111 protein-coding genes, 5 tRNA genes and 1 pseudogene (1 of these 117 only partly in view) are annotated in these 113,658 nt (G+C 55.1%); 35 read left to right on the top strand and 82 right to left on the bottom strand.

Annotation, left to right across the window (positions count from 1 at the left end):
* Window positions 1–489, top strand: the 3' end of a protein-coding gene (pta, locus tag QLG08_RS10480; protein WP_014594171.1) for a phosphate acetyltransferase. It extends 1,641 nt beyond the left edge of the window; only the last 489 of its 2,130 coding nucleotides appear in the window; its start codon lies beyond the left edge, outside the window; its stop codon occupies window positions 487–489.
* 50 nt (window positions 490–539) lie between these two features.
* Here pta and QLG08_RS10475 read toward each other — a convergent pair whose 3' ends face one another.
* The gene (locus QLG08_RS10475) at window positions 540–1,625 is read right to left on the bottom strand and encodes an ABC transporter ATP-binding protein (RefSeq protein WP_014605376.1); all 1,086 of its coding nucleotides are present in this window, start codon (window positions 1,623–1,625) and stop codon (window positions 540–542) included.
* A 265-nt stretch (window positions 1,626–1,890) separates the two neighbouring features.
* Entirely contained in the window at window positions 1,891–3,384 is a 1,494-nt protein-coding gene (locus QLG08_RS10470; protein ID WP_210448292.1) for a PLP-dependent aminotransferase family protein, read from the bottom strand.
* Window positions 3,385–3,502: 118 nt separating this feature from the next.
* On the opposite strand from QLG08_RS10470, the gene QLG08_RS10465 reads away from it, so the two are divergent.
* The 4 genes from QLG08_RS10465 to QLG08_RS10450 all read left to right on the top strand — a co-directional run bounded on the left by QLG08_RS10465 (window position 3,503) and on the right by QLG08_RS10450 (window position 8,053).
* Window positions 3,503–4,765, top strand: a complete 1,263-nt coding sequence (locus QLG08_RS10465; RefSeq protein ID WP_013026526.1) for a 4-aminobutyrate--2-oxoglutarate transaminase — start codon at window positions 3,503–3,505, stop codon at window positions 4,763–4,765.
* A 116-nt stretch (window positions 4,766–4,881) separates the two neighbouring features.
* Window positions 4,882–5,907, top strand: coding sequence for an extracellular solute-binding protein (locus QLG08_RS10460; RefSeq protein ID WP_282472901.1), 1,026 nt, complete (start codon window positions 4,882–4,884; stop codon window positions 5,905–5,907).
* Window positions 5,908–5,952: 45 nt separating this feature from the next.
* On the top strand, window positions 5,953–7,218 hold the full coding sequence (locus QLG08_RS10455) for an ABC transporter permease (RefSeq protein WP_014594175.1): 1,266 nt from the start codon (window positions 5,953–5,955) through the stop codon (window positions 7,216–7,218).
* A gap of 10 nt (window positions 7,219–7,228) precedes the next feature.
* A complete protein-coding gene (locus QLG08_RS10450; RefSeq protein ID WP_014605373.1) occupies window positions 7,229–8,053 on the top strand; it encodes an ABC transporter permease in 825 nt (274 codons plus the stop codon).
* Between the two features lie 328 nt (window positions 8,054–8,381).
* Here the strand turns inward: QLG08_RS10450 and yfcD are convergent, their stop codons facing one another.
* Complete coding sequence (gene yfcD / locus QLG08_RS10445) at window positions 8,382–8,906, bottom strand: NUDIX hydrolase YfcD (RefSeq protein WP_014594178.1); 525 nt, start codon at window positions 8,904–8,906, stop codon at window positions 8,382–8,384.
* Between the two features lie 110 nt (window positions 8,907–9,016).
* Window positions 9,017–9,658 carry a glutathione transferase gene (gene yfcF / locus QLG08_RS10440; RefSeq protein WP_015699839.1) on the bottom strand — a complete coding sequence of 214 codons (642 nt, stop codon included), beginning with the start codon at window positions 9,656–9,658 and terminating at the stop codon, window positions 9,017–9,019.
* A 182-nt stretch (window positions 9,659–9,840) separates the two neighbouring features.
* On the opposite strand from yfcF, the gene QLG08_RS10435 reads away from it, so the two are divergent.
* Complete coding sequence (locus tag QLG08_RS10435) at window positions 9,841–10,740, top strand: TIGR01777 family oxidoreductase (RefSeq protein WP_014605370.1); 900 nt, start codon at window positions 9,841–9,843, stop codon at window positions 10,738–10,740.
* Between the two features lie 33 nt (window positions 10,741–10,773).
* Here QLG08_RS10435 and QLG08_RS10430 read toward each other — a convergent pair whose 3' ends face one another.
* The 3 genes from QLG08_RS10430 to dalD are packed head-to-tail and all read right to left on the bottom strand — an operon-like array spanning window position 10,774 to window position 14,953.
* Window positions 10,774–12,054 carry an MFS transporter gene (locus QLG08_RS10430; RefSeq protein WP_013026533.1) on the bottom strand — a complete coding sequence of 427 codons (1,281 nt, stop codon included), beginning with the start codon at window positions 12,052–12,054 and terminating at the stop codon, window positions 10,774–10,776.
* Window positions 12,055–12,088: 34 nt separating this feature from the next.
* The gene (gene xylB, locus QLG08_RS10425; RefSeq protein WP_014605369.1) at window positions 12,089–13,552 is read right to left on the bottom strand and encodes a xylulokinase; all 1,464 of its coding nucleotides are present in this window, start codon (window positions 13,550–13,552) and stop codon (window positions 12,089–12,091) included.
* Between the two features lie 9 nt (window positions 13,553–13,561).
* Window positions 13,562–14,953: a D-arabinitol 4-dehydrogenase gene (gene dalD / locus QLG08_RS10420; RefSeq protein ID WP_014605368.1), complete on the bottom strand. Its 1,392-nt coding sequence runs from the start codon at window positions 14,951–14,953 to the stop codon at window positions 13,562–13,564.
* A 192-nt stretch (window positions 14,954–15,145) separates the two neighbouring features.
* Between dalD and QLG08_RS10415 the strand changes: the two genes are divergently transcribed.
* On the top strand, window positions 15,146–16,096 hold the full coding sequence (locus QLG08_RS10415; protein WP_014605367.1) for a sugar-binding transcriptional regulator: 951 nt from the start codon (window positions 15,146–15,148) through the stop codon (window positions 16,094–16,096).
* Window positions 16,097–16,101: 5 nt separating this feature from the next.
* Here the strand turns inward: QLG08_RS10415 and hisP are convergent, their stop codons facing one another.
* The 14 genes from hisP to pdxB form a co-directional block, all read right to left on the bottom strand.
* Complete coding sequence (gene hisP / locus QLG08_RS10410) at window positions 16,102–16,875, bottom strand: histidine ABC transporter ATP-binding protein HisP (RefSeq protein ID WP_019106010.1); 774 nt, start codon at window positions 16,873–16,875, stop codon at window positions 16,102–16,104.
* An 8-nt stretch (window positions 16,876–16,883) separates the two neighbouring features.
* Window positions 16,884–17,600, bottom strand: coding sequence for an ABC transporter permease (locus QLG08_RS10405; protein ID WP_014594184.1), 717 nt, complete (start codon window positions 17,598–17,600; stop codon window positions 16,884–16,886).
* Window positions 17,597–18,283, bottom strand: a complete 687-nt coding sequence (locus QLG08_RS10400) for a histidine ABC transporter permease HisQ (protein ID WP_014594185.1) — start codon at window positions 18,281–18,283, stop codon at window positions 17,597–17,599. The genes QLG08_RS10405 and QLG08_RS10400 overlap by 4 nt, the downstream gene beginning before the upstream one ends.
* 166 nt (window positions 18,284–18,449) lie before the next feature.
* Complete coding sequence (gene argT, locus QLG08_RS10395) at window positions 18,450–19,232, bottom strand: lysine/arginine/ornithine ABC transporter substrate-binding protein ArgT (RefSeq protein ID WP_014594186.1); 783 nt, start codon at window positions 19,230–19,232, stop codon at window positions 18,450–18,452.
* Between the two features lie 270 nt (window positions 19,233–19,502).
* The gene (locus QLG08_RS10390; protein WP_013026541.1) at window positions 19,503–20,072 is read right to left on the bottom strand and encodes a UbiX family flavin prenyltransferase; all 570 of its coding nucleotides are present in this window, start codon (window positions 20,070–20,072) and stop codon (window positions 19,503–19,505) included.
* Between the two features lie 101 nt (window positions 20,073–20,173).
* The gene (gene purF / locus QLG08_RS10385; RefSeq protein WP_013026542.1) at window positions 20,174–21,691 is read right to left on the bottom strand and encodes an amidophosphoribosyltransferase; all 1,518 of its coding nucleotides are present in this window, start codon (window positions 21,689–21,691) and stop codon (window positions 20,174–20,176) included.
* A 37-nt stretch (window positions 21,692–21,728) separates the two neighbouring features.
* The gene (gene cvpA, locus QLG08_RS10380; protein WP_026021019.1) at window positions 21,729–22,214 is read right to left on the bottom strand and encodes a colicin V production protein; all 486 of its coding nucleotides are present in this window, start codon (window positions 22,212–22,214) and stop codon (window positions 21,729–21,731) included.
* A gap of 265 nt (window positions 22,215–22,479) precedes the next feature.
* A complete protein-coding gene (gene dedD / locus QLG08_RS10375) occupies window positions 22,480–23,271 on the bottom strand; it encodes a cell division protein DedD (protein WP_015699833.1) in 792 nt (263 codons plus the stop codon).
* Window positions 23,261–24,529, bottom strand: a complete 1,269-nt coding sequence (folC, locus tag QLG08_RS10370) for a bifunctional tetrahydrofolate synthase/dihydrofolate synthase (RefSeq protein ID WP_064374133.1) — start codon at window positions 24,527–24,529, stop codon at window positions 23,261–23,263. The genes dedD and folC overlap by 11 nt, the downstream gene beginning before the upstream one ends.
* A gap of 91 nt (window positions 24,530–24,620) precedes the next feature.
* Entirely contained in the window at window positions 24,621–25,535 is a 915-nt protein-coding gene (gene accD, locus QLG08_RS10365) for an acetyl-CoA carboxylase, carboxyltransferase subunit beta (RefSeq protein WP_013026546.1), read from the bottom strand.
* A gap of 161 nt (window positions 25,536–25,696) precedes the next feature.
* A complete protein-coding gene (locus tag QLG08_RS10360) occupies window positions 25,697–26,347 on the bottom strand; it encodes a DedA family protein (protein WP_013026547.1) in 651 nt (216 codons plus the stop codon).
* A 25-nt stretch (window positions 26,348–26,372) separates the two neighbouring features.
* Entirely contained in the window at window positions 26,373–27,176 is an 804-nt protein-coding gene (gene truA, locus QLG08_RS10355; RefSeq protein ID WP_013026548.1) for a tRNA pseudouridine(38-40) synthase TruA, read from the bottom strand.
* The gene (locus QLG08_RS10350) at window positions 27,176–28,186 is read right to left on the bottom strand and encodes an aspartate-semialdehyde dehydrogenase (protein ID WP_014594188.1); all 1,011 of its coding nucleotides are present in this window, start codon (window positions 28,184–28,186) and stop codon (window positions 27,176–27,178) included. The genes truA and QLG08_RS10350 overlap by 1 nt, the downstream gene beginning before the upstream one ends.
* 106 nt (window positions 28,187–28,292) lie before the next feature.
* A complete protein-coding gene (pdxB, locus tag QLG08_RS10345; RefSeq protein ID WP_033775293.1) occupies window positions 28,293–29,426 on the bottom strand; it encodes a 4-phosphoerythronate dehydrogenase PdxB in 1,134 nt (377 codons plus the stop codon).
* Between the two features lie 149 nt (window positions 29,427–29,575).
* Between pdxB and QLG08_RS10340 the strand changes: the two are divergent.
* A pseudogene (locus tag QLG08_RS10340) lies at window positions 29,576–30,475 on the top strand (DMT family transporter).
* On the opposite strand, the gene QLG08_RS10335 reads toward QLG08_RS10340, so the two are convergent.
* Together QLG08_RS10335 and tctD are read right to left on the bottom strand one after the other, a co-directional pair.
* Window positions 30,456–31,844: a sensor histidine kinase gene (locus QLG08_RS10335; protein ID WP_176018921.1), complete on the bottom strand. Its 1,389-nt coding sequence runs from the start codon at window positions 31,842–31,844 to the stop codon at window positions 30,456–30,458. The pseudogene QLG08_RS10340 and the gene QLG08_RS10335 sit on opposite strands and share 20 nt — an antisense overlap.
* A complete protein-coding gene (gene tctD / locus QLG08_RS10330; protein WP_282472900.1) occupies window positions 31,835–32,506 on the bottom strand; it encodes a transcriptional regulator TctD in 672 nt (223 codons plus the stop codon). Before tctD ends, QLG08_RS10335 begins: the two co-directional genes overlap by 10 nt.
* Window positions 32,507–32,673: 167 nt before the next feature.
* Here tctD and QLG08_RS10325 point away from each other — a divergent pair, with 167 nt between their 5' ends.
* The 4 genes from QLG08_RS10325 (at window position 32,674) to flk (ending at window position 36,719) form a co-directional block, all read left to right on the top strand.
* On the top strand, window positions 32,674–33,606 hold the full coding sequence (locus QLG08_RS10325; protein ID WP_227008734.1) for a tripartite tricarboxylate transporter substrate binding protein: 933 nt from the start codon (window positions 32,674–32,676) through the stop codon (window positions 33,604–33,606).
* Between the two features lie 12 nt (window positions 33,607–33,618).
* Window positions 33,619–34,050 (top strand): tripartite tricarboxylate transporter TctB family protein, encoded by a 432-nt coding sequence (locus QLG08_RS10320; RefSeq protein ID WP_013026555.1) that lies wholly within the window; start codon window positions 33,619–33,621, stop codon window positions 34,048–34,050.
* Window positions 34,051–34,061: 11 nt separating this feature from the next.
* On the top strand, window positions 34,062–35,564 hold the full coding sequence (locus QLG08_RS10315) for a tripartite tricarboxylate transporter permease (RefSeq protein ID WP_026021021.1): 1,503 nt from the start codon (window positions 34,062–34,064) through the stop codon (window positions 35,562–35,564).
* A gap of 114 nt (window positions 35,565–35,678) precedes the next feature.
* A complete protein-coding gene (gene flk / locus QLG08_RS10310) occupies window positions 35,679–36,719 on the top strand; it encodes a flagella biosynthesis regulator Flk (RefSeq protein ID WP_019106017.1) in 1,041 nt (346 codons plus the stop codon).
* Between the two features lies 1 nt (window position 36,720).
* Here flk and QLG08_RS10305 read toward each other — a convergent pair whose 3' ends face one another.
* Entirely contained in the window at window positions 36,721–37,164 is a 444-nt protein-coding gene (locus QLG08_RS10305) for a rhodanese-like domain-containing protein (protein ID WP_014605357.1), read from the bottom strand.
* An 88-nt stretch (window positions 37,165–37,252) separates the two neighbouring features.
* On the opposite strand from QLG08_RS10305, the gene QLG08_RS10300 reads away from it, so the two are divergent.
* Window positions 37,253–38,692: a PLP-dependent aminotransferase family protein gene (locus tag QLG08_RS10300; RefSeq protein WP_145032353.1), complete on the top strand. Its 1,440-nt coding sequence runs from the start codon at window positions 37,253–37,255 to the stop codon at window positions 38,690–38,692.
* Between the two features lie 92 nt (window positions 38,693–38,784).
* On the opposite strand, the gene fabB is transcribed toward QLG08_RS10300, so the two are convergent.
* A complete protein-coding gene (fabB, locus tag QLG08_RS10295; RefSeq protein WP_013026560.1) occupies window positions 38,785–40,005 on the bottom strand; it encodes a beta-ketoacyl-ACP synthase I in 1,221 nt (406 codons plus the stop codon).
* Window positions 40,006–40,157: 152 nt separating this feature from the next.
* Here fabB and mnmC point away from each other — a divergent pair, with 152 nt between their 5' ends.
* Window positions 40,158–42,170 (top strand): bifunctional tRNA (5-methylaminomethyl-2-thiouridine)(34)-methyltransferase MnmD/FAD-dependent 5-carboxymethylaminomethyl-2-thiouridine(34) oxidoreductase MnmC, encoded by a 2,013-nt coding sequence (gene mnmC / locus QLG08_RS10290; RefSeq protein ID WP_282472899.1) that lies wholly within the window; start codon window positions 40,158–40,160, stop codon window positions 42,168–42,170.
* 27 nt (window positions 42,171–42,197) lie between these two features.
* On the opposite strand, the gene QLG08_RS10285 is transcribed toward mnmC, so the two are convergent.
* Genes QLG08_RS10285 through prmB form a run of 6 tightly spaced genes read right to left on the bottom strand, consistent with a single transcriptional unit; the run spans window position 42,198 to window position 46,779 of the window.
* On the bottom strand, window positions 42,198–42,479 hold the full coding sequence (locus QLG08_RS10285; protein ID WP_013026562.1) for a YfcL family protein: 282 nt from the start codon (window positions 42,477–42,479) through the stop codon (window positions 42,198–42,200).
* A 34-nt stretch (window positions 42,480–42,513) separates the two neighbouring features.
* Window positions 42,514–43,059 carry an elongation factor P hydroxylase gene (locus QLG08_RS10280; protein ID WP_013026563.1) on the bottom strand — a complete coding sequence of 182 codons (546 nt, stop codon included), beginning with the start codon at window positions 43,057–43,059 and terminating at the stop codon, window positions 42,514–42,516.
* A 20-nt stretch (window positions 43,060–43,079) separates the two neighbouring features.
* Complete coding sequence (locus tag QLG08_RS10275) at window positions 43,080–43,883, bottom strand: sulfite exporter TauE/SafE family protein (RefSeq protein ID WP_013026564.1); 804 nt, start codon at window positions 43,881–43,883, stop codon at window positions 43,080–43,082.
* Between the two features lie 8 nt (window positions 43,884–43,891).
* A complete protein-coding gene (gene mepA, locus QLG08_RS10270; RefSeq protein WP_041455847.1) occupies window positions 43,892–44,710 on the bottom strand; it encodes a penicillin-insensitive murein endopeptidase in 819 nt (272 codons plus the stop codon).
* A 4-nt stretch (window positions 44,711–44,714) separates the two neighbouring features.
* Window positions 44,715–45,800: a chorismate synthase gene (gene aroC / locus QLG08_RS10265; protein ID WP_014605353.1), complete on the bottom strand. Its 1,086-nt coding sequence runs from the start codon at window positions 45,798–45,800 to the stop codon at window positions 44,715–44,717.
* 46 nt (window positions 45,801–45,846) lie between these two features.
* Entirely contained in the window at window positions 45,847–46,779 is a 933-nt protein-coding gene (prmB, locus tag QLG08_RS10260; protein WP_014605352.1) for a 50S ribosomal protein L3 N(5)-glutamine methyltransferase, read from the bottom strand.
* A gap of 160 nt (window positions 46,780–46,939) precedes the next feature.
* On the opposite strand from prmB, the gene smrB reads away from it, so the two are divergent.
* Window positions 46,940–47,488: an endonuclease SmrB gene (gene smrB / locus QLG08_RS10255; RefSeq protein ID WP_013026568.1), complete on the top strand. Its 549-nt coding sequence runs from the start codon at window positions 46,940–46,942 to the stop codon at window positions 47,486–47,488.
* Between the two features lie 274 nt (window positions 47,489–47,762).
* A complete protein-coding gene (locus QLG08_RS10250; protein ID WP_028715419.1) occupies window positions 47,763–49,583 on the top strand; it encodes a methyl-accepting chemotaxis protein in 1,821 nt (606 codons plus the stop codon).
* A 77-nt stretch (window positions 49,584–49,660) separates the two neighbouring features.
* Here QLG08_RS10250 and sixA read toward each other — a convergent pair whose 3' ends face one another.
* The 4 genes from sixA to QLG08_RS10230 form a co-directional block, all read right to left on the bottom strand.
* The gene (sixA, locus tag QLG08_RS10245; protein ID WP_013026570.1) at window positions 49,661–50,143 is read right to left on the bottom strand and encodes a phosphohistidine phosphatase SixA; all 483 of its coding nucleotides are present in this window, start codon (window positions 50,141–50,143) and stop codon (window positions 49,661–49,663) included.
* 201 nt (window positions 50,144–50,344) lie between these two features.
* The gene (fadJ, locus tag QLG08_RS10240) at window positions 50,345–52,465 is read right to left on the bottom strand and encodes a fatty acid oxidation complex subunit alpha FadJ (protein ID WP_282472898.1); all 2,121 of its coding nucleotides are present in this window, start codon (window positions 52,463–52,465) and stop codon (window positions 50,345–50,347) included.
* Window positions 52,465–53,775: an acetyl-CoA C-acyltransferase FadI gene (gene fadI, locus QLG08_RS10235; protein ID WP_028725024.1), complete on the bottom strand. Its 1,311-nt coding sequence runs from the start codon at window positions 53,773–53,775 to the stop codon at window positions 52,465–52,467. Before fadI ends, fadJ begins: the two co-directional genes overlap by 1 nt.
* 162 nt (window positions 53,776–53,937) lie before the next feature.
* Window positions 53,938–54,234, bottom strand: coding sequence for a YfcZ/YiiS family protein (locus QLG08_RS10230; RefSeq protein WP_238493212.1), 297 nt, complete (start codon window positions 54,232–54,234; stop codon window positions 53,938–53,940).
* Between the two features lie 358 nt (window positions 54,235–54,592).
* On the opposite strand from QLG08_RS10230, the gene fadL reads away from it, so the two are divergent.
* Window positions 54,593–55,870 (top strand): long-chain fatty acid transporter FadL, encoded by a 1,278-nt coding sequence (gene fadL, locus QLG08_RS10225; protein ID WP_047714228.1) that lies wholly within the window; start codon window positions 54,593–54,595, stop codon window positions 55,868–55,870.
* Window positions 55,871–56,033: 163 nt separating this feature from the next.
* Here fadL and mlaA read toward each other — a convergent pair whose 3' ends face one another.
* The 10 genes from mlaA to ccmA form a co-directional block, all read right to left on the bottom strand.
* Window positions 56,034–56,798, bottom strand: a complete 765-nt coding sequence (gene mlaA, locus QLG08_RS10220) for a phospholipid-binding lipoprotein MlaA (RefSeq protein ID WP_028725026.1) — start codon at window positions 56,796–56,798, stop codon at window positions 56,034–56,036.
* Window positions 56,799–56,929: 131 nt separating this feature from the next.
* The gene (gene ccmI / locus QLG08_RS10215; RefSeq protein ID WP_015699817.1) at window positions 56,930–58,141 is read right to left on the bottom strand and encodes a c-type cytochrome biogenesis protein CcmI; all 1,212 of its coding nucleotides are present in this window, start codon (window positions 58,139–58,141) and stop codon (window positions 56,930–56,932) included.
* A complete protein-coding gene (locus QLG08_RS10210; protein WP_015699816.1) occupies window positions 58,141–58,596 on the bottom strand; it encodes a cytochrome c-type biogenesis protein in 456 nt (151 codons plus the stop codon). The genes ccmI and QLG08_RS10210 overlap by 1 nt, the downstream gene beginning before the upstream one ends.
* Window positions 58,593–59,147 carry a DsbE family thiol:disulfide interchange protein gene (locus tag QLG08_RS10205; RefSeq protein WP_015699815.1) on the bottom strand — a complete coding sequence of 185 codons (555 nt, stop codon included), beginning with the start codon at window positions 59,145–59,147 and terminating at the stop codon, window positions 58,593–58,595. The genes QLG08_RS10210 and QLG08_RS10205 overlap by 4 nt, the downstream gene beginning before the upstream one ends.
* On the bottom strand, window positions 59,144–61,102 hold the full coding sequence (locus QLG08_RS10200; protein WP_238493214.1) for a heme lyase CcmF/NrfE family subunit: 1,959 nt from the start codon (window positions 61,100–61,102) through the stop codon (window positions 59,144–59,146). The genes QLG08_RS10205 and QLG08_RS10200 overlap by 4 nt, the downstream gene beginning before the upstream one ends.
* The gene (gene ccmE / locus QLG08_RS10195; protein WP_028715425.1) at window positions 61,099–61,584 is read right to left on the bottom strand and encodes a cytochrome c maturation protein CcmE; all 486 of its coding nucleotides are present in this window, start codon (window positions 61,582–61,584) and stop codon (window positions 61,099–61,101) included. The genes QLG08_RS10200 and ccmE overlap by 4 nt, the downstream gene beginning before the upstream one ends.
* A complete protein-coding gene (gene ccmD / locus QLG08_RS10190; RefSeq protein ID WP_013026580.1) occupies window positions 61,581–61,814 on the bottom strand; it encodes a heme exporter protein CcmD in 234 nt (77 codons plus the stop codon). The genes ccmE and ccmD overlap by 4 nt, the downstream gene beginning before the upstream one ends.
* Window positions 61,811–62,551 carry a heme ABC transporter permease gene (locus tag QLG08_RS10185; RefSeq protein ID WP_014594213.1) on the bottom strand — a complete coding sequence of 247 codons (741 nt, stop codon included), beginning with the start codon at window positions 62,549–62,551 and terminating at the stop codon, window positions 61,811–61,813. The genes ccmD and QLG08_RS10185 overlap by 4 nt, the downstream gene beginning before the upstream one ends.
* A 54-nt stretch (window positions 62,552–62,605) precedes the next feature.
* Window positions 62,606–63,265 carry a heme exporter protein CcmB gene (gene ccmB / locus QLG08_RS10180; RefSeq protein WP_014594214.1) on the bottom strand — a complete coding sequence of 220 codons (660 nt, stop codon included), beginning with the start codon at window positions 63,263–63,265 and terminating at the stop codon, window positions 62,606–62,608.
* The gene (gene ccmA, locus QLG08_RS10175) at window positions 63,265–63,882 is read right to left on the bottom strand and encodes a cytochrome c biogenesis heme-transporting ATPase CcmA (protein WP_282472897.1); all 618 of its coding nucleotides are present in this window, start codon (window positions 63,880–63,882) and stop codon (window positions 63,265–63,267) included. Before ccmA ends, ccmB begins: the two co-directional genes overlap by 1 nt.
* A gap of 243 nt (window positions 63,883–64,125) precedes the next feature.
* On the opposite strand from ccmA, the gene QLG08_RS10170 reads away from it, so the two are divergent.
* The 3 genes from QLG08_RS10170 (at window position 64,126) to QLG08_RS10160 (ending at window position 66,308) form a co-directional block, all read left to right on the top strand.
* On the top strand, window positions 64,126–65,058 hold the full coding sequence (locus QLG08_RS10170) for a formate/nitrite transporter family protein (protein WP_013026584.1): 933 nt from the start codon (window positions 64,126–64,128) through the stop codon (window positions 65,056–65,058).
* Window positions 65,059–65,131: 73 nt separating this feature from the next.
* A tRNA-Arg gene (locus tag QLG08_RS10165) sits at window positions 65,132–65,206 on the top strand.
* 283 nt (window positions 65,207–65,489) lie between these two features.
* Entirely contained in the window at window positions 65,490–66,308 is an 819-nt protein-coding gene (locus tag QLG08_RS10160; protein ID WP_013026585.1) for a DUF4225 domain-containing protein, read from the top strand.
* On the opposite strand, the gene QLG08_RS10155 is transcribed toward QLG08_RS10160, so the two are convergent.
* The 6 genes from QLG08_RS10155 to QLG08_RS10130 form a co-directional block, all read right to left on the bottom strand.
* Entirely contained in the window at window positions 66,305–66,628 is a 324-nt protein-coding gene (locus QLG08_RS10155) for a hypothetical protein (protein ID WP_013026586.1), read from the bottom strand. The genes QLG08_RS10160 and QLG08_RS10155 overlap by 4 nt on opposite strands.
* Before the next feature lie 756 nt (window positions 66,629–67,384).
* Complete coding sequence (locus QLG08_RS10150) at window positions 67,385–68,098, bottom strand: glycerophosphodiester phosphodiesterase family protein (protein WP_015699811.1); 714 nt, start codon at window positions 68,096–68,098, stop codon at window positions 67,385–67,387.
* Window positions 68,099–68,113: 15 nt separating this feature from the next.
* A complete protein-coding gene (locus QLG08_RS10145; protein ID WP_015699810.1) occupies window positions 68,114–69,223 on the bottom strand; it encodes an ABC transporter ATP-binding protein in 1,110 nt (369 codons plus the stop codon).
* A gap of 5 nt (window positions 69,224–69,228) precedes the next feature.
* Window positions 69,229–70,293, bottom strand: a complete 1,065-nt coding sequence (locus tag QLG08_RS10140; RefSeq protein ID WP_105077777.1) for a carbohydrate ABC transporter permease — start codon at window positions 70,291–70,293, stop codon at window positions 69,229–69,231.
* Entirely contained in the window at window positions 70,293–71,204 is a 912-nt protein-coding gene (locus QLG08_RS10135) for a sugar ABC transporter permease (RefSeq protein WP_015699808.1), read from the bottom strand. Before QLG08_RS10135 ends, QLG08_RS10140 begins: the two co-directional genes overlap by 1 nt.
* 47 nt (window positions 71,205–71,251) lie before the next feature.
* Window positions 71,252–72,628, bottom strand: a complete 1,377-nt coding sequence (locus QLG08_RS10130) for an extracellular solute-binding protein (RefSeq protein WP_014594220.1) — start codon at window positions 72,626–72,628, stop codon at window positions 71,252–71,254.
* 60 nt (window positions 72,629–72,688) lie between these two features.
* On the opposite strand from QLG08_RS10130, the gene QLG08_RS10125 reads away from it, so the two are divergent.
* Window positions 72,689–73,879: an ROK family transcriptional regulator gene (locus QLG08_RS10125; RefSeq protein WP_049792146.1), complete on the top strand. Its 1,191-nt coding sequence runs from the start codon at window positions 72,689–72,691 to the stop codon at window positions 73,877–73,879.
* 201 nt (window positions 73,880–74,080) lie between these two features.
* On the opposite strand, the gene QLG08_RS10120 is transcribed toward QLG08_RS10125, so the two are convergent.
* The 17 genes from QLG08_RS10120 to QLG08_RS10040 all read right to left on the bottom strand — a co-directional run bounded on the left by QLG08_RS10120 (window position 74,081) and on the right by QLG08_RS10040 (window position 87,436).
* A complete protein-coding gene (locus tag QLG08_RS10120) occupies window positions 74,081–74,938 on the bottom strand; it encodes a hypothetical protein (protein ID WP_228225610.1) in 858 nt (285 codons plus the stop codon).
* A 136-nt stretch (window positions 74,939–75,074) separates the two neighbouring features.
* Window positions 75,075–75,608 (bottom strand): fimbrial protein, encoded by a 534-nt coding sequence (locus QLG08_RS10115; RefSeq protein ID WP_015699804.1) that lies wholly within the window; start codon window positions 75,606–75,608, stop codon window positions 75,075–75,077.
* A 33-nt stretch (window positions 75,609–75,641) separates the two neighbouring features.
* Window positions 75,642–76,145, bottom strand: a complete 504-nt coding sequence (locus QLG08_RS10110) for a fimbrial protein (protein WP_072138911.1) — start codon at window positions 76,143–76,145, stop codon at window positions 75,642–75,644.
* Between the two features lie 9 nt (window positions 76,146–76,154).
* Window positions 76,155–76,667 carry a fimbrial protein gene (locus tag QLG08_RS10105; RefSeq protein ID WP_072138912.1) on the bottom strand — a complete coding sequence of 171 codons (513 nt, stop codon included), beginning with the start codon at window positions 76,665–76,667 and terminating at the stop codon, window positions 76,155–76,157.
* The gene (locus QLG08_RS10100; protein WP_014594226.1) at window positions 76,657–77,451 is read right to left on the bottom strand and encodes a fimbria/pilus periplasmic chaperone; all 795 of its coding nucleotides are present in this window, start codon (window positions 77,449–77,451) and stop codon (window positions 76,657–76,659) included. Before QLG08_RS10100 ends, QLG08_RS10105 begins: the two co-directional genes overlap by 11 nt.
* Window positions 77,430–78,104 carry a hypothetical protein gene (locus QLG08_RS10095; RefSeq protein WP_282472896.1) on the bottom strand — a complete coding sequence of 225 codons (675 nt, stop codon included), beginning with the start codon at window positions 78,102–78,104 and terminating at the stop codon, window positions 77,430–77,432. Before QLG08_RS10095 ends, QLG08_RS10100 begins: the two co-directional genes overlap by 22 nt.
* Complete coding sequence (locus QLG08_RS10090) at window positions 78,104–78,322, bottom strand: FaeA/PapI family transcriptional regulator (RefSeq protein ID WP_014605330.1); 219 nt, start codon at window positions 78,320–78,322, stop codon at window positions 78,104–78,106. The genes QLG08_RS10095 and QLG08_RS10090 overlap by 1 nt, the downstream gene beginning before the upstream one ends.
* A gap of 161 nt (window positions 78,323–78,483) precedes the next feature.
* Entirely contained in the window at window positions 78,484–79,038 is a 555-nt protein-coding gene (locus QLG08_RS10085; RefSeq protein WP_014605329.1) for a fimbrial protein, read from the bottom strand.
* Window positions 79,038–79,616: a type 1 fimbrial protein gene (locus tag QLG08_RS10080; protein ID WP_282472895.1), complete on the bottom strand. Its 579-nt coding sequence runs from the start codon at window positions 79,614–79,616 to the stop codon at window positions 79,038–79,040. The genes QLG08_RS10085 and QLG08_RS10080 overlap by 1 nt, the downstream gene beginning before the upstream one ends.
* Window positions 79,617–79,674: 58 nt before the next feature.
* Window positions 79,675–80,424: a fimbria/pilus periplasmic chaperone gene (locus QLG08_RS10075; protein ID WP_013026601.1), complete on the bottom strand. Its 750-nt coding sequence runs from the start codon at window positions 80,422–80,424 to the stop codon at window positions 79,675–79,677.
* A 57-nt stretch (window positions 80,425–80,481) separates the two neighbouring features.
* Window positions 80,482–82,956 carry a fimbria/pilus outer membrane usher protein gene (locus QLG08_RS10070; protein ID WP_181134527.1) on the bottom strand — a complete coding sequence of 825 codons (2,475 nt, stop codon included), beginning with the start codon at window positions 82,954–82,956 and terminating at the stop codon, window positions 80,482–80,484.
* Between the two features lie 40 nt (window positions 82,957–82,996).
* Window positions 82,997–83,533, bottom strand: a complete 537-nt coding sequence (locus tag QLG08_RS10065; protein ID WP_013026603.1) for a fimbrial protein — start codon at window positions 83,531–83,533, stop codon at window positions 82,997–82,999.
* A gap of 75 nt (window positions 83,534–83,608) precedes the next feature.
* On the bottom strand, window positions 83,609–84,184 hold the full coding sequence (locus QLG08_RS10060) for a fimbrial protein (protein ID WP_013026604.1): 576 nt from the start codon (window positions 84,182–84,184) through the stop codon (window positions 83,609–83,611).
* A gap of 1,023 nt (window positions 84,185–85,207) precedes the next feature.
* The gene (locus QLG08_RS10055; RefSeq protein WP_015699796.1) at window positions 85,208–85,576 is read right to left on the bottom strand and encodes a hypothetical protein; all 369 of its coding nucleotides are present in this window, start codon (window positions 85,574–85,576) and stop codon (window positions 85,208–85,210) included.
* 55 nt (window positions 85,577–85,631) lie between these two features.
* Window positions 85,632–86,165, bottom strand: a complete 534-nt coding sequence (locus QLG08_RS10050; protein ID WP_064352297.1) for an RES family NAD+ phosphorylase — start codon at window positions 86,163–86,165, stop codon at window positions 85,632–85,634.
* Between the two features lie 321 nt (window positions 86,166–86,486).
* Window positions 86,487–86,816 carry an STN domain-containing protein gene (locus QLG08_RS10045; protein ID WP_013026607.1) on the bottom strand — a complete coding sequence of 110 codons (330 nt, stop codon included), beginning with the start codon at window positions 86,814–86,816 and terminating at the stop codon, window positions 86,487–86,489.
* A gap of 380 nt (window positions 86,817–87,196) precedes the next feature.
* Window positions 87,197–87,436 (bottom strand): hypothetical protein, encoded by a 240-nt coding sequence (locus QLG08_RS10040; protein WP_013026608.1) that lies wholly within the window; start codon window positions 87,434–87,436, stop codon window positions 87,197–87,199.
* Window positions 87,437–87,701: 265 nt separating this feature from the next.
* Between QLG08_RS10040 and QLG08_RS10035 the strand changes: the two genes are divergently transcribed.
* Window positions 87,702–88,922, top strand: coding sequence for an MFS transporter (locus QLG08_RS10035; protein ID WP_019106041.1), 1,221 nt, complete (start codon window positions 87,702–87,704; stop codon window positions 88,920–88,922).
* Between the two features lie 32 nt (window positions 88,923–88,954).
* On the opposite strand, the gene QLG08_RS10030 is transcribed toward QLG08_RS10035, so the two are convergent.
* The 5 genes from QLG08_RS10030 to QLG08_RS10010 form a co-directional block, all read right to left on the bottom strand.
* Window positions 88,955–89,830, bottom strand: a complete 876-nt coding sequence (locus tag QLG08_RS10030) for an SMP-30/gluconolactonase/LRE family protein (protein WP_019106042.1) — start codon at window positions 89,828–89,830, stop codon at window positions 88,955–88,957.
* Between the two features lie 467 nt (window positions 89,831–90,297).
* Entirely contained in the window at window positions 90,298–90,579 is a 282-nt protein-coding gene (locus QLG08_RS10025; protein ID WP_282472894.1) for a lipoprotein, read from the bottom strand.
* Window positions 90,580–90,836: 257 nt separating this feature from the next.
* Window positions 90,837–91,646 carry a hypothetical protein gene (locus QLG08_RS10020; protein WP_013026612.1) on the bottom strand — a complete coding sequence of 270 codons (810 nt, stop codon included), beginning with the start codon at window positions 91,644–91,646 and terminating at the stop codon, window positions 90,837–90,839.
* Between the two features lie 9 nt (window positions 91,647–91,655).
* A complete protein-coding gene (locus QLG08_RS10015) occupies window positions 91,656–92,108 on the bottom strand; it encodes a universal stress protein (RefSeq protein ID WP_014605321.1) in 453 nt (150 codons plus the stop codon).
* A 7-nt stretch (window positions 92,109–92,115) separates the two neighbouring features.
* On the bottom strand, window positions 92,116–92,901 hold the full coding sequence (locus QLG08_RS10010; protein ID WP_013026614.1) for an IclR family transcriptional regulator: 786 nt from the start codon (window positions 92,899–92,901) through the stop codon (window positions 92,116–92,118).
* 150 nt (window positions 92,902–93,051) lie between these two features.
* On the opposite strand from QLG08_RS10010, the gene QLG08_RS10005 reads away from it, so the two are divergent.
* The 3 genes from QLG08_RS10005 to ypdK all read left to right on the top strand — a co-directional run bounded on the left by QLG08_RS10005 (window position 93,052) and on the right by ypdK (window position 95,958).
* Window positions 93,052–94,653, top strand: coding sequence for an MFS transporter (locus QLG08_RS10005; RefSeq protein WP_019106043.1), 1,602 nt, complete (start codon window positions 93,052–93,054; stop codon window positions 94,651–94,653).
* Between the two features lie 6 nt (window positions 94,654–94,659).
* Window positions 94,660–95,688 (top strand): HlyD family secretion protein, encoded by a 1,029-nt coding sequence (locus tag QLG08_RS10000; protein ID WP_013026616.1) that lies wholly within the window; start codon window positions 94,660–94,662, stop codon window positions 95,686–95,688.
* Between the two features lie 198 nt (window positions 95,689–95,886).
* Window positions 95,887–95,958, top strand: coding sequence for a membrane protein YpdK (gene ypdK / locus QLG08_RS09995; RefSeq protein WP_006120362.1), 72 nt, complete (start codon window positions 95,887–95,889; stop codon window positions 95,956–95,958).
* 50 nt (window positions 95,959–96,008) lie between these two features.
* On the opposite strand, the gene alaC is transcribed toward ypdK, so the two are convergent.
* Together alaC and QLG08_RS09985 are read right to left on the bottom strand one after the other, a co-directional pair.
* Entirely contained in the window at window positions 96,009–97,244 is a 1,236-nt protein-coding gene (gene alaC / locus QLG08_RS09990; protein WP_013026618.1) for an alanine transaminase, read from the bottom strand.
* Window positions 97,245–97,361: 117 nt separating this feature from the next.
* Window positions 97,362–97,886: a GNAT family N-acetyltransferase gene (locus QLG08_RS09985; RefSeq protein ID WP_013026619.1), complete on the bottom strand. Its 525-nt coding sequence runs from the start codon at window positions 97,884–97,886 to the stop codon at window positions 97,362–97,364.
* A 265-nt stretch (window positions 97,887–98,151) separates the two neighbouring features.
* Between QLG08_RS09985 and QLG08_RS09980 the strand changes: the two genes are divergently transcribed.
* Entirely contained in the window at window positions 98,152–99,822 is a 1,671-nt protein-coding gene (locus QLG08_RS09980) for a sensor histidine kinase (protein WP_041931014.1), read from the top strand.
* The gene (locus QLG08_RS09975; protein WP_013026621.1) at window positions 99,819–100,547 is read left to right on the top strand and encodes a LytTR family DNA-binding domain-containing protein; all 729 of its coding nucleotides are present in this window, start codon (window positions 99,819–99,821) and stop codon (window positions 100,545–100,547) included. Before QLG08_RS09980 ends, QLG08_RS09975 begins: the two co-directional genes overlap by 4 nt.
* Before the next feature lie 53 nt (window positions 100,548–100,600).
* On the opposite strand, the gene glk is transcribed toward QLG08_RS09975, so the two are convergent.
* Together glk and QLG08_RS09965 are read right to left on the bottom strand one after the other, a co-directional pair.
* Entirely contained in the window at window positions 100,601–101,566 is a 966-nt protein-coding gene (gene glk, locus QLG08_RS09970) for a glucokinase (RefSeq protein WP_105088647.1), read from the bottom strand.
* A 162-nt stretch (window positions 101,567–101,728) separates the two neighbouring features.
* Window positions 101,729–103,381, bottom strand: coding sequence for a thiamine pyrophosphate-binding protein (locus tag QLG08_RS09965; protein ID WP_072138192.1), 1,653 nt, complete (start codon window positions 103,379–103,381; stop codon window positions 101,729–101,731).
* Between the two features lie 219 nt (window positions 103,382–103,600).
* Between QLG08_RS09965 and mgrA the strand changes: the two genes are divergently transcribed.
* A complete protein-coding gene (gene mgrA, locus QLG08_RS09960; RefSeq protein WP_014594242.1) occupies window positions 103,601–104,590 on the top strand; it encodes an L-glyceraldehyde 3-phosphate reductase in 990 nt (329 codons plus the stop codon).
* A 152-nt stretch (window positions 104,591–104,742) separates the two neighbouring features.
* On the top strand, window positions 104,743–105,105 hold the full coding sequence (locus tag QLG08_RS09955) for a DUF2502 domain-containing protein (protein ID WP_013026625.1): 363 nt from the start codon (window positions 104,743–104,745) through the stop codon (window positions 105,103–105,105).
* A 55-nt stretch (window positions 105,106–105,160) separates the two neighbouring features.
* On the opposite strand, the gene QLG08_RS09950 is transcribed toward QLG08_RS09955, so the two are convergent.
* Window positions 105,161–105,838 (bottom strand): O-methyltransferase, encoded by a 678-nt coding sequence (locus tag QLG08_RS09950; RefSeq protein WP_282472893.1) that lies wholly within the window; start codon window positions 105,836–105,838, stop codon window positions 105,161–105,163.
* A 117-nt stretch (window positions 105,839–105,955) separates the two neighbouring features.
* Entirely contained in the window at window positions 105,956–107,197 is a 1,242-nt protein-coding gene (locus QLG08_RS09945) for an Nramp family divalent metal transporter (protein WP_282472892.1), read from the bottom strand.
* 361 nt (window positions 107,198–107,558) lie between these two features.
* On the opposite strand from QLG08_RS09945, the gene QLG08_RS09940 reads away from it, so the two are divergent.
* Window positions 107,559–108,749: a NupC/NupG family nucleoside CNT transporter gene (locus QLG08_RS09940; RefSeq protein WP_014594244.1), complete on the top strand. Its 1,191-nt coding sequence runs from the start codon at window positions 107,559–107,561 to the stop codon at window positions 108,747–108,749.
* A 225-nt stretch (window positions 108,750–108,974) separates the two neighbouring features.
* On the top strand, window positions 108,975–109,736 hold the full coding sequence (locus QLG08_RS09935) for a nucleotidyltransferase domain-containing protein (RefSeq protein ID WP_029570403.1): 762 nt from the start codon (window positions 108,975–108,977) through the stop codon (window positions 109,734–109,736).
* A 143-nt stretch (window positions 109,737–109,879) separates the two neighbouring features.
* Here the strand turns inward: QLG08_RS09935 and QLG08_RS09930 are convergent.
* Together QLG08_RS09930 and QLG08_RS09925 are read right to left on the bottom strand one after the other, a co-directional pair.
* Window positions 109,880–109,955, bottom strand: a tRNA-Ala gene (locus tag QLG08_RS09930).
* A 46-nt stretch (window positions 109,956–110,001) separates the two neighbouring features.
* Window positions 110,002–110,077 (bottom strand) — tRNA-Ala (locus tag QLG08_RS09925).
* Window positions 110,078–110,437: 360 nt separating this feature from the next.
* Between QLG08_RS09925 and QLG08_RS09920 the strand changes: the two genes are divergently transcribed.
* Both QLG08_RS09920 and QLG08_RS09915 read left to right on the top strand, forming a co-directional pair.
* Entirely contained in the window at window positions 110,438–111,226 is a 789-nt protein-coding gene (locus tag QLG08_RS09920; RefSeq protein ID WP_013026630.1) for a formate/nitrite transporter family protein, read from the top strand.
* A 112-nt stretch (window positions 111,227–111,338) separates the two neighbouring features.
* Complete coding sequence (locus QLG08_RS09915; RefSeq protein ID WP_024471562.1) at window positions 111,339–111,692, top strand: YfeC-like transcriptional regulator; 354 nt, start codon at window positions 111,339–111,341, stop codon at window positions 111,690–111,692.
* A 121-nt stretch (window positions 111,693–111,813) separates the two neighbouring features.
* On the opposite strand, the gene gltX is transcribed toward QLG08_RS09915, so the two are convergent.
* Window positions 111,814–113,232: a glutamate--tRNA ligase gene (gltX, locus tag QLG08_RS09910; protein ID WP_013026632.1), complete on the bottom strand. Its 1,419-nt coding sequence runs from the start codon at window positions 113,230–113,232 to the stop codon at window positions 111,814–111,816.
* A 270-nt stretch (window positions 113,233–113,502) separates the two neighbouring features.
* Between gltX and QLG08_RS09905 the strand changes: the two genes are divergently transcribed.
* A tRNA-Val gene (locus QLG08_RS09905) sits at window positions 113,503–113,578 on the top strand.
* A 4-nt stretch (window positions 113,579–113,582) separates the two neighbouring features.
* Window positions 113,583–113,658: transfer RNA gene (locus tag QLG08_RS09900), tRNA-Lys, on the top strand.

The raw sequence follows: 113,658 nt of genomic DNA, 5'->3' as shown, positions 1-113,658 counted from the left end.
GACTGCGCGATCAACCCCGATCCAACGGCTGAACAGCTGGCAGAAATTGCCATTCAGTCTGCCGATTCAGCGAAAGCCTTCGGCATCGATCCACGCGTCGCCATGATTTCCTACTCAACCGGTAATTCAGGTGCCGGTAGCGACGTGGAGAAAGTGCGTGAAGCCACGCGCCTTGCGCAGGAAAAACGCCCGGATCTGGTGATTGATGGGCCGTTGCAGTACGACGCGGCGATTATGGAAGACGTGGCAAAATCCAAGGCGCCCAACTCGCAGGTTGCCGGACGCGCAACGGTCTTTATTTTCCCGGATCTCAACACCGGTAACACCACCTACAAAGCGGTGCAGCGTTCCGCTGACCTGATTTCAATCGGGCCAATGCTGCAGGGCATGCGTAAGCCGGTCAACGACCTGTCACGCGGCGCACTGGTAGACGATATCGTCTACACCATTGCCCTGACGGCGATTCAGTCGCAGCAGGCTGAAGGTTAATCCTTTCCCGTTGAACAAGAGCATGCAGACTGCATGCTCTTTTTTTATGCCTATTGCAGCGTAACGTCGAGCGCGCGCAGGTGCTGAGGTTGCCAGGACAACGTCACTTCACTGCCCGCCGTCCAGCCGGGTGAGACCTCCGATGAGGCCATTTTCACCATAAAGTTTCCCTGACCAGCAACTTCCGTCAGCATTCTCACGTGGTCACCCAGATAGATAAACTGCTGGATTCGGGCCTGGACCGACTGATCGCCCGGTTTGGCTGCATTTACGTTGATGCGTTCAGGGCGGATACTGAGCTGTATTTTCTTGCCCGGAGAACTGGGCCGCACCTTCAGCGCATCCAGCTGGATACCGTTATCCAGCGTCACCTGATAGTAATCACCCTGCTGCCCTGACTGGGTTGCCAGCAGGCTGTTATTCTCGCCAATAAACTGCGCCACGAAGGCGTTGTCGGGCTGTTCATAAAGCTTATTCGGGCTGTCCATTTGCTGAATCATGCCGTCGTTAAAGACCGCCACCCGGTCAGACATGGTCATGGCTTCGCTCTGATCGTGAGTGACGTAAACAATGGTCAGCCCGAGCATGTTATGCAGCTGCTTAATTTCCATCTGCATGTGTTCACGCAGCTGTTTATCCAGCGCTCCCAGCGGTTCGTCCATCAGGATCAGTTTAGGTTCAAATACCAGCGCCCGCGCCAGGGCCACCCGCTGCTGCTGGCCGCCAGACATCTGTGCGGGATAACGGTCTGCCAGCGAAGTGAGTTTAATCATATCCAGCACCCGTTTAACTCGCTGGGCAATATCGGCCTTGCTCAAACGGCGAATCGACAAAGGAAACGCCAGATTTTCGGCCACCGTCATGTGGGGAAAAAGCGCGTAGTTCTGGAATACCATACCGATATCACGCTGATGCGGCGGCAACGTGTGCAAAGGTTTATCACGCAGCAGTATCTCGCCATCGGTAGGCGTTTCAAATCCTGCCAGCATCATGAGGCTGGTCGTTTTCCCGGAGCCTGACGGCCCTAACAGGGTCAAAAACTCGCCTTCTGCCACATCCAGATTGAGGTTGCGCACCACCAGCTTGTCGCCGTCGTAGCTCTTTTTGATATTCCGAAAACTGACAAAATTTCTCATGGCGTAATCTCGTAAACAGGATGAAAAAGGGTTTCGGCACGATTCATGCATCATCCTTTTGACGTGCGAATCCTGTCGGGCCTTTTTTTAGCACTACCACAACGCATTTGATTTGCACAAGCAGAATTTGACAATCTAAAAAGAAATGGCTTACAAATTTACTTTGCAGGCCATTGTATTTTATTGTCTTTTTAAATTTAACATTAAATTAACGTGACAGTTATCACAGAATCAGGCAATACCAGGGGTGCGCACTGATGGTGCATCACGGCGAGACAGACGCCACCTGCAGGTGATGTTGCAACCGGGTCAGGATAGGCGCGAACGCGGCGGGAATGGCGGCTTCGTCAACACAGGCATAACCCAGCAGCAATCCGCGCTGCGGCGTGCCCCGAAGATAATAGGACGACAGTGGACGTGTTAATACACCGCACTGTTCCAGCTCTGCGCTAAAGGCCACATCGTCAATGCTGTCCGGCAGCCTGAGAACCAGATGCAACCCCGCATTGCTGTGATGCACTATCCAGTCGGCGCCCAGCGATGTGCTAATCACCTCCACCAGCGCAGCACGACGGCGGCTGTAAATCTGCCGCATGCGTCGTACGTGGGCCGCATAGTGCCCTTCCCGAATAAACTCCGCCAGCGTGAGTTGTACTAACCCGTAGCCGCCGCGATACAGCTCGGAGTGCGCCATTTTCATCCGTGCCGCCAGGGATTTAGGCACCACCATGTAGCTGAGCCGGATGCCGGGATACAAGGTTTTACTGAAGGTGCCCAGATAAATCACTGGGGCATCCGCCGCCAGGCCCTGTAGCGCAGGAATGGGACTTCCGGTAAAGCGGAACTCGCCATCGTAGTCATCTTCCACCACCCAACTGCCGCTGCTTTTTGCGCGCTCCAGTAATTCATGGCGCCGCTGCAGGCTCATGACCGCCCCGAGAGGATACTGGTGAGAAGGCGTCACACAGATCAGGCGAGGCACCGGGCTGTCTGGCTGCTCGGGCGGCAAAACCAGCCCCTGATCGTCAACCTGCGTGGGGATCAGCGTGACGCCGTTCACCGCCAGCACATTGCGGATCCCCCAGTATCCCGGCTCTTCGACGATGGCCCTGTCTCCCGGATCGCAAAGCATTTTCGCCAGTAGATCCAGCGACTGATGGGTTCCGGCGGTGATCAGTACCTGTTCGGGGGTGCAGTTCACCGAACGGATCACCCGCAGGTAATCCGCCAGCGCCTGTTGTAACTCAACACAGCCGCCGTGGCTGGCATAGCTCAGGTTTTCAACCGGCAGCCGTCGGCTCAGGCGGAGCTGAATTTTGCGCCAGATGTCGTGCGGCATATGGCTGACGTCCGGCACACCGGGCATAAATGCCCCCCACTGATGGCTCCCCGCACCGCTGCTCGCCAGCAGGCGTGAACCCCGTCGCGACAGTCTGACGGGTTTCATCGGCGGCGTGACGGGCCTGATCAGCGGCTCACCCGGCACCTGTTCCGGCAGCACGGTACTGACGAAGGTGCCGCTTCCGGTGCGGGTTTGTACATAGCCCTCAGACTGAAGCTGTTCATAGACTGCCAGCACGGTATTACGTGAGACAGAAAGTTCGCGAGCAAGGTCGCGGCTGGCGGGCAGTCGCGTCGCGGTGGCAATGGATCCGTCCTGAATCACTGCCTGCAAGACATCATACAATCGCTTATTAAGCGTACCGCCGGAAAGCGAGGCCAGACGTTGTGCAAGCAGGTCACCGAGTAAGCTTCGCAAAATTGGTACCTCAAAATAAAAAAAACTGGCTCTGGATTATAAAACCCTGAAAACGCTAAAAAGCAAGGAGGCAGATTCCACTGTAACAATATGGCAACAAACACCATGAGGTCGCGTTATGAGTAACAGTGAAGTGCAGGTCCGTCGTCTCAATGCTACGCCGCGCGGCGTGGGCGTGATGTGCGATTTCTATGCGGTGAAAGCAGAAAACGCTACGTTATGGGATCACCAGGGCCGTGAAATTATCGATTTCAGCGCAGGCATTGCCGTGCTGAATACCGGACATCGTCATCCCAAAGTGATCGCCGCCATCAAAGAACAGCTCGATCATTTTACCCACACCGCGTTTCAGGTTGTGCCTTACGAAAATTATATTGCCCTGGCGGAAAAACTGAATGCGCTGGTGCCGGTAAGCGGCCCCGCCAAGACCACCTTTTTCTCCACCGGCGCAGAAGCCGTTGAGAACGCGGTCAAAATTGCCCGCGCGGCAACCGGCCGTCCCGGCGTCATCGCCTTTACGGGGGCCTTTCACGGCCGCACCAACATGACGATGTCGCTGACGGGCAAAGTGGTCCCCTACAAAACCGGTTTCGGCCCCTTTGCCAGCTCAGTATTTCACGCCCGCTACCCGAATGCACTGCATGGCTGTAGCGTCGATGATGCGTTGGAGAGTTTACAAACCATTTTCCGCTGCGATATCAGCCCGCAACAGGTTGCGGCCATTATCTATGAACCCATTCAAGGTGAAGGCGGCTTCAATGTCGCGCCGCCAGCGTTTGTGACCGCCCTGCGCACGCTGTGCGATCAACATGGCATTCTGCTGATCGCCGATGAAATCCAAAGTGGTTTTGCCCGCACCGGCAAGCTGTTTGCCAGTGAATACTATCCTGACGTGCAGCCAGACCTGATCACCATGGCAAAAAGCCTGGCGGGCGGTATGCCGCTATCGGCGGTTTCAGGGCGGGCTGACGTAATGGATGCGCCCCTGCCCGGCGGCCTGGGTGGCACCTATGCAGGAAGCCCACCGGCCATTGCCGCTGCGCTGGCCGTGCTGGAGGTCATTCGCGATGAAAACCTGTGCGAGCGCGCCCTGCTGTTAGGCGGGCAACTGACGGAAACGCTGCAGGGCGCAGGCTGTAGTGCGCTGGCAGAGGTGCGCGGTCGCGGTTCTATGATCGCGGCTGAATTCACCAACAGCGAAGGCCAACCCAGCGCAGACATCGCCAAAGCTATTCAGCAAGAGGCGCTGGACGAAGGGTTGCTGCTGCTCACCTGCGGCGTACACGGCAACGTTATTCGTTTCCTCTACCCTCTCACCATTCCGGATGCGCAGTTCCGCACGGCACTGAATCTGCTGAACCGTATCCTGGGCAAGTATTAGGTTTCGCGGGCTGACGCACCGCACGTTCCGCTGCGGGTCAGCCCCTGGCATCATGATTGCAAGGCAAACACCGGGCAGAGGAATCTGCCTGAACATAATAATTCAGGAGTTCGGGGATGATGAAAAACATAGCGGCACTGGTTCTGGCAGCGGTGGCCATCCAGGCACAGGCCGAAAATCTTACGGTGGTGTCCTTTGGGGGCACCAACAAGGACGCACAGGATAAAGCGTTTTATAAGCCTTTCATGGCCTCGGGGAAGGACAGCATTGAAGCCGGTGAATATAACGGCGAAATGGCACGCATCCGCGCAATGGTTGAAACCAAACAGGTCGGCTGGGATGTTGTAGAACTTGAAACCCCGGAACTGGAGCGGGACTGTGAAGAAGGGCTGTTTGAAACCCTGGACTGGAGCAAGTTAGGCAACAAAGCCGACTTTGCAAAGGGGAGCGTGAGCGAATGTGGTGCGGGCTTCTTCGTCTGGTCTACCGTACTGACCTACGATGGCAACAAGCTCAAAACCGCCCCCACCAGTTGGGCAGATTTTTGGGATGTGAAAAAATTCCCCGGCAAACGCGCCCTGCGTAAGAGCGCGAAATACACGCTGGAAATCGCGCTGATGGCGGACGGCGTGAAGCGAGAAGACGTTTACAAGGTGCTGGCAACCCCGGCGGGCGTCGATCGTGCCTTCAGGAAACTGGATGAGCTAAAGCCGAATATTCAGTGGTGGGAATCGGGAGCGCAGCCCCTGCAGTGGCTGGTTTCAGGCGACGTGACGCTGGCATCGGCCTATAACGGCCGCATCGGCACCGCTCAGGCAGAAGGTCATAATTTCAAAATCGTCTGGGACGGTAACCTGTACGACTTCGATAACTGGGCGATTGTGAAAGGCTCAAAGCACCAAGCGCTGGCAGAGAAATTTATCGCCTTCTCGCTGCAGCCCGAGAACCAAAAAGTGTATGCCGAAAATATTCCTTATGGCCCCGCCAATATCAAGGCAGGCAAACTGCTGACGGCCGATCGTCTGGCTCAGTTGCCAACGGCTCCGGAAAACATGGCCAAAGCCGTTCAGGTTAACGCCACATTCTGGCTGGAACATGGCGAAGAGCTGGAACAGCGTTTTAACGCCTGGGCCGCGAAATAACCCACTGCCGGACCCGCTCCGGCAGCCCCCTTTCAGGAGATCGGCATGAGTCAAAACCCCGTGATGAATTCAGCGCCCGTCAGACGTACGGAAGGCGCGTTCAGTCTGCGCCAGCAATTTAACCGGGCAGGTTGGTTAAAAACACAACGCTCCCTGTTTTTAGTTGCTCCGTTACTGATTTTCGTCGTGGTGTGCTTTTTGTTCCCCATCGGCTCTATTCTCAGTATGAGCGTCAATAACCCTGAGCTTCACGACGCACTTCCGCAAACCAGCCAGGCCCTGGCTAAATGGAACGGCAAGGCGCTGCCGGATGAAAGCCTGTTTGCCACGCTGGCGAAGGAAGTCAGCGCGGCGCGCGAGCAGGGCCAGATCTCTGGCATTGCGAAGCGATTGAGTTATGAAGACAATGCGTTTCGTCGCCTGATCCTGGCCGTGCCCCGCCAGGCCCCCGAGGATGGGGTTAACGTCAAAGCCACCCTCATTGATAAGCAGCCCCTGTGGGGCGAGCTGTCTACCTGGCAAACCCTCAAGCGCGTAGCCAAACCCTATACCAGTTATTACCTGCTGTCAGTGTTTGACCACAAGGTTGATGCAAAGACCGGCGACATCGTCGCGCAGTCCCCCGATCAGGCGCTTTATGTGAACGTTCTGCTACGTACGCTGTGGATGGCGACCGTGGTCACCTTGCTGTGCGTGGGCCTGGGCTATCCGCTGGCCTACTGGCTGGCGAAGCAGCCGTCCAACCGCGCCAACCTGCTAATGATTATGGTGCTGTTGCCCTTCTGGACCTCATTGATCGTGCGTACCGCCAGCTGGATTGTCCTGCTGCAGTCAGGAGGATTAATTAACCGGACGCTGATGGCGACAGGGCTCATCGACAGTCCGCTCACGCTGGTGTTCAACCGGGTCGGCGTGTACATCTCTATGACACATATCCTGCTGCCCTTCATCGTGCTGCCCTTGTATGCCGTCATGAAAGGGATTTCTCCCAGCTATGTCCGGGCGGCCGTGTCGCTGGGTGCCCATCCCTTTGTGGCCTTCTGGCGCGTCTATGTCCCGCAGACCTATGCCGGGATGACCGCAGGCGCGCTGCTGGTGTTCATGATGGCGATTGGCTATTACGTTACGCCAGCGCTGTTGGGCGGGCCGGACGATCAAATGGTCAGCTACTTTGTCGCCTTTTTTACCAACAGCACCATGAACTGGGGCATGGCCGCCGCCCTGGGGAGCCAGTTGCTGATTATCGTGACGTTGCTGTATGTGGTGTATTCACGTGTCACCCGGACGTCATCCGAGGCGGCAGTACGTTAAGGAGCAAATGATGAAACAACAAGGTTCGACGTTGCTGCGGGTCTGGCGTTACCTGTTTAATTTTTACGGCGCAGCGGCACTGCTGTTTTTGATTGTGCCTGTTCTGGTCATTGTGCCGCTGTCGTTTAACGAAAGTTCGTTTCTGAGCTATCCGCTAAGTGGCTTTTCGCTGCGCTGGTACGAGGCCTTTTTTCACTCGAAGGAGTGGATAGGTGCGTTAATGAACAGCCTGCTGGTTGCGCCGCTAGCCACGCTACTGGCTAGCGTACTGGGCGTGCTGGCCGCCATGGGCCTGGTGCGCGGCGAGTTTCGCGGCAAAGGTCTGGTGATGGCAATCATTATCTCTCCCATGGTGGCGCCCGTCGTGATCATCGCCGTTGGCATGTTTTTCTTCTTTGCCAAACTGTCACTGCTGAACAGCTACCTCGGGCTGGTGTTAGCCCATGCCCTGTTGGGCGTTCCTTTTGTGGTGATCACAGTGGTCGCCGTACTGAAAAGCTACGACACCAATCTGACGCGGGCCGCTGCCAGCCTCGGTGCCTCTCCGCTGCTGGCGTTTCGAAAAGTCACCCTGCCGCTGATTGCACCGGGCGTTTTTTCCGGGGCACTGTTCGCGTTTGCCACCTCATTTGATGAAGTTGTCGTGACGCTGTTTCTTGCCAGCCCAACGCAGCGGACGCTGCCGATTCAAATGTTTGCCGGTATTCGTGAAAACCTCGATCCCACTATCGCGGCCGCCGCCACAATCATGATTGCGGCTTCGCTCCTGTTACTGATCGTCATGGAAGTCCTGCGGCGGCGCGGGGAAAAGATGCGCCAGCCACAGCCGGTTTAGATAACAGTCAGCAAACCGGTTCAGGTTGTTAAACCGCCCACAGGGTTAACGTGTGGGCGGTTGTCTGATCTGGACAGTGCGCACCCAGCCCCTGTCAGCCTGGTCATGGGCAAAATCACGTCAGGGGCTGAACGGGCGGTACCACCACAGTTTGTTGAAACGGGCCAGCATGCTGTGCCGCATGTTCTACGGCACGCGCCACGTCGTTGAGCGCAAACGGCGTTCCACTAAAGGCGGGAAGTTGATCATCAGGCGAATGAGGCGGCGATCAACGCCGCGTGCCCGCTTTGCGAACGGCCACGACCGCCCGCAAAGCTAACAGAAGGTATCAGTGACTGTTTTCGTTGTTGCGGCTCAGCCAAAGGGATAAGGCTTTGAGTGAATCATCGGTAAACTCATCACAGCGGGCGGTGATTTCATCCGGGGTCATCCAGAAAATTTCATCCACTTCTTCTTCCTGCATAGCAAAGGGGCCGTGCGACACACAGCTGAATAATCCCCCCCAGACGCGGCAATGCTCATCTTCAAAATAGAATTTGCCATGTTCTGCAAAAGGCACATCCGCAATGCCCAGCTCCTCTTCGGCTTCACGCCGCGCCGATTCAAGCATGTCTTCGCCACTCTGCACTACGCCGCCAGCCGTCGCATCCAGTTTGCCTGGCATAAAATCTTTGATTTCAGTACGGCGCTGAACCAGTATTTTCCCCATACCGTCATGAACCACGATATAGGTCGCGCGGTGACGTAAGCATTGCGCGCGCATCTGCGCACGCGTGGCCTGTGCAACGACTTCATTCTCTTCGCTTACGATATCGACCCATTCGATTTCGCCACCAGCAGTTTGATCCACCATCCGTAACCCTTTCCTGTTTAGCGTGTCTTTATGCACGCGCTGTTTGCCACACCTATATCATAGTGTGTCGTAAGGTAATCACTTATGACAACTTGAGCAAGCGCCGATCGCTAGCGATTTTTGCCGCTTTCCGTTAGCCATAACTGTACTGATGCCCGCTGCCATTGAAACTCAGCATAGTGCTGCAAACGTGCAGGCAAGGTATCGCCATGCAGCGCCAGTCGATTAAGCATGACAGCCAAATCGGTATCTGCAATGCACCACTCACCAAATAAATTTTGCTGACGTTCTGGCAACAGGCGCTGAACAGCGGCAATCAGTTTTTCGGCGGCCTCAACGGCTGCAGGCGACAAGGGCGCAAAGCGCTCACCGGCAAATAACACCTCGGTAGGGCGCTCCTGGCGAATGGGCATCAGATCGCTGCGCAGCCAGGCCTGAATTTGCCGGGCGCGGGCGCGTTTCTCGCGATCTTTGGGATAGAGGCGTTCAAATTCAGGGGCAGCAAAACGCTCTTCGAGGTATTCGCAGATGGCCGATGATTCACTCAGCATAAAGTCATCGACCTGTAAGGTCGGGACGCGGCAGGTTAAGGACAGATCGCGATAGGCCTCAGCACGCTGCTGGTTTTGCGATAAATCGATACGCTTTACGCTAAAAGGCACCCCTTTTTCGCTGAGCGCAACATAAGCCGACATGACATAAGGACTAAAGAAAGATGAATCTGACCACAGGGTGATGGAGGGGTAATTCATCTGCTACCTCAAATAGCTGACAGGGGTGCATCATCTTTACCGATTTTTATTTCTGAAAACAACCAGGCGCTGGTCCGATGTTTGCGCTCAACTGACTAAATTACGAAGCGGCTCACGCCACACGGGTACGACTCTTCTATGATGAAGTAAGCAAAAAATAAAAATTCAGACGGAGCCGCACTATGCATATCTTAATTACCGGTGGAACCGGGCTTATTGGCCGCCATCTTATTCCACGTCTGCAACAGCGTGGCGACACGGTCAGCGTGGTCACGCGCGACGTTGCCGCTGCACGAGACATGCTGGGGGAAGATATCGCGCTCTGGTCAGGCCTGGCGCAACAGCACTCGCTGGATGGCGTGGATGCCGTTATCAACCTGGCCGGTGAACCCATCGCGGATAAACGCTGGACAGAGGCCCACAAACGGCAGCTGTGCGAGAGCCGCTGGCAGATAACGGAGCGCATTGCCTCCCTGATTAACGCCAGTACCACGCCACCGCGCGTCTTGATTTCGGGATCGGCAACGGGCTTTTATGGCAACACGGGCGACGTGGTACTAACCGAGGACGATCCCGGACAGAACGAGTTTACCCACGAACTTTGCGCCCGTTGGGAACAGCTGGCGCTGACCGCGCAGAGTGAGCGCACCCGCGTCTGCCTGCTGCGTACCGGCGTCGTGCTGACGCGAGAAGGCGGCGCGTTGAGTAAAATGAAACTGCCGTTTAAGCTGGGAATTGGTGGCCCGATTGGCAGCGGCAAACAGTATATGCCGTGGATCCACATTGATGACATGGTCAGCGGCATTCTGTGGCTGCTCGACGATGATGCCTGTAGCGGCCCTTTTAACATGGTTGCGCCCTACGCCGTGCGCAATGAGCAGTTTGCCGCTACCCTGGGTGAGGTGATGCACCGCCCGGCTTTCATGCGCACGCCCGCCAGTGCGATCAAGCTGATGATGGGAGAATCGTCTGTACTGGTGCTGGGTGGGCAACATGTGCTGCCAAAACGGCTGGAGGCGTCGGGTTTTCGCTTCCGCTGGTATGAGCTGCAGAATGCATTACAGGATGTGGTGAAAAGCTGAGGATCAGGGGAGCACTCGCTCCCCTTCCCTTTTTTACTGAGAGGTGACCGCGGTTTTCGACTTCACCGTGGAACGCAGCGCGCCGTGATTCGGTTGCGGTACGCGGATGATAAACGTCAGCACACCGGCAAACACATACAGGCAGGTGTAAGCCCATACCACGCCGACGATATCAAAGAACGGCAGCATCATGGAGGCGATGGCGGGCGCAACAAAATTGCTCATGCCTGCGGACAGGTTATACACCGAGACGGCCGCGCCCTGATGATGGGGCTCCAGCGTAGGGAAAACCGCCGTCATGGGCACAAAGGCCGCCACGAAAATGCCCAGCATCACGGCAGGAATCAGGGCGACCAGGAAATTGTGACCGGCATAGACAGGCAGGTAATAGAACGCCAGGCTGGAGATCGCCATGCCGAGGCAGCCAAACCAGCGCACCTGGCGAATCCAGCCAATACGTTCACCCATGATGCCCCAGAAGATATTGGTAAAAATGGTGACGAAAAAGAACACCGCCCAAATCTGCAGCCACTCTGAGAGCGTAAACCCAAGCCGATCCACAAACAGCAGCGGCATAATGATGGCAAAGCCAAACAGCGACAGCGTATTAATAATGCGGATCAGACAGGCGTAAAACACATGCTGGTTGGTGAACAGGATAGTCACCGCACGCGACATTTCCGTCATTTTTTCCCGCAGGGGTAAGTTGACGCGAGAACGATCGACCGGCACGTTGCGCAGGCTAAAATAGGCCAGCAAGCCGCCGCAGGTTACCCAGCCAATCGCCAGCCAGAGCGTGCCGGTTTCACCAATGGAAGGAATGATCAGGCTGGGCAGATAGCTCCCGACCACGCCGATGCCTACCGAATACATAGCCCAGAACCAGCCCGTGGCAGCCGCCAGCCGTTCCCGTGGCAGCACCTGCACCAGCAGCAACATAAATGAGTAGATAAACAGCGGATAGGCCAGGCCACGGATACCGTAAAACAGCAGCATAAGAGGATAATTGCGCATCCCCAGCCCCAGGCTCATAAACAGGGCGTGCATGACAACCCACAAGATAAAACCGATCAGCATAGCGCGCTGCGGCGTAATCAGTTCCGCCACCACACCGGATGCCCAGGCGGCCAGCGCCACCGCTAAACCGTAAAAGGTAAACACCAGCGCCGACTGCCCCGGCGTGAATCCCATATCGGTAATATGACGTGACAGGAACGCCATCTCAAAACCGTCACCTGCCATAAAAACAGCGATGGCGACAAATCCCCAGATCAGATGTTTGGGCAAGCCAAACCAGTACGCAGTAGAGTGCATGACGATCGTCCTTCTCTGTTTGGTTACAGGTTAATCAGGCCAGCGAACGGGACTGAGAGTGTTGACGGTAAAGCTCACGGAACTGAGCCAGCCGTTGCTGCAGCCCCTGACGAACCTCAGGATTGGGCAGGAAGCGCGCCTGTATCGGGGGTTTAAGACACACCTGCGCTTCATCACCGCCCTTAGCCAGCCAGGCCAGGCGCGCCGCGCCCAGTGCACCGGATGCGCTGGCGGGATGCGTCACGACAGGCAGCGTCAGCACATCGGCGATCAGTTGCGCCCACAGGCTGCTGCGCGCGCCGCCGCCGGTCAGGCTGAACTGGGTAATGGCACGCCGTCCTTCCCCTAAGACGGTCAGGCCGTCGGCCAGGCCAAAGGCTACGCCTTCGAGCACCGCATAGCCCAGTAAGGCACGCTGGGTTTCGTGCCGCAGATAAAAAAACGCGCCCGTCGCATCAGGATCGTTGTGCGGGGTACGTTCTCCAGAGAGATAAGGCAAGAAAAGCGGGGCCTGCTGTTTTTGTGCCGGACCCAGCGCAGCAATCTCTTCCAGCAGTTGGTTTTCACTGACCGAGAGCAACTGGCACAGCCAGCGCAGGCAGCTTGCGGCGCTGAGCATGACGCTCATCTGGTGCCAGCGGTCAGGCAGCGCATGGCAGAAAGCGTGCACGCCTGACTGCGGATCGGCCTGCAGCCGGTCATTAACCACAAAGATGACGCCAGAGGTGCCAAGTGAAATAAACGCATCGCCAGGATTCACGGCGCCCACGCCAACCGCCGAGGTGGCATTATCCCCGCCGCCGCCTGCAATGATGACCGACGAGGAGAGCCCCCATTCGTCGGCAATCGCCGGCCGTAACGTGCCGCTGACGGCATTCCCTTCGACGAGTGCAGGCATCTGGTCACGACGCATTCCCGTTGCGGACAGCAGTGCCGCTGACCAGTCGCGTTTGGCGACGTCCAGCCATAAGGTGCCTGCGGCATCCGAGGGATCGGTGACAAAGCGCCCGGTCAGGCGCCAGCGCAGGTAATCTTTTGGCAATAACACTTTGCTAATGCGACGAAAGCAGTCAGGCTCGTGCCGGGCCACCCAGCACAGCTTTGGGGCCGTGAAGCCCGGCATGATCATGTTGCTGCTAATGTGCATGATTTCGGGATGATGCTGACCCAGCCAGTGGCATTCTGCCGCGCTGCGCGTGTCATTCCACAGAATGCAGGGCCGTAAAACCTCACCCTGCTCATCCAGCAGCACCGCTCCGTGCATTTGTCCTGACAGCCCAATCGCCTCTATCGCAGACCAGGCCAGAGGTGCCTGCTGACGCAGACGCGTGATGACCTGATGGCAGGCGCGCCACCAGTCATGCGGGTCCTGCTCTGCCCAGTGCGGATGGGGGCGCTGCACGGCCAGGGCGGCATGTTCCGATGCCACGATCTCGCCCTGCGCATTCACGATCAGCGCTTTAAGCTCAGAGGTGCCGATATCGATACCCAGATACATATTCGCCCCCTAAACCACGGCCAGCGGTTGTTCTGGCTGGACTTGCCACGTTTCCAGCCCGGCGACGGTGGTGCTAAGCCGCGCATGAAAATCCTGTGATGTGGCCAGCTCAGCAAACAGGGACGTCTGGGTCATGTAAGCCTGTAACGGATCGGCATGGGCAAACCACTGCTGTACCACTTCAGGTTGCAGCACGCCATCCTGATAGTCATAAGGCAGCTCGCCACTGGCCCAGCGTTGCAAAAACAGATAGAACAGCGCCGGGAGCACCAGGCTGGCCGCAGGCGGCGTGCCGCGCTGATAGCATTCCCGTAGCGTCGGCGTCACCATGGCGGGAATTTTTGACAGACCGTCAGCCGCCACACGTTGGTTGGTATCTTTTATCCACGGATTGCTAAAGCGGGACAGGACAACATCCCGATACTCCGCCAGGTTGAGCGGGCTGGGTGAAAGTGAAGGTATGACATCCTGTGAGACATATTCCCATGCCATCTGGTGGATGGCTTTCTGACGGGTGCTTTCATCAATGTAAAGCAAACCGATAAGCGTGCCCGCCCAGGCAATGGCGCTGTGGGTGGCGTTAAGAATACGAATCTTGGCTTCTTCCCAGGGCAACACCGACTCGACCAGCTCGACGCCCACCTGCTCCAGCGCCGGACGCCCGGCAATAAAATCGTCTTCGATCACCCACTGGATAAAGGACTCCGCCATCACCGGCACCGCATCATCTTTACCGGTTGCCGCCTGAACGCGCTCCGCGACGTCAGGCGTGGGACGCGGGGTGATTCGATCCACCATGGTATTCGGCGAGGTGGTGTTGTCACGCACCCAGGCGGCCAGCTCACCTGCCCCTTTTGCCGCAAGGAAGGCCAAAAAACCCTGACGGAAACGCTCACCGTTGTGGCGCAGATTGTCGCAGTTCAACAGGGTCACGGGCGCCCCACCGTTGACGACGCGTGCCGTCAGGATACGCGCCAGCGCGCCATACAAGGTTCGCGCCTCGCCATTCAGATCCGCCTGAATATCGGGCTGCTGCAGGTCAAGCTCATGTTCCGGTGTTAAATAGTAACCCGCTTCGGTCACGGTGAAGGCGATTACCCGGGTGCATGGATCGGCGCCCTGCTGCACCAGCGCGCTGATCTCTTTGTCCCACGGCAGAACCTGCCGAATGGAGGTAATGGTCTCGTAGTGACGCTCGCCCTCAGGCGTGACCGTCTCCAGCACATATTCCCCTTGCTGGGCGGTTAGCTGCGTCAGCAACGGCGTTGCGTCATCGCGGATATTGCCCAGCGCGATATGCCAGCGGCTGTCGCCCTGCTGCATCAGGCGGTGCAGATACCATGCCTGATGGGCACGATGGAAAGAGCCTGCGCCGATATGCATCCAAACTGATGGTGTCATCATGACCTCTTTAGGCATTTGTTTAAATTAAGGGCATTTGCCCGATGCACATATGTTAATCAGAGGTAACGTCAAGGTTCTGTGATTAATTTCACATTTAAGACATTGGCCCGTTAATTGAGCTTTTGCCCTGATAGGCTTTTAAACAGATTGCGCGATAAAATGGCGATCCGCAGAGAAGGGAATGGCGCAATGAACAAAGAAGAGAAGAAACAGGAGTTGGCGGCACGTGCCGCCTGGATGTATTACGTCGCTGGGTTAACACAGCAGGAGATCGCCCGGGCACTGGGATTGTCGCGCCAGGTGGCCCAGCGTTTGATTTCCGGTGCGCGTGAAATGGGCATGGTCAGCGTAAAGATCGCCCACCCCGTGACGCACTGCCTGCGTCTGGCGCACGACGTGCAGGAGAAATTTGGCCTGCAGCACTGCCGCGTGGTGCCTTCCGGCGATCTGGACGACAATGCCATACAGCAAATGCTGGCGGTAGAAGGCGCAGAGGTGATGTCGCAGTTTATCAATAACGACGAGCCGCAGGTGTTTGGCATCGGTTCGGGGAAAACCCTGCGTGCCATTATTGATGCGCTTCCCTGGGTTGAACGACCGCAGCATCACTGTGTTTCCATGATTGGGGCCATCGCCCGCGACGATTCAGGCACCCGCTACGACGTGCCGCTTAAGCTGTCTGAAAAAATGCAGGGCAAGTATTTCTTCATTCCCGCCCCGCTGTTCGCCGACAGTCCAGACGATAAGCAGATGTGGTGCCGGCATCAGGTCTATCAGCGCGTGGTCAACCGTGCACGACAGGCCCACGTCACCTTTTTGGGAATTGGGGAGGTCAATCCCGGCTGCCCGCTCCATGCCGAAGGCTTTATCACAGACAGCCAGGTGCAGGCGCTGAATGCGCGCGGCGTGGTCGGGGAAATGCTCGGTCATTTCTTCAATCAGCAGGGCGAACGCGTGTTAGGGGAAACCGATGCGCTGTTAACCAGCGTGGCGCTGGAAAGCCAGACGACGCGCAATATCATCGGCTTTGCCGGCGGGGAGCGAAAATATGCCGCTATTCAGGCGGCGTTGAACGGCGGCTGGATATCGGGCCTGGTGACCGATGAAGCCACCGCCGTGCGCCTGCTGAATAACCGATAGCTTGCCTACTTAAGCGATCCCTTCAGGAACTGCTGTAAGCGCGGGCTCTTGGGCTGACCAAATAATTCAGCCGGTGGCCCCTGCTCCTCAATTTTCCCCTGATGCAGGAAAATGACGTGGCTGGAGACGTGACGGGCAAATTCCATTTCGTGCGTGACCACCACCATGGTTTTTCCCTCTTCGGCCAGCTTCTGCATAATACGCAGCACCTCACCGACCAGCTCAGGATCCAGGGCTGAGGTGGGCTCATCAAATAACAGCACCTCCGGCTCCATCGCCAGCGCGCGGGCAATGGAGACGCGCTGCTGCTGCCCTCCCGAGAGATGGACGGGATATTTTCCCTGCGCCCGCTCGTCGATGCCGACCTTGTTCAAATAAGTAATCGCGCGCTCACGTGCCTGCGCTTTACTCAGGCCCAGCACCTGAATCGGCGCTTCCATAACGTTTTCCAGCACCGTCATGTGGCTCCACAGGTTGAAATGCTGAAAGACCATGGTCAGACGGGTACGAAGCAGGCGCAGCTGCTCCTTGTCTGCCACCTTCAGCTGGCCGTCCGTATCGCGTACCAGGGTAATAGCGGTGTTGTTGACCACAATGGTGCCTTCACTCGGCTTTTCGAGGAAGTTAATACAGCGCAGAAAGGTACTTTTCCCGGAACCCGACGAGCCAATAATACTGATGACATCGCCCGCATTGGCGTTCAATGACACACCTTTTAATACTTCATGTTCACCGTAACGTTTATGCAGGTCGGTGACGCTTAATTTGTTATCAGCCATAGTCTTACTCAATGCGATGAAGAAGGTTTCACGTGCGCCAGCCAGCGACGTTCCGCAAGACGAAACAGGCTAATCAGCACGTAAGAAATAATCAGGTATAACACGGCCGCAATGCCGAACGCGGTAAAGGGCTGATAGGTTGCCGCGTTAATGTCCCTGGCGATTTTCAGCAAATCAGGCACGGTTGCGGTAAAGGCCAGTGCGGTAGAGTGCAGCATGAGTATGACTTCGTTGCTGTAAACCGGTAAGGCCGTGCGCAGTGCAGAAGGCAAAATAATGCAGCGATACAGTTTAAAGGTCGAGAAGCCATAGGCTCGCGCCGCTTCGATTTCACCGTGTGGCACGGCACGAATCGCCCCGGCAAAAATTTCCGTGGTGTAAGCGCAGGTATTAAGGGTAAATGCCAGTAGCGTACAGTTCAGGCCGCTGCGGAAAAACGCATTCAGTAGCTCTGTGCCTTTCACGATTTCCAGCGTATACATGCCGGAATAGAACACCAGCAGTTGCACATAGAGTGGCGTACCGCGAAACACATAGGTAAAGAGCCACACCGGCAGGCTGATAAAACGATTGGGTGATACACGCGCAATCGCCAGCAACACGGCCATGCAGCCGCCCAGTACGACCGAGACAATCAGCAGCCATAGCGTAATCGCCACGCCTGTGAAGCGATAACCGTCGGTCCAGAGCAGCGACTTCCAGTATTCGTGAATAATCTCGATCATAGCTCCGCCCTCTTCACGCCGACCGTGTAGCGGCGATTGAGCCACCAGAGAATGCCGTTAGACAAGGTGGTAAAGACCAGATAAATCACGCCCGCCACGATAGCAAAATAAAACGGCTGCCAGGTGCTTTTACCTGCCAGCTGCGTGGCTTTTACCACATCCTCCAGCCCCAACAGGGAAACCAGCGCCGTGGCTTTCAGGATCACCTGCCAGTTATTACCGATGCCGGGCAGCGCGTAGCGCATCATCGCAGGGAACAGGATACGGCGGAAAACCTGCGAACCGGTAAAACCAAACGCCGTGGCGGCTTCAATCTGCCCTTTTGGCACCGCCATAAAGGCGCCACGGAAGGTTTCGGTAAAATAGGCGCCATAGATAAAGCCCAGGGTGATGATGCCAGCCACCATGGGATCGATATCGAACTGGGCCAGGCCAAGCGCATCGGTGAGATGGTTGAGAGCGATCTGCAGGCCGTAGAAAATCAGCAGCATCAGAACGAGGTCGGGCACGCCACGAATCAGCGTCGTGTAGCCCTCAAAAATCAGTGACAGCAGGCGATTGCGCGACAGCTTCGCGCCTGCGCCAATCAGACCCAGGATCACCGCCAGCAGCACCGAGCTCAGGGCGAGCTCAAGCGTAACCAGCGTGCCTTTTAAAATGACATCAGAGTAGCCATACAACATGGAAAAGGTCCTGTCGTGGGGTGGAAACGACGCTGCGCCGTCGTGCAGACGGGCAGCGCAGCTTCTGTTCTCGCATAGCCGATGACACAGGGTTGCTCCGATCAGAGAGATCGGGACAACCCAGGGCTTATTCTGTTATGCGAACAACAGAGGCGAGGACGACAGATCAGTCACCGTACACGTTGAAATTAAAGTATTTCTTCGCAATTTTGTCGTAGGTACCGTCTTTACGCATTGATTCAAATGCTTTATCGATGGCCGCTTTCAACTCGGTATCGTCTTTACGTAATCCCATACCGGTTCCGACACCGAAGATTTTATCGTCTTTCACGGCCGGACCTGCGAACGCATAGCTTTTACCGACAGGCTGTTTCAGGAAGCCTTCGGCGGCCTGAACTTCGTCCTGGAAGGCGGCGTCAATGCGGCCGGCGGTCAGATCCTGATAGACCAGATCCTGGTTGGCATAAGGCGTTACGGTTACGCCTTTTGGACGCCAGTACTCATTCGCGTAGGTTTCCTGAGTAGTGCCCTGCAGCACGCCGATGTTCTTGCCTTTCAGCGCCTCAGGCGTCGGCTCGATTTTTGATCCTTTCGGCGCGACTAAGCGTGCGTTAGCGGCATACAGTTTGTCTGAGAACGCAATCTCTTCCTGACGTTTAGCGGTGATGGACAGCGAGGAGATGATGGCATCGATTTTCTTCGCTTTCAGCGACGGAATCAGCGCATCAAAATCGCTTTCTACATAGGTACACTTGGTCTGGATACGTTTACAGATTTCGTTAGCCAGGTCGATATCAAAACCAACCAGCTGTCCTTGCGCGTTTTTCGACTCAAACGGCGGATATGTTGGGTCAGTGCCGACACGAATCGAGGTCGGTACTGCTGCAAATACGCTGGCCGCACTGGACAGGCCCAACATTAAAGAAAGAGCCAGAACACGCTTCTTCATAGATTACCCTCAAGTAAATTGCTTATTGTTATGTGATGCATGATGTGTGTTTGCGACGAACACTGCCTTTTCCTGTGCATGTTTCATGCCAGTTCTGCAGTTTTGCCGTCTGCCCAGCCGCCCGTTTGGTGACGAAAAGACTGGGTTTGTGAAAGGAATATATCAGTGATGTCGCAGAGAAAAAGCGATGTTGTGAACTTTTAGTTCAAGAAATGCAGGAACAGTGATCGCTCCCGCGTTTCTGCACCAAAGAAGGGCGAAAGAACACGCTTATGCACCTTGCCAGCGCACAAACAAGTCCTGCGGTAGTTCAATATCAAACTGATCAATGACCCGATTAACGGTCTGATCGACAAGCTGCTCGATAGTGGTTGGGCGGTGGTAAAACGCCGGCACCGGCGGCATGATGATGGCCCCCAGTTCGGCCGCGGTCGTCATCATGCGCAGATGACCAATATGCAGCGGGGTTTCACGTACGCACAGGACCAGTTTACGCTGCTCTTTCAGCACCACGTCTGCTGCGCGCGTCAGCAGCGAATCGCTGTAGCTGTGAACAATACCGGACAGGGTTTTCATTGAGCACGGCAGGATCACCATGCCCAACGTTTTGAACGACCCGGAGGAGATACTGGCGGCAATGTCCCGCACGTCATGAACCACGTCTGCCAGCGCCTGGACGTCCCGCAGGCTGTAGTCGCTTTCCAGGCTCAGCGTCTGACGTGCCGCATGGCTGATGATCAGATGGGTTTCCACGTCGCTGATCTGCTGCAAGACCTGCAATAGCCGGACGCCATAGATCACGCCGCTTGCGCCCGAAATACCAATAATGAGTCGTTTCATCGTTCAACCTTGCAGTGGCAAAGTGCACCATAATAGCGCAGACCGGCAGAAAACACAGAGGGCGGGATAAATCCCGCCCTCCTTTTTGCATTCAGGTTCGCTTACCCTTCGTTATGCAGCTCGAGGTTTTCGACTTCGTTTTGACGGGCGATGGCTTTCGCATCGTCGTTACGCAGGGATTCCAGATATTCAAGATAGCCCTGATCGACGTCTTTCGTCACGTAGATGCCGTTAAAGACGGAGCACTCAAACTGCACGATATCCGGGTTCTCTTCCCGTACGGCTTCGATAAGGTCATCGAGATCCTGGAAAATCAGCGCATCTGCTTTGATAATCTGGCGAATCTCTTCCACTTCACGGCCGTGGGCAATCAGCTCGGTCGCGCTGGGCATATCAATGCCGTAGACGTTAGGAAAGCGCACTTCCGGCGCGGCAGACGCAAGATAGACCTTTTTCGCGCCCGCCTCTCGCGCCATCTCGATAATCTGCTCGGAGGTGGTGCCACGAACAATTGAGTCATCAATCAGCAGCACGTTCTTATCGCGAAACTCAGCGCGGTTAGCGTTGAGCTTGCGGCGAACGGCGCTGCGGCGCAGTTGCTGTCCCGGCATGATAAAGGTGCGGCCCACGTAGCGGTTTTTCACAAACCCCTGACGGTAAGGCTTATCAAGGATGCGGGCGATTTCCAGCGCGGTATCCATCGAGGTTTCCGGAATGGGAATCACCACGTCGATATCCAGATCTTCCCACTCGCGGGCGATCTTCTGACCCAGCTTGGTGCCCATGCGCACGCGGGCGCTGTAGACCGAAATCTTATCCAGGAAGGAGTCCGGACGCGCAAAATAGACGTATTCGAACAGGCAAGGATTGTTTTTTGGGTTTTCGGCACACTGACGGGTTGAAAGCTGCCCCTGCTCAGTGATGTAAACCGCTTCACCCGGTGCCACGTCACGGATAAATTCAAAACCCAGGGTATCCAGCGCGACGCTTTCGGAGGCGACCATGTACTCGGTACGGCCATCGGCAATGACGCGTTTGCCCAGCACCAGTGGCCGAATGCCGTTAGGATCGCGGAAGGCGACCATGCCGTGACCGATGATCATCGCCACCACGGCATAGGCGCCACGCACCTGCTGGTGGACGGCAGCGATGGCGGCAAACACGTTATCGGCTTCCAGCGGATAGTGCTGAAAACGATCCAGTTCCTGCGCAAAGATATTCAACAGGATTTCAGAATCGGAGGTGGTATTAACGTGACGGCGGCCTTTTTCGAACAGCTGCTTACGCAGCTCGTGGGCATTGGTCAGGTTACCGTTATGGGCAAGGGAAATACCGTACGGCGAGTTAACGTAGAATGGCTGGGCTTCAGAAGCGCTGGAGCTGCCCGCGGTAGGATAGCGTGCGTGACCAATCCCCATGTTGCCTTGTAAACGTTGCATATGACGCGCTTCGAAAACATCGCTGACCAGACCATTAGCCTTACGCAGGCGGAAGCAGTTCAGCGCATCGATGGTACAAATGCCTGCGGCATCCTGCCCACGGTGCTGGAGCACCGTTAACGCGTCATAGATCGACTGGTTGACCGGCATGAAACCGGTGATACCGACAATACCGCACATGTTGTCATTTCCTCATTAAGCCGTACGCCCGGTGGTCTCACCGGGGCAAAAAACTCGACGTGCTTTTCAGGTAGTCAAAAAACCACCTGATTATAGAACTGAACTCGGGAATAAGTTGAGACTGCTGCCAGTCCGGGCTCTTTGAAAAGCCCGTGAATGTATCCAGGAAGAACAGCAGAGCGGCCACGATGAGCACACCACGCAATGCCCCGAAACAAACGCCTAATACCCGATCGGTTCCCGACAGGCCAGTTTTCTCAACCAGCGAGCCGATAACGTAGTTCACGATTGCGCCCACAATCAGGGTCGCGATGAACAGCACCGCAATCGCGATTCCGTTACGAACCAGTTCGTCGTCAAAACCTGTGAACCAGACTGCAAGGTAGGCATAGTAATGACTGGCGACAAAAAACGCGCATCCCCAGGTAACAAGAGATAAGGCTTCGCGGACAAACCCTCGAACCAGGCTGACCAAAGCCGAAAAACCAACTACCGCAATAATGACGTAATCAATCCAGATCATGAACTCTTCCAGCGCCAGTGCCATTGCACCCCTGCTTCCAGTTCGGGGCGCATTCTAACAGAAAAAGAAAACGTTTGCGTAGAGGTTTTCAGGTTCTGCATCCATAAAAAAGGCGATGAAAAAATCCGTCTTCGCCTGTGTCATTTTCACCCCGCTAACAGGCTGAAAAGTTGTCAGAAATTTAGCGTCAAGCCGGGTCAGGCACTGCCGTTCTCATCCCGATTGGCGCTGCCTGTTATTTCTATCGGCAGCGCCAATCGGCGCTTTAGCGGGCGCTGTAAGACTTAACCACGCCGCTCAAGCCTGAAACGTTCTTCAGCTCGCCGACGGCCGCCTGCATCTTCGCTTTTGACGCATCCGGCCCCACATAAATGCGGGTGATTTGCCCCTGCACGGGCGTAGACGGCACGGTATAGGCCCGGTAACCCGACAGGCGCAGTTTCGCCACAATCTCGTTAACCTTGCTGGCGTTCTTGAGTGCGCCTAACTGAACAACGTAAGCCTGACCGGCAGGCTGCGTTTCTTTGGGCTGCTCCGCAGGCGCGGTTTTTTCCGCCGGCTGCGACTGCTCGGCCGGTTTGGTTTTTTCAACAGGCTTAGCCTGCTCAACCGGTTTGGTTTTTTCTACCGGTTTGCTCTGCGTCTGCTCGACCGACTTCGGTTTAGCCTGCTCAACCTGTTTGGGTCGGGTTGGCTCAACCGGCCTGGCTTTCGGCGCTGTCGTGGCCGGAGACGAATGGACCGGTGGCGGTGAGACCACGCTCGGTTCGCTACTTTGCTCGGGCTGACTGCTGCCCTCGGCGGCGGCATCATCATCCGTATCAGAATGGCTGACCGCACTGCCTGCGCCTGCTGGCGGATGCGCAGGCAGCGACTGCGTCACCGGCGGCACCATTTCGCTGTCCTGCTGGTCATCGGGTTTGGGCACCAGCGGGATCGCGGCAAATTCTTCTTTATAATGTTTTTTCTTACCATCCAGCAGCCCCGGCAATACGATCACGCCGACGGCCACCAGAATAACGGTACCGACTAAACGGTTTTGAAACTTACTCGCCACGTCCTTTCTCCGTTTCAATCGATTCCATAACCTGCGCCACCGTCAGGAAAGAGCCGCAGACCAGAATAATATCCTGCGCTTCCGCCTGCTGGCGCGCCTGGTGCCAGGCCTGTTCAACATCCGTAAATGCCTGAGCGGACGTTACGTGCGCCATGAGCTGCTCCGCGCTGGCACCGCGCGGACCGGCCAAGGGTGCGCAATACCAGCAGTCCACCTGAGGTGCCAGGGCCGCCAGAGTGCCGGCAATGTCTTTATCGTGCAGCATCCCCACAACCGCATGGACGCGTCCGCTTTGCGGCAATGCAGCCAGTCGCGAGGCCAGATAGGTCGCCGCATGCGGATTGTGGGCAACGTCCAGAATCACCCGTGGGGATTCGCTGATGGTCTGAAAGCGTCCCGGTAAAATCGCCAGCGGCAGATGCGCACGAATGATTGCATCGCTCACGTTCAGCCCGGAGGCGCGCAGCGCCACCAGTGCGGTAGCCGCATTTGGCAACGGCACCTGAGGCAGCGGTAAATCATGCAGCTCGCCTTGCGCATCGCGCAGCGACCAGCTCTCTGCCTGCTGATGATAGTGCCAGTCGCGCCCGTGCTGCATTAACCGCGCACCTTTTTCACGGGCAACCTGAGCAATTGTGGCAGGCATATCAGGTTCACCGACCACGGCGGGTTTCGCCTGGCGGAAGACACCGGCTTTTTCCCGGCCAATACTTTCACGGTCCGGGCCAAGCCAGTCGGTATGATCCAGCGCGATACTGGTAATCACCGCGACATCCGCATCGACAATATTGGTCGCGTCCAGCCGACCGCCCAACCCGACTTCAAGAATGACGACATCCAGCCCCGCCTGCTTAAACAGGTTAAGCGCCGACAGCGTGCCAAATTCAAAGTAGGTCAGAGAAACCTTACCCCGTCCGGCCTCAATATCGGCAAAACTGGCGCTGTGTTGGGCTTCACTGAGTTCCTGCCCCTGAATCCGGACGCGCTCGGTGTAGCGCACAAGGTGCGGCGAGCTGTAAACCCCAACCCGATAGCCGGCTGCCATCAGTAAGGTTTCCAGGGTGCGACAGGTGGTACCTTTGCCATTGGTGCCCGCAACGGTAAAAACGAAGGGTGCAGGCTTGAGCAGGTCCAGACCTTGCGCCACCTGGCGAATACGATCCAGGCCCAGTTCTATCGCCTGAGAGTGGAGGTGCTCAAGATAATAAAGCCACGTGGCCAAAGGCGACGTGGCTTGAGGAAGGTGAAGATTGTCCATATGTCCCGTTTTGCAAATTTATACCCGATGAAAGCCGCAAGGTATACGGTGCATTGGTGGAAGGCGCGACCTGCGCGCCTTCTGTCTCCTGTCAGGCCTCGTTGCTCTCCGGATGGCTCGTCGCAGGTGCGAACGCTTCACCGTCGTGCAGCGGTGCGGGCAGATTCATCATTTTTGCCAGCAGACTCGCCAGTTTATAGCGCATTTCCGGACGACGAATGATCATATCAATCGCCCCTTTCTCGATCAAAAACTCACTCCGCTGGAAGCCCGGCGGCAGTTTTTCACGAACGGTCTGTTCAATCACACGTGGACCCGCAAAGCCGATCAGGGCTTTAGGTTCGGCAATATTCAGATCGCCCAGCATCGCAAAGCTGGCAGACACGCCGCCCATGGTCGGGTCGGTCAGCACCGAAATATACGGCAGACCGCGTTCCTGCATTTTCGCCAGCGCGGCACTGGTTTTGGCCATCTGCATCAGCGACATTAACGCTTCCTGCATACGCGCACCGCCACTGGCGGAGAAGCAGATCAGCGGGCAGTTATCTTCCAGCGCCTGCTCAACAGCCCGGACGAAACGTGCGCCAACCACCGATCCCATTGAGCCGCCCATAAAGGCGAATTCAAAGGCGGCCGCCACAACCGGCATACCGTGCAGCTGACCTTTCATCACGATCAGCGCATCTTTCTCATTCGTGGCTTTCTGTGCAGCAACCAGACGATCTTTATACTTTTTGGAATCCCGGAACTTCAACAGATCCTTGGGTTCCAGCTCGCTGCCCAGCTCAACCAGCGTGCCCTGATCGAGCAGGCTCGCCAGGCGCTCACGGGCATGCATGCGCATGTGGTGGTCGCACTTAGGGCAGACCTCAAGATTACGCTCCAGCTCGGCACGATAAAGTACCTGGCCACAGCTGTCGCATTTCGTCCACACTCCTTCCGGAATACTGGCGCGACTTGTGGGCGTAATGTTGCTTTTATTAAGAATGCGTTCAATCCAGCTCATTGATGACCTTTCTGTTTAAAACTGACCTGGTCCAGTCGTCTTGATACTGCTGAAAACCGCTTCAGCAGACGGTAAATGTCGCTCATTAAACCACAACCAATTAAGACTGTGGATAAAAATCTGGTCTTACCCCTGAGCAACGCGGCTACTCAGGGATAATTTTACTGCTTAGCCTGGCGGCGATGGCGCCAGATTTCAATCACACCTGGCAGAATCGACACCACGATAATCCCGAGGATAAGCAGCTTAAGGTTTTCCTGTACCACGGGCAAATCGCCAAACAGATAACCCGCATAGGAAAACAGCAGCACCCAGGCCAGCGCGCCCGCGACGTTAAACAGGGCGAAGTGGCGGTAGGACATGTGTCCCATTCCGGCGACGAAAGGCGCAAAGGTCCGCACGATGGGCACGAAGCGCGCCAGGATAATGGTTTTCCCACCGTGCCGGGCATAAAAGGCATGGGTTTTATCCAGATAGCTGCGGCGGAAAATTTTCGAGTTCGGGTTGCTGAACAGCCGTTCGCCAAAGAGTTTGCCGATGGTGTAGTTCACGGCGTCCCCCAGAATAGCGGCAATGACCAATAGCGCCACCATGAGATGCACGTTGAGATCGTTACCCGGCAACGCGGCCAGCGCCCCTGCCACGAACAGCAGTGAATCACCCGGCAAAAACGGCGTGACGACTAAGCCCGTTTCGCAGAACAAAATCAGAAACAGGATGGCGTAGATCCAGATGCCATACTGCGCGACTAATTCGGCCAGATGCACATCAATGTGCAGAATAAAATCGACCACAAAATGGATAAACTCCATAACGATCCCTTGTACGTAAGGTTAATTAATCCGCGAGGAACAATGGCCCCATCGCCGGCTGAGGTAAAGCAAAATGCACGGGATAATCCACCGCCACCAGATAAAGCCCTTCGGCTTTCGCCGTTGCCGCCGCCAGCGTGCGATCTTTAGCCGCCAGCAGTTCCGCCATCCAGGATTCTGACTGATTGCCGCAGCCAATTTCCATCAGACTACCGACAATATTGCGCACCATATGGTGCACAAACGCATTGGCTTTAATATCGACAATCACATAAGGCCCGTGGCGCGTGACGTTCAGGTGCATCACGTTGCGCCACGGCGTTCGCGACTGACACTGCACGGCGCGGAAAGAGGTAAAATCATTCTCGCCCAGCAGGCACTGTCCGGCGCGCTGCATCTTTTCTACATCCAGAGGATAGTAAAAATGCGTCACGCCATTACCCAGAATCGCCGGACGGAGCCGCTGATTGTAGATCAAATAGCGATAACGCCTGGCGGTTGCGCTAAAACGCGCGTGAAAGTCGTCCGGCACCGCCTTGACCCAACGTACGGCGATATCGTCTGGCAGATTGGCGTTCACGCCCAGCGTCCAGGCGGCATCGGCGCGCTGCGCAACGGTTTCAAAATGTACCACCTGGCCGGTGCCGTGTACGCCAGCATCGGTGCGGCCGGCACAGAACACGCTGACCGGATGGTCGGCCACTTTTGAAAGCGCCCGTTCCAGCTTTTCCTGCACGCTGCGCACTTCCTGCTGACGTTGCCAGCCATAGTAGCGGCTGCCGTCGTACTCGATGCCCAGAGCCAGTTTTTGTGTCTGACCTTCTGACATCAGTACATGTACTCCTGAACCAGCTTCTCAGCGGTCTTCACCGCCATCAGCGCACCGCCGAAACGGACGTTGTCGGCCACCGACCAGAACTGCAACAGCTCAGGAATGCCGTAGTCGTTACGCACACAGCCAATGCTCAGTTCATCGCTGCCCGAGGCATCGGTAACCGGCGTCGGCACCGCATCCTCTTCGCTCAGATGAATATCCGCAGCCAGCGCCAGCTCTGCCCTTGCCTCTTCCGCCGACAGCGGGCGCAGGTTTTCAATATGTACGATCTGCGCATTGCCATAAAATACCGGCGCCTGAATGCTGCTGACCGCCACGGGCAAACCCTCGTCCTGCAGGACTTTGCGTACCTGATCGACCAGGCGGCGCTCGCTTTCTACGCTGCCTTCGCTATCTGCCAGCTGCGGCAGAAGGTTAAAGGCCAGCTGGCGGCCAAAATGGTGTTCGTCAGCGGGCACGCCGTTCAGCAGACGCGCACTCTCACCGGCCAGCGCATCCACGGCCACTTTGCCGTGGGTGGAGACAGAGATCAGATTGGTGACCTGTAAACGGCCCAAACCTGCCGCATCCACCAGCGGTTTGATTGCCGTCAGCAGTTGACTCACCAGATTATCCGCCACGCTGATGATGTTGCGATTACGGTAATCGGCCAGCACCTGTGGATTCACATCCGGCACCACCAGCGGCACGTCCGGTGACAGGGCAAACAGCTCGCTGCTGTCGATCACCAGACAGCCCGCGCCCGCCGCCTCTTCGGCATAGCGTTCTGATGCATCGCGACCGGCAACAAAAAAGGCCAGCTGCGCCTGTGACCAGTCAAACCCGGCCGCGTCTTCAACGCGCACAGAACGTCCTTCAAAACGTTTGATTTCACCGGCACCGTTGTCGCTCGCCAGCAAATACAATTCACCAACCGGGAACTGGCGTTGAGCCAGTAGTTCCAGTACAGCGTTCCCTACTGCGCCTGTTGCGCCCAGTAGCGCAATATTCCAGCCGTCAGACATGTTGGTTTACCTCAGACAATGACATAAAAACAGAAGGCGGTGATGTCACCGCCCGGGGATTCAGAATTATCCCTACCTTCAGCCGCGCGTAACCCGGCTGAACCCATCAGGTTGAGGATAATATAGCGTTAAAGCCCAGTTGAATAAGCTGCTCAGCGGTGGCTTCATTATCACAGTTCACCTGTAATGATGACCATTCGCGACGCTCTTCATACTGTTTGCGCAGGCGGTCAAACTCGCCCGGTTTTGCCGCCACTTTTCGCAGAGGCGCATCATCGCGGCGCACATCATACACCAGATGCACTAACCGTTTCAGCGTTGGCTGATCGAGCGGCCCGTTCAGGCTGATCTGGCTGAATTCCGGCGTCGGTAGCAGGCTACTCAGCGGCACCTGCTGCGGTTGACCAATAAAGTCACACCAGGCCTCAAACACCTGGGTGGTGCCGCGCGCCTTGCCCTCCAGGGTGTAACCAGCAATGTGGGCCGTCGCGATATCCACCTTATCCAGCAGCGCCAGGGAGAGATCCGGTTCAGGTTCCCAGACGTCCAGCACCACGCTGAGATCGTGACGCATGTTCAGAACTTCCAGCAGCGCGGCGTTATCCACCACCGGGCCGCGGCAGGCGTTAATCAGAATGGCGTTGGGCTTCAGGGCCATCAGCCGCGCGGCATCGGCCAGATGCCAGCTCTTGTAGGGGCCAGATTTAAACAGCGGCGTATGAAACGTTAAAATATCGGCCTGTTCCACCAGCGCATCGAGCGAGTGAAAATCCTCTTTGTCACCCCGGTCAGCGCGCGGCGGATCGCAAAGCAGGGTTTTCACGCCCCAGGCTTCAAGGCGTTTCTGCAATCGCCCGCCCACGTTACCGACGCCAACGATGCCCACCGTGCGATCGCGCAACTGAAAACCGTCGCGCTCCGCCAGCAGCAGCAAGGCAGAAAAAACATACTCTACGACGGCGATCGCGTTACAGCCCGGCGCGGCAGAGAAGGCAATGCCCGCCTGCTCAAGCCAGTCTTCGTCAATATGATCTGTGCCCGCGGTTGCCGTGCCGACAAACTTTACGGGCTTGTCCTGCAGTAACGCAGCGTTAACCTGGGTCACGGAACGCACCATCAGGCCATCGGCATCGGCCAGTTGGGCTTCAGGAAGCGGCCTGCCAGGGACAGCGACCACCTCGCCCGTGCGGCTGAAGAGTTCACGGGCATAGGGCATGTTTTCATCGACGAGAATTTTCACCACGGCTTTCCTGTGTGTTGCATTTAAGGGCGCTATTTTGGCACAAAAGCCCCGCGTTAGCCTAACCACGCTGTGCAGTGAGTGCTAAGGCTGGCAGAAAGGGGCAACACAGGCGTACACTGCGGCGGGTCTGAGGCTGGAGTCATATTATGTTCTTTTTGTTCCCGCTGTTTGCGGTCTTAATTTGGTCGGTTAATGCTATCGTTAATAAATTATCGGCGAGTGCCATCGAGCCTGCGGCGATTTCTTTTTATCGCTGGTTACTGGCGTTGCTGGTCCTGACCCCGTTTGTGTTACCGGGTGTGATACGGCAATGGCAGACGATCCGGCCGCACCTCTTGCGCTTGATGGTTCTGGGTCTGCTGGGCATGGCGCTGTAACAAAGCCTGGCCTACTATGCCGCGCACAGCGTGAGCGCCCTGTTTATGGGTATCATCGCCGCGCTAATCCCACTGTTAACGGTATTGCTCAGTGTGGTCATACTGCGCATTGCCCCGACCGTGGGGATTCTGGCGGGCAGCCTGATCTCCTTTTGTGGCTTAATCTGGTTGGTCAGCGCAGGCAATCTTGATCAGTTGCTGCATCACGGCATCGGAGCAGGTGAAGCCATGATGCTGGCGGCCTCAGCCAGCTATGCGCTTTATGGCGTGATGACCAAACGCTGGTCAATTCCGCTGCCGGTCTGGCAGAGCCTGTATGTGCAAATTGCCTTTGGCGTTCTGTTGCTGTTACCCGGCTTTCTGATGACGCCGGACGTGGCGCTTACGCCGCGTAACCTTCCGTTGGTGGCTTTTGCCGGGCTGTTTGCCTCGATTCTTGCCCCCTGGCTGTGGATCCATGGCGTGCAAAAATTAGGTGCCAGCATCACCAGCATCTTTATGAATTTGACGCCGGTTTTTACCGCCCTGATTGCGGTGCTGTTTCTGCATGAGCATCTGCACAGCTATCACTGGATCGGCGGCGGTCTGACGCTGACGGGCGTTTTGCTGGCACAGCGGCTGCGCAGGCCGCTTAGCGCGCGCAAATCGATCAAGGCCGATCCGCGCTAAAATTGACGGAAACACGCAGTCCGCCCAGTAACGGACTGCTCTCCAGCGTGACGGCCGCCCCGTGCCAGGCACAAATATCCTGTACCAGCGCCAGTCCAATGCCCGCTCCGGCCTGCATCGCGGCATTATCCAGCCGGATAAAAGGCCGCAGTGCTTTTTGTTGCTCTTCCCGGCTAATCCCCGGCCCCGAGTCTTCAATTTGCAGCCTGCCGTTCTCTACGCGGGCCGTAATCATGCCCTGCGCTGGCGTGTACTTAATCGCGTTATCCAGCAGGTTGGCGCACAGCTCGCCCAGCAACAGCGCATCGCCTTTCACCTCACCGTGCTCATCCCCTTCGTAACCCAGGTCAATCTGTTTCGCGCGCGCCGCTGCATAACGACTCAGGCACGCTTCACGCACCACTGCCGCCAAATCCACCCGCGTCATGGGTTTATCTTCCCCGTGACGGGCTTTGATGCGCGCCAGTTGTAACAGACGGTCGGTGAGCAGAATGGTGTCATCCAGCGTGTAGTGCATGCTCTGTAGACTTTCCCGCCACTGTTCGGGCCGATCGCTATCCAGCGCCGTGCTAATCTGCGTTTTCAGAATGGTGAGCGGTGTGCGTAGCTGATGCGCGGCATCGGCGCTGAACCGATCCTGCCGTGCCAGCAATTTTCTCAGCCGTTCCAGATAGCGGTTAAAGGCCACAATGAGCGGCTGAAGTTCCGACCAGGGCAGCGAAGGCAGCGGGGTCAGTTCAGCACCGTCGCGGCGCAGGACAATCTTTGACAGCCGACGTAAAGGCCGTAATACCCGGCGCAGCATCATGCTCGCCAGCAACAAGGCGATGAGCACCAGCGCGCTCTGGCTAAGTAAGGCTGTCCGCATCAGCCCCTGGGCAAACGCCTCACGGGAATGGATAGTTTCCGCCACCAGCACCAGTGCCATACCTTCCACGCCCGCCTCGCTGACCGGCTGCCATAAGGCCGCGACCCGAATGCGCTGTTTCTGGTAAAACCCGTCATAAAAATGGACTAACGCAGGATAGGCTTCAGACATCTCGCTGGTGGTCGGAATCGGCGGCAGCCCGTCATAACCCGACAGCGTTTTACCCTGGGGCGAAATCACCTGGTAAAACAGGCGATCGTTCATATTGCGCTCAAAGCTGTCGAGCACGACCCAGGGCACATCGACCTCCAGATGCTGATGACGGACCACCAGCCGCTCGGCAACGGTGCGCGCAGAGGCCAGCAGCGAACGATCGTAGGCCTGATTCGCCGCCGCCAGGCCGCTCTGGTAATGCGTATAAACCGACAGAATCCACAGCAGGAGCAATGGCAGTCCCAGCCAGGCGAGCAGCTCTCCCCGTAGCGAGGTGATTAATCGCATGCCAGGGTTTCCAGGCTGTAACCCAGACCGCGTAGCGTCACAATACCGACATCACTTCCGGCCAGTTTTTTGCGCACCCGATGCACATAGAGTTCAATACTTTCCGGGCTGGCTTCATCCGCCAGCGTAAAGGTTTGTTCATACAAATGTTGCCGCGAGACCGGGCGACCCTGACGCTGCATCAGCGTGGTCAGCACGCTGGATTCTCGCGGCGTCAGCGCCAGCGGTTTTTCGGCCAGCAAAAAGTAACCCTCGCCGTTCAGTACCAACTGGCCCAGCGTTTTGTTTTGTGGCGATTGCCCCTGCGAACGCCGCATTAACGCTCGCAGGCGCGCGTCCAACTCATCCAGTTCAAAGGGTTTGGTCAGATAGTCATCCGCCCCCGTGTTCAGACCGCGCACGCGGTCATCCAGCGTAGTGCGCGCGGTCAGCATCAGTACCGGCACAGTTTGTCCCCGGCGGCGCAGCCGGGTTAATACTTCAATGCCGTCCAGGCGCGGCAGAGAGACATCCAGCACGACCAGCGCATAGTCTTCGCTTTGCAGGCTGTGATCGGCCGCCAGGCCGTCCGCCACCCAGTCCACAGCAAAGCCTTTTTGTGTTAACGCCTTCTGTAACCATCGCGCCAGCTCGGCCGTGTCTTCCACCAGTAAGAGACGCATATCACATCCTTTCACTAAACCTCATGAATGAAAGGTAAATGAAAGGTTGCTGTTTTAACAATTCAATAACACCGAATAGTCGGTAGTAATCACACTCTGAAACAAAGATGGAGCGCACGATGAAAAAAATAATCCACACCGCCCTCGCCTCTGCCCTACTGGCTCTTATGTTGCCCTCATCAGGTTATGCTGCTGCACCCGACAGAACAGAATGCATCGCACCGGCTAAACCCGGCGGCGGTTTTGACCTGACCTGTAAGCTGATTCAGGTTTCGCTGATGGAAACGAAGCAGATCGAGAAGCCGATGCGCATTACCTACATGCCAGGTGGCGTAGGCGCGGTGGCCTATAACGCGATCGTTGCGCAGCGTCCTGCCGAAGCCGGTACGGTCGTGGCCTTTTCGGGGGGATCGCTGCTGAACCTGTCGCAGGGAAAATTTGGTCGCTACTCGGTTGATGACGTGAAGTGGCTGGCGGCGGTCGGCACCGATTACGGCATGATTGCCGTGCGTGAAGACGCGCCGTGGAAAAACCTGGGCGAACTCATGGCGGATATGAAAAAAGATCCCACCAAAGTGGTGGTGGGTGCGGGTGCCTCTATCGGCAGCCAGGACTGGATGAAAACGGCGCTGGTCGCAAAAGAAGCCGGTATTGATCCGCGCAAAATGCGCTATGTCGCGTTTGAAGGCGGTGGTGAAGTCGTCACCGCCCTGCTGGGTAATCATATTCAGGTGATGTCGGGCGATCTCAGCGAGATGGTGCCGCATTTACAAGGGGGCAAACTGCGCGTGCTGGCGGTAATGGCAGACAAACGCCTGCCCGATCAGCTGGCCTCGATTCCTACCGCCAAAGAGCAGGGCTTTAACGTGGAATGGCCGATTATTCGCGGCTTCTATCTTGGCCCTAAAGTCAGCGATGCCGATTATCAGTGGTGGCAGAGCGCCTTTGAGAAAATGGTGCAAACCCCTGAATTCAAGAAGCAGCGCGAACTGCGAGGCCTGTTCGAATTCAATATGTTTGGCGCTGAACTGGATAAATACGTGAAAGACCAGGTTGCCGCCTATCGCGAGCAGGCGAAATCCTTTGGTCTGGCTAAGTAAGCGGGAGAGATCATGAGCGATCGTATTTTTGCCACCTTGTGGCTAGTGCTGTGCCTGGCGGGACTGGTTATCGCCTGGCAGATTCAGAGTGAATACAGCTATGAGCCTGTCGGCCCACGTCCTTTTCCGCTGGTGCTTCTCAGCCTGATGGCTTTCTGTGCCGTGATGCTGCTGCTGAGAAAACCGGATGCCATCCAGTGGCCCACGCCCGCCACACTGAAACGCCTGGTGGCGCTGGCGGCGATGATGCTGGTGTACGGCGGGATGTTTGAAACCCTGGGCTTCCCGTTAGCGACCTCGCTGCTGACGTTTGGTATCGGCCTGCTGTTTGGCGCGCGCTGGTGGGCCGCTGTGCTGTCCGGTGGTGTAATGGGATGGTCACTGTTTTACGCCTTCGACCATCTACTGGACGTTACCTTGCCTGCTGGCAGCCTGTTTAATTAAGGAGAGAAATGATGGAAACCTGGTCTTTCCTGATGCACGGCTTTGCCGTTGCCATGACGCCGGAAAATCTGCTGATTGCCCTTATCGGCTGCTTTATCGGCACCATCGTAGGCTTACTGCCGGGACTCGGGCCGATCAACGGCGTAGCGATTTTGATGCCGCTGGCGTTCGCCCTGCACCTGCCAGCAGAATCCGCGTTGATTCTGCTGGCCACCGTTTATCTGGGCTGTGAATACGGCGGACGTATTTCGTCGATACTGCTCAACGTTCCGGGCGATGCCGGCGCCATTATGACCGCACTGGATGGCTATCCGATGGCGCAGCAAGGAAAAGCGGGCGTGGCACTCTCTATCTCTGCCGTCAGCTCCTTTGTCGGTTCCACCATCGCTATCATCGGCATCATCTTATTCGCACCGCTGCTGGCCCGCTGGTCGCTGGCGTTTGGCCCAGCCGAATATTTTGCGCTTATGGTCTTCGCCATTGCCTGTCTGGGCAGCATGATGAGTCAGAACCCGCTTAAATCATTTCTGTCGGCGTTGATCGGGCTGAGCATGGCGACCGTGGGCGTGGACGCGAATACCGGCGTCTATCGCTTCACCTTTGACAGCGTTCACCTTTCTGACGGCATCCAGTTTGTCGTGGTCGTCATTGGCCTGTTCTCAGTGAGCGAAATTTTGCTGATGCTGGAATCCACCCATAGCGGGCAAAAGGTGGTGCGTGCCAGTGGCCGCATGATGTTCAATATGAAAGAGGCCGCTATGTCTACGGGTGCCACACTGCGTGCCTCATTTATCGGCTTCTTTGTGGGCGTGCTGCCCGGCGCGGGCGCCACTATCGCCAGTGCTATCGCCTACATGGCCGAGAAAAAAATCACTGGCAGCGATCAGTTTGGTAAGGGCGATATTCGCGGTGTGGCTGCGCCGGAAGCGGCGAACAACGCCTCCGCCTGCGGCTCGTTTATTCCGATGCTGACCCTGGGCATTCCCGGTTCCGGCACCACCGCGGTCATGGTCGGTGCGCTGACGCTGTACAACATCACGCCTGGACCTGCGATGTTTACCGAACAGCCGGATATCGTCTGGGGACTGATTGCCGCGCTGCTGATTGGTAACCTGATGCTGCTGATCATGAACATCCCGATGATCAACGTGTTTGCGCGGATGCTGACGATTCCGCTGTGGTTTTTAGTTCCGGCTATCGCCGCCATCTCGGCCGTGGGCGTTTATGCGGTGCACAGCACCACCTTTGACCTGCTGCTGATGGTCGGACTGGGGATTTTCGGCTATATCCTGCGGAAAATGGATTTCCCCATGTCCCCGCTGATTTTAGGTTTCGTGCTGGGTGAAATGCTGGAGCAAAACCTGCGGCGTGCCTTGTCGATCAGCAACGGTGAGATGGGCATTCTGTGGGAAAGTCCGATTGCGAAAGTCCTGTTGATCCTCGCCGTTGCCGTATTAATCGTGCCGCTGCTATGGAAACGGCTGCGCCGTAAGCCCGCTCCCGCGCATCAGTAAGTAAATCTTTGTTCGAAACACACAAGCCCCGTGGATTTCCCAGGGGCTTTTGTTATCATAGTGTATTCTGTTTCCGGCGCACCCCACGCTGTTCTGTTTCCCAAGGAATCCGCCATGCAACCTGTCAGCGGCCCCGGTGTGCCGGTCGGCGATCGTTCATCTGTTAATCCGCAAACTGACGCCCCGCGTACGGGAAGTGTTGCCGGTGAACAACCCCTTTCTCCTGCCCAGCGCACGACGCTTGAGCGCCTGATTGTGCGCATCATGTCGCTCAGCACGCTTAAAGCGCCTGAGCTCTGGGCCGGCCTGCGTCATGAAGTCGGTGTTAAAAGCGAAGCAGAACTCCAGTCACGCCATTTTCCGGCTGCGGAGCAGTTTCTTAACAACCGCCTGGCGCAGGTGCAGACCGGTCACGGTACGCGTCAGTTAATGACGCAACTCACCGACCTGTTGCCCAAAGGCAATAACCGCCAGGCGGTAAGTGATTTTATCCGCCAGCAGTTTGGTCAGACGGTGCTGAGCGCATTAACCCAGGATCAGCTTCGTCAGGTGCTGACCATGCTGCAAAATGGTCAGATGGCCATTCCGCAACCTCAGCAGAGCCGCAGCAGCGATCGCACGCTGCTGCCTGCCGAGCATCAGGCGCTGAATCAGCAAATTGTTCGCCTGGCTGCCGCAACGGGCGAATCCAGTGGCAAAATATGGACCGCCGCACTAAAGCTGGTAAACCTGACCAGCGGCGATCCGATCCCGTCACGCCACTATCCGCTGCTCACTCAGTATTTACAGGTCCGTCAGACGTTAAGCCAGCACAGTGCGCCAACGTTGCAGCTGATTGAAACCTCGCTGAAACACCCTCTGGATCAGCGTGAACAGCAGATGCTGGAAGACTACAGCCTGCAACGCTTTCAGGCCACGCCTCAGATGGTGCTGACCCCGACGCAAACCCAGGATCTGCTTAACTTCCTGTTTGCACGTCGCGCAGAAAGAGCACACGAGCAAGCCCTGGCCGATAACGAACTGAATCCGCATCCCATCTGGGCGCCCATCTCCGGCTCGCTGCCGCCTGTGCTGCAGCCGCTGGCAGCGCGCCCGGTGCTGAGCGCGATCGTCGGGTTAATCGTTCTGGCCTTTTTACTCTGGCTGGTGCTGTAAGTTAACACCCACAGGATGCCGCAGAAGCCGTCTGCGGCCATTCTCCCGGCTCGTCGCCCCATGCCATGGGATGGCCATCGCGCTTCCAGAAATCCAGCCCGCCAATCAGTTCTTTGACCTTAAATCCCAGCAACGCCAGCTGATAAGCCGCTTTGGTCGAACCATTGCAGCCAATGCCATCACAGTACGTCACATACAGCAGGTTGCGATCCAGTCCGGCCGTGCTGGCTTCATTCATTTCCCGATGCGGAAAATTTATTGCTCCGCAGAGATGACCGGCGCGGTAAGCCTCGATCTGACGGGCATCAATGACGACAACGCCCGGTCGCTGATGGGCCAGATCGTCAGCCAGATCCCAGGCATCGGTGTAATAAGCCAGTTTGGCCTGCAGATATGCAAGGCTCTGCTGCGGTGACGCGGGGGGAAAACCTAAAACAGATGACATCGTTTTTTCTCCTGTTGTGGCAGACAGGCAGTTTACGGCAAAGTGGACTGCTGGATAATACCGCTTTCAATGAGCCCATAAGACCACGATGACTTCCCCGCTGCTGCAACTGTTTCATCATCAGGCAACCGGCGGTCTGCGCGACCGCCTGTGCGCCACGCTTCGCCAGTGGATAGAAACCGCGCACCTTCAGGCGGGTCAGAAACTGCCCTCCAGCCGTCAGTTGGCTGCCGATTTGAATCTGTCACGCGTTACGGTTGAAGCGGCTTACGCTCAGCTTGAAAGTGAAGGCTACCTGCGGCGGGAGTCCGGTCGCGGTAGCTTCGTTGCCATCACGCTGCCGGTCAGCGCGCCGCGCCCCCGCGCTGACCGCATGGCGCATTTCTCGCAGCGCGGCCATCAGATGCTGGCGACAGGCGGTTGTCAGGATGTGCCCTTTCCGTATGCCTTTTCGGCAGGTTCGCCAGATTTGCGCGCCTTTCCTCATCCTCTCTGGCGGCGCTTAACCGCCCGCGTGCAGCGCACCGCAGGCCCTGGCGTCATGGGCTATGGCGATCCGTTGGGGTACCTGCCACTTCGCCACGCGCTTGCAGACTACCTTGCCCTGTCTCGTGGGGTTCACTGCGAGGCTGAGCAGGTGATTATTTTGACCAGTTCACAGCAGGCGCTGCAGCTGCTGTCGTTAATGCTGATTGATCCCGGTGATGAGATCTGGATGGAAGAGCCGGGCTATGCGGGCGCGCGCAATGCCTTTCTTGCTGCAGGCGCACGGGTGCGCGGCATTCAGGTGGATGCCGAGGGGGCGATTCCTCAAGCCGGAACAGCAAAGCTGATGTATCTGACACCTTCGCATCAGTATCCCACCGGCGTGTCATTAAGCCTGCCGCGCCGTCTGGCCTGGCTGGACTGGGCACGGCGCAACGGCAGTTGGCTGATTGAAGACGATTACGACAGCGAGTTTCACTATGACGATCGCCCTGCGTCTGCGCTGCACGGGCTCGACAACGATAACCGGGTCATTACCCTCGGCACATTTTCAAAATCGCTGTTTCCGTCGCTACGTCTGGCATGGATGGTGGTGCCCGGCCCGCTGGTCGCGCCCTTAGGTCGCGCGCGCAGCCTGCTTGACGGGCATAGCGCCCTGCTGCCCCAGGCGGTAACGGCGGAATTTATGCAGCAGGGGCATTTTGCCAGCCACCTGCGTTTGATGCGCCAGCTTTACCATAGCCGCCGCGATCGCTTACTCGAGCAGATAGCGCAACGCCTGACGCCCTGGCTCAGGCCCTTTCCCTGCCCGGGTGGACTGCAGACAACCGTTGCTCTGCGGCAGGGCGACGAAGCGAGGCTGAGTTTACAGGCCGAGAAGATGGGGTTATTGCTGCCTCGCCTGAGTCCGCTCTACGGCGATGGCGCGCGTCAGCAAGGCTGGATTCTGGGTTTTGCGGCGCTGACGCCGGATGAGATAGTGGCCGGGTGCGATAAGCTGGTGAGGCTGTTTTCATCGGGCTCATCACCCAACCGTCGCTAAGGGATAATCAAAACAAAAAAGGCCGGCAAGCCGACCTTTTCACAGGGTTCACGTCGTGCCGCGCAGCGCGACGTCACGTTTTTAACCGGGCATTAAGCCTGGTATTTACGCATTGTCAGCGTGGCGTTGGTGCCACCAAAGCCAAAGCTGTTTGACATTACCGTGGTCAGCGCTTTTTCAGTTGGCTGAGTCACAATATTCATCCCTTCTGCCGCCGCGTCCAGCGAGCTGATATTGATGCTTGGGGCAATAAAACCGTGCTCCAGCATCAGCAGCGAGTAGATAGCTTCCTGCACGCCCGCCGCCCCTAAGGAGTGGCCGGTCATCGCTTTGGTTGCAGAAATATACGGCGTGTTGTCGCCGAACACTTCGCGAATGGCACCCAGCTCTTTCACATCACCGACTGGCGTAGAGGTTCCGTGGCTGTTCAGGTAGTCGATTGGCGTATCCACACCGTGCATCGCCATCTTCATGCAGCGCACTGCGCCTTCACCGGATGGCGCAACCATGTCTGCCCCGTCCGACGTTGCGCCATAGCCCACGATTTCAGCGTAGATGTGCGCGCCACGCGCCAGCGCATGTTCCAGTTCTTCAACCACGACCATACCGCCGCCGCCCGCAATGACGAAGCCATCACGTTCGTTGTCATAGGTCCGTGAGGCTTTTTCTGGCGTGTCGTTATAACGCGTAGAAAGTGCGCCCATTGCATCAAACTCACAGGCCATTTCCCAGCACAGCTCTTCGCCGCCGCCCGCAAAAACGATATCCTGTTTGCCCAGTTGAATCTGTTCAACCGCGTTACCGATACAGTGCGCGGAGGTCGCACAGGCAGAGCTGATTGAATAGTTCACGCCGTGGATTTTAAACGGCGTAGCCAGACAGGCTGAAACGCCTGACGCCATTGCCTTAGTCACCACATAAGGCCCTACGGCTTTCAGACCGCGTGGGCTGCGCATGGCATCCGCACCAAAAACCTGAAAACGTGGGGAACCACCGCCAGATCCTGCAATCAGACCTACGCGAGGGTTATTCTGGTAAGCTTCGTTGCTCAGGCCAGAATCTTTGATGGCTTCTTCCATAGACAGGTAAGCATAGATGGACGCATCACTCATAAAACGCACAACTTTGCGATCGATGAGGCCGGTAGTATCGAGTTTAACGTTACCCCAGACGTGACTACGCATGCCGGAATCTTTCATCTCCTGGGAAAAAGTGATGCCTGAGCGGCCCTCACGCAGAGATGCCAGCACCTCTTGCTGGTTATTACCAATACTGGAAACGATCCCTAAGCCAGTAATCACAGCACGTTTCATTCAATCTTCCTCACCACTTCTGTTATTTGACGAGCACTCTAGCTTACACTTGTACGCCGAACAAGTCCGATCAGCCATTTCCTTTTGTAAATTTGCGTCATGTCACTCCGACCGATAAGATCCTGACACTCCCTGAAAAATGAGCCTTTACTGTGAAAACACCCCAGGTTGAACACGCCAGACTGAGCTGGAACGAACAGGGTACACCTGTTTCCCGAGCGTTTGACGACGTCTATTTTTCCAATGACAACGGTCTGGAAGAGACACGTTATGTCTTTCTGGGTGGCAATGATTTCCCACAACGCTTTCATCAGCACCCGCGCGATCTGCTCATTGTTGCCGAAAGCGGGTTTGGCACAGGCCTGAACTTTCTCACGCTCTGGCAGGCCTTTGATTCCTTCCAGCAACATTATCCTGACGCGCCCCTAAAACGTCTGCACTTCATCAGTTTTGAAAAATTCCCCCTGACGCAGGCCGATTTAACGGCGGCCCACCAGCACTGGCCCGAACTGGCCCCCTGGGCTGAACAGCTCCAGCACCAGTGGCCGCTGGCACTGCCAGGCTGCCAGCGGGTGTTATTTGATTCGGGCCGCGTCACACTGGACCTGTGGTTAGGCGATATTAATGCGCTAATTGATAATTTTGATGACAGTCTGCATCGCCAGGTGGATGCCTGGTTTCTGGATGGCTTTGCGCCGTCGAAAAATCCCGATATGTGGACGCCGGAACTGTTTGCGTCGATGGCGAAACTGGCCCGGCCAGGGGGCACATTTGCAACCTTTACGGCAGCGGGTTTTGTGCGGCGCGGGTTGCAACAGGCGGGCTTTGCGGTGACCCGGCGTAAAGGCTTTGGGCCGAAACGGGAAATGCTGTGCGGTTCGCTTGAGGCCGCGCCTGCGCTGACTCATCGCCAGCCCTGGTATGCGCGCCCTGCCCTGTCCGGTAAGGAGATCGCCCTGGTCGGCGGCGGCGTTGCCAGCGCGACGCTGGCCCTTGCCTTACTTCGCCGGGGCTTTCGCGTGACGCTCTACTGCGCTGACGAGGCACCCGCGCTGGGGGCGTCCAGTAATCGTCAGGGCGCGCTCTATCCGCTCCTTAACCAGCACGATCCTGCCCTGGCGGCTTTCTTTCCTGCCGCATTCAGTTTTGCCCGTCGCCTGTATGATCAACTCGATCTGCCTTATGAACATGACTGGAGCGGCGTATTGCAGTTGGGCTGGGACGAGAAAAGTGCCAGTAAGATTGCGCAGATGCTGGATATGGCCCTACCGGCTGAGGTCGCCTTTGGCGTCAACCAGGACGAGGCAGCCGCGTTGGCAAATGTGGCGCTGGATTGCGGAGGTATATTTTATCCACTGGGCGGCTGGCTGGCCCCGGCCGAATTAACCACAGCCCTGCTGTCCCACTGCGAGCAGCGTGGATTACGCATTCACTGGCTGCACCGCGTCACCGCACTGACGCAGGTTCAGCAAGGCTGGCAGTTAACCTTTGACGAAAAGCCCGCAACCCAGCATCAGGCTGTGGTGCTGGCTAATGGTCATGCCATGACCGATCTGCCTCAGACCGATGCCCTGCCGGTTTACCCGGTCGCCGGTCAGGTCAGCCATATCCCGGCTTCACCGGCCCTGTCGGCACTGAAAGCGGTACTTTGCTATGACGGCTACCTCACGCCAGCCAGCCCGCAGTTTGGTACGCACTGTATCGGGGCCAGCTATCATCGTGGCGACACCTCTACCGCCTATCGCGAAGACGATCAGCAGCAAAACCGCAGCCGTCTGCAGCACTGCCTGCCACACAGCGACTGGGTGAATGACGTGGACGTCAGTGAGGGCGAGGCGCGCAATGGCGTGCGCTGCGCCACACGCGATCATTTGCCCATGGTCGGCAGCGTGCCGGATTACGTGGCAACGCTTGACGTTTATGCCGATCTTGCTCAGCAGCGCGCCCGCGAGGCCGAGAGCGAAATGGCACCCTGTTTCCCTGGCCTTTATCTGTTTGGTGCGCTTGGCTCACGCGGGCTGTGCAGCGCCCCCCTGGCGGCGGAAGTGCTGGCGGCTCAGCTTAGCGGTGAACCCCAGCCGCTGGACCTCAACACGCTCGCGGCGCTTCATCCCAATCGTTACTGGGTAAGAAAACTACTGAAGGGTAAAAAAGCGGGGAAATAGCACAGGGCGGTCTGCCGCCCTGACTACTCAAGCCGTCTGACGGGCCTGTAAAAACAGGTTATCCCACATGCCAATCACCAGCGCCTGGTCCCGTGGCGATAACTCCCCGGCAGCAATGGCATTTTGCAGGCTACGTGTCACCTGAATCTGTAGCGCCTGCGGCGTGTGGTCGTCCAGCAGTTCCACTTCAGCGACTGCCAGAGTGAGGTGGCCGCGCAGATAACCGCTGGCAAATAGCTCATCGTCACTGGCGTGCTCAACCATATCGTCAATCAGGGCCAGAATACGTGCCTCAAATTCTGCGATCATCTCATCATTCCTCTGTTATTAAGTCCCTTATGCATCACAGATCGTCCGGCCAGGGAAACTGCGATGCGGTCAGAGAAGGCCTGCCATAATAGTCAGCCAGGGCTGAAATAAAGCGTGCGGGGCGGTCAGGAATACCCGACGCCAGATAGCTCATGACCTGGGCATGAACTTTACGCTGAAAGCCAATGCGATCTGGCTCACAATCGCCTTCGAGATTGTCACAACTGACGTTGAAGGGAAAGCCTGCGGCTACACAAAACATCCACTCCAGCGCCTGTGGCTTCACCTCAACCGCTTCAAACTGGCTCTGCGTTTGCGCGTCGCGTCCGTCCGGACAATACCAGTAGCCAAAATCCACTAACTTACGCCGGGCTTCGCCAGCAATGCACCAGTGTGAAATTTCATGCAGCGCGCTGGCATAAAACCCATGAGCAAAAACCACCCGGTTCCATGGTGATTCATCATCCGCTGGAAGATAGATCGGTTCGTCATCGCCTTTAATTAGACGGGTCTGAAAATCGTGGCTAAAGCAGTCATCAAACAGCGTAATAAGCTGCGCGTAATTATGTGTTGTTGTCATTAAGTCATCACGTAAAAGTATTACAGATTCAGCGTGCTCAGCCAGGCCATGAATTCGCTGCCGTGGCTGTCCCAGAGCAGCTTGATGCTCATTACCGCCGAAACGATGACCACCATCGGGCGAATCAGCCTTTGTCCGCGTGCCAGCACCAGCCTGGCGCCCAGGCGAGCCCCGCAAAAAGCCCCCAGCATCATGATAAGTCCCGTGCCCCAGACCACTTTGCCACCAAACATAAAAAACAGCAGGCTGCCCAAGTTGGAGGTGAAATTGAGCAGTTTGGCGTGGGCGGTGGCTTTCGCCAGGTTGTAGCCGCATAGCGTCACGAAGCCCAGCGCGTAGAAAGAGCCCGCACCGGGTCCAAAGAAGCCATCATAAAAGCCGATACAGCCACCGCCGACCAGGGCAAAAGGCAGCCCCTGCAGGCGGTGAACGCGATCGTCTTCACCGATGCGCGGCATCAGCAGAAACCACATGCCAATAGCAATCAACAACAGCGGCAGCACCTGACGCAAAAAATCAGCCTGAAGGTGCTGGATCAGAATGGCACCGCCAACCGCCCCCAAAAAGGTCATGGCGATATTCAGCCGCTGCTCGCTCAGCTTAATCGCCCCGCGCCGGACAAAATAGAGGCTGGCCGAGAACGATCCGCCGACCGACTGCAGCTTGTTGGTTGCCAGCGCCTGAGCCGGTGACAGCCCGGCCGCCAGCAACGCGGGAACGGTTAACAGTCCGCCGCCGCCCGCAATGGAGTCAATAAAACCTGCCAGCAGCGCAATGAAAAACAGCAGCGCGACCAACAACGGGCTGACAACGAACCATTCCATGGGAACCCTTACAGTAGATGTTTATCCAGCAGTGCCTGACAGGCCGCAGGCAGCGGCGGCGGTTCACGTTTCACCGGTGCAGAGCCAGGCTGCTTGGGCAAAAACCAGCTTTGCAGTTCTGCGCCGCAGCCGTCACCGGCAGGCGGCGGTGCCTGCTCTTCACAGTCGGGGCTGCCCTGCGGACAGCGCAAACGGACGTGCATGTGGGCGCGATGCGCAAACCACGGACGCACCTTACGCAGCCAGGCCCGGTCTGTGCCTGCATCGGCACACAGCTGCTTTTTAATCGCCGGATTGACGAAAATACGCGTGACATCTTCATCTTTCGCCGCCAGCTTAATCAGGCTGTCAATCTCAGGCTGCCAGTGGCGCGCCACCACGTTCTTGTCGTCGGCGGTGACGAGGTCCAGCGGCTGGGGCTTAAGCAGCTGCTGCGCGCTCCAGCGGGTTTTAGGCAGTTGCAGCCAGATGTCCACGTCCAGCCCGGTTTGATGGCTGGCATGTCCACTGCTGAAGCGCCCGCCCGCCGCCATGCCCATATCGCCAATCAACACGTTTCCTAGCTGGAGGCTATGGGCCTGGGTGGCCAGGCGCTGGATAAACAGGATCAGATCGGGATGCCCGAAATAGCGGCGCTGATCCTGACGCATCACCTGATAATCAGGCGAATTAAGCGGTAAAGCCTGCGCACCCACAATACAGCCATTGGCAAAGCCACCAATAGCCGTCGGTTGACCCGCAATCGGGTGCTGGATGCGCTGCCACGGCGTCGCCGCCAGGCTGGCCGCGCTCAACAACAGCGCGCTCACCATCAGCAAAATTTTCATTGGCTTACCAACGTGGCACGGTGGAGTGCACATCGCCACACTGCGCGCGCTGGCGCAGCAGATGATCCATCAGCACGATGGCCATCATGGCTTCGGCAATCGGCACGGCACGGATGCCCACGCAGGGATCGTGGCGACCTTTCGTGATCATCTCCACTTCCTCGCCGTCGCGGGTGATGGTTTTCCCCGGCACGGTAATACTGGAGGTGGGCTTCATGGCCAGATTGGCGCTGATGGTCTGACCGCTGCTGATGCCGCCCAGAATACCGCCCGCATGGTTGCTCTGGAAACCACTGGCGCGAATTTCATCGCGATGCTGACTGCCACGCTGATTAACCACAGCAAAACCGTCGCCGATTTCTACCCCTTTCACCGCATTAATGCTCATGAGCGCATGCGCCAGGTCGGCATCCAGGCGATCAAAAACCGGCTCGCCCAGGCCTGGTGGTACGTTTTCCGCCATGACCGTAACCTTGGCCCCAATCGAATCGCCTTCCTTCTTCAGGCCGCGCATCAGCTCGTCCAGCGCGTCCAGCTTGTCCGCATCCGGGCAAAAGAAAGGATTATCTTCCACAATGCTCCAGTCTTTCAGTTCACAGGCCACGTCGCCGATCTGCGCCAGATAGCCGCGAACCACAATATCGTGCTTCATCTGCAGATATTTTTTGGCAATCGCCCCAGCAGCCACGCGCATCGCGGTTTCGCGTGCTGATGAACGGCCGCCACCACGGTAGTCACGCGTACCGTACTTCTGCTCATAGGTGTAATCCGCATGGCCAGGACGGAACAGATCTTTAATGGCACCGTAATCCTGCGAGCGCTGATCGGTGTTCTCAATCAGCAGGCCGATCGAGGTACCGGTGGTCACACCTTCAAACACGCCAGACAAAATTTTCACCTGATCCGGCTCACGGCGCTGGGTGGTATAGCGCGACGTGCCTGGACGACGACGGTCGAGATCGTGCTGAATATCGGCTTCGGTTAACGGGATGCCCGGCGGCACGCCATCAACAATACAGCCCAGGGCAATACCGTGAGATTCACCAAAGGTGGTGACGCGAAAGAACTGTCCGATGCTGTTTCCGGCCATTGAGATTCCTTGTTACGGTTTGACGGGCGAAGGTTCGCCCATCCTTTTAGTCTTTATAAAATGAGAAATGGTGCTGTGCATCCACGATCTGCTGGCGGGTGAGCATAAAGACGCCGTCGCCGCCATTGTCGAACTCCAGCCAGGTAAAGGGCACATCGGGATACTGTTCCATCATGTGCACCATGCTGTTGCCCACTTCGCAAATCAGCACGCCCTGCTCGCTCAGGTAGCCCGGCGCGCAGGCAAGAATGCGGCGCACCAGTTTAAGGCCATCGCTGCCCGCCGCCAGCCCCAGTTCGGGTTCATGCTGATACTCGCTCGGCAGATCGTCCATATCTTCCGCATCGACATAGGGCGGATTCGTCACGATCAGGTCGTACTGCACCGGCGGGAGTTCGCGGAACAGATCGGCGCGGATCGGCGTGACGTGATGAATCAGGCCGTGCTCTTCAATATTTTGCTCGGCGACCGCCAGCGCATCGTGGGAAATATCCACTGCATCCACTTCTGCGTCCGGAAAGGCATAGGCGCAGGCAATCGCAATACAGCCGCTGCCGGTGCACATGTCCAGAATATGTCGCGGTTTGTCCGTGATCAGACCGGCAAAGCGGTTTTCAATCAGTTCCCCAATGGGCGAACGCGGAACCAGAACCCGTTCATCAACGTAAAACTCATGGCCGCAGAACCAGGCTTTATTCGTGAGATAGGCGACCGGAATGCGCTCGTTCACGCGGCGAATAACGCGCTCAACAATGCGATGGCGTTCGCTGGCCGTAAGGCGCGCGTTACGCATGTCTTCAGGGATATCCAGGGGCAACCACAGCGTGGGCAGGACCAGCTGGACAGCTTCGTCCCAGGGGTTATCTGTGCCGTGTCCGTACCAGATTCCGGCAGCCGTAAAGCGGCTAACTGACCAGCGCAGCATATCCTGAATGGTGTGCAGTTCGTTCACTGCCTCATCGACGAAAATTTTGTCCACGTAGCCCTCCGCAGGCCTTTTACTAATTCGGCCGATAGTTTGCCACGAAGCCGAGGAGAATTCAGCGCAGCAAGGTGAAAAAGCTGACAATTAATGACGGTTAACGGTAAGGTATCGGCTTCTGCTGTTAATCAGCCACCTCAGACATGATTCACCACCCATGAGTAAAAAAAACCCCCTGAGCCAGGATGATCAAGCGCTGTTTCGCCAGTTGATGACAGGAACGCGTCAGTTAAAACAAGACACTATCGTACACAAACCGGCGGTTAAAACCCGGGAAGTGCCGATAAAAAGGCTGCTGTCTGAACAGGCGGATAACAGCCACTACTTTTCCGATGAGTTCCAGCCGCTGCTTTCCACTGAAGGGGCGACGCGCTATGTGCGCGCGGACGTGAGCCATTTTGAGCTGAAAAAGCTGCGTCGGGGCGATTATACGCCAGAGATTTTTCTCGATCTGCATGGGTTAACACAGATGCAGGCCAAGCAGGAGTTAGGCGCGCTAATTGCCGCCTGTCGTCGCGAACACCTTTTTTGCGCCAGCGTGATGACCGGACATGGTAAACATATTCTAAAGCAGCAAACGCCGCTTTGGCTGGCTCAACATCCCTGGGTAATGGCCTTTCACCAGGCACCTAAAATGTTTGGTGGCGACGCTGCCTTGCTGGTGCTGATTGAAGTAGAAGAGTGGCAACCGCCAGAGCTGCCCTGACATTCAGGCAGCAAAACGGCTTAAGCACCTTGCCCCGCTGCCTCCCCCTTTGACGGGGGAGCCCGTTAAACGGACTCACACGTCGCTCCCCTTAAACGCCCGATCCCGCCCCTGTTTGGCCAGGCGTTCTGCTGCTTTCTGTTCAGGCTGACGCAGACTATTTGCTTAAGAAACTATTTATATTCAATACAAGTTTTCCCTTGCCGATAACGTCTAGGCATTTAGGCACATTAGGCTTCAACATTTTGGCGTATTAACCAAGGGAACATTTTGAATGAGCGCATTAAGTCGTTTTTTTGAGAATTTAAACGTGGGCAAAAAGCTCATGCTCGGGTTTGGACTGATTTTGCTTTTAAGTCTGGCCGTCGCGATATGTGGTATTAAAAACCTCAACGATATTAGCGTCCGGGCCGAAAAGCTCAGGGAGCTGAAAAGCGTTAATGACCGGTTTTCTCAGGCCAAAGATGCCCGACTGCAGTTCGTTAAAACGCATGATGAGAAATTCATCGACATAAACGAAACCATGCTGAAAGAGGTGGATCAGAATCTGAAAAACCTGGGCGCTTTCCGCTGGGATGCCAGTCAGCAGGCCATGATTACGGCGATGCCGTCCGCCATTGCCACTTACCGGCAGAAACGGGCCGAAACCGTGCAGGCCGTCCGTAACGGTACGCAGGCGCTGCAGAATCTGTCCGTAGCAGATGAGATGCGCGAAATCAGCCAGCTTGCCACCAGCAACAGCGGCGACCCACAGACGGGCCCGGCGTTACAGGAAATTAATAAGCATCTGGGCGGCGTGGCGGTGCGCGTGAAACTCTTCGGCCTTGAGCACAAAGACGATGACCGCAATGCCTTGAGCAGCTTCCTGTCGGAAACAGTGCAGCTGATCGCGCAGGTTAAACCGCGTCTCAATCCTGCAGACGGTGCCGCCCTTGAAAAAGTCAGTGCACAGCTTGAGGCGAAACAGGGTGAAATCTCTGCGCTGATGGCATCAGTGGCCTCGGGCGATGAGGCCACCGCGCAACTGGCTGTGGCGGGCAAAACCCTGACCGACATGAGCAACGCACTGTTTACGCAGCAACTCGATGCGACCAATCACGATGCGAACCAGGCTGTCTGGCTGATGACGGTGATCATTATCGCCGCTGTCGTCGCAGGCATTCTTATTGCCTTGTTTATTACCCGTCAACTGACGCGTCCTCTCTCTGAGCTGCTGAACGTGGCTAATGAGATGGCGCGTGGCAACCTGAGCATTAAGCTGAAATCATCCCGTCGGGATGAACTGGGCGAATTAATGCATGCGGTCGCTGAAATGAGCGATGAACTGCGTCGCATTATCAGCGGCATCCGCAGCGGCGTAACCAGCGTCAGTCAGGCTTCAGCCGAAATTGCCTCGGGCAATAATGACCTGTCAGCCCGCACGGAAAGTCAGGCTGCGGCCCTTGCGCAGACAGCCGCGAGCATGGAGCAACTTACGGCGACGGTTAAGCAGAACGCAGACAACATCCATCATTCGAGCCGTCTGGCGCAGCAAACCTTCGACACAGCCAGTCGCGGCGGACAGCTAGTTACGGATGTGGTGACGACCATGAATGAGATCACCACCAGCTCCGGTAAAATCTCAGAAATCACCTCTGTCATCAACAGCATCGCCTTCCAGACCAACATTCTGGCCCTGAATGCCGCCGTAGAAGCCGCACGGGCCGGTGAACAAGGTCGTGGCTTTGCCGTGGTAGCAAGCGAAGTGCGCAATCTGGCTCAGCGCAGCGCGCAGGCAGCGAAGGAGATTGAAGCATTGATTCACGATTCCGTAGCGCGCATCAATGCGGGTTCACAACTGGTTAGCCAGACGGGCAATACCATGGGGGAAATCGTCAACTCGGTGAGTAACGTAACAGATCTGTTAAACGAAATTTCTCACGCGTCTGAAGAGCAGAACCGCGGCATTGCGCAGGTCGGCGTGGCTATCGTTGAAATGGATAACGTGACGCAGCAAAACGCGGCCCTGGTGGAACAGTCCTCTGCGGCGGCAAGCGCGCTCCATGACCAGGCGCAAACGCTGGCGGGCTCAGTATCACGTTTTGTGATTGCCTGACCTGCAGGGAAAGAAGCAGACGGGAATGACGTTCGGGGGTCGTTTTCATGTTCGGGCCAGTAAATGGCCCGACATTATTACATCGCTTTCGCGAGTTTTTTGGGGCTGACCTGCCATAACAGTTTGCCCTGACTTTCAGCCGGATCGAAGTCAATGCAGGCAATGGCCGAGGTGGCAAACATCGGTGGGGTTTCCTGGGGGCAAAGCTCCGACACCAGATAGCCCACCAGTGGCAAGTGGGAGATAACCAGCGCCGATTTAACCCCTTCATTCGCCAGTGCCTGCAAATAGCATCCGACCAGACCGGGATCGCCGCCGGGCGTCAGTTCCGGCAAAATATCCTCCCCTTCTGGCAAAGGGAACGCCTCACGAAATGTGGCAAGCGTCTGCTGCGCACGGAGATAGGGGCTGACCAGTACACGTTCAATGTCAACAGACTGACCTTTTAACCAGTTCGCCATTTGACGTGATTCGTCACATCCACAAAGCGTTAAAGGCCTGACTGAATCACTGGCAGCCTCAAGAGCCGCATCGCCGTGACGCATGATAAAAACTTGCATAAAGCACCGCTGTTGTTTGTCGACATCGCCTGATGCATCCGCATCAGGCGCTTCATTCTGCGAATGAACGTCGTGTTGTACCCTAATGACTTCAGTATAGTCAACCGGTTGTTTATTAAATAAGCACCTGTCAGATTCGTGCAGCGCCTCACGCTTGTGCGGCGCGTTTCTAACCCCCTGAATCGGAGTGGGTATTCGAATTTATGAAGAAGTGTAAAACTTTGTCTGCTGCTCCGCTGCGCGCAGCAACGCGTCACAGGGCGCAAAACGGTCCCCGTACTGTTGCTGAAGCCGCGTTAATCTGTTGACGATTTCTGCCGCGCCCAGCCTGTCGATGTAATGGAACGGCCCGCCCAAAAAGGGGGGAAAACCAATGCCAAACACCGCACCGATATCGCCGTCCCGCGGCGAGCGGATAACCTGCTCATCCAGGCAACGCACCGCTTCGTTTAACATCATCATCATGCACCGTTCGGCAATCTGCGCGCCGCTTTGCTTTGCCACCGGCCGGGTCTTCACTAAGCCGTACACCGTCGGATCGACCTTCTTACGCGCCAGACGCGACGATCCGTACAGGTAGAATCCCCTACCGTTTTTGCGTCCTTTGCGACCGTCTTTAATCACGGCATCCAGCGCGGAAGGCGCGGCAAACCGCTCGCCATAAGCCTGCTGCAGGCCCGGTGAAATCTTACTGCCGACATCAATGCCAACTTCATCCAGTAGCTGAACCGGCCCCACCGGGAATCCCGCCTTCACCAGCGCCCGATCAATGTGATCGATCGGTTCCCCCTCCACCACGCAGCGCATGGCCTCGTTGATGTAAGGTGTGAGGATACGGTTGACGTAAAAACCAGGTTTATCGGCCACCACTATCGGCGTTTTACCCTGTTTCCGTGCCAGCATTACCGTACTGGCAATCGTTTCAGGCGATGTCGTGGCATGCGGGATCACCTCGACCAGCGGCATTTTTTCCACCGGGCTAAAATAGTGCAGGCCGATGATGTTCTCCGGGCGCCGTGCCGTCGCCGCAATCTCGGCAATGGGAATCGATGAGGTATTGGAAGCAAAGATCGTCTGAGGCTGACAGTTCGCCTCGATGTCCGCCACCATCTGTCTTTTCAGATCCAGGTCCTCAAAGACCGCCTCAATCACGATATCGCGCTGGGTGAATCCCTGATAGTCGGTACTGCCGCTGATGCGCGCCATCTGCTGCTGACGCTGTGCCGGACTGATTTGCCGGCGTTTCACTTTTTTACTCAGCAGATCCCAACTGGTTTGCAGGGCATGGTTGATGCCTTTAAGACTGATATCCTTGATGCGTACCGGTAGCCCCGCATTAACGGCGCTGACGCTGGCGATCCCGCCGCCCATCAGCCCGCCGCCCAGCACACCGACCCGTTGGAGTGGTCGTGGTTCAGCCTGGGTGCCGTTCTCTTTCTTGATGGCGGTGGAAGCAAAAAACAGGCTGCGCAGCGCGGCCGACTCTGGCGTCATCGCCAGTTCGCCAAACGCCCGCGCTTCCGCGGCGTAACCGGCCTGGCTGCTCTGCTCCAGGCCGATGCGAACCACCTCGATAATGCGTCGTGCCGCTGGGTAGTTACCCTGGGTTTTACGATCGGTTTCGCGTCTGACCAGTGCGAACAGCGCCTGACGCGCCATCGGGCCCTGCAGCAGACGATCGCGCAGGGGCAGCGGCGCTCTGCGGTATTTACCCTTCTTCACCAGTTCAACGGCAGCGTCAAGCAGGATGGCCTGCGGCACGGCATCATCAACAATGCCCAGCTTTTTCGCCTGTCTGGCCCGCAGGTTCTTACCGGTAAGGATAAGCGGTAAGGCTTTCTGTACGCCGATTAAGCGAGGCAGGCGTTGCGTGCCGCCCGATCCCGGCAGTAGCCCCAACTGCACTTCAGGCAGGCCAATACGGGTTTTATCATCCAGCGAACAGATGCGCGCGTTGCAGGCCAGCGCCAGCTCAAGCCCGCCGCCCAGACAAGCACCATGGATTGCCGCCACCACAGGAAATGGCAATGCCGCAATCGCCGCCATCACGTCCTGCCCTTGTCTGGCCAGCGCTTCTGCCTCGTGGGCGCTCTGGCAGCGATCAATCATGCTGATATCGGCCCCTGCAACAAAGTTGTCAGGTTTGCCTGAAATCAGCACCAGCCCCAGCAGTTGCGGATGCTTGCGTGCTTCCGCAATAATAGATGCAATCTGTGCTGCGAATGCCGCTTTAAGCGTATTCATCTTTTCATTGGGTACATCAATGGTGATCACGCCTACATGATCGTCCCGCATCTGTAATGTGAACGCGCTCTGTTCCATTATTCGGCCTCCAGAACCATTGCTGCCCCTAAACCCCCGGCGGCGCAGGCGGTGACTAAACCCAGCCCTCCGCCCCGGCGGCGTAATTCATTTAACGTCTGGGTAATCATGCGTGCGCCGGTTGCGGCAAACGGATGCCCAAAGGCGATCGATCCGCCCGAGACATTAAAACGCGCCTCGTCAACTTCGCCCAGCGCATGGGCGCGGTTTAACACGTCACGGGCAAAACGTTCATCACGAAACATTTTCAGGTTGCTTAACGTCTGAGCGGCAAAGGCTTCGTGCATATCAATCAGGGTCAACTCCTTTAAGGTTATCCCGGCACGATCCAGCGCCAGCGGCGAGGCGTAGGCCGGCCCTAGCAGCATGTCCTGCCAGACGTCGATGGCAGTAAACGCATAGCTGCGTAAATAGCCCAGCGGCTGTATTCCAAGCTCTTTTGCCCGGCCTTCACGCATTAAAATGACTGCAGCGGCTCCATCGGTAAGTGGCGTACTGTTTGCCGCAGTAACGGTACCGTGCTGACGGTCAAATGCCGGACGCAGCCGGGCATAGTCGGCGGCTTTTGCATCCATACGCACATTATTATCTTGCTCAATGGGCGCTTTCCACGGCGGCACGAAGGCGGCCATCACCTCCTGACTCAGTACGCCTGACTGCCAGGCCTGAGCCGCGCGCTGATGCGAGCGCAGGGCCAGCGCATCCTGCTCTTCCCGGCTGATGCCATGCGTTTTGGCCATCTGCTCTGCGGTATCCCCCATACGTAATCCCGTGGAGTACTCCGCAACGGCTGGCGGAACCGGTAACAGATCTTTAGGGCGCAGCCGCCGGAGAATGTGCAACTTCTGTGAAAAGCTACGCGCTTTATTCATATCCACCAGCGCGCGCGCCAGCGTTTTACTGACCCCAATAGGCAGCACAGAGGAGGAGTCAGCCCCGCCTGCGATGCCGGCAGAAATCGTCCCTGCCAGTAAGCTTTCGGTGACGTTTGCCACCGCCTGAAAGCTCGTGGCGCAGGCGCGGCTGACGCTGTAAGCATCGGTATTGACGCTCAGGCCACTGCTTAAGACGATCTCACGCGCAATGTTTGGCGCTTCCGGCATTTGCACCACCTGACCAAAGACCAGTTGCTCAATCACCTCAACCGGGAGTTCGCTTCGGGCCATGATTTCGCTGATCACCATGCGGCCCAGTTCAACCGCAGGGATGCCGTGAAAACCCGTGGCCTGGCGAAGAAAAGGCGTGCGTAATCCGTGGGTTATGGCGATGCGCTCGCCATTACGCGTCAGCAGTGACTGCGCTTTGCTCATTGTATCCACCTGTACATCGTGACCGAGGCATCATTGCCGAAAGAGGTCTGACCTGATCCACAGTGTTAACCACAAGCGGGTGCGCCGCCAACATCAGGAGGAGAAAAGTGAGATAAGAAACACGAAAATGAAAAACGCCGCAGAGCAGCGGCGCCGAAATGTTTAACGTAAACCCAGTTGGAAAATTAGGGTTTCGGCCTGACAGCTAAAGGTAAAGTCGATATTAAGCTGCACGCCACCGGCTTCTTCCACCATGCTGGAATCAATAACGCAGGGTTCTGACTCGACCTGGCGCGCCCTTTCCGTCAGCTGCGCCAGTTTCGTTTCGGCATCAGCGCGATCTTTACACCATGCTGACCAGTTGGCTGTACAGTCTGAATTGTCCATCACCGTACCAACATCAACGCAACAGCACGCAGCCGTTTTCGTCGCGCTACATTTTTTTAAAGCATTTGTCATGATTTTCTCCTGACATCACATCAAAAGGTGGGTGAGTTTTGTGCTGAAAATTTTACGCGCTCGCTTATCAACCCGCTACACACACCGCGCTAAGTGACGAATATCACAATAAAATTTGATGTGGATCAGTTTTGCGCCTGCCGCTCTGCCTGTTTATTCCTGAGAAGTGTTAAGCAGATCGAATTTTCACCTATCAAATTGGAAATAATTTAAAAACAATATTGCAACATGTGTACAGGTCGGACCTATACTCTCCGCACTGGTCTGATATGTGCATTTGACATCAGTCCATACAATCCGCCGTTCCTTGTTACGCGACGTCACAACGTTAAATAATAATTCACATGAGGTTGTGGTCATGAACCATAAAAACCTGTTCGCAAAGTCAGCCGTGGCAGCTGCAGTAGCGCTTATTTCCTCTAACGTATATGCAGCCGGATTTCAGTTAAATGAATTTTCTTCCATTGGTTTAGGTCGCGCTTATTCTGGCGAGGGCGCAATGGGTGATACGGCGGCCTCAGCCAGTCGTAACCCGGCAACCATGGCACTCATGGATCGCCCTGAATTTTCAATCGGTGCGGTTTACATCGATCCTGAAGTGGATATCAGTGGCCAAAGCCCGACGGGCCGCAGTCTGGACGCGAAAAACATCGCACCAAACCAGTGGATCCCTAACCTGCACTATGTCCAGCCGATTAACGATCAGTGGTGGGTTGGCGCGTCAGCGACGTCTAACTACGGCCTGGCGACAGAGTTTAACAACGGTTACACCGCGGGCGGGTTGGGCGGCAAAACTGACCTGATGACGGGTAACTTGAACCTCAGCACGACTTATCGTTTGAATGAGCATTTCAGCTTCGGGGTAGGTTTTGATGCTGTATATGCCAAAGCTAAAATTGAGCGCTATGCTGGTGAAGCGGGCGCACGGCTCGGTATACCCGCAGATACGCAAGTTGCCTATCTTAAGGGAGATAAATGGGGCTACGGCTGGAACGCTGGCGTACTCTACGAAGTCGATGACAATAACCGTTTTGGTTTTACCTACCGCTCCGAAGTGAAAATTGACTTTGATGGAGACTATAAAAGTAGCCTGCCATTCAATCCTCGTAATAACCCAGAAGTTACTAATCTCCCGACAGGTACAAACGGCTCTACAGTTCCCGGCGCGTTAACCTTAAACCTGCCGGAAATGTGGGAAGTTTCAGGCTGGCATAAAGTGGCACCACAGTGGGCCGTGCACTATAGCCTGGCCTACACCAGCTGGAGCCAGTTCCAGGAGCTGAAAGCCACGGGCTCAAACGGCCAGACGCTGTTCTATAAAGATGAAGGTTTCCACGATGCCTACCGCATCGCACTGGGTACCACCTACCAGTACGACAAAAACTGGACCTTCCGCAGCGGTATCGCGTTTGATGACAGCCCGGTGCCGGCTGACAAGCGTTCTATCTCTATCCCGGATCAGGACCGTTTGTGGCTGAGCGCCGGTGCCTCTTATGCGTTTAACGACGATGCATCGGTAGACGTCGGCGTGTCTTACATGCACGGTCAGAAAGTGACCGTGCAGGAAGGCACCTATACCTTTAACTCGAGTGGTAAAGCCTGGCTGTATGGCGCAAGCTTCAACTACAAGTTCTGATGCGCGAAACGCATAAAAAAAGCGACACTGAGTGTCGCTTTTTTATTGCTCACAGGAACGTCACACGTCATGCAGCCTGGTGCCCCTGTAACAGCTTCACTTCATCACTCCGGGCCGCTTATCAGGCCGCCCTTGCGACAGGCGGCTTCTGACGGGTCATGATTTACTGCGAATCAATGTCTTTCAGATCGTCCTGGATCGCCGCCGCATTCGGATTGTCTTCTGGCTTCAGTTTGCCGCCGCGCGCCAGGAAGTCGTAGCGCTGGAAATAGGCGCTACGGATAAAGGCGTAAGGATCGCGTTGCTGTTTCAGGATAGCATCCGAGTCCAGCAACTGTGCGCGCGATTCGATGCCTTCCAGCGTCCATTTACCGATGGACATGGGCCAGGTCAACCAGCCAAGCACAGGATAAAGCGTATCGACGTAATCGCCGCCGTCCTGACGTATCGTGAAGCTGCCATAGGCCGGTAACTGCACATAAGGGCCATAGCCCACGCCATAGTGACCGAGCGTGGTACCAAAACGCTGCGGTCCCTGGCGCGCCAGTTCCGGATTGGCTTTACCGGCGACATCAATGAAACCGCCCAGCCCCAGCACCGTATTCAGGAAGAAACGTGTAAAGTGGATACCTGCATTGCGCGGCTCGCCGACCAGAATCGCATTTACCATACTGGCAGGTTCGCTGAGGTTGCCCAGGAAGTTGCTGAGGCCTGCGCGGGCAGGCACGGGAACATAGTCGCGCCAGGCCACTGCCACAGGGCGCAGCACGTAAGGGTCCAGCACGTTATAGTTGAAGTTAAACATTGTGCGGTTAAAACCTTCAAGCGGATCGCTACGCCCTGCAGGCGCATCGTCAGCAGGCTTTGAACTGGCACAACCAACCAGAAGCACACTGGTCAAAGCCAGGCTGGTCAGGCGGTGATCCATTTTTTTCTCCCTGTGCATATAAGTTATTTATACCCTGCTACGTTTCAGCGGGCAGATCAGCGCAGTCCAGCAAGCATAGCTGATATCTCCCATGCGGTTGGCAGATTCAGACATTGCCAGACGCCAGCCGGTTAAGGCTGCTGTTTATCAATCGCGACGTCAATGTGCTGATGACCATCCCAGGGGACGACCGCGCTGACGCCAAACCAGTCACCCGTCTCAGGATTTGCGCGGCCATTACGTGAAATTCTGACGCGAACCTGGATCTGTTTCTGCGCCGAAAGACGTCGGTCCTGTAACATAGCATTGCTGTCATCCAGCGTCAGCGACACGGGAAAATGTCCGGGCGAAACCCGTTTCACCGCCACCGGTACCGGCGAGACGCCGTCAGTCACCGAAATATACATGACTCCGCCCGGCGGTAACATTTTTTCTGCCTGGGGGGAAAGCGTGACCTCCACGGCCAGCTGCGTGCTTTGCTGCCCGGCATCGGTTTTAGCCTGTTCAATGCTGCGTGCTATGCCGTCGCGTCGCGCATCGTTGGCGGGTAACGCATTCAACAATTCTTGCCAGCTGTCTATCGCCTGCGAATACTGCTGTTGTTCAAACGCATTATAGGCCAGCAGGCTCAGGGTGCGGATATCCTGCGGATGCTGTTTGAGCAGTTCGTTAAGCAGCAGCCCGGCCTGGCGGTTATCCTGAGGATCGCCCGATCGCGTCAGCACCTCGGCATAATCCTGCTGCAGAGCAAAATTATTCGGTGCCAGCTGCAACGCATGCTCGAAAGCCTGACGCGCACCCGTGGCATTGTTGAGTACCATACCGAGGCGGCCCAGCATCGCCCAGCCACTGAGGTTATCAGGTTCGTTTTGTAGCTGGCTGCGCAAACCGAGCTGCAGGCGAGAGAGCTGCTCTTGGGTAAGTGGCCGGGCATGGGGATCCATGAGCTGGGCGCGCAGCGCCGGATACGCTTCCTGCACCTGGAGCCAGCCACTTAACTGCGTTAAGCCACCGGTTTTAAGATAGCTTGCCAGTGACACGACAACTAAAACGATCAGGCCGGGTAACAGCACCCAGCGGCGGCTGCGGTGTGAGTGGGCATCCGAAGCGGGCGGAATATCGCTAAGCAGGGTTTGCTGTAACTCCTGCTCCATCACGACGCGATCGGCAATCACGCCCTGCTCTTCATCCTGCGTCAGTTCAGCCAGCCGCTGCTGATAAAAATGCGTATTAAGGTTGTCGCGCGCCGCTGTATGAGTTTCACGTTGACGCCAGCCTGCGGCTAAAAACAGTATGCAGGCCGCCAGCAGCAGCACAAAAATCGTGATTAAAAAAACGGCCATTATCGTTTCCTGTCCGATTTCAGAATCGCCGCCAGACGCTGTTGTTCCTGGTCATCAAGCTCGCTTCGGGTTTTACGCTGACGACTACGCCACACGATCACGGCACCGCCCACAATCACAAACAGCGCCGGGCCGGCCCAGAGGATCAGGGTTGAGGGCGTGACAGGCGGCTGATAACTGACGAAATTGCCATAACGCGCCACCATATAGTCGATGATTTGCTGACGGCTCTGCCCCTGCTTCATCAGTTGATAAACTTTCAACCGCATATCTGACGCAATCATCGCATTAGAGTCGGCGATGCTGTTGTTCTGGCATTTGGGACAGCGCAGCGAGGCCGTGATCTCACGGTACTGCTCTTCCTGCGCCACGGAGTCAAACGCATAGGTATCAATCGCGGCCCACAGGCTGGCGCTGAACAGCAGTCCACAGAGCATCATCATCAGGAATTTCATGCGCCGCTCTCCTTCGTGTATTTATCCCACAAGGGTTTGACTTCCTGCTGCCAGACGCGCGGGTTCAAATCCCCGGCGTGGCGATAGCGAATAATGCCTTTGCCATCAATCAGAAAGGTTTCAGGTGCGCCATAAACGCCGAGATCGAGGCCCAACATCCCGTTGCCGTCATACAGGCTGAGCGCATAAGGATTACCGAGCGTGTTCAGCCAGTTCACCGCCTTCTGGCGATCGTCCTTGTAGTTCAACCCTACAACCCGAACGCCCTGCTCTGCCAGCTCATTAAGGTAGCGATGCTCGGCGCGGCAGGTCGGACACCAGGTTGCCCAAACGTTCAGCAACAGCGGTTTACCGGTGATCAACGTTTGCTGATCATAGGTTTTGCCTGGCTTATCCAGCGCCTCCAGCCTGAACACCGGTAAAGGCTTACCAATCAAGGCTGATTCCAGCCGCGAAGGATCGTCCCCTTCCGCATTACGTGATAACTGCCACAGCAGCGCGGCAGCCAGCAGTAAAAATAATCCCAGCGGAATAAACAGAATTTTTTTCATGCCCTTACCTCGCGATCGGCTTTCTTGCGCGAGCGGTAGCGCGGGTCCAGTAAACAGAACAGCCCTCCGACGGCCATAAACAAGCCGCCAAACCAGATCCAGCGCACAAAGGGTTTGTAGTAGATACGCACCGCCCAGCTACCGTCACTGAGCTCTTCACCCAGCGCGGCGTAAAGATCGCGGGTAAAGCCGCCGTCAATCGCCGCCTCGGTCATCATGGTGCGCGCGGCAGAATAAAAGCGTTTTTCCGCATACAACACGGCTTCCGGCTTGCCCTTGCGGGAAACGTCAATGACCGCCACGCCGCCACTGTAATTCGGGCCTTGTAAGTCCTGAACATCACGAAAAACAAAATGGTAGTGATGGATATCGATGCTGTCGCCCGCTTTCATGCGCACGTCGCGCTCAACGCTGTATTGGGTGCTGAACGCAATGCCAATAACGGTGACGCCCACGCCGAGATGTCCAAGCACCATGCCCCAGTGACTGCGCGAAAGGTGACGTAATCCGGTAAAAAAACGATGACGATGAGTGGCACGCTCATGCAGCTCCATCAGGGTCAACAGGATGATCCATACCGCCATCAGTAATCCCACCACCGTCATGGCTTGAACACGATCCTGCAACCACCAGGGCAGCAGCACAGAGGCCAGCAGCGTCACGAGCAGCGCTATCAGCAGACGACGAACCAGTTTTTGTGGTTCATCGCGTCGCCAGCGCACTAACGGCCCAATACCGAGCATTAACGCCAGCGGAGCCATTAACCAGCTGAACATGGTATTAAAGAAGGGTTCGCCAACGGAAATGCTGCCCAGCCCTAACTGTTTATGCACCAGCGGTAACAGCGTGCCGAGCAGGACCACCAGCATGGCCGCGATTAGCAGCACGTTATTCCCCAGCAGAAAAGATTCTCGCGACCAGAGCTCGTTTTGCACCCGACTGCGCACCTGGCCGCCTTTAATGGCATACAGCAGCAGCGAGCTGCCAATCACGATGACCAAAAATGCGAGAATAAACATGCCGCGCGCCGGATCGGAGGCGAAAGCATGTACCGAGACCAGCACGCCGGAACGGACCAGGAAGGTGCCGAGCAGGCTCAGGGAGAACGCGGTAATAGCCAGCAGCACCGTCCAGGCCTTGAAGGTGCCGCGTTTTTCCGTAACCGCCAGCGAGTGCATTAAGGCGGTGCCCGCCAGCCACGGCATAAAGGAGGCGTTTTCCACCGGGTCCCAGAACCACCAGCCGCCCCAGCCCAGTTCGTAATACGCCCAGGCGGAACCCAGCACAATCCCAATGGTCAGGAATAACCAGGCGGCGGTAGTCCAGGGACGCGACCAGCGCGCCCAGGCGGTATCCAGCCGTCCCGCCATTAATGAGGCGATGGCAAAAGCAAAGGCCACGGAGAAGCCGACATAGCCCATATACAGCAGTGGCGGATGAAAGATCAGGCCGATATCCTGCAACATTGGGTTAAGATCGCGACCGTCTACGGGAAAATCGGGCAGCGTTCGGTTGAAGGGATTGGAGGTGAGGATGATAAACAGCAAAAAGCCCAGATTGATCATCCCCATCACTGACAACACCCGGGCCAGCGCGTCCTGCGGCATACCGCGGCTGAAGATTGCCACGGCCAGCGTCCAGCCACTCAGCAGCAGCACCCACAGCAGTAACGAGCCTTCATGCGCGCCCCAGGTGGCCGCAATGCGGTAGTAAACCGGCAGCAGTGAGTTTGAGTTGTTGACGACATAGCTCACGGTAAAATCGTTAACGATAAACGCCCAGACCAGCAGCATAAAAGCCCCCGCGACGCAGGCAAACAGGCCAACGGCAAGCGGACGTGCCATGCCCATCAGGCGGGCATCCTGGCGCCAGGCGCCCCACAGCGGATAGACGCTGAGCAGCAGCGCCAACGCTAATCCAAGACAGAGTAAGAAACTGCCCAGTTCTGGCATCATGGTGTACGTCCTGCCGGGTTATTCGCGGCCTGTTGCGCAGAGGGTGCGGGTTTCATCGCGGTGCTGATTTCGGGAGGCGTGTAGTTTTCATCATGTTTTGCCAGCACTTCGTTGGCTTTGATCAGGTTGCCGGGCTCAAGTACGCCCTGCGCGACAACGCCCTGACCTTCGCGGAACAGATCCGGTAAAATGCCGACAAAGCTCACGTTGACCACACCGCGACCATCATAAAGCTGGAAGGAAACCGCCAGCGTGTGGGGATCCCGCGTTACGCTGCCAGGCATCACGACGCCGCCCACGCGCAGGCGCTGTCCGGGCTCAGGCTTGATATGCGCATCGCCTTTTCCCTCCAGGATTTCACCCGGCGTATAAAACAGATCGATATTGGACCGCAGCGCATACATCACCAGTGCGGTCGCCAGCCCAAGTCCGGTAAGTATCGCCACCACGACATACAGGCGATTACGACGGCGGGTATTCACTTCTCTTCTCCTGCCGTAGGGTTGGCGGTACGTTGAACGTTGGCCGCTCGCAGGCGGCGCTCCCGTGCATCACGCTGGCGAATGTCCGCCAGCAAACGTCGGTGTGACCACCTACTATGCAAGATCAGGGCGAAAAGCGGCACCAGCGTGCCTGCCACCGCCAGCCACACATAAAAGGCGTAGCCGCCCATGGCAACGAAGTCATGCCATGAGGCAAAAGCGGGCGTCATACTTTGCTCCTTGTCTTCGCCAGGGCAATTGCCCAGGGACGTTTACGTTCCGTAAGCAGGATCAGGTTACGTAAGCGCATCAGCGTTAAGGTGATAAACAACAGCAGGTCACCCAGGATGGCCCAGCGCAGCGGCGTGCGCATCGGCGGCGCGATCGCCTGTTGCAGCAACCCGGACGATCCCTGATGTAAGGTATTCCACCACTGCACAGAGAAATGAATGATGGGCAGATTGATCACCCCGACCAAAATGAGCACGCCTGCGGCCCGCCCGGCCATGCGACGATCGTCGAAGGCCTGATACAGCGCAATCACGCCCAGATATAAAAACAGCAGCACCAGTTCTGACGTCAGTCTGGCATCCCATATCCACCAGGTTCCCCACATCGGCTTGCCCCAGGCAGAACCGGTGACCAGCGCGATAAAGGTAAACACGGCACCGATTGGCGCCATCGCCGCTGACACTAAATCGGCCATTTTCATCTGCCAGACCAGCCCCGTGAACGCCGCAACGGCCATCGCGCTGTATATCCCCATCGACCACATTGCCGCCGGAACGTGGATATACATAATGCGAAAGCTGTCACCCTGCTGGTAGTCTGCCGGTGCATAGCCAAATCCCCATACCCAGGCCAGCAGCAGTACCGCCGCACTGGCCAGAGCAAACCACGGCAGCAGGCGACCGCACAACTGATAGAGCCGTTCGGGCTTAGCCAGCTGATGTAATCCTTTCCACATGTTCAATTGCTCACATTAAAATAAACGCTAATAACACGTCTGAGGCGTGCTGATTTAGTGCAGCGTAATCCGCAACGCCGCGGCGGTGGCAAAAGGCGCCAGCGTTGCACTCGCGACCAGCATCGCCCCCAGCAACGCCAGATACCCGCCAATGGCGACGCCCTGTCCTGCGGCATCAATGGCCGCACTGGCAAAAATCAGCACAGGAATCGCCAACGGCAGAACCAACAGGCTGAGCAGCACGCCACCACGACGTAATCCCACAGTCAGCCCCACCCCAATTGCGCCAAGAAAACTCAGCGTCGGTGTTCCCAGCAGCAGCGTCAGTGCCACCGCTCGCCAGCTCGGGATATCCAGGGACAGCAACAGAGCCGCCAGCGGCGAAAGCAGGATTAACGGCAAGCCGGTGACCAGCCAGTGGGCAATCACTTTGCCCAGCACCATGACCGGCAGCGGCGTGGGAGACAATAAAAGTTGCTCCAGCGTGCCGTCATTGAAGTCATCGCGAAACAGCCTTTCCAGCGCCAGCAGCGAGGAGAGCAACGCAGCAACCCAGACAATACCAGGCGCGATCCGGGCCAGTTGCTGAGGATCGGGACCGATACCCAACGGGAAAAGCGTAATTACGATCAGGAAAAACCACAGTGGGTTAACCACCTCCGCACCGCGACGACAGGCGATGCGTAATTCACGTTGAATAAGACGACACAACATTACTGCGACTCCATGGCATGCAGGCGAACGGTTTTTATCTGGCCGTTCAGCCCCGGCAGCGCCTGATGACTCGTCACAATAACAGAACCGCCCTGTTGCGCGTGTGCCGCAAAGCGCCCCATTAAGGTGTCGACGCCGACAGGATCAAGAGCGGTTAAGGGTTCATCCAGAATCCACAGGGTTGCCTGGGTCAGCCACAGCCGGGCCAGCGCGATTCGCCGCTGTTGCCCCGCAGAGAGCTGCGCGGCTGGCACGTCTTCATAGCCCGCCAGTCCGACGCTGGCCAGTGCAGTAAAAATATGCTCATCGCGGCAGTTCGGATGATAAAAGCGTAGATTTTCCAGCGCCGACAACGCCGAGGTGATCCCCGGCAGATGCCCAAGATAAAGCATGGCCTGATGCCAGACATCGCGTTGCTGATGAATTTGCTGCGACTGCCAACGCACCTCGCCGTGTTCAGGCGTGCTCAACCCGGCCAGAATCCGTAGCAGCGACGTTTTACCGGCCCCGTTTGGCCCTTCAATTTGTACGATATCACCTGCCGACACGCGAAACGTGAGCGCCTCAAAGAGCGCACGTTCATCACGCACACAAAGCAGATTCATGATTTCCAACATGGAGGGGTAAATCGCGCCAGCCAAATAAGGCGCAAATGATAGCACAATGTTGCAGTGTGCCGAAGACCGTGCGCGGCCCCCTTTCCCACTGAGGTTGGATATTCGTGCTTTTCACGGCGTTAAGCGGACAAAAAGCGCACCACAGCAAAATGTTGTAACTTTTGTTAGCTGTTGTAGAAACAATTTCGCGAGCCAAAAAACGACTACGCTTATAACGCATTTGCACTGTTACCAGGAGAAAACATGAAGCCTTCATCAAGCACCAGTCAGGGACCTAACGACGTAGACAGCGAAGAGAAAGAACAGGGCAAAGAGGATATTGAAGTGGATGAAGACGCCCTGCCCTCTCGCGCCGCCGCTATCCATGAGGAGATTCGTCAGGACGGGGAAAAAGAGCTGGAACGTGACGGAATGGCGCTGCTGTGGTCAGCTATCGCTGCCGGGCTGTCGATGGGCGCCTCGCTGATGGCTAAGGGCATTTTTCAGGTGCATCTGGATGGCGTGCCCGGCGCGTTTTTACTGGAAAATCTTGGCTACACCTTTGGCTTTGTGATTGTGATTATGGCACGGCAGCAACTTTTCACTGAAAACACCGTGACCGCCGTCCTGCCCTTTATGCACAAACCCACCATGAGCAATCTTGGCTTATTGCTTCGCCTGTGGGGCATTGTGCTGCTGGGTAATCTTATCGGGACAGCGTTCGCAGCTCTGGCGTTTACTGAAATGCCGATTTTTGATGAAGCCACCCGCCAGGCCTTTACCGACATCAGCATGAAGGTAATGGAACATACGCCGGGCGAGATGTTTGCGAATGCGGTGATTTCAGGTTGGATCATTGCCACCATGGTCTGGATGTTCCCCTATGCCGGTGCCGCCAAGCTGTTTGTCATTGTGATGATGACCTGGCTGGTCGCGCTGGGCGATCTGGCGCATATCGTGGTGGGTTCCGTCGAAGTGCTTTACCTGGTATTTAACGGCAGCATTCCCTGGACCGAGTTTCTCTGGCCCTTTGCTATCCCGACGCTGTTGGGCAATCTGACGGGCGGTACGTTGATTTTCGCCCTGATCAGCCATGCGCAGATTCGCAATGATATGGGCGAAGCTGCCCAGGCAAAGGCGAAAGCGGAACGACGTAAAGCGGAGAAAAAACGTCAGCAGCAACAAGAAGAACGCTAAATTGCTGACAGAATGAGCAAACGCGCGACGGTGTAGTGAATCCTGCCGCCTAACTGCGGTATACTGCGCTGGCGTCTCCTTAGTTAAATGGATATAACGAGCCCCTCCTAAGGGCTAGTTGCAGGTTCGATTCCTGCAGGGGACACCATGTATGCCTTTCTTCAAGTCTACTTAACCTCATTTTAGACATTCATCTGAACCCTTCTTCCTTCAGTTAAGCTACTAAAAACTTAGATGTGTCTTCATAAACAACATCAGGCCACTTACATGACGAAGCGTTAAAGACGAATCAATCTCTCCTGTCCTTCGCTACGTCAAATCCCGGGTTCATTGCCCCCTCTTCTTCAAACCTTGCTTTGGATGTATTTGTTTTGTTTCTTAACCCACGCTACTTTAATATTCGATAAATCCTGCTAAACAAAGGTATCGTTATGGACAACTACTGGGACAGAAACAGGCAATCAAGCTACTTTCTGACTATGGCAAGCCTGGAGGCCAACCACTTAGTCAATGTGGCAACATCCCTCTCACAGTTCCATCTCAAGGATGCCCTTGTTCGCCTGAAGTTTCAGGATGAAGTGCGAGAGTTTAGCCGCTCGCAGCTTCAAACCATCCGCACTGCTACCTCGGATGACAAATGTCAGGAGTGCATCCAAAATCTCAAGCAGGAAACCCAAAACTTGAAGATTCAAGACAGGATGCTCAGAACAGGAGAAGCTGTCGTATCGTCTTCTGTGCAGTTTTACCATGACCATGAAAAAGTCATTGGGTATGTCATTGACGGTATCGGCGTCGTGCTGAGTGGCATGCAAATTGTTGCAGGGGTTGGTCTAATCGTAGGCTCTGTAACAACAGGCAATGTTATCGGAGTAGTGGCAGGCTCAGCCCTGGTGATGAATGGTGTGGGTTCTGGGATTGAGAGTATAGGTAAGCTAAGTGGTGTGCCTCACCCATCTAACCCAGTAAGAGATAAATATGAAGACGCAGCCGATTTTCTCGGTTTTGATAAGCGCTTAGGATTGTTAACCTACCAGGTCGTGGACCTGACAACATCATACTATGGCCTTTTCAAGCTTACCCTAAAACCTGAAGCATGGAGGTTATACAAATATCTACCAACCGATCACTATCGCAAAGTCCAGCTTCTGAGTAAACCAGCACTCGCTCTCAAAGGTTTGGGTGCTATACACAAGGGAACTGGAATAGGTATGAACCTTTACCAAATGAAAAACAATCCTGCACAGAACTAATGTTTATTCTTCCTGATAAATTTGTATGATTTCCAGGCTAAGTTAAGAGGCGTGACGAAATACACCACGAAGAAAGCGAAAGTCAGGACGATGATGTATGGGATGGCATTTGAAGAGTCTGCATTAAAAATGCCGTTCAATCCAATTAGAGCCAAAATAACCAGAGCAATGACCCCTCCCCAAAAGCGTTTGCTAAGATCAATCACGAGACTCTGAAGTGTGTCTTTTTTAGATTCATCTTTGTTAATGATGCTTTTGAGTTTACCGATATTCTTGGCAGAAAAACCGTTATCGAGAAGTTTTTGCTCAAAATCGTTCATTCAGTGCGCCCTGAGTCGATATGGTATTAAATTTATCATATCATAGCTTAAAGTTAAGATGCCACATGTTCTGTTGACGGAGAATTATCATCGAATTCTTTTATAGGAGTAATCCAGCACAGCAATCATATATCAATGTATTTAAAGAAACATATCACTCCCAAGCTCTTTTCTTTACGTCAAATCATTGCTTTTAATAAAGATTGAAAATTAAAAAATAGATATAACCTGGTTGCTTTATAAAAATTCAGCACATCCAGGGCAACTTTTCAGATCGTTTCAGACAGAATGAAAACCTTGCCTGAACAAAAAAACCATGACACTCATCACACAATTAAAATATAGCCACCAAGCTAAAACCTTCTCAAAAATATCTAAAGATAGAGAATGTCAGAATATTTTTCGCTTTTCCTTTTTCACCCTTAATGAGTTTCAAATTGAAATTAACATATAAAAAAGAAAATATTTTTCGGCATGCATATATAAAACTTAAATGTAATAATAAAAAATAGCACCATTTAAAAATCATTTACGTTAAACATCTTTTCGCTTATGCGTACAAATTACATCCTTTGGAAATACACTTTTATCAAATCAGAATTCACTATCCAAATATTCTCTTCATTGTAAAAACCTTGCACTACCTTCGTCCAATTCAAACATCGAGATTATTTTGATTTCAAAGCAGTATTTTGCTTCGACGTTCTAAAGGTGCTTCCCAATGAAAAACACCTTCAGGTGCGCTATTCGATCATATTACATGGCTGTTTGATTACGTATTGTACTAAAAATATCCGGCCGATTAAGGTTAATATAATCGACGCCCGCCGCCGCGATTTCCTGATGAATTGCTATGTCGTCACCACCGTAATAAACCATGATTTCAAGCTCGGCCTGACGGCTCGCTTCAAGGATGGCGCGATTACGCATCTGTTCTACGCTCAACTCAATGAGCGATGCATGATGAACGGTTCTCACAAGAGAGGGCGACATCGCGATATCAAGGGTGATCATTTTACGAAAGTCCGGCGCGGCGGCCTGAAGACCGCGGCGCATTTCCTCGGAAAACGAAAAGAAGAACGTGTCGCGGACCATACCGAGATCCCGTACCAATGCAGCTACTTTAACCGGATCGCAGTATTTCAGCTCGATATAAACGCCCGCGCGACCGCGCAGATGTTCAAGATAAGCATCAAGCCGCGGCACCATGGCACCTTTAAAGCGCTCGTCGAACCCGCTTCCTGCATCCAGCGCATCGATATCGCGCGATAAAGCATGACCCACAGGGCCGGTGCCGTTAGTGGTACGATCCAGCGTTTCATCATGGATGACATAGAGCACGCCATCGGCACTTTCTCGCACATCCAGCTCAATGTAATCAGCCCCCTGTTCCAGCGCCAGGTCTGCGGAAAAGAAGGTGTTCTCTGGCGCAAAATGGTTGGCGCCACGATGTGAGACGATTCGGGTCATTAGGGTAATTTCCTGTTAGCTGGCAGCATGGACATGTTTGCCGGGATGGCAGAATACGGAGAGGTTGGCATGAAGATCGACGATGCGTTTACCGGACGAATTAAAAATCAGGGTCAGCGCGGATTGGCATGCGATACCGATTCGGGAACCGGGCGCATGACGCACTGCTTCACCGTATTCCAGTGCATGGAGCCTGCCGGCTGGCGTGTCGATCGTGTAAAACACTTCGCGTCCCATCGGCTCAACGGTCATCACCTCTCCACACAGCGGCGCATCATCAGGGGCAACCAGGCTGATATCCTCCGGACGCAGACCAAAACAGACGGGGCCATCGTATCCGTGATTCAGTTCGAGTGACATTTGTCCCAGTTGTAGAAAGCGCCCCAGGGCTTGCCCCTTCACCAGATTCATTGGCGGCGAGCCGATAAATCCTGCCACAAAGAGATCGTCAGGACGTCGGTAAAGATCCTCTGGCGTACCGATCTGGACGATTTCGCCCTGATTCATACAGATAATCCGATCGGCCATGGTGATGGCTTCCATCTGGTCATGAGTGACGATCAAGGTGGTGAAGCCAAGACGTTTCTGAAGATTCTTAAGCTCTGTCCGCATGGTGATACGGAGTGTTGCATCAAGGTTAGAAAGGGGTTCGTCAAGTAACAGGATATTCGGTTCCTTGACCAGGGCGCGAGCCAGCGCCACGCGCTGCTGCTGCCCACCTGAAAGCTGCGACGGACGTCGATCGAGTAGTGCGCTGATTTGTACAAGACTGGCCGCTTCTTCCACGCGCCTGGCGATTTGATCTCTATCTAATTTTTTAAAGCGCAACGGAAACGCGATGTTCTCACGCACCGTCAAATTCGGGTAAAGCGCATAAGACTGGAAGACGATACCGACATTACGATCGCGGGCATCAATGCGATTGACATTGTGCCCGTCAAACGCGATCTCACCACTGCTTGGCGCATAAAGCCCCGCCAGCAGAAACAGCGTCGTTGATTTACCACATCCAGATGGCCCGAGGATGGCGACGAATTCGCCGTTCTCAATGGTAAGATTGATCGGTTTCAGGACCTGGGTCTCGCCCCAGTTTTTGGTGACATTGTTGAGAGTGATCGAGGCCATGACAATTATCCCTTAATACCGCCAAAACTCATTTGGGTGATGTATTTCTGCGTGAAGGTGTAGAGAACGAGCACGGGGAGCAGGTAAATAATGCCGACGGCGGCGATCATGCCGTAATCCGCGCCGGTATTGTCCTGTGCAACAAAGAAGAGGTAGAGGCTCATCGTCATCTGGCTTTTGTCGATGAGTAATGTCTGAACAAAGACGTACTCCTCCCAACCGCGCAGAAAGGTAAAGGTGGCGATCGCAATCAGTCCGCTGCGCACCTGGGGCAACACCACCATGCGGAAGGCCTGAAAACGGGTGGCACCATCAGTCACCGCACTCATCTCAATATCCCAGGGCACGCCGTCAAAAAAGCCTTTAAGAACAAAGATTGCATAGGGCAGTTCCAGCGCACTCATGACCATCACCACGCCGGAGAGATGGTTGAGCAGGCCCATATAGTGGAGCTGGATAAAGATGGCGATGGTGAGTGCCAGCGCGGGGAAAGCATGTAACAGCAGCAAACCGCGAAGAAAATTTTCCCGGCCGGCAAAGGCAAAGCGGGATAGCGCGTAGGCTGCTGGCGTGGCGACGATCGTCACAATCAGCGTCTGAGAGACGGCAAAGATTAGGGAGCTGCCCAGTGCCGTCCAGACCGACGGCATCAGATCCACACGCGTTGTGCCGGTATTCGCGATATCCCGCAGCCAGAGAAACCGGTAGTTGTGCAACGTCAGATAGGGCATCAGAAAGATCATCACGAGGAGCAGCACGATGATGCCGAGCGCACTCCAGGACAATACCGGCCTGCGCAAGCGCTCTGCCATAAAAGCAAGCACGAGCGCGCCGAGATAAGCCACGCCCGCAATGGCGCTGGTGCGCCAAAGAACAAGCCGACTGATAGATGCATCAGAGGTGGTCATGGATTTCGCAAGAAGCCAGAGGTAAGGCAGCAGGATCGGAACCGAAATCAGCGTCAGGAAGAGAATGACCACAGAAAGGAAGCCGACACGATTGACGGTACCTCTGCGTTCAAGACGGGCCCATTTCGATGTGGCAACCGATGTGGTTTGGACGCGTGACATCACAATACCTCGATTTTCGGCGCGGCGAATGTCGCGCGCATATTGCTGACACGCCACTGTATTAAGGTCGCGGCGACGCCGATCACCATCAACCCCAGCGCCAGGGCCGCACCATAGGCATAAGCACCATTTTCAAAGGCACGACGGTAGATGTAGAGCGCATAAGGTGTGGAGTCGTAAACGGGACCGCCCCCGGTGATGAGCAGAATGTATTCGTAGGTCGTCATCAGGGAGAGCCCCTGATAGATCGTAATAAATCGAATGGGCTGAGACAGCGCGGGGGCCACAACATAACGCAGCACGCCCCACTCGCTCGCCCCATCTATCCGTGCCGCATTGGCAAGATGTGAAGGGATGGAACGAATCGCTGACGTCAGAATGACCATGGCAAAGGATGCGCCGACCAGGCCATTTGCCACCACGATCAGAAACAAGGGGAAATCATTGCGCAGATTCATCGGCTGCAGCCCGAAGGAACCCGTTATCTGATTAAGCAAACCGGACGGCGTGGGATCGGCCACCCATATCCACAGAATGCTGTAGAGCACGGCCGGTGACATGCGCGGCAAAAGCCAGAGACCGCGAAACAGATTCCCGAGTCGGTCAGGGATTGCCGTTGATGTGATAGCCAGCAGCGCCCCCAGCCCGACATTGAAAAGAAACAGCGTCGCCGTTACGTAAATCAGCGTTGTTAGTAGCACGCCCGGAATACGCGCATCACGCGACACAATCCGCTCAAAGTTATGCAGTGTCAATTGACCGACCCGAAGATCCGCGCCCATATCGGTAAAGGCGATAACGGTATTGACGATGATGGGCGCCAGGAAAAAGACGACCAACAGCGCGATAGCGGGCGCGAGATAGAAGACGGGCCGGGCGGGCCGGTGCGCCCGAGGCTGGAACTGCGACATCACCTCACCTCCCTCAATATTAACGATCGCATTGGGCGGGCTAAACCCTATTTGCTGGCAACGGACGAACGGATTTCTATATCGTCGCCGAACTGCAGTTCTAACTCTTCAGCGATAAAATCCACGGCCTGTTTTGCGGTCATTTTCCCTGTTTCCACGGCCTGAAGGCCGCTGAACAGTACCTTGTTGTAGCTGCCAAACTGCGTCTGATTGGGCACGAACTTCGCATGCGCCATCATGGGCGAGGCAGCAGACAACACCCAGTTATCCCGGTATTTCGGCATCGCCGTTTGCGCGTTGCTGATGGCGGTGTGATAGGAGGTTACGGCATGTTCGTTGTTAAAATAGGGCAACGTTGCCAGTGCCACGAGTTCGGCAGCGATGTCGGCATTTTTACTTTTGGCATTCACCGTATAGAGAAGCGGATGCGACAGGTTTGAGGGCTGGCCGCCCTTTTTGGCCGCGGGAGCAGGAATCCAGCCTATCTTATGAAAATAACCGTCTTTGTCCGACGGCCAGACGGCCCCATTTTTGTCACCCAGTTGCCAGGCTACCGCCCAAACGCCCTGGTGGAAAATAAACGCCTTCTCCTGCTTGAACGCACCCTGAATGGCATCCCAGCTCATCGCCGTATTATCGACAGGCGTAACGCCCTGCTTAGCATTACGCGCATACCAGCCAAGGGCGTCGGCCATTTCCGCTTTGGGGAAGATGAGTTTGCCGGTCTTCTCATCCATAAATTTCACGCCGTATGACTGAAAAACCATAAGATAATCAATACCCACGTTCGGGCGGTGCAGCATGCCATACTGGGCCGCTTTACCGTCCACGACCTCTTTGGCCAGCGCAGTCAGATCGTCAAGCGTAAAATCACCGGATTCCACCCTGGCAGGGATAGCGTTAATAAAAGCTTCATCCTTGCCGATTTTTCTCAACATATCTTTGTTGTAGAAAAACATGCGTATTTCGGCATCCTGCGGTATGCCATAAATCTTGCCATCGTTTGCTTTTGCTGCATCCCACAGCACAGGCAGGATATCGCTGTAGACCCACGGCGCAGCAGCGATCTTATCGTTCATTTGCAAGGCATAACCGTCCTTAGCAAACTGGCCAATCCACTCATGAGGCAGTACATAGATATCCGGCCCCTGCCCGACGGACATCGCCTTCAGCATGTCCATCGCGAAGTCGTCCCAGCCTTTGACCGCACTGCTGTTGGCCTGAATCACAATATGTTTATCGACACCCGCAGCCTTGAATTGCTTGTTCATGATGTCGGCGGCATCTTCAATATTGGTGATGCGGTTGGGTGCGCTGCGCTCAGCAAGCGTGGAGAGTTTGATGGTGATCTCTTCGGCATGGGCAATGCCGACACAGAGCGCGGAAATCATTACGCTTGCCAGGAGAGTGCGTTTTTTCGACATGGTTTTTATTCCCGTTGTACCTATTATTTAAGTAAGTTAATTTATTTAAATGACAGGTTCATGACCACGCGACAACGACAGGGAGAAGCGGCATTGACTTCATCGAAGCATTGGGAAGGAATCGGAACAACGCAGTCTGCGGTGCTGCGTTATCTGCGTCGCAACCACGCCGCATCGCGTGCCGAGCTCGCCGAGGGCTGTGGCGTAACAGCGGCGGCCGTCAGCATGATGACCCGCGATCTCATCAGGCGAGGGATCATCGTCGAAGGGGCGCGTCGCCCGTCTGGCCGGGGCGCTCCGCACATTGATCTCACGCTGAATTCCGCCATTGGTTATGCCGTTGGAGTTCATGCCAGCCGCTTCTCCATTACGCTGATGCTGCTTGATTTCACAGGGAAGCGGGTTGACGAAATTGAGCTGCGCGGCCTTTACGATACCTTCGCCACGGCCCGATCAGCGATTCAGAAGGGGCACAGAGCCCTGCTTGAGAGAAACCACATTCCGGATACTTTAGTGATTGGTGCAGGCATTGCCATGCCCACGCGATTCCAGCGGGGCGTTGCTCCCCTTCATCTGGCTCCCGAGGTGCTTTCCTGGGATGAACCCGGACTGTTCGAGTCCATTCAGCAGGCGCTGGGCTGTCCGGTGTTAATTGAGAATGATGCCAATGCTGCAGCGATGGGTGAAATGGCACTGGGTAATGCGGCTAATCATGAAGACTTTCTCTATCTCTATCTGTCAGAAGGCGTCGGCAGCGGCATTATTCTGGGTAGACAGCGTTATCGCGGTCATCTTGGCAACGCGGGCGAAATTGGTCTGTTACTGCCACTCGACAGGCCCCGCCCCTCCTTTACTGACCTTGCGGCATGGTGTCAGCATCGCCTCGGCCAGATACCGGATGGGCGCTCACAAGACATCTGGCAGCGATTCCTTACTGAAAACGTCAGCGTTCTCGACGAATGGATCGAACGAACAGGCCCGGAAATCGCCCGTCTGGGCTTTATGCTGAACGCTGTTCTTGCCCCTGCGGCGATCTATGTGGGGGGAACACTGCCTCAAAGCGTTCGTGAACGGCTCGCGGTCTGGCTCGACTTCTCCAGGCTGGATAGCTTAAAGGGCAGCCGTGTCGTGCAACCCGAGATCTGCCTGCCGGAGATCTCCGCCACGGATACCGTCGCATTTGGGGCCGCCGCCATGGTTCTGCATAACGTTGCCCAGCAGGATGGCGGGGATCGCCAGGGATTTAGCTGACATCTCAGCCTCATTGAGTGGTTAAAATGCAGCGCCCATGAGTGGGCGCATTCAGCGTGAAAACAGTTGCTCCCTGTTACCCTGACTCACAGGGCGATGATTAACAGGCCTGGCTTCCCACAGGCTTTTAGATCCGACCAGAATGGCCCGTTCAACATTGTGCCCTGTCAGGCCCGGTAAATATCAATCCTGCCAGCACGATTACGGGTAGGAAATAAACAGTATTGCTGTACTGTTAAAAGCCCCTGCCACAGGTTGCCCCTTCAATTCCGCTTGCAGCTTATAAGTCGTTGAGCCTTGCTCCGTTGAAACCAGCCTTTGGGATTGTATCAACTGCCCATCGATAGTTAATTCGGCTTTCATGCCGTTACTTAAAGGGACAGAGGAATCTTCACTTGTCAGATCGATAATATAGTTGGCCGGTCCCGAGCAATACACGCTGATATCCTTTTCCCGCGTCTGTCCTTCAGCCTCTCCCACATGGACTATGCCAAAATCGATATCCACATTAGGAGTTTCCATCGCGCACCAGGTTTGGGTCGGCGGCGATAACTTGCAAGAGTTATAACTGGAGGTAAACGTTGTGCCGAGCGCCGAATTAACATCATTGAGATAGCGTAAACAAACCCGGCCGCGCGTCAGCCGCGAATCTGACCCCACATTGTCAGGGACGGTCGCCATATATTGCCCGCCTGGATCTATTTTCTCATGCAGACAATCGATAAATTGATGTATGTCATCGGTGGGGCAGCCTTCCCCGCGAGCAATGATATTTTCGGGTGGCACAAAGGTATTCGCGGGGCCTGCACAACTGCCACCACTTTGTGTGCACCAGTAAAAATAAATCGCAATCCCTGAGTTTGCCGTAACGTAGTGAGGTTGATGCGGATCGATGTAACTCGTGGCGCGTCCGACATGAAATTCGACCTGTGTGCCGGGCACTTTTTGCGTGTTACCCACAAAAATCGGGAAAGGTGCATTCTCATGCAATAAGGCTTTCACCGGGCATGACGAAAACAGCAGAAAAAACACGCTGGTTAGGAAATAAAAAAAACGCATGAGGTTTCCTCACAGACTATTCATTACAAAAGGCCTTAAGCTCCGCCTTTCGCCACAGGATTCGCGACAGAGAGGCGCCTTGAGTGAAAACCGCGCCGTGTGGGCGTCACCTTTCAAGTTAAGGCACCCGCCGTTTTCACTGAAACTCAGCGCGTAACGTTACCCTGGCCGTGAAATCGCCTTCATCCAGCTCCGCACCTTCACGCTGAACCAGCACGGCTTCTATCTTCGGTAGCGTCTGGCCATTCACCTTGTACGCTTTGTTGAGTTCAAACGCCGCATCGTCGATATACAGTTTCACGCCCAGATCCGCCTGCTCTGCGGTCACGACCGTTGCGCTCTCGTTATCAAATCCTGCCGCTGTACCGGCGACGGTTAACACCAGGTTCCATGCCAGATTACTGCTATCGCACTCCAGCCCCGGGTTAACGGCCTGGCGATACAGACCATCGGGAACGCTTTTAATTCTGATGCTTTCCCCAAAGCTGATTTCCAGCGTGCTGTCTCCGTTAAGGATGCAGGACGGCGGGGTGATAAGCGTTCCTTTGAGCGCAAGATTGTTCGCGTAGACATCGGGTGCAATCAGGGCTAATCCCCCCAACAGCAGACTGCCCACCCGTATTCCGGGCCACCGATGTCGACCTTTCGCATATCCTTCATAACCAGGCATCCTGACTCCTTGATTTGTCATGATGTTCCATGTTTACAGGTAATTCGCTATCAAAGACGCGACGACGCTGAACTCTCCGCCGTTGAGCGTTACGCCCTCCTGCCTGACGGGCCGAACGGTAAAGGTGAGATCGGGCATGCCCTGCGCGCTGACGTTCGTTTGGATCCAGTCGTTGAGCGGCATCGTTCTGTCACCATAGATCAGGCGAAAACCGAATCCCGCCTGATGACCGGCAAGCAGTTCAGGGTTGAACGCCGAGGTGATGCCATCAATGCGCAACCGCACATCGCGTGAGCTGCAGTCCAGCGGAACCACAACCTCCCGGCTGTAAACATTGCTGTTGTCATCGTCCAGCCGGGTTGTCATCACATCATCACCAAAATTCACCGTGATGGTGTCACCGTTATTAACGGTGCAGGGAATACGTTCGATTAGCGTGCCGCGAAACGTCACATCCGCCTTCGGGTTCTCACTGGCTGCGTTAAACGGCAAGCAGAATACGGCGCTAAACACGAGCGGAATATAAACAGGGTGCATGCTGGCTCCTTACTGATACTCAAACACCATCGTTCCATTACCTGTAAAGTTACCGGCCGTGGGCAGAGCGTTGTTCTGTACTGCCAGCACGGCCCATAATTCGGGCAACGCGCCGTCGTTATAATTGAATGCAACGCTGCTGCCCGGCGACAGCGCGGCATTCTCATGCATTAACTGAATACCCAGTGCCGATTTGCTGGTTGCAAGCAGCGAAGTATTAAACGCAGCCGGTTCGCCGATAATCGTGACTTTTAGCCCCTGTTTAGCCAGGGATGTACACAGCAGGCTGTACATGATTCGTGTCTTTTTATAATCAACGCCGTTTATTCGGCTAATCACCACATCCTCACCAAAGTCCACCTCGATGGGTTCCTGGTTGTTGACCACGCATTCCGGCGTCTCCACCAGAATGCCGCGGATGGTCAGCGTGGTCATATCCCCATTGTTAACCTCTGCCTGTACGCTGCTCGCCATGAATGCAGTCAGCAGCAGAAGGCTGCACAGCCTGAATTTAGCTTTCATTGCGCTCCGCCTGCTGTTGCCTAAAGGAAATCTCATTCGGTATGCGCGATTTCTCTGCCTGGCAGGTGTTGCCGTTGCAAATAAACGGCAACAACCGTTGGCTGCCGTAATCGCTGACGAACATCAGAACCGGCGTGCTGCCTAACTCACTGACGGTCGGACTGAGCAGTTGGCGGCTTTTCGGTGCCACCATGACGGGTTCAAAACGTGCCAGTCCGCTTCCGGTCAGGCTTCGTCTGACTTCGACGAAGGAAAAATGGTAGGGCGTTGGGTTGTGCACTTCATACTGGTTTCCCTGCTTAATCAGCGTCAGGGTTTCCGTGCCGGGAACCGTATCTGACATCGGATCCACGTTCAGTCCTTTAGGGCGATAGAAGACTTTGAGCCGGATCTGCATCGCCAGCGTCAGGACGTTGGCTTTAGCCGATTTTGGCGGTATTTCCCGCAGATTAAGGTAGAAAACGCTTTCCCTGTCTGTCGGCAGCGACGAGATGGCCGGGAGAACCTGAATACGCACCAGCGTCTTGCCGCCCGCTTCAACACGCTGCACCGGCGGCAATACCATCAGCGGACCGCTGATTTTTTTTCCGTCTACATCTTCCATCCAGCCCTGCGCCAGGTAGGGATCTTTTTCATTGCGGTTGGTTACGTTCAGGCTGATCGACTTTTCCCCCTGATTAAGGATCAGGCGCGATCGATCAACCGTCAGCGCGCCATGGGCATTCACACTGCCTGCCAGCGCCAGAATGGCCCAGAGCTTTATCAATATCGCTTTTGTCCACATAGCAAAATGTCCTGTTGTGTTTCCGGCTGCCCGAGGCAACGCCTGTCTCTTTGCGCAGTCGGCGTGATGTTCTGCGGGATGCCGCCGCGCTGTTCCACCGCCTGCCCGTGCGCTAACCGGGCAGGTTTCAGCAGGTAATCGCTTTTAAGGCCGCGCAACAGGCGAAAACGAATCAGCAGAGAAACCGGCCCTGTTGCCCCAATTTTCTTCATCACAGCCAGTCGAATACCGCTGTCACGTTTACTGTGTGACTGGTGTGGTTTGCCCTGTATAAAGGCGCGCATATAGATCACTTCACGCCGGGTCAGGTAAATGGCCTCTTTTTTTACCGGCAACTTCAGGTGCGCGCATCGCGCCTTGATGTAAAGTTTCTCCATCAGTGCCTGCCGGGATTCGCCCGCGTCTGACAGCAGGATGCGCTTCGGATCCACCAGGCCGCTTAACACCGACAGCACCGGGTGACTGCCGGCAATCACAATCATGCATCCCTTTGCGAGCCGTGGATTCATGCTCCAGGCGAGCAGCGCTTGCATCGTCGGAAAGTAGAATCCCTGAAGGCGAATCTGCTTGCCCAAATGGTCTGACAGCGCCTGCTGTATCGCCTCAAGCCCAAGCTGGAAGAAGGCGTTTGAACACACACTTGTGCCAGTCATCAACGACCCGCCCAGCGCCGGGCCGCCCCCCGCCAGGGCTTTTCACGCGGCAGCGCCTTGACCCGCCCTTCTTTCTCAAGATCCAGCAACAGCAATCGGGTTTTGTACACGCTAATATCCAGCGCGTCAGCGATGTCTCGGGTGGACAGTCCCTTGTCCACGTCCCTGGCGGTGCCCAGCACGGCAAGGCACTGTTGTTTCAGGCGTTCGTTACGCATATCACCTCCCTGATCAGTACCCGGCCGCGCACGCTGGCCGGATGAGTTTGAGTACCGGCTTGATGGCCTTGATCTAACAAGCTGAAGATATTCAACGGCTGTACCTCCTGATGCTGTGCGCTTTGCGGCCTTGACTACAAGGCGGCAGTAACGGTGCTGTTTTATTCGTATTGCAACTGAAAGGTGATCATTGCACTGTATTCCCCTAACGTGACCTCGCCATTTGCGGCCGTACGCTGCAATCGGGCCAGCCACTCCAGCCGATTTTCCGTGTCGGTGAGTTCAACAGGCGGCTGAAGCACACCGGGAAGTACCGCGTTACCCTGAGCATCGTTGACCGCCAGCCCCAACCCTTCCACCGTGCCATTCAGCGCAAAAAGTGCAGGATTTACGGCGTTTTTATCGCCAAAAAACGTGACGCTTACCTGCGAGCCGACAGACAGGTCACACTCTTTTAGCGCAATGGAAAAGTCGACCGGATAGGACTGATGATTGGTGGTAAAGTGCCGGGCGACGATGGGCGAGAAGGCTACCGTCTGATCCACCGAATCCATGTCGACCAGACAGGGCACGGCAAGCAGCGTTCCGCGGAACACAACGTCCGTTGATCCCGCATCCGCTTTCGCCCTGACCAGCAGCAGCGCGGTGAACATCGTGAGGCCAATCACTATCAGCAAACCACCGCCCGCGCGACGAAAACGGATTAGGTTCTCCATCACTCGTACTCCATGCCAATGTTGATAACGGCCTGCCACTCGCCCGCTTCCAGCGGATCGCGGTTACGCCAGAGCTGTGCTTTGAGAACCAGGTCATTACGCCCCTCGGCAAGCGGAACGGGTTGGCTTAACAGGGCGGGAATCAGGAGGTTACCCAAAGGATCCTCCATGCGCAGAGAAAGACCGGATGCACCTCTTATGCTGAAAAATCGCGCATCATCATTGGCCCTGTCGCCGAGGAGACGCAGTCTGACCGAGCGCTGATCGGCGAGCCATAACCTGTGGCGCAGGTCCTGTGGGGTGCCAGAATGCCGGGCGCCGCTGGGACAGTGATCCAGTACGAGATGAATATCCACGGGCACAGTGACATCGCCTGTCTTGTTTAACGCCGCCAACGCAACAGGGCTGAGCGTAATATGCTGAACCTGAGATTCCGGCATTAATACACAGGGCGAGGTGATCAATGAGCCTGAGGCCTGCAACATTCCTCTTAGCGTATTTTCCCACCGGGCTTCCCGTCCGTGAGCTCGCGGGAACGTGGATATCAGCGGCACTGCGATCAGGGTTATTGCCATCATGTGTTTCCATCCGACATAGAGTTCAGACGCTCGCACTATCACTATTCTGTCTCCTTCTTCAGTGCTGAGTGACGGCCACGGGATCGGCCCGACATACCGAGCCCTGGCAGAGAAAGGGCAGAACAGGTTTTCCACCAAAATCATTAATGGTGATAATTTGCGGATCGCGGGAAACCGAGGACTTCACCGTCTCGCTCGACATCGGGGCGATCATGACGGGCACAAAGCTTTTCTCAACAGCACGGTTGCCTTTACTGATGATCCCCAGCAACGTCATGTAATAAGGTGTTGGGTTCTCCACGCGGAAACCGCCTTTCACTTTGTGCAGGACTAACTGATCATCATGGCGGCTGAAGCGCTCAGGGGTGATGCTGGCTGGTCGATAGAACAGTTTGATTCGGGTCTGCAGGGCCAGTTGCAACACGTTGGCGCGGTCGCTGCGCGGCGGAATTTCCCGGACGCTGAAATAAAACACACTTTCCCTGTCCTGCGGCAGCGAGGCGGAAGAGGGCAACGCGGTAATGCGAATGACGCTCTTTGCGCCCGGCTCCACGCGCTGCACGGGCGGCGTGACCCTGAGATAGTTGGTGAGCTTATTGCCCTGTGCATCTTCCAGCCAGGCCTGAGCCAGATAGGGCTCTTTCTGATTGTCGTTGCTGATATTCAGGATGAGATTTTTTTCGCCTCCGTTAAAAATGGCGCGCGTGCGGTCAAGGGCAATGGCAGCCTGCGCTGTTTGCCCTGCCAACGTCGCCAGCACACTCGTTATCAACAGTAATGCCCACCTATCCTTGCGTCTTTTCATCATCTCGTTTGCACCTTGTATACGTTTGCTTTCAGATCCCAGACAGGCTGCATGGGAAGGTTACTCGCAGGGCAGCAGCAGTTGACTGTCGGGGATGAGTGACGGAAGCGTTGCCCGGCACTGTGCCTTGTCGCTCCAGAACAGCGTCAGCACCTCGTCGGGTTTAACCCCTGAAATCCAGGCTAAGCCCGCTTCACTCACCATGCCTAACTCCTGATCTTTTGCATTGCGCACGCTGGCCCCGAAAGGAGGAAAAGTGCCGTCAGCCATCGCGACAGTCGCCACGACTTTCGCGCCCTTGAGCACGTCAAAACGGCGGAAACCAATCGCCCCTTCGGTCAGTGAAACTTCCGCAACGGGCGCGCTACTGATTTCGATGTCATCCGGCAACCGATTCACATCTACCTTGACCGTGGCGCGATAGTAGCCGGGTACGGAGGGTTCCACGGCCAGGCCAAATCGGTTGGTCATGCCATTACGGCCCACCGGCACATTCGCCACGCCATCGGTGCTGACCAACACTCGGGTGCCTCCTCTGACGCTGCTGCCATGGAGCGCGCCCCCTTCGCTGGTCGCTGTCAGGCCGCCGCTAATCGACAAGCCCGCTGAGGTATAGCCGTTCTGCTGCCAGCCCAGATTGGCGGTGATGTCTGCAGCCGTTCCTGTGTGGCTGTACAGCCCGCTCGCCTGGGTCGTGATGCTCTCGCTTTTTCCGCTTCGCGTTCCGGCCGACAGGCGATAACTGTCACCGTTTTCCAGGCGTTCATACCATCCTGCGGTTTGGCTGTAAGTCTGTTGACTCCAGTTGCCGTTGTAGCTGGCCGTCCCCTGACCAAAAGGAACACTTAACGTTAGCCAGAGCGCATCATCCTTACGGCCGTAATCGCGCGTTCGCACGGCGGAAACGGTGGCGGACAGATTGCGCCAACGGTTCAGATCGAAATAACGACTGGCAGAAAGGCTGTAACGGTCGGCACGCGGGCGATCCCAGTACGTCTGGTGAGACCAGCTCAGGTAGGCAGAAAGGTTGAGATCCGTAAAACTTTTGCTCGCCGTAACGGTATAAAGTTCTTTACTGCTGCCCGTTACGCCATTGCGATAGCGCGCGTCAAGGTACTCCGTCATGGTCATGTAATTGCGTTCGGAAAAACGGTAGCCCGCAAAGGTCAAATCGCTGTTGAAGTCGTCAAAGCGCTTTGAATAACTCAAACGGTAGGAACGGCCCTGTAAATGTCCCCTGTCCGGTAACGATGTTGCAGACTGGGTGATATCCGCTGAGAGCGCACCAAACCGGTAAAGATCACGCGCCACACCAATGGCCAGACTGTGATAGTCCGCAGAGAAAATACTCCCGCCATACAGTGACCAACTGTTAGCCACGCCCCATGATATTTCGGCGGTGCCAAATGTCGGCCCTTGCACATGGTGGTGGAAATCGGAGGGTCGCCCGGTGGCCAGCTTGTAACGCACCTGGCCCGGCCGGGTCAGATAGGGCACGGTGGCGGTGGTGACCTGAAAGTGTTGTACGCTACCGTCCTGCTCTTCCACCTTTACGTCCAGTTGCCCACTCACCGCACTGCTGAGTTCCTGCACGCGGAACGGTCCTGCCGCCACCATGGTTTCGTAAATGATCCGTCCCTGCTGGCTGATGATGACTTTGGCATTGGTGCGTGCAATGCCACTCACCTCCGGCGCATAGCCGCGCAGCCTGGGGGGCAGCTGGCTTTCATCGCTGACCAATGACGCGCCGGTGAAGCGCCATGTATCAAAAATATCCGATCGAAGATAATCCTCACCCAGAGTGAGTTTCGCCATAAGCGACGGCAGCGCGCGATAAAGGTAAAAGCGACTCCAGTCGATACGTTGGGTCGTGCCACCGCTGGAGCCGCCGGTCTTGTTGTAGTTAGCCTGCCAGTCGCCTCGCAAACGCCAGGGGCCGCTGTTTGCACCGAGCGTACCGGTGGCACTGGCTCGCTGTGACTGACTGCCGTGTACCGGACGGGTGAAGCTGGTATTGATGTTATAATCCAGCATTACCCCCGGTACGCCATTCTCCCAGCGTGAAGGCGGCAGCCAGGTGGCATCCTGATATTCGAGCCAGGCCTGGGGTACCGAAATATAGAGCGACGAGGTTGAAAGATCGCCGCGCAGCCTGACACCGTCCAGCGCGGAAAAATCAGCGCAGTCGTCATTATGGTCAAAGCTTATCTTTGCCAGCGCATCGTGCTTAAGACCGAGTAACTCAACCTGCTGAGGCGTCAGACAGGCCTGCACTTCTTCGGCACCTTTCTTCTCTTTAAACACCACCTCCTGTTCAATGATATTCCGCTCATTCAACCGAAGTGTGAGACTATAGGTACCCGGCATGATGTAACCCGCGCGGGCGAAACGGGATAAATCAATATTATTTCGATCTTCGGCATCAAGAATGTCAGTATTAAATTCAACAGCGCGTGTATCGCCGCAATAACCCGACATCGTTATTAAAACGCTAAAAAAAAGACAATATCGATGTAATAGTTGTGGTTTACCCATTTACGTTATCTTTTGTTATAGCGAATCGTGCAAAAGGGATTTACTGATAACTCAGCATAAAACGTATTGCACCCGCCCAGTCGCCTTCTATATAGACTTTTCCATCCGGAACCACCTGCATAACATAATCAAACTGATGTTCATTCTGACTCAGGACAACGCTGTGCATAGGTATGCCCGGCAATGCCTGCTCGCCGTCACTGTCAGTCACTTTGAGTGCAATCCCTTTGGCCTCGCCCCTTAGCGAAAATAAAGAGGGCGCGTGAGAAACCGCCTCACCTGAAAAGGTGAACGCTATGCTTCGCCATTTATCTTCGTCTCTAAGATCGCAATTCACTAAGCGAATGGAAAATCGTTTTTCATTGAGCCCATTATTATTCTCTACGATATGCGGCGTAAGTGAATCGAACACAAATTCTTGCCAGACATCTTCAGTATGAATATTGCACGCCGATGTCAGAATCTGACCATTAACGTAAACACGGCCCTGCCCCTCATCTTTAATCGGGGACGCCTGGACAGTGAAATGGCAAATAAAAAAGATGAATAGCGTCAAACGCAAATAAACAATATGCATCCTGTTTATGCCTGCAGATAACTCCCCTACCCGGTCATGAGCTGACCGGGTAGGGGAAACGTTTGTGATCAGCTCTTAGTCATACGCCAACGTAAAGTCAGCAATCGAGGTAAACTCACCGGATTTAATCGCATTATTGTCGTCCAGTCCCTGCAGATAGGCAGAGAATGCCAACGTATTATTGCCTTCAATTAAGGTACGGGCTTCACTGGAACCGCCAACGGGAATAATTGCGCTGGACGCGTCGGTGATCACCACGCCCGCACCGGATGCGGTGCCCATAATGCCGAACTTATTATTATCTGTGGAGCCATCGGATTTTACTGCAGCCGTTCCACCGAAGGTCACTTTCACCGTTGGCGAGGTGATAACAGTGTTACCATTGCCATCGTCGGTGCTGTTCATGCGGCAGTTTTCCAGATCAATAGTGAAAACTTTTGGGCTGGATGTTCCTTGATCTTCTAGCTGTCGAGCTGAAATCTGGCCCAGTTCAACAGTTTGTTTTTCGCTGTCACTCCCGATGGAACATGCAGCATCAATGATATGACCATGGAAAGTGATTTTTCCCTGTCCCTGATTGGCCGCATGCGCACCTGTTGCGCCCATTCCCAGAGCAAGCATCAAAACCACTGCAACTTTATTAATTTTCATACCTATTTAATCCCGTTAATTGATTAATGCAATAACAAATAAATATCATCAAACAGATCAATATCTATTTAACAAATATTTATACATTTAACAAAAGCATAGAAATTAATTAAAAACACACCTTAAAACTGGCAAAGCCAATTATGCATTGGAGTTTTTGATTTACAAACAAAATAAAGAAATTAAATGTATATACGATCTTTAATACTAATTTAATCTTGCCGCAAAGTAGATAAAACCAGATAAATTTAAACTATAGTTTATTATCTCATTAAAGTGTAAAAATGTAGAATTAAAGATCGAAAAGTAAAATACATCAGAGTTACATATTAAGTGAGACGAATATTCTTAAGGGCATCTGCTTTCTTCTCAAAGTGATAACATTCCCAATATAGATTCGTGCGCGCACAGCACGCGTTCGTTATGATGACGCCCATGTCAAAAAATTATGACTTGATACAAACCACACGGTTAATAATTATTCCGGATAATATTATCCTTTTTCGAAATTATTTCATTGCACCTGACCTCCGCTTGTGAAAAATCCGATCGTTTCCAGCTCCGCCAGCGGCATTTTACCTGCGGATGTGATTTTAAGGCGTACCCTGCGCCGGGCACATTGCATGATGCCGCGGTTGGCGAAAGGCCGGTTTTATGACGACATAGTAAAGCCCCCAAACCACATTGATTCGTTAAAAACATTCATAAATAAAAAAATAGTTTCTGAGGGGCATGTTTACAGTCTGGCAGGAAAATGCCGGTTAAAGCGCGTGACGTGCCGGGCGCAAATATCGGCAGGGATAGCGAGCATAACGTCCATCCTTTCTGTGATTTCCGGACACAGGCTTTAGTAAAGCTAAAGTAGGGTATTTTCGGTTAAAGAGTGGAAAAGCGTATAATTGTGAACGGCGTTATAAATATGAATTATGAAAATAGAAAAGCATTGCTTTTTTAGTTGTTTTTAAGGCAACTGACAGTGAAATCAGATTATCCATTTTGATCAAAACATTAATTTGTCAGGGTTCATCCGCGTTTACAGAGTTGCACCGCCACGCGATCCAGCGCGCGGTCATAACTGGCCCGCTCCGCCGCACTTAAAAACCCCTGGACTTTCACCCACCGGGCACTGTCTTTGCGCACCTGTGCAATGTCCTGCCACAGCGCGCGGGCTTCTGGCTGCGTGAGCTGGCGCGCTTTCCGGGCTTTGCCGATATCGGCCTGTAGGACATCGGCACGCATAACAATGTGCGCCTCACGCACGTCCGTCATGCTGCCAACTGGCGCCGCCATCAGCTGATGCTGCACATTGAGGTCGCATCCCGGATAATCTGGCGCTGTCGCCAGGGCCATTAATGGGAGGAGCGAGCACAGCAGCAGAGAAGCGGTTCTCATGTTATTCACCTGTCTGAAGGGTTTCAGAGGGGAGGTTTCGGCTGCACTGCACCCGTTATAATCCCCATTTGGGGCCATTCTGTGAAAGCGTGATCGTAATGGGTTTGCCGCATACCGCAACGCATGGCGCATTCTCTGTATTCCAGCGGAACAGACAGAGGTGCCAACCCCCGGGAATCATACGGGAACAGTCAATTATCCCATCGGCGCCTAATGCTCTTGCTCTGTCCGCATTTTCCCAGGCGTCCGGCGTTTGTCCTTGCTGCAGCGCGGGACGCCAAGGGCGATTCGATAGCTCGGGGATAATTCCCATTTGCAGACAACGTGCTTTATCCCGCTGATCGACAACCCTGGCCCCCATCACGCGTAGCGGAATGAGCACGCGCGGTAAGCCATCTTCCCGCATGTAACCTGAAACCGCGATTACAGACCATTCAGGCCTGGGGCTCATATATAACGCTGATTGCCCCTGCCGATGATAACGACCAGCACTTTGCGGCCCGGGCGCAGCGAGGACAGCCCGGGCATTCACAGATAACACCGCGCGATAAAACTGGCCCGCAAGGGGCAAAAAAGCGTCAGGGTTCATCGTTCTCACCTTTTAACGTGCCCGTGAGGCATTCAGGCGGGTTAGCCTAAATGCTCTCAACGCTCCGCTGCGGGCCCCAGTGGTGTTTTTTGGCAGAGGGCGGATTGCACCGCTCCTGTGTACCCGGCAAATAAAAGTGACCGTCTGTTGAGCGTGGCGTGCCACCGGGACAGCCCGCCATCCCGCGTTGCCCGTTCTTTCCTGGAAGGCCACTTCCGCCATTGCTGTCCGCTCCGCCATGACCGGCGTAGCAGGCTGACACGGATAAGAGCCACACCATTCCTGTTAGCGCCGCTAAGTTACGCATATTCTTCGCCCTGATTATTCAACGGTGATGGTGTCCGGTTTTTGCGCCACGATGGTAAGTGAGGTGCCTTTAATCGCCTGACTGACCGCTTCCCGAATCGTCATGGTTCCCTGCACAGGATTGACGTGGACAGCGCCGGTTCGTGACAAGTCCGTCTCAATAAAACAGCCAGATGCATGGGCTAACTGCTGTGCCGTTTCGTCAAAGCGTGGGAAATTTATACTGTAAGTCCCTTTGACGTCACATTTACCCAGAGGAATGTGACCATTGGATGAAGGGCTGCATGCCGAAGCGAGGATAGCGAATATCATTACGCCAAGGCACTTGAGGGGGACTGAATTCATAAACCTCTCCGGCAGGGAAAACAGGCATTCATTATTCCCACAACGGTTGGTGCCTGTCAGCAGGGGGAATATGTCTGAGTGTGATCACAGGTCCGCGGGCGTCTTTCATCCGATTCTTTGAACCGCCCCGTCCTGCGTCAGACTCACCAGAGCGCGGGCCGCAGCATCGGGAAGCGCCACAGCGCGAGACAGATCAGAATGTAAAGTGAAACGGCAGCCGGGTCAGGGAAGAGATCACTGGAGGAGATGAGGAGGTCGATGCCATCCCTGGCTTTACCACGATTTTACGGTCAGTTTTCAGGTGTGCTGTACGCGTTACGATTACGCGCTGTGCGTTACGCTGAACCGTACCGGGCGTGGAACCCTTTCCTGTCAGAGCCTCATGCCCATTGTTGCTGCTGATTGACAAGATATTGTGGTTGATTGATCGCCTTGCGCGCAATCCAGTAGAGCAGAACTCGCTCATCGTCGCTGTCACGATCCGCCATTGACAATAATTTTAGCGCCAGCGTAGATTTCGTGACAGGCTGCTGCTCTGTGCTCAATTCGATCACTGCCTGACCGATAATGCAGCAAACTTCATCCTCACTGGTGATGGATTCATATGTCCGGTCTTTCATATTTCCTCCTGTTGAATGGACTTTAAGCCTGGCAAAAAAACACGCAACCTGCCGGTAAAAACCGCTACCTGTAACATTCCCTTACTTCTGTTTACCTGAACTCATCCCATGGTTAGTCTGGTTACGTTTATCGTGCCTGCCATTCATGCCGCTCTCACGGCATTTCATTCCATTCTGCATTCCGTTCATGCTCTTTTCCCTCCCGCGCGTCAGGCATTTGTTTAATCTGGCCGCAGTTTCCAGTTTTCCTGTGGGAGTAAAAATAATGAATGAGCGACAACAGGCTGTTGGTCAGCGTACACGCTGGTTAACCCTTTTCGGCACAGTGATTACCCAGTTTGCGTTGGGATCGGTTTATACCTGGAGTTTGTTTAACGGTCAGCTGTCGCAAAAGCTGGCGGCATCGGTGAGCCAGGTGGCCTTTTCATTTGGATTACTGAGTCTGGGCCTGGCGGTAGCCTCTTCGCTTGCCGGTAAGCTGCAGGAACGTTTTGGTGTCCGTAAGGTGACGATTGGCGCGGGAGTAATGATGGCGCTGGGCTTATGGCTGACTTCACATGCCGATAACCTGGTCATGCTGTACCTGAGCGCAGGCATTCTGCTGGGGCTGGCTGACGGCGCAGGTTACCTGATGACATTGTCTAACTGCGTGAAATGGTTTCCTGAACGCAAAGGGATGATATCCGCCTGCGCGATTGGTGCCTACGGCCTGGGCAGCCTGGGTTTCAAATTTATCTGTGGAGCGCTACTGGCTGAGTTTGGGCTTGAAAAAACCTTTATTCTCTGGGGGTTATTAGCCATGACGATGATAGTTATCGGTGCGCTGATGATGCGCGATGCGCCATTGCAACGTTCGTCAACGGCGCAACATCAGGCAACCCGCAATTATACGCTCGCTGAGTCAGTGCGCCTTCCGCAGTACTGGATGCTGGCGCTAATGTTCCTGACGGCGTGCATGAGCGGGCTTTACGTCATTGGCGTCGCCAAAGATATCGGGGAAGGCCTGGTGCACCTCAGCACTCAGACGGCGGCTAACGCGGTCACCGTCATTGCCGTCGCTAACCTGAGTGGTCGGTTGGTGCTGGGCGTCCTGTCGGACAAAATGGTTCGTATCCGGGTTATTTCCCTGGCCCAGTTGATCGCTCTGACAGGCATGAGCGTATTACTGTTTACGCACATGAACCAGACCACCTTTTTCCTGTCGCTGGCCTGTGTCGCTTTCAGCTTCGGCGGCACGATTACCGTGTTCCCTTCCCTGGTCAGTGACTTTTTCGGCCTGAATAACCTGACGAAAAACTATGGTCTGATTTATTTGGGGTTCGGCATTGGCAGCGTGTTGGGATCGCTGGTTGCCTCACTGTTTGGCGGTTTTACCGTGACGTTCAGCCTTATCATGACGCTATTGGTCATGTCCTTACTGCTGTCGCTCACTATCCGGATGCCGCAGAGTCAGTCCGGGAGCGCGCCGTTGCTGCAACGCCAGTAATTTCAGAGGCCAGGACAGCCTGGCCTCCCTTTTTAGCCGCGAAACAGCGGTTCCGCCATGCCGGCCACGTCCAGCTCAACCGCGAAAATATCTCCCGATTCCGGGTAACGTTCCCGATCTTCTTTACTGAGATTTTCTCGTGAACTGGTGATATACAACGTCTTTAACTCGCTGCCGCCAAAGGCCACCATCGTTGGCCACTTAACCGGCAGCCTGATCTCATCGACGATTTCACCATTCTGAGGATGGATGCGCACAACCCGGCCGCCATCGAAGAGCGCCGACCAGTAAAAACCTTCGCGGTCTACCGCTGCACCATCGGGTAAACCGCCGCTGGCGTCAAAACGTCGAAAAACCTCCCGCTCGCCCGGTTCGCCCTGCGCATCCAACGGATAGCGGTAAAGCACTTCATTGGGCGTATCCGTGTGATACATCCATTGGCGATCGGGGGAGAATGCCACGCCGTTTGAGATCTTGATATCACGCGCTTTCACCTCAAGTTTCAGGTCTGGCGTCACACGGCACAGCAAACCGCCGTTTTTATCCTGCGGCTCCCACAAGCTGCCGCACCAGAAATTGCCCCAGGGATCGACACGTCCGTCATTGAACCGGCTTTTCTCCGCGATACCGGGATTATCAGCCACTTTTTTCTGTGGTTTGCCCTGCTCATCCAGCAGCCACACGCCACCGCGCAGCGCGGCGATGATACCGCCCTGTTCACGCAAGCCTATGCACCCTACCTCCTCCTGCTGAGGAAAGGTCGTCAGTTCGCCACTAAGGGGATCAAAACGATGAATCGCCGGTGCCAGGATATCAACGCACCACAATACCTGCTCCTTTACCGACCAAAGCGGGCATTCCCCTAACTCCGCCTGAAGTGGCAGAATATTTTTTACCTTGTGAGCCATGTTTGCCTCCCTTTATAGACCTGCTAATAATGTAGCTCCGATTTCCCCAACCGGGACAACGCTTTTCTTACTTGTTTTTAAGACAGGTCTTACGCATATTAGCGCTTATTCATCCTGTTCTGATTGGAATAGTCAGATTCTTTATCCGCCACCGCCCATTTTGAAATATAAAGAAATAATTATCGAAGTAACTCTACACTGGCTACATGTTTACTCCACTATTTCAGCGTAATATTTTAAGCATCGAAAAAGTGGAGATGTCGTATGAAAGCATTAAGTACCACGGTCCTGTCCACAGTATCAGCGGGTTATTTTATCAGCGGGTCAAAAATGATATCAGGGCAGGATAGCGACAGGCGGAGACAGGAAAGAATGTCCGCCAGATATGAAAAAAACTGAAGGGCAAAGATTTCACACAGCATAATATAAAAAAGAAGGTGGGATTCAATCCCACCTCGTTTTATCCGTTAACTTTTCACCGCGTAATTACACTGATACCAGGTTTTCTTCAGGCCTGGTATTGTGCTGTCCTGAGCAGGCAGATTTTCTACCTTATCAAAACCCTTATCCATGCAGTATTTCGCCACATCAATTTCCATGGCATCGCGATTAACTTTTGACGGATCGAAACGGTACTGTATCGTATTTGAGGAGGTGTCTTCATCGACCCGCTCAAACGCCCCGGGTTTGCTGGCGGTACAGCCGCTCAGCAAAATAAGTGCCAGTGCACCAATAAGTGTTTTTTTCATTTTTCCCTCACATTTTGACGCAGTGTAAGGTGCTGCAAAATGCGTATCTATAGGAATAGTACGCGACTGTCGCGTATTTACGAAGTTTTACCAATTGATTCAATACGGGTAAACAGTTGGCATAATGTGCCATTAAACTGCGAAACTGCATCTAACGAGAAACAGTCAAAGCACAACACCAGGTATGACTCTACTAATAAAAAGCCTCACTAAAAAAAGCCTCTCAATTTAGCCCGCGTTAAGCGGGTTTTTTTTGCTTATCCCTCACCGGAAAGCGCAATCATTCTACGAAGCAGATTCGCGGCCTGCTTGTCCGGGAGTGCGAGAATTGCACTGTAGAGATCGATGGACATGGCACACATTGAAGAGCGGTCCACTGCCGTGTCTGCTGGCATATTGAGCTGCTGCAGCTTATCGCCCCATTTCTGGTATAGGCGATCAACAATATTCTTCAAATCATCCTGAGCCTGATCGCGATCCATCGGCTGTTCTTCCGCCAGGCTGTTAAGCAGCAAATATTCCGTGGCTTCCGCCTCTTTTTGGTTCAGCGCGGCCGGCAGCGTTTTTGCCAGATTTACGCCGCCCTTTACCTGCGGATAGAGAAACTGAAAACAGAGGCCGGGATCGCGTTTATTTAGCGCCTGCATTTCTTCGACAGAAACGCCAATGTAATTAACGATGGCATGGTTTGACGCGCGCATCAGACGCTGATTAATCACATCCGTCAGCCAGCCTCTCAGCTCGCCAACGGCCTGAATCATGGGTTCCCCTTCACGCAGTTTGTGGGCGAGTTCGCGTGTCAGTAATTGCCACAGGGCCGGTTCCTGAGTACGCAATACCCGATAGACCGTTGCCTGCGCCATATAGTCCGCAGCCCGTTCGTAGCGTTTTTCCTGCTGTTGCTGAGGCAAAATCCACTTGAACAATAAAATATTCGACAGGATGAGCGGCAGGATAAACAGGACGATGCCCTGCCAGACGCGCAACCGGGTCGTTCTGACCAACATAAAAATGATAATCGCCAGCAGCACAAAGGCCACCAGCGTAATTAAAAGCAGGGAAGTCATACTACGTTGTTAATCCTTACGCACATCAATCAGTACCGGGCAATGCGCGCGTTCAACAACGGCCGCACTCACAGATCCTTTCAATAAACGGTTAAAGGGAGACAAATGGCGTCGCCCCATAATAATCATGCTGGCGTTTAACTGTTGCGACTGCGCCACAATCGTGTCCGCCGCTTCGCCGGCCAGTATCATGCCCCGCGCCTTGATTCCAGCCTGCAATAAGGGGGCCAGCGCATGGCGCACCACCATTTCAGCGGTGTTCTGTTCATCCTGAGCAGCGACAAAATCCGCCGGATCTTCACCTGCATCAATATCGATAGGCTGGCTGCAGGATGAATAAGCGGGATCGATGCAGCATAACACCATCACTTCTGCACGATGTGCCAGCGCTTCTTCAATCGTCAGGGAAATCACTTTCTTCGCAACGGGGGTGTTATCAATAGCCATTAAGACTGTTTTCATAGGGACGTTATCCTTCAACAGCGGCGATTTTGCCAATTTCGCGAATCAGCGCCTGTTTACATTGCAGCATTTCCTCACGATAACGTGCCTCGTGTTTCTTAAAACGTGCCGTAGGCACCAGTAAGGACACCGCAAAGCGGCCAAAGATCGTATCCAGCGCGAAAGCCATGGTTGAAACGCCTTCAAGCGTTTCACCGCGATCGTAGGAAATACTGGTTTTACGCACCTCGTGAATCATCTGCAAAAGCGCCGCCAGCGTTTTAACCGTTTTATCGGTCAGTTCGCGCCAGTCATCGCCTACCCTCGCCTGCACGTCGGCATCGCTTTCCAGCGCCAGCAATGCTCTGCCGCCTGAGGTGCTGTAAAGCGGCAGATCCAGTCCGATGCGCGGCACCACGCGCAGCTCGCGTGACGCCACAACATAATGCACAACCGCCAGCTGTGAGCCGCTTGCGCGGGCCAGCGATACGGTTTCATTGGTATCGGCAGAGAGTTTTTCCAGTAGGGGTTTCACTAAATCCACCACATCCGTGTTGACGCTGGACAGCAGTTTCAGCAAAGCCGGCCCCAGGCGCAGCCCACCCGCCCCGCTGCTTCGCACCAGCTCTGCGCTATCCAGCGCCGCCACGATACGTTGTACGGTGGAACGCGGCAGATCGACCACCTGCGCAATCTCGCCCAGGCTCATGCCACCGGGATGTTCGCCTAAGGCATTAAGAATTTTTGCCGCCCGGGCAATCACCTGAATGCCGCCCGTTTTTTCATCCTCGCGGCTGGATGATTGATGAGTCATAGCGTCGTCCTTTTTGAGCTGACTTACTGTAACCCGAAAAGCGCACGTTTTACAGCATGTACCGCATTGCAATACAGCATATTGCCATGTAATATCGCCGCGCTGTATCGCATTGCAATACATCGAACCATAATAATGAGAGCGCCTGCTATGACAACCCGGCCCGGCAATGCGCCGACGCTGCATCCCTTTACCCTGCGACTGGCATTAGGCCTGCTTGGCGTCTGGATCGCCGCACTAACGTCAGGTCTTAACGATCGGGTCAGTGATATCGCCCTGGCCGATATTCGTGCCGCGCTGGGCATCGGCTACGACCAGGGTAGCTGGATTATTTCTGTTTATCAGGCCGCCGAAGTCGCCGCCATGATGATTGCGCCGTGGTTTGCTGTGACGTTTTCCCTGCGCCGTTTTTCGCTGATCATGTCCGCCGGTTTTTTATTATCCGGCGTGCTGCTGCCGCTGATGACGAACCCTGCTCTGTTTATTGCCTTGCGCGTCGTGCAGGGCCTGTTTGGCGGCGCGCTTCCCCCGATGCTGATGACCGTCGCGCTGCGATTTTTGCCCCCTCCGATTAAGCTTTATGGCCTGGGCGCCTATGCGCTTACCGCCACGTTTGGCCCGAACATGGCCGCCTCGCTGGCGGCCTTTTGGACAGATGAAGTCAGCTGGATGTTTGTGTTCTGGCAGGTCGTGCCCGGCATGCTGATTGCCCTCGTATTGATGGCCTGGGGATTACCTCAGGATCCCCTGCGCACCGAACGGTTTCAGCAGATCGACCTGTTTGGCATGCTTACCGGCTGTAGCGGCATGGCGCTGGTCGTTCTGGTGCTCACGCAAGGCGAACGGCTCGACTGGCTGGATTCGCAGCTCATTGCGGCCATGCTTCTTGCGGCGTTGCCGCTACTGATTGTGTTTTTGATTAACGAGTGGTTTCATCCGCTGCCGCTGTTTAAGTTGCAGATGCTGAGGCGGCGTAATTTGATGCACGGCTTGCTGGTACTGGCGGGCGTACTCATTGTGTCACTGTCCGGCTCGGCGCTGCCCTCAACCTATTTTGCTCAGGTTGAGGGGTTCCGTATTGCCCAGTTTGCGCCGCTGGCCTTAACCATCGGCTTACCGCAGCTGATTATCGCGCCCTTTATCGCCGCCCTGCTGAATATTCGCTGGATCGACTGTCGCTGGGTGCTGTCGCTCGGCCTGGGGTTGCTTATCGCCGCTTGTCTGCTCGGCATGCAGATCACCACCGGCTGGGCGAGAGACAACTTTTGGCTGATTCAGGCCTTACAGGCCGCGGGCCAACCGATGGTCATTTTGCCGGTCCTGATGAGCGCCACCAGCGTCGTTGCCCCGCCGGAAGGCCCGTTCGCCTCGGCGATGTTTAATACCGTCCGGGGATTCTCCAGCATCGCCGCCTCAACCCTGGTGTCATGGTTCGTCAGCCATCGTGAGCAGTTTCACTCCAGCATCCTGATTAATCAGGCGGCCAGCAGACCCTGGCTGATGACGGCCCCCGACAGCGGCCAGGCCAGTGGCCGCTATCCGCTTCTGCCAGACGGCAGCGCAAGCTCTGTTGAAAACCTGCGCGCTTTCGCCACCCAGGTCAAGCACCAGGCGCTGGTGCTCGGCCTGAGTGATACCTGGCTGCTGCTGATCGGTTTTGCGCTACTGCTGCTGCTGATCACTGCTCTGCTACCCAAACGGGTCTGGCCGCCACAAACCTTGATCCACTCTGCAACCTCCACGTCGGGATAACTGAATATGCGTGCTTTAGTAATGAGAAAAAACCTGCTGCTTTCACTGCTGCTGCTGGTTTTACTGGCGATGGCGCTGGCTGTCTGGGCGGTCATGACCCGTAACGATCATCGTACTAATGATGCCTGGGTGAATGCTGATTACACCATCGTCGCGCCAAAAGTGTCCGGCTATGTCGCCCATATCGACGTGAAGGATAACCAGCAGGTGGCGGCGGGCGAACGCTTAGCCACGCTGGACGATCGCGATTATCGCGTGGCGCTTGAAAGCGCCGAAGCTGATTTGCAGGTCAGTGAAGCCAAACTGTTGAGCAGCCAGGCACAGCTGGAGCAACAGCAGTCAGTTATTGCGCAGCAAAAGGCCAGCGTCGCGGCCAGCCAGGCCACGGCTCAGTATGCCGGTCAGAGTGCTGAACGTTATAACCGCCTTTATAAAAGCGGTACGGTGGCCGCAGACGAGCAGCAAAAAGCCAGTTCTGCACAGCGTTCGGCCACGGCCACGGTGCGCCAGAGCGAAGCGGCGCTGGCTGCCGCCATTAAGCAGGTTGGCGTATTGCAGGCGGCCGTCAGGTCGTCACAGGCCGATGTCGCCGCGGCGAAAGCCAACGTCGATCAGGCACGTCTGAATCTTTCCTACACCCGTATTGTGGCGCCGGTGGCAGGCATGGTGGGACAGCGTACGGTGCGGCTGGGGGCCTGGGTTTCCGCTGGCACGCGTCTGCTGGCGGTTGTACCGCTGCAGCAAACCTATATCACAGCCAACTATCTGGAAACGCAGTTGAAAGATGTTCGCCCCGGGCAACCCGTGCGCATCAAAGTGGATGCGTTACCCGATCAGGTCTTTACCGGCCATGTTGACAGCATTGCACCCGCGACGGGCGCGACATTCTCGGCGATTTCTCCCGACAATGCGACCGGCAACTACACTAAGATCGTTCAGCGCTTGCCGGTGAAAATTGTGCTGGATAAAGGGCAGCCGAATCTGGCCCAGTTACGTGTCGGGATGTCCGCCGTTCCGGAAATTAACACTCAGTAAAAAATGTGAACAAACTCTCAGAACCAAACTATTTCTTTTCGGTCTGAATACGCGTAGATTAGCCCCGATCCTGTACTGAGTTATTCAGTTCGTCCGGGAAACCGTTGACCGTTGACCTGAACGGCGGCCTTATCCCTTCTGTCCGCGTTGCGCTGGATCGGGATCGCCAATATCGTAACCGCTCAGAGGAGTTCGTGTGTGAAATATGCATTGATGGGAATTTCTTTCTTCGTACTGCTTTGGGTCGGCACCTTTGTGCTGATGCTGTAGTTTTTGCAAGCAGTCCGTAGGGGGCGACAGACGGTCGCCCCAGTGGCGTACTATATTTGTTCTTCCATGCTTTTCACGCTGCCTGGCAGAATGCCGTCAGCACGAAACATCGCTTTAATCCCTCTTACTGCCTGACGAATACGATCGCTGTTTTCAATCAGCGCAAAGCGGACATGCGTGTCACCGTAATCACCAAATCCCACGCCTGGCGAGACGCAGACTTTCGCCTCCTGCAGCATATGCTTGGCAAATTCCAGTGAACCGAGATGAGCGTAGTGGTCAGGTATTTTTGCCCACACGTACATAGAGGCTTTAGGGATATCAACCATCCAGCCCGCTTCGTGGAGCCCTTTTACCAGCACATCGCGACGGCGTTTATATTGCTCGGCAATATCACGCACGCATTGCTGATCGCCTTCCAGCGCCGCAATCGCCGCCACCTGCAAGGGCGTAAAAGTCCCGTAATCGTGATAGCTCTTGATACGTGCCAGCGCAGCGACCAGTTCTTTGTTCCCGACCATAAAGCCAATGCGCCAGCCTGCCATGTTGTAGCTTTTAGACAGGGTAAAGAATTCGACTGCCACATCGCGTGCACCCGGCACCTGCATGATAGAAGGCGCTTTCCAGCCGTCATAAACGATATCGGCATAAGCCAGATCGTGGATCACCAGGACGTTATACTGCTTCGCCAGCGCAATCACGCGTTCGAAAAAGTCCAGTTCAACGCATTGAGACGTCGGATTCGAGGGAAAGCCCAGTACCATCATCTTAGGTTTAGGATAGCTTTCCCGGATGGCACGCTCCAGCTCATTGAAAAAATCAATGCCTTCCACCAGCGGTACAGAACGCACCTGGGCACCGGCGATCACTGCGCCGTAGATATGAATAGGATAACTGGGGTTAGGCACCAGCACCGTGTCGCCGTGATCGAGCGTTGCCAGCATCAGGTGGGCCAGGCCTTCTTTGGAGCCAATCGTGACGATAGCTTCAGATTCCGGATCGATATCAACCTGATAACGCTCTTCATACCAGCGTGAAATCGCGCGGCGCAGACGAGGAATTCCCCGCGACGTCGAGTAACCGTGCGTATCTTCGCGTTGTGCCACCTGGCACAGTTTTTCTACGATATGAGGCGGCGTCGCCCCATCAGGATTGCCCATTGAAAGATCAATGATGTCTTCACCGCGCCGACGCGCAGCCATCTTCAGTTCAGCGGTGATGTTAAATACGTAAGGCGGCAGGCGTTCAATGCGTGAGAAACGACGGGTTGTGCTGTTATCAGCCATGATATCCTCTGGAAAACGTTAGCGCCCGGACCGTCCGAGCGACGCTGGTCACTGCGGTGACCACAACAAGAACATAACGTGCCAATAACAACTTTGTCGATAGGAGCAGAAAATTTTTTATATTTGCGGATGGAGCCGCTCAAGCAGCCAGTCATTCACCCAGCGGTCATTTAACAGATAATTATGTTGTAGTGTGCGCTGAAGCGTGAAGCCATTTTTTTCCAGAATTCGACGTGATGCCCAGTTCCCCTCTACCACCATCGCCTTGAGTTTGAGGAAATCAGCATCAAACAAACACTCACACAGTGCCTCCAGGGCTTCACTGCCAAAGCCCTGGCCACAGTGGCGATGCAGCAGCATGTAGCCGATCTCGGCCTGGCGGGCAGGCTGCCACTCCGGCGTGCAGCCCAGTAGGCCAATGGCCTCTCCGCTATCGCGCCGCCTGACGACCAGACACAACATGTGAAAACTGCCCACCTGCCAGGGTGCCAGACGTTGGGTGAAACGTTCGCGGATATCATCTTCGTCGGGAATGTCACTCACCCACTTCATCGTATCGCGATCTTCATGCACAGCCCTGAACAGTTGCCAGTCTTCAGGACGTAATGTCGTTAGCGTCAAACGTGAAGTCATTACCTGCATACTCTACTCCCGAGCGAGGGCTTAAACGAGGATAACGGCGCGAATCACCTTGTCAGGCGTCCGCGTCCTGCCCCAAATTCAGCGAGGACTAACTTGTTCCCCTTTAATGCACTCAACATTTCCGCTTTTCCCTGTTTTAGATAAATTGATCTAAAACATGAACAGCCGCGCTGACCGTCAGGCATGCTGGCGCATCATCATCACATTTTTTATCATGGCGTTCTTTAACATAGCTGAAGAGTCGCCTGTGACTTCACACTTTAACATGCTCCTCGCCGTCTTTGATCGCGCCGCGCTGATGCTGATCTGCCTGTTTTTTTTGACGCGAACCCGGCCTTTTCGTCAGCTGTTACAAAAGGATGAGCATACCTCGCTGGAAAAAGCCGCCGTCATTGCGATTTTTTCCCTGTTCGCCTTATTCAGTACCTGGTCAGGCGTTAACGTGGAGGGATCACTGCTTAACGTGCGGGTGATTGCGGTGATGGCGGGCGGCATTCTCTTTGGCCCCTGGGTGGGAATTGCCACGGGCGTGATTGCCGGCCTGCACCGCTTTCTGATTGATGTTCATGGCGTTACCTCTGTGCCTTGCCTGATCACCAGCATCATAGCCGGGATCGTCTCGGGGGGAATCAACCGTCGGGTGCAGCGCGAACGGCGCTGGTTGGTAGGGATTCTCGGCGGTATGTTTTGTGAAAGTCTGACGATGCTGCTGATTGTGCTATGGGCCAAACCTGTCGCGCTGGGGCTGGCGATTGTGTCTGAAATCGCCCTGCCGATGATTCTCGGTGCCTCCAGCATTGGCTTAATCGTGTTGCTGGTGCAGAGCGTAGAGGGCGAGAAAGAGGCCATTGCAGCGCGTCAGGCCAAGCTGGCGCTGGATATTGCTAACCAGACGCTGCCGCTCTTCAGGCAGGTGAACAGCGATTCACTTCGCAACATTTGCGATATTATCCGGCGGGAAATCAAAGCGGATGCCGTCGCCATGACCAATAAACAGAAGATTTTGGCCTATGTTGGCTATGGCGAGCACAACTATCAGCACGGCGATGACGGTATCAGCCCCACCACGGCTCAGGCGATTCACAGCGGAAAAATCATCATTAAAAACAATGATGAAGCCCATCGGACAAAAGACATTCATTCAATGATCGTCATTCCACTGCGGGAAAAAGGACAGGTTACCGGCACCTTAAAAATCTACTATCGCCGTGCGTACCGTATTACAGGTTCATTAAAAGAGATGGCCGTGGGCCTGTCGCAGATTATCTCCACCCAGCTTGAAGTTTCCCGCACCGAGCAGCTGCGAGAGATGGCCAATAAAGCGGAACTGCGTGCGCTCCAGAGTAAAATAAATCCGCATTTCCTGTTTAATGCGCTCAATGCGATTTCATCTTCTATCCGCCTTAATCCGGATACGGCGCGTCAGCTGGTCATTAACTTATCGCGTTATCTGCGTTACAACCTCGAACTGAATGACGATGAGCTGATCGATATTAAAAAAGAGCTGTGGCAGGTAAAGGATTACATCGCCATTGAACAGGCTCGCTTCGGCGACAAGCTGACGATGATTTATGACGTGGATGAGGATTTGCATTTCTCGCTGCCCAGCCTGCTGATTCAGCCGTTGGTCGAAAACGCCATCGTGCATGGCATTCAACCCTGTAAAGGCAAAGGCGTGGTCACACTGAGCGTGCGCGATTTGGGCGACAAGGTCCGCATTGCCGTGCGGGATACAGGGCAAGGCATTAGCGATGAGGTGATCGACAAGGTCGCGCGCAACGACATGCCGGGCAATAAAATCGGTCTGTTAAACGTGCATCACCGGGTCAAATTGCTTTCGGGCCAGGGGCTGCATATCGTGCGTCATCAACCCGGCACAGAGATTGCCTTTACGCTGGGCAAAAACGGACAGCCACTGGTGGGGAATCTTGCATGAAAGCCATCATCGTAGAGGATGAATTCCTTGCCCAGCAAGAGCTGAGCTGGATGATTCAGCAGCACAGTAAAATTGACATTGAAGCCTGCTTTGATGACGGACTCGACGTGCTGAAATATCTGCAACAGCACCGGGTTGATGTGATCTTTCTCGACATTAATATCCCGTCTCTGGATGGCATGTTACTGGCGCAGAATATCCATCAGTTCGTTCACAAGCCGCTCATTGTCTTTATTACCGCCTGGAAAGAGCATGCGGTCGAGGCCTTTGAGCTGGAAGCATTTGACTATATTCTCAAGCCCTATCATGAGTCACGTATTATCACGATGCTCAACAAGCTGGAAGCCAGCTGGCAACAGCAGCATACGATTACCCAGGCACCGAGTGCGCAACATGCCCTCACGGTTAACCTGATCAAAGATGAGCGCATCATCGTGACCGACGTAAACGATATTTACTACGTTGAAGCCCACGAAAAATTAACCTTCGTGTACACGCGCCGCGAAGATTACGTGATGTCGATGAACATCAGCGAATTTTGCGCACGCCTGCCTGAACAGCAATTCTTTCGCTGTCACCGCTCGTACTGCGTCAACCTGAATAAGATCAGAGAGATTGAACCCTGGTTCAATAATACTTATCTGCTGAAGCTAAGGGACAAGGATTTTCAGGTGCCGGTCAGTCGTAGCAAGGTCAAAACCTTTCGGCTGCTCATGCGCTTGTAGGAGAATGGCGGAATGGACACAGCCCTTCCCACCGGGAAGGGCAACGGCAGGCATTAGATAATGCGGCCCAGCGTTTGGCGCAGGTGCGCGCCAGCGCCTAATAATCCGGGTTGATCGTGGGTGATCATATAGACCGGAATCGTGGCGACATAATCGCGAAAGCGCCCTTTGTCTTCGAAGGCCGCCCGGAAGCCCGACGATTTGAAGAACTCCAGGAAGCGCGGCACGATACCGCCCGCGATGTACACTCCACCGAAGGTGCCAAGGTTCAGGGCCAGGTTACCGCCGAAACGTCCCATAATCACGCAGAACAGCGACAGTGCACGACGGCAGTCGGTGCAGCTGTCAGCAAGCGCACGCTCACTCACTTCTTTGGGCTTGAGATTTTCGGGTACGCGATGATCGACTTTCACAATCGCCCGATAGAGATTGACCAGCCCCGCGCCGGACAGAACACGCTCGGCCGACACATGGCCTAGCTCTTCCCGCAACACTTCGAGGATTTGATCTTCTTCTTCGCTGTTGGCCGCAAAGTCAACGTGGCCGCCTTCGCCGGGCAGACTGACCCAACGCTTATCAACATGGACCAGATGACTCACGCCCAGCCCGGTACCCGCGCCGTAAATGGCCACAGGCTTATCCTTGATCGGCTCTTTGCCACCAAACTGAATGACATGTTCCGCACCCAGCATAGGGATGGCCATGGAAACCGCGGTGAAGTCGTTAATAATTTCCAGGTGTTCAAAACCGATGTTTTCTTTCAGCTTTCTGGTCGAAAATGCCCAGTCGTGGTTGGTCATCTCAACCCAGTCATCGGTAATCGGGCAGGCAATGGCGATACAACCGTCTTTGATATCCTGCTTTTGTTCATCAAGATAGTGGCGGATGACGGCTTCGAGGCTGTCGTAGTCTGATGTTGCGAATGTTTTGGCCTGGGAGATGCTGCCGTTTTCCACCTCACACAAAGCGAGACGGGCATTGGTGCCGCCGACATCGCCGACCAAGGCATAAGTTGTCATTCTTCTGGTGCTCCGCTTGGGGGTCTTAAAGAGTTGGAGGACACTATAAAATCCTGCCGATAAAACAACAACGCTCACCGAAGTTATTGGTGAGCGTCTGACTCGTGTGTGCAACAGCCTAACCGCGTTAGGCTGGCCTGCACAGAGGCAACTTTCCGAATCTCAACCGCCGTTGCGCTGGCTCAGGCAGGCTGAGACTTTGCGCAATAACGGCGGCAGGTCATCTTTTTGCATCACCACTTCAATAAACGACAGCCTGCGCTGCTGTGTGAGCTGCGCCATCAGCGCCTGGAGCTGCACGGTTTCACTGATGCGCCAACTCTGCGCCTGGCATTCCAGGCTCATCGCCTGCGGCAGCGCTGTCCAGTTCCATTGGGCAATATCATTATAACGTTGCGCGGCGCCGTGAATCGCCCGCTCCACAGTATAGCCTTCATTGTTTAGCAGAAAAATGAGGGGATGCTGTTGATCTCGCAGCATGGATCCTAACTCCTGGATGGTCAACTGGGCCGAACCGTCGCCAATAATCAGGATAACGCGCTGCCCGGGCCAGGCCGTTTGCGCACCAAACGCGGCGGGTAACGTATAACCGATAGAGCCCCAGAGCGGCTGCACTAAAAGCTGTGCCCCAACGGGCAACCGCAGAGATGCGGCACCAAATGCCGCCGTTCCCTGGTCCGCCAGAATAATATCGCCAGGCTGCAGAAACCCCTGCATCGCCTGCCAAAAAGCAGACTGGCTGATAAGAGCGGCGTCGGGAACCGGCTCTGCCGCCCGTGGCGCACAGGCGGCCTGCCAGCCTGCCCCCAGGCGTTCGAAGACGGGCAGCAGCGCCTGCAATGCCTCTGCCATCGACAACGGGGCAAACGTCTGTCCCGCTACGCTCGCGCTGTGCGGCTGAATATCGATAAGTCGTGCCTGACTGAACTGCTGCGTAAAACCCGCCGTAATGGTGTCGGTAAACCGCACGCCAGCACAAATCGTCACGTCCACCTCTTCAATTTGCTGCCGCACGTCACCTTCACTGCCTTCGCCGGCATAGGTACCGACAAAGCCCGGCTGCTGTTCATCCAGTACACCTTTACCCATTAACAACGTGGCACAGGGAAACGCACGTCCTGCCCGTAAGGCCGCCAGCGCCGGCTGCTGTTGCCAGCGCTGGGCAAGAAAATCGGCGAGCAGCGAAACCCGCTTCGCAGGTGCCAGCAACCGCTCTGCCGCCTGCTGAAATGCGATGCGCACCTCATCAGACGACGCGGTAATGGGCATTAGCGGCTGATCAGGCGCAGAGGTTTGCCGCTGTGCAACGTCAACCGGCAGCATTAAATAGCCCGGACGATGCTGCTGAAGCGCAGTCAGTATAACCCTGTCGATTTCAGCCGTGGCATTGTCAGCCGTCAACGCTGCCGTTGCGGCGCTGACCTCCTTCGCCATTCGGATGAAGTGACCGAAGTCCCCGTCTCCCAGCGTATGATGCACACAATCCCCCTGCTGCATCGCCTGGCTTGATGGCGCGCCCACGATGTGGATGACCGGCAGGTATTCGGCAAAGCTGCCCGCCAGACCATTAATGGCGCTGAGTTCTCCCACGCCAAAGGTGGTCAGCAAGGCGGCTGCGCCCGTGCAACGCGCGTAGCCGTCTGCGGCGTAAGCGGCGTTCAGCTCATTGGCGCATCCCACCCAGCCAATATCCGGGTGCGCAATAACGCGGTCCAGAAACTGCAGATTGTAGTCACCCGGTACGCCGAACAAATGCCTGACGCCGCACTCCTGTAAGCGAGCCAACAGATAATCACCAACCGTAAAATCGGACATAGCGAATTCCTTTGAGGGGATTGTTCTGATAAGTATCTGACATGGCGAAAATTTGGCGAGAATGGCAGCAAATTTAGCCGATGCATTGCATGGCAAGCCCGCGTTACGACCGTGCATTATTCCGTGAATATGCGACTTCACACGAATTAATACTGAGTGTAAGCGTATACACTGAGGCGTTTTTGGCACATTTATTTGTTTTTCACTCAGGACCTTACTATGACAGCTTTCCCTCATCCGGACCGATATCAGCATATGCAGTGGCGTCGCAGTGGGCGCAGCGGCCTGAAACTTCCCGCGATTTCACTGGGCCTGTGGCATAACTTTGGCGACAACACGCAACTGGACGTGAGCCGTCAACTGCTGCGCCACGCGTTTGACCACGGCATTACGCATTTCGACCTGGCGAATAACTACGGCCCGCCTCCCGGCTCCGCCGAAGTGAATTTTGGCCGCATCATGCGTGAAGATTTTCAGGCTCATCGCGATGAACTGATTATTTCGACCAAAGCCGGTTACACCATGTGGGAAGGTCCTTATGGCGACTGGGGCTCCCGAAAATATCTGGTCGCGAGCCTGGACCAGAGCCTGCGTCGGATGGGGCTGGAATATGTCGATATCTTCTATCACCACCGTCCGGATCCGGACACGCCGCTAGAAGAAACCATGCGGGCGCTGGATCATGTGGTCAGGCAGGGTAAAGCGCTGTATGCGGCGATTTCAAACTATCCCGCGGAACGGGCGGCCGACGCGATGGCGATTCTGCGCGATCTGGGCACGCCGTGCCTGATCCATCAGCCTCGTTATTCGCTCTTTGAACGTACACCGGAACAGGGATTACTTCAGACGCTGGATGCGCATGGAGCAGGCTGTATTGCGTTCTCGCCGCTGGCGGGTGGCGTGCTGACCGATCGCTATTTGCAGGGCATCCCGCAGGATTCTCGCGTTGCCAGCGGCAGCAAATTCCTGAACGAAAGCCAGCTTACCGACGAAAAGATGGAAAAAGTTCGCAGGCTTAATGCTATTGCGCAACAGCGCGGCCAGAAGCTGGCACAGATGGCGCTGACGTGGGTACTGCGCGATCCCCGCATTACCTCGGTACTGATAGGCGCGAGTAAAACGGCGCAAATCGATGATGCCCTACAGATGCTGAGTCAGGCGCCCCTCAGGGATGACGAACTGGCCGCAATTGAGTCCGCGCTGCTGTAACCGCACCGCCTGGTTCGCCAGGCGGCTGCGCCAGAAAACTCTCAAACCTTGAGCTTTAACGGTTTTTCAGACGGCTTCCACAGGTTTCTCCGGCCTGATACCGACAAAATAGCGTATCAGCAGCGGAGACACGCTGCTGTCAGGAGAAAATCATGATACGTGGAATCTTACTGGCTGCCGTTGTAGCCATGTTAATGCCGCTGGCAATGCACACCGCTCAGGCCTCAGATACATCCGTGCGTCTCGCGCCCGGCGTAACGCTTCATCTGGGCGATCGCGACCGCCGAGGTTATTACTGGGACGGTCACCACTGGCGTGAGCCGCGCTGGTTTAACGATCGCTATGCTTATAAAGAGCGTCGCTGGTGGCGACACGAAGCGTGGCGACGTCATCAGCAGTGGGAACGCGAACGCCGCTGGCACGCACGCGACAGACAACGTCGCTGGGAGCATGAGCATCGCCACTGGCACGCTGAACGCCGCGAACACCATCGCTATCCTGAACGCTATCGCTAAAGCGCGCCTGTTGGCCCGAACGGGTTGGCAGGCCACCTGAGGTGTAGTGCCAGCTCTACTTCACTCTGGCCATGACAAAGCCATCCCAGCCCTTTTCGCCTACGGTTTGAATCGCCGTCGCGTCCAGCCGGGGATCGCTGGCAAGCAGTTGGAAAAATTCACGCACGCCCTGCACGTTGCAGTCTGTGGACGTCCCCTCTGTTACCGCCCCGCCTCGTACAACGTTGTCGGCAATAATGACCGTGCCGGGGCGCGCCAGAGTGACTGCCCAACGCAGGTAGTGCGGATTGTTTCGCTTATCCGCATCGATAAAGATCAGGTCGAACGGCCCCTGCAGTTGAGGCAGCACGTCCAGCGCTGCACCGAGACGCAGATCGACACGTTCGGCCAGCCCTGCACGGTGGATGTTCTGCCTGGCAACCTGCGCATGATGGCTGTCAGCTTCGAGAGTGGTAATTTTCCCTTCCGCACCCAGCGCCTGAGCCATCCAGAGGGTGCTGTAACCTCCCAGCGTGCCAATTTCCAGCACGCGTGAGGCATTAATCATTTTGATAAACAGCCCGAGCATCTTGCCTTGCAGGGCAGAAACATCGTGAGCAGGCAGCCCCGCCTGACGGTTGGCGACAAGCGCGGCTTGAAAATGGCTATCGGCAGGAATAAGTTGCTGAGAAAAGTAGTCGTCGACCGCAGCCCATTTTGGCTGGTCTTCTGAAGGATAATCCTGTGTCCGCATCGTTCCGCTCCTGAATCAACAAGACAGAAGAAAATATAAACGGATACGGATAAAGCTCAAGGCAACAGGCTTTAAAAGCTAAAGATGGGCTGCCTGACGGGTTGCCAGGCAGCGGCATTACATTCCCATCATCTGGCCGATCAGCAGATAGGCGTTAAGACTCACCACCAGCACCACGATGACGCGGCCGGTGTTTTGCATCAGCCGTGAATTGACCAATGCCTCGCCCATCAGCTCACGGTTGCCGGTGAAGGCCAGCAGCGGAATGAGAGCCAGCGCGATACCAAAGCTCAGCAACACCTGACTCATGACTAACACGCGCGTAGGATCCCAGCCGGCCCAGATCACAATAAACGAAGGCACCATGGTTACTGCGCGTCGCACCCACAGCGGAATATAGAATTTTATAAATCCCTGCATGACCACCTGTCCGGCCAGGGTGCCCACCACGGTAGAAGACAGCCCCGCCGCGACCAGGCTTAAGCCAAACACCGTGGCGGCAGCGTGGCCCAGTAAGGGCTGCAACGTGGTGTAAGCCTGATCGAGCTCGGCAATCCCGCTGTGGCCGCTAAAATGGAAGGCGGCAGCGGCCGTGGCCATCATCGCCAGATTGACAAATCCCGCAATGGTCATGGCAATGGCGACATCAAGCTTGGTGGATGAATAGCGCCGGGCCTGACTGTCACTGCTTTTTCCCTGGGTCAATGCAGAATGCAGATAAATCACGTGCGGCATAATGGTGGCGCCCAGCACACCCGCAGCAAGAAAGACCGCATCCGCGTTGGGCAGAGACGGCAGCGCCATGCCTGTCACCAGTTCACTGACCTTGGGCTGGGAGAAAAACAGCTCCACAATGTACGCTGCCGCCACAAACAGCAGCAGGCCACCAATCACCAGCTCCAGCGGCTTTTGCCCACGGTTTTGCAGCATCAAAATAAGCACGGTGGCCACGCCGGTAAGCACAGCGCCCTGCATCAGGGACACACCCAGCAGCAGTTTAAAGCCCAGAGCGGCACCGATAAATTCTGCGAGATCGGTCGCCATCGCGATGATCTCCGCCTGTACCCAATAGAACCACACCGCCGGACGGGGAAAACGCTCGCGGATGTGTTCCGCGAGGTTTTTGCCCGTCGCAATGCCCAATTTGGCTGACATCAACTGGATAAGCATCGCCATGATATTGGCCCATACCACGACCCAAAGGAGCTGGTAACCGTAAGCAGCACCCGCCTGGATATTGGTCGCAAAGTTGCCCGGATCGATATAGCCGATAGCGGCGATAAAGGCGGGCCCCAACAGGGCGAGTTTCACTTTTCTTGCTCCGCGAGCGGCGCGCTCGGCGGCACGGCTTTCAAACATATTGGCTACCCTGTCGTTGGTTTACCTGTGCAGCTTAAAGCGACACAGGCGCAAGTGAAATGCGGTTTTAGTAATCAGTGTAATAGATAGTGCTATAAAGTATAGCCATTGCTATAAATTGGAGGTGCAGAAGGCCTGAAGGTCAGGCGCAATTCCCCTACTCTACGTGTTGTTTAAATTACAGACAATAGGTTTAAGTGAATATGATGTGAACAATTTGGTTACAGGGCGTGATCGGTGAGAGTATTCTGAGAAAATTGGCGATATTGAATACTTATATTGTGGTGGAGATCTCGTTTTTCGGTAAGCCGTTACATAGAATACGCAGCAAAATACAATCCTCCTCAAATTTGGAGCAATCATGTCCCATATTTTGCAGTTTCTTTTAGCACTAGTGGTCGTTGGCGTGCTGGCCCTGCTGGTCAGCCACGACAGAAAAAGTATTCGGGTTCGGTACATCGTACAGCTTCTGGTTATCGAGATCGTTCTGGCATGGTTCTTCCTGAACTCGGAAGCCGGTCTGGGATTCGTCAAAGGATTTGCCGGTTTCTTCGATCATCTTCTGAAATATGCCGCTCAGGGTACCAACTTCGTGTTCGGTAACATGAATGATAAAGGCCTGGCGTTCTTCTTCCTGAACGTATTGTGCCCCATCGTGTTCATCTCAGCCCTGATTGGTATTCTTCAGCACTTCCGCATCCTGCCATGGGTCATCCGTGGAATTGGTACCGTGCTGTCTAAGATCAACGGCATGGGCAAACTGGAATCTTTCAACGCCGTAAGCTCTCTGATTTTGGGACAGTCTGAGAACTTTATCGCGTACAAAGATATTCTGGGCAAAATGTCACAACGCCGTATGTACACCATGGCGGCCACTGCGATGTCGACGGTTTCCATGTCTATCGTGGGCGCTTACATGACCATGCTGCAACCTAAGTATGTTGTCGCTGCGCTGGTGCTGAATATGTTCAGTACCTTTATCGTGCTGTCGCTCATCAACCCTTACCGCGTTGACAGCGAAGAAGATCTGCAACTGCAGGATCTGCATCAGGGTCAGAGCTTCTTTGAAATGCTGGGCGAGTACATTCTTGCCGGTTTCCGCGTCGCCATCATCGTTGCAGCCATGCTGATCGGTTTTATCGCACTGATTTCGGGCCTGAACGCGCTGTTTGACTTTATCTTCGGCGTGACCTTCCAGGGCGTGCTGGGTTATGTCTTCTACCCCTTTGCGTGGGTGATGGGCGTGCCATCAGGCGAAGCCCTGCAGGTCGGCAGCATCATGGCAACCAAACTGGTTTCCAACGAGTTTGTGGCCATGATGGATCTGCAGAAAATTGCCGGTCAGCTGTCACCGAACGCGGAAGGCATCCTGTCAGTATTCTTAGTCTCATTCGCCAACTTCTCGTCTATCGGCATCGTCGCTGGCGCCATCAAGGGACTGAACGAAGAGCAAGGTAACGTGGTTTCACGCTTCGGTCTGAAACTGCTGTACGGCTCAACGCTGGTCAGCGTGCTGTCTGCGGCGATTGCAGGCCTGGTACTGGCATTCTGAGTTCGCGTTCTGCCCACATTAAGGCGAGTCAAACGACTCGCCTTTTTTGTCTCCCTCCCATCCATAACTCCTTGCCCGCCGGAACCTGAGTGCCGGACAAGAAAGTTGACCCCATCTGTCGCCCTGATAAATACTGCCCTTGTCTGCTGAGCGGAAGATCTCGCGGTTTACCACGCACCTCCGCATCGTTCAGTTATCGACTGTGTTTGCCATACAGGAGCCATTATGAGCCTGGATCCACAGGGTTTTATCCTTACCCTGCCCTTTGCAGACGTTCAGCCCGCGTTTCAGGCTGTCATTGACGATGCCCTGGCCCACCTGAGCGCTGACTATCGGGATAGCCTGCACAGCGTTTATCTTTACGGCAGCGTAGCGTCGGGAAACGCCGTTGAGGGAGAATCTGATTTGGACCTGTGCCTGATATTCCGCCATTCACCTGATCGGGCGCAGCAAAACAGCCTGGCCGATCTGAAAAAGGCGCTGGCCGTAAAGCATCCGGTAGTGAGTAAAGTCGATTTTGATATCGGCACGCTCGATGAGGCCCGCGCGCCGGAGAACAGCCTTTCCTGGGGATTCTGGCTGAAGCACCATTGCCGCTGTCTCTATGGCCAGGATCTCTCTGTGCTGTTTGGGCTTTACAGGCCATCCCGCGCGCTGGCCTGGGCGATAAACCGCGATGTCACAGAGGTGCTGAGCGAGTATGCAACGCGCCTGTCCCGCGCCAGCCAGCCCTGGCAGCAGCGACCACTTCAGCGCGCGGCTGCCAGAAAACTGATTCGCGCCACCAATATGTTACGTAAAGATAGCGACACGGACTGGCCGCGCAGCCTTGAGGAGCACGTTGAGCGGTTTGTTGCGCGTTATCCGGCGCGTGAAGCGGCAATGGCCTTCTTTTTCGCAGAAAGTCAGGCACCACGGGCGACGGCTGAGGCGTTTATTCTACAGCTTAATGACTTCCGTCGATGGCTGACGCAACAATTAGGCTGAATTCAGGCACAACGCCAGGTGATAAACGCCTGCTGTGTTGCAGAAAGATAACGTCAAAGAGGATAAATCGCACAGGCACGCTATATACGCTTGTGTGTGGATTGACGAAGAGAAATATCAGAAAGGCTGATAAGCCAGAGATTTGGTGGAGATAAGCGGGATCGAACCGCTGACCTCTTGCATGCCATGCAAGCGCTCTCCCAGCTGAGCTATACCCCCACATCTGGAAATCATTTTTTCAGTGCCAAACTTTTGGGAAGAAGTTTGGTGGAGCTAAGCGGGATCGAACCGCTGACCTCTTGCATGCCATGCAAGCGCTCTCCCAGCTGAGCTATAGCCCCGAACCGAAAAAACCGTCGTGTTAAGCGACGGACGGCATAATATGCAACCCCCCATGGAGTGTCAACGGCAAAATCACATTCTGTGTTTGATCGCTGAAAAAGACGGCAAACTCAGCGTGATGACGTGCGTTTGTTTCTCTCCTGTCCTTGTTAACATCGTGAAAGGAGCCTGGTTGAAGAGTAACTTTTTATCGGCAGTTAAGTTAATTCACGGTTAAATATGTTATGGGAATTATCTTGTCTTCCCGGTAATGTCGTGTAAAACTTAGCCCGCTATCTAATACGGCTGCATGGTTTTCTCCAGCGCACCGTTCTTCAACCAGGCGTTTTCGCTCCAATACTAAAATCAATAGAGAATATATGTCGCTGCATACACCCAAAGAGATCGCCCAACTGGCGATTCAGGCTGGCGTGGCAAAAAGCCATGCTTCCATTAGCTCCTTAATAATTCTTGGCTTCATGGCAGGTGCCTTTATTGCTACAGGTTTCTTGCTGGATGTTCATGTCATTAACTCTCTGCCTGCTGACTGGGGCTCATTTGGCGGCTTCTTAGGGGCTGCGGTGTTCCCGGTGGGATTGATCCTGACCATTCTGGCCGGTGGCGAACTGTTAACCGGTAATATGATGACGTTGCCTGTTGCCTGGTTTGCACGCCGTATTAGTGGCTACAGCGTATTACGCAACTGGTTCTGGGTAACGATTGCAAACTTCCTTGGCAGCATCGCTATCGCCTGGTTCTTTGGCCACATGCTGGCCATGACCGAGGGTGATTACCTGAAAAAGACGCTGGCGATTGCGAATGCCAAAGTCCATGCCGATTTCCTGCATGCGTTCATTTCTGGCATCGGTTGTAACTGGCTGGTATGTCTTGCCGTGTGGCTGGCCTTCGCCAGTAAAGATGTGGTCGGCAAAATTTTCGCGATGTGGTTCCCGGTCATGGCGTTTGTGGCCATTGGTTTCCAGCACGTTGTGGCGAATATGTTCATTATTCCTGCTGCGATCTTTGCCGGACAGATGAGCTGGGCTGAATATTTGCCTAACTTCGTGGCGGTATTCTTAGGTAACGCCGTCGGCGGTGCCGTTTTCGTTGGTCTGGCTTACTTCCTCGCTTTCCGCCCCGCAGCCGAGCAGCCAAGCACTGCGCAATAAACAATCCCCTGCCTTTTGTTGAGAGACAAAAGGCAATTTCGTTTCCTGTTACTTTCACGCGTTACGATTTGCTGTAATATGTATGGCTAATGTATTGAACAGGGACAGCATCGTGAAAAAGGAATGGCTAACTCCGGAAGAACTGGCAATCGAAACGGGCTACAGTCGGCAGACGGTGAACAAATGGATCAAACGCGAGAACTGGACGACCACGCCAAAACCCGGCGTTCAGGGCGGAAAAGCCAGATTGATTCATATTGATGAACGCGTGAAAAGTTTCATTCAGTCGACGCGCAACCTTAATGAACCCACGGCAAATTATACTCCCCCACCGAATTCATTACCTGCGTTATTGATAAGTTCTGTCCAGCAAATGAGTCAGAACGAGCAAGATCAGCTCACGGCGTTGATTTTGCGGGAAGGGATAAAAGGTGTGCTTGACCGACTGGGCATTCACGAACAATAAAAAAACCGGAAGCGCGATGCTTCCGGTTTTTTTTCGTCTCAGACAATCACGTCCCGCGGCCTGGCCTTCATCGGTTAATGCCAGAAAGCGCTCGGCCGCAAGCCGCCGTGGAAGAGAACGGTTACTGGCTCTGTGCTTCACGCTCAGCAATAAAGGCCAGTGCTTTTTCAATACGCTCAACGCTACGGCTACGGCCAATGGCTTCCACCGTCACATCCAGTCCGGGAGACTGACCGGCGCCGGTGACGGCGACGCGCAGCGGCATGCCGACTTTGCCCATGCCCACACCCAGCTCATCCGCGCTCTGCTGAATAGCCTGATGCACTGTTTCTGCATTCCAGTCAGTCAATGCGGCCAGCTTGTCGCGAACCACTTCCAGCGGCTGACGCGCGACTGGACGTAAATGCTTTTTCGCGGCATCGGCATCGAATTCTGAAAAATCCTGATAGAAATAGTGACACGATGCGGCCATCTCTTTCAGCGTCTTGCAGCGCTCGCCCAGCAAGGTCACCAACTTTGCCAGTTCCGGGCCAGTGCGGGTATCAATGTTCTGCTGTTCAATATGCCACTGCAGATGGGTTGCCACGTACTCGGGCGGCAGCGCATTAATATAGTGGTGATTTAGCCACTGCAGTTTTTCGGTATTAAAGGCGCTGGCCGATTTACTGACCGCGTCCAGGCTAAACAGCGCCGTCATCTCTTTGACAGAGAAAATTTCCTGATCGCCATGTGACCAGCCCAGACGTACCAGATAGTTAAGCAACGCCTCTGGCAGATAGCCGTCATCACGGTATTGCATCACGCCTACTGCACCATGACGTTTAGACAGTTTCTTACCGTCGTCACCCAGAATCATCGAAACGTGGGCATAAACCGGCACCTGTGCGCCTATCGCCTTCAGGATATTGATCTGACGCGGTGTGTTGTTGATGTGGTCTTCACCGCGCACAACGTGGGTGATGCCCATGTCCCAGTCATCGACCACGACGCAGAAGTTGTAAGTCGGTGAGCCATCGGTACGGCGGATAATCAGATCGTCCAGCTCCTGGTTACTGAACTCAATCGGACCGCGAATCTGATCGTCAAAAATAACAGAGCCTTCCTGTGGATTACGGAAGCGCACTACATGCGGCTCATCAGCGGCATGATGCTCATGGCTGTCACGGCAGCGGCCGTCATAGCGGGGTTTTTCGCCGTTGGCCATCTGCGTTTCACGCAGCGCTTCAAGACGTTCTTTCGAGCAGTAACATTTATAGGCAGTACCCGCTTCCTGCATTTCATCAATGACGGCGTTGTAGCGGTCGAAGCGTTTGGTCTGGTAATAAGGGCCTTCATCCCAGTCCAGGCTCAGCCAGTTCATCCCATCCATAATAGCTTCGATGGCTTCCGGTGTAGAACGCTCAAGATCGGTATCTTCAATGCGCAGTACAAACTCGCCCTGATGATGACGGGCAAAGAGCCATGAGTAGAGTGCGGTACGAGCGCCACCTACGTGTAAGAAGCCGGTAGGGCTTGGCGCGAAGCGAGTTTTGATTTTCATTCAGTATTGCCTTAAATGCGCAGGTTCGTTGTCTGGATGACAAAAAACGGGTTAGACGCGAAAACAGTGCGCATATTCTAGCATCTGATGATGAATCCTCAATGCATGCAAGACAGCAGAGCGGCAGCAAAGCCTGTATTTCTGCTAAGAAAACCAGCACATTGGATAAAATCCCTGCGGGATGTTTAAAATTAAACCGAACGCACAATTATGTTTTAAAAAGCGTTGACTCAAAATCAACTATCCCTATAATGCGACTCCACACAGCGGGGGTGATTAGCTCAGTTGGTAGAGCATCTCCCTTACAAGGAGGGGGTCGGCGGTTCGAACCCGTCATCACCCACCACTTCGGGTCGTTAGCTCAGTTGGTAGAGCAGTTGACTTTTAATCAATTGGTCGCAGGTTCGAATCCTGCACGACCCACCA

The organism is Pantoea sp. V106_11, from assembly GCF_029967885.1.
Lineage (GTDB): Bacteria > Pseudomonadota > Gammaproteobacteria > Enterobacterales > Enterobacteriaceae > Pantoea > Pantoea ananatis.
This window is presented reverse-complemented; position numbering and strand designations above follow the sequence as displayed.

Bases quoted from the DNA above. Each gene is read 5' to 3' on its own strand.
- tctD (WP_282472900.1), bottom strand. From the start codon at position 32,506: ATGCGTCTCTTACTGGTGGAAGACACGGCCGAGCTGGCGCGATGGTTA.
- QLG08_RS10110 (WP_072138911.1), bottom strand. From the start codon at position 76,145: ATGCACCCTGTTTATATTCCGCTCGTGTTTAGCGCCGTATTCTGCTTG.
- QLG08_RS10045 (WP_013026607.1), bottom strand. From the start codon at position 86,816: ATGAATTCAGTCCCCCTCAAGTGCCTTGGCGTAATGATATTCGCTATC.
- QLG08_RS09940 (WP_014594244.1), top strand. From the start codon at position 107,559: ATGTCCCATATTTTGCAGTTTCTTTTAGCACTAGTGGTCGTTGGCGTG.
- ccmI (WP_015699817.1), bottom strand. From the start codon at position 58,141: ATGGCCGTTTTTTTAATCACGATTTTTGTGCTGCTGCTGGCGGCCTGC.
- QLG08_RS10200 (WP_238493214.1), bottom strand. From the start codon at position 61,102: ATGATGCCAGAACTGGGCAGTTTCTTACTCTGTCTTGGATTAGCGTTG.
- QLG08_RS09920 (WP_013026630.1), top strand. From the start codon at position 110,438: ATGTCGCTGCATACACCCAAAGAGATCGCCCAACTGGCGATTCAGGCT.
- QLG08_RS10100 (WP_014594226.1), bottom strand. From the start codon at position 77,451: ATGTGGACAAAAGCGATATTGATAAAGCTCTGGGCCATTCTGGCGCTG.
- QLG08_RS10315 (WP_026021021.1), top strand. From the start codon at position 34,062: ATGGAAACCTGGTCTTTCCTGATGCACGGCTTTGCCGTTGCCATGACG.
- QLG08_RS10030 (WP_019106042.1), bottom strand. From the start codon at position 89,830: ATGGCTCACAAGGTAAAAAATATTCTGCCACTTCAGGCGGAGTTAGGG.
- QLG08_RS10015 (WP_014605321.1), bottom strand. From the start codon at position 92,108: ATGAAAACAGTCTTAATGGCTATTGATAACACCCCCGTTGCGAAGAAA.
- QLG08_RS10185 (WP_014594213.1), bottom strand. From the start codon at position 62,551: ATGTGGAAAGGATTACATCAGCTGGCTAAGCCCGAACGGCTCTATCAG.
- QLG08_RS10150 (WP_015699811.1), bottom strand. From the start codon at position 68,098: ATGACCCGAATCGTCTCACATCGTGGCGCCAACCATTTTGCGCCAGAG.
- QLG08_RS10025 (WP_282472894.1), bottom strand. From the start codon at position 90,579: ATGAAAAAAACACTTATTGGTGCACTGGCACTTATTTTGCTGAGCGGC.
- QLG08_RS10140 (WP_105077777.1), bottom strand. From the start codon at position 70,293: ATGTCACGCGTCCAAACCACATCGGTTGCCACATCGAAATGGGCCCGT.
- QLG08_RS09985 (WP_013026619.1), bottom strand. From the start codon at position 97,886: ATGCAGGTAATGACTTCACGTTTGACGCTAACGACATTACGTCCTGAA.
- flk (WP_019106017.1), top strand. From the start codon at position 35,679: ATGCAACCTGTCAGCGGCCCCGGTGTGCCGGTCGGCGATCGTTCATCT.
- QLG08_RS10320 (WP_013026555.1), top strand. From the start codon at position 33,619: ATGAGCGATCGTATTTTTGCCACCTTGTGGCTAGTGCTGTGCCTGGCG.
- cvpA (WP_026021019.1), bottom strand. From the start codon at position 22,214: ATGATCTGGATTGATTACGTCATTATTGCGGTAGTTGGTTTTTCGGCT.
- truA (WP_013026548.1), bottom strand. From the start codon at position 27,176: ATGTCAGAAGGTCAGACACAAAAACTGGCTCTGGGCATCGAGTACGAC.
- gltX (WP_013026632.1), bottom strand. From the start codon at position 113,232: ATGAAAATCAAAACTCGCTTCGCGCCAAGCCCTACCGGCTTCTTACAC.
- xylB (WP_014605369.1), bottom strand. From the start codon at position 13,552: ATGTATCTGGGTATCGATATCGGCACCTCTGAGCTTAAAGCGCTGATC.
- QLG08_RS10145 (WP_015699810.1), bottom strand. From the start codon at position 69,223: ATGGCCTCGATCACTCTCAACAATGTCACCAAAAACTGGGGCGAGACC.
- QLG08_RS10070 (WP_181134527.1), bottom strand. From the start codon at position 82,956: ATGGGTAAACCACAACTATTACATCGATATTGTCTTTTTTTTAGCGTT.
- smrB (WP_013026568.1), top strand. From the start codon at position 46,940: ATGAGTAAAAAAAACCCCCTGAGCCAGGATGATCAAGCGCTGTTTCGC.
- QLG08_RS10450 (WP_014605373.1), top strand. From the start codon at position 7,229: ATGAAACAACAAGGTTCGACGTTGCTGCGGGTCTGGCGTTACCTGTTT.
- QLG08_RS10105 (WP_072138912.1), bottom strand. From the start codon at position 76,667: ATGAAAGCTAAATTCAGGCTGTGCAGCCTTCTGCTGCTGACTGCATTC.
- QLG08_RS10020 (WP_013026612.1), bottom strand. From the start codon at position 91,646: ATGACTTCCCTGCTTTTAATTACGCTGGTGGCCTTTGTGCTGCTGGCG.
- QLG08_RS10000 (WP_013026616.1), top strand. From the start codon at position 94,660: ATGCGTGCTTTAGTAATGAGAAAAAACCTGCTGCTTTCACTGCTGCTG.
- mgrA (WP_014594242.1), top strand. From the start codon at position 103,601: ATGACAGCTTTCCCTCATCCGGACCGATATCAGCATATGCAGTGGCGT.
- QLG08_RS10280 (WP_013026563.1), bottom strand. From the start codon at position 43,059: ATGACAACAACACATAATTACGCGCAGCTTATTACGCTGTTTGATGAC.
- QLG08_RS10300 (WP_145032353.1), top strand. From the start codon at position 37,253: ATGACTTCCCCGCTGCTGCAACTGTTTCATCATCAGGCAACCGGCGGT.
- QLG08_RS10335 (WP_176018921.1), bottom strand. From the start codon at position 31,844: ATGCGATTAATCACCTCGCTACGGGGAGAGCTGCTCGCCTGGCTGGGA.
- QLG08_RS10325 (WP_227008734.1), top strand. From the start codon at position 32,674: ATGTTGCCCTCATCAGGTTATGCTGCTGCACCCGACAGAACAGAATGC.
- ccmD (WP_013026580.1), bottom strand. From the start codon at position 61,814: ATGACGCCCGCTTTTGCCTCATGGCATGACTTCGTTGCCATGGGCGGC.
- QLG08_RS09975 (WP_013026621.1), top strand. From the start codon at position 99,819: ATGAAAGCCATCATCGTAGAGGATGAATTCCTTGCCCAGCAAGAGCTG.
- QLG08_RS10230 (WP_238493212.1), bottom strand. From the start codon at position 54,234: ATGACAAATGCTTTAAAAAAATGTAGCGCGACGAAAACGGCTGCGTGC.
- QLG08_RS10435 (WP_014605370.1), top strand. From the start codon at position 9,841: ATGCATATCTTAATTACCGGTGGAACCGGGCTTATTGGCCGCCATCTT.
- QLG08_RS10080 (WP_282472895.1), bottom strand. From the start codon at position 79,616: ATGATGGCAATAACCCTGATCGCAGTGCCGCTGATATCCACGTTCCCG.
- ccmA (WP_282472897.1), bottom strand. From the start codon at position 63,882: ATGTTGGAAATCATGAATCTGCTTTGTGTGCGTGATGAACGTGCGCTC.
- QLG08_RS10390 (WP_013026541.1), bottom strand. From the start codon at position 20,072: ATGAAACGACTCATTATTGGTATTTCGGGCGCAAGCGGCGTGATCTAT.
- QLG08_RS10160 (WP_013026585.1), top strand. From the start codon at position 65,490: ATGGACAACTACTGGGACAGAAACAGGCAATCAAGCTACTTTCTGACT.
- QLG08_RS10060 (WP_013026604.1), bottom strand. From the start codon at position 84,184: ATGAAAATTAATAAAGTTGCAGTGGTTTTGATGCTTGCTCTGGGAATG.
- QLG08_RS10085 (WP_014605329.1), bottom strand. From the start codon at position 79,038: ATGGAGAACCTAATCCGTTTTCGTCGCGCGGGCGGTGGTTTGCTGATA.
- QLG08_RS10285 (WP_013026562.1), bottom strand. From the start codon at position 42,479: ATGATCGCAGAATTTGAGGCACGTATTCTGGCCCTGATTGACGATATG.
- fabB (WP_013026560.1), bottom strand. From the start codon at position 40,005: ATGAAACGTGCTGTGATTACTGGCTTAGGGATCGTTTCCAGTATTGGT.
- ccmB (WP_014594214.1), bottom strand. From the start codon at position 63,265: ATGTTGTGTCGTCTTATTCAACGTGAATTACGCATCGCCTGTCGTCGC.
- yfcF (WP_015699839.1), bottom strand. From the start codon at position 9,658: ATGAATTACCCCTCCATCACCCTGTGGTCAGATTCATCTTTCTTTAGT.
- QLG08_RS10205 (WP_015699815.1), bottom strand. From the start codon at position 59,147: ATGAAAAAAATTCTGTTTATTCCGCTGGGATTATTTTTACTGCTGGCT.
- QLG08_RS10455 (WP_014594175.1), top strand. From the start codon at position 5,953: ATGAGTCAAAACCCCGTGATGAATTCAGCGCCCGTCAGACGTACGGAA.
- QLG08_RS10210 (WP_015699816.1), bottom strand. From the start codon at position 58,596: ATGAAATTCCTGATGATGATGCTCTGTGGACTGCTGTTCAGCGCCAGC.
- QLG08_RS09980 (WP_041931014.1), top strand. From the start codon at position 98,152: ATGCTCCTCGCCGTCTTTGATCGCGCCGCGCTGATGCTGATCTGCCTG.
- QLG08_RS09945 (WP_282472892.1), bottom strand. From the start codon at position 107,197: ATGTTTGAAAGCCGTGCCGCCGAGCGCGCCGCTCGCGGAGCAAGAAAA.
- QLG08_RS10275 (WP_013026564.1), bottom strand. From the start codon at position 43,883: ATGGAATGGTTCGTTGTCAGCCCGTTGTTGGTCGCGCTGCTGTTTTTC.
- folC (WP_064374133.1), bottom strand. From the start codon at position 24,529: ATGGACAATCTTCACCTTCCTCAAGCCACGTCGCCTTTGGCCACGTGG.
- QLG08_RS10120 (WP_228225610.1), bottom strand. From the start codon at position 74,938: ATGCGTTTTTTTTATTTCCTAACCAGCGTGTTTTTTCTGCTGTTTTCG.
- QLG08_RS10465 (WP_013026526.1), top strand. From the start codon at position 3,503: ATGAGTAACAGTGAAGTGCAGGTCCGTCGTCTCAATGCTACGCCGCGC.
- mepA (WP_041455847.1), bottom strand. From the start codon at position 44,710: ATGAAAATTTTGCTGATGGTGAGCGCGCTGTTGTTGAGCGCGGCCAGC.
- QLG08_RS10400 (WP_014594185.1), bottom strand. From the start codon at position 18,283: ATGTTGTATGGCTACTCTGATGTCATTTTAAAAGGCACGCTGGTTACG.
- dalD (WP_014605368.1), bottom strand. From the start codon at position 14,953: ATGACACCATCAGTTTGGATGCATATCGGCGCAGGCTCTTTCCATCGT.
- mlaA (WP_028725026.1), bottom strand. From the start codon at position 56,798: ATGGATCACCGCCTGACCAGCCTGGCTTTGACCAGTGTGCTTCTGGTT.
- accD (WP_013026546.1), bottom strand. From the start codon at position 25,535: ATGAGCTGGATTGAACGCATTCTTAATAAAAGCAACATTACGCCCACA.
- argT (WP_014594186.1), bottom strand. From the start codon at position 19,232: ATGAAGAAGCGTGTTCTGGCTCTTTCTTTAATGTTGGGCCTGTCCAGT.
- aroC (WP_014605353.1), bottom strand. From the start codon at position 45,800: ATGGCCGGAAACAGCATCGGACAGTTCTTTCGCGTCACCACCTTTGGT.
- QLG08_RS10135 (WP_015699808.1), bottom strand. From the start codon at position 71,204: ATGTCGCAGTTCCAGCCTCGGGCGCACCGGCCCGCCCGGCCCGTCTTC.
- QLG08_RS10130 (WP_014594220.1), bottom strand. From the start codon at position 72,628: ATGTCGAAAAAACGCACTCTCCTGGCAAGCGTAATGATTTCCGCGCTC.
- QLG08_RS10040 (WP_013026608.1), bottom strand. From the start codon at position 87,436: ATGAAAGACCGGACATATGAATCCATCACCAGTGAGGATGAAGTTTGC.
- QLG08_RS10115 (WP_015699804.1), bottom strand. From the start codon at position 75,608: ATGCCTGGTTATGAAGGATATGCGAAAGGTCGACATCGGTGGCCCGGA.
- QLG08_RS10350 (WP_014594188.1), bottom strand. From the start codon at position 28,186: ATGTCTGACGGCTGGAATATTGCGCTACTGGGCGCAACAGGCGCAGTA.
- hisP (WP_019106010.1), bottom strand. From the start codon at position 16,875: ATGGCTGATAACAAATTAAGCGTCACCGACCTGCATAAACGTTACGGT.
- QLG08_RS09935 (WP_029570403.1), top strand. From the start codon at position 108,975: ATGAGCCTGGATCCACAGGGTTTTATCCTTACCCTGCCCTTTGCAGAC.
- fadJ (WP_282472898.1), bottom strand. From the start codon at position 52,465: ATGGAACAGAGCGCGTTCACATTACAGATGCGGGACGATCATGTAGGC.
- QLG08_RS10305 (WP_014605357.1), bottom strand. From the start codon at position 37,164: ATGTCATCTGTTTTAGGTTTTCCCCCCGCGTCACCGCAGCAGAGCCTT.
- fadL (WP_047714228.1), top strand. From the start codon at position 54,593: ATGAACCATAAAAACCTGTTCGCAAAGTCAGCCGTGGCAGCTGCAGTA.
- sixA (WP_013026570.1), bottom strand. From the start codon at position 50,143: ATGCAAGTTTTTATCATGCGTCACGGCGATGCGGCTCTTGAGGCTGCC.
- QLG08_RS10250 (WP_028715419.1), top strand. From the start codon at position 47,763: ATGAGCGCATTAAGTCGTTTTTTTGAGAATTTAAACGTGGGCAAAAAG.
- QLG08_RS10050 (WP_064352297.1), bottom strand. From the start codon at position 86,165: ATGAACCCTGACGCTTTTTTGCCCCTTGCGGGCCAGTTTTATCGCGCG.
- QLG08_RS10005 (WP_019106043.1), top strand. From the start codon at position 93,052: ATGACAACCCGGCCCGGCAATGCGCCGACGCTGCATCCCTTTACCCTG.
- alaC (WP_013026618.1), bottom strand. From the start codon at position 97,244: ATGGCTGATAACAGCACAACCCGTCGTTTCTCACGCATTGAACGCCTG.
- QLG08_RS10095 (WP_282472896.1), bottom strand. From the start codon at position 78,104: ATGACTGGCACAAGTGTGTGTTCAAACGCCTTCTTCCAGCTTGGGCTT.
- QLG08_RS10430 (WP_013026533.1), bottom strand. From the start codon at position 12,054: ATGCACTCTACTGCGTACTGGTTTGGCTTGCCCAAACATCTGATCTGG.
- QLG08_RS10075 (WP_013026601.1), bottom strand. From the start codon at position 80,424: ATGATGAAAAGACGCAAGGATAGGTGGGCATTACTGTTGATAACGAGT.
- QLG08_RS09955 (WP_013026625.1), top strand. From the start codon at position 104,743: ATGATACGTGGAATCTTACTGGCTGCCGTTGTAGCCATGTTAATGCCG.
- QLG08_RS09965 (WP_072138192.1), bottom strand. From the start codon at position 103,381: ATGTCCGATTTTACGGTTGGTGATTATCTGTTGGCTCGCTTACAGGAG.
- QLG08_RS10055 (WP_015699796.1), bottom strand. From the start codon at position 85,576: ATGAGAACCGCTTCTCTGCTGCTGTGCTCGCTCCTCCCATTAATGGCC.
- QLG08_RS10155 (WP_013026586.1), bottom strand. From the start codon at position 66,628: ATGAACGATTTTGAGCAAAAACTTCTCGATAACGGTTTTTCTGCCAAG.
- QLG08_RS10475 (WP_014605376.1), bottom strand. From the start codon at position 1,625: ATGAGAAATTTTGTCAGTTTTCGGAATATCAAAAAGAGCTACGACGGC.
- QLG08_RS10405 (WP_014594184.1), bottom strand. From the start codon at position 17,600: ATGATCGAGATTATTCACGAATACTGGAAGTCGCTGCTCTGGACCGAC.
- yfcD (WP_014594178.1), bottom strand. From the start codon at position 8,906: ATGGTGGATCAAACTGCTGGTGGCGAAATCGAATGGGTCGATATCGTA.
- QLG08_RS10090 (WP_014605330.1), bottom strand. From the start codon at position 78,322: ATGCGTAACGAACGCCTGAAACAACAGTGCCTTGCCGTGCTGGGCACC.
- glk (WP_105088647.1), bottom strand. From the start codon at position 101,566: ATGACAACTTATGCCTTGGTCGGCGATGTCGGCGGCACCAATGCCCGT.
- QLG08_RS10415 (WP_014605367.1), top strand. From the start codon at position 15,146: ATGAACAAAGAAGAGAAGAAACAGGAGTTGGCGGCACGTGCCGCCTGG.
- QLG08_RS10010 (WP_013026614.1), bottom strand. From the start codon at position 92,901: ATGACTCATCAATCATCCAGCCGCGAGGATGAAAAAACGGGCGGCATT.
- fadI (WP_028725024.1), bottom strand. From the start codon at position 53,775: ATGAGCAAAGCGCAGTCACTGCTGACGCGTAATGGCGAGCGCATCGCC.
- purF (WP_013026542.1), bottom strand. From the start codon at position 21,691: ATGTGCGGTATTGTCGGTATCACCGGTTTCATGCCGGTCAACCAGTCG.
- QLG08_RS10170 (WP_013026584.1), top strand. From the start codon at position 64,126: ATGAAGCCTTCATCAAGCACCAGTCAGGGACCTAACGACGTAGACAGC.
- QLG08_RS10360 (WP_013026547.1), bottom strand. From the start codon at position 26,347: ATGGAGTTTATCCATTTTGTGGTCGATTTTATTCTGCACATTGATGTG.
- QLG08_RS09950 (WP_282472893.1), bottom strand. From the start codon at position 105,838: ATGCGGACACAGGATTATCCTTCAGAAGACCAGCCAAAATGGGCTGCG.
- QLG08_RS10065 (WP_013026603.1), bottom strand. From the start codon at position 83,533: ATGCATATTGTTTATTTGCGTTTGACGCTATTCATCTTTTTTATTTGC.
- QLG08_RS10035 (WP_019106041.1), top strand. From the start codon at position 87,702: ATGAATGAGCGACAACAGGCTGTTGGTCAGCGTACACGCTGGTTAACC.
- QLG08_RS10460 (WP_282472901.1), top strand. From the start codon at position 4,882: ATGATGAAAAACATAGCGGCACTGGTTCTGGCAGCGGTGGCCATCCAG.
- QLG08_RS10125 (WP_049792146.1), top strand. From the start codon at position 72,689: ATGACCACGCGACAACGACAGGGAGAAGCGGCATTGACTTCATCGAAG.